Below are 115343 nucleotides of genomic sequence, written 5' to 3' on the forward strand. Positions count from 1 at the left end.
TGTTCAGCGTCGCCCAGTGTGTGCTCAACCCGGGCGACGAGGTGCTGGTCGCCGAGCCGATGTACGTCACCTACGAAGCGGTGTTCGGCGCTTGCGGCGCGGTGGTGGTGCCGGTGCCGGTGCGCTCCGAGAACGGCTTTCGGGTACTGCCCGAAGACGTCGCCGCGCGCATCACCCCGCGCACCCGCGCCCTGGCCCTGAACAGCCCGCACAACCCCTCGGGCGCCAGCCTGCCGCGCGCCACCTGGCAGGCGTTGGCCGAGCTGTGCATCGGCCACGACCTGTGGCTGATTTCCGACGAGGTCTACAGCGAGCTGCTGTTCGACGGCGAGCACGTCAGCCCGGGCAGCCTGCCGGGCATGGCCGAGCGCACGGCGACCCTCAACAGCCTGTCGAAATCCCATGCCATGACCGGCTGGCGGGTGGGCTGGGTGATCGCCCCGCCAGCGCTGGCGGCGCATCTGGAGAATCTGGCGCTGTGCATGCTCTACGGCTCGCCGGACTTTATCCAGGACGCCGCGGTGGTGGCGTTGGAGAGCGGCCTGCCGGAGCTGGCGGCGATGCGCGAAGCCTATCGCCAGCGCCGCGACCTGGTGTGCGAGTGCCTGGCCGATTGCCCTGGCGTGCGCGCGTTGAAACCCGATGGTGGGATGTTCGTGATGGTCGATATCCGCCAGACCGGGCTCAGCGCCCAGGCGTTCGCTGACCGCCTGCTGGCGCGCCACGGGGTCGCGGTGCTGGCCGGCGAGGCCTTCGGCCCCAGCGCGGCCGGGCATATCCGCCTGGGCCTGGTGCTCGGCGCGGCGCCATTGCGCGAGGCCTGCCAGCGGATCGCCCGCTGCGCCCGCGAGCTGTTGGAGGTACCGGCCCATGCGTAAGTACTCCCGGCTGTTTATCGACGGCGCCTGGCGCGAGCCCGCGGGGCAGGGCCTGGCCGAGGTCGTCAACCCGGCCACCGAGGCCGCGGCCGGCAGCGTGCCCCTGGGCGACGAGCGCGATGTCGAGCGCGCCGTGGCCGCCGCGCGGCGGGCGTTCGAGGGCTGGTCGCGAGCCCCGTCCAGCGTGCGCGCCGGCTACATCCGCGCACTGGTCGAGCAGTTGCGCGAGCGCGCCGACGAGATGGCCGCGCTGATCACCGCCGAGCTGGGCATGCCGGTGCAATGGTGCCGCTCGGTGCAGGTCGACGGGCCCATCCTCGGGCTGGAGCAGTACGTCGAACTGGCGGCGCTGATGGACGAGGTGCGCGAGGTCGGCAACTCCCTGGTGATCCGCGAGGCAGTCGGGGTCTGCGCCTTTATCAACCCCTGGAATTACCCCTTGCACCAGTTGCTCGGCAAGCTCGCCCCAGCGTTGGCGGCGGGCTGCACGGTGGTGCTCAAGCCCAGCCAGGAAACCCCGCTGCACGCGTTTTTGCTGGCCGAAATGATCGAGGCCACAGGCCTGCCGGCCGGGGTATTCAACCTGGTCAGCGGGCCGGGGGCGAAGGTCGGCGAAGCACTGGCCCGGCACCCGGATGTGGATATGCTGTCGTTCACCGGCTCCACCGGCGCCGGGGTACGCGTGGCCCAGGCCGCGGCGCCTTCGGTGAAACGGGTGTGCCTGGAACTGGGCGGCAAGTCGCCGCTGCTGATCGGCGAGGACGCGGACCTGGAAGCGGCGGTGCGCTACGGCGTACAGGACGTGATGATCAACTCCGGGCAGACCTGCACCGCGCTGACCCGCATGCTGCTGCCGGCCAGCCGTTACGCGCAGGCGCTGGAGCTGGCGGTGGAGGAGGCGCGCGGCTTGTGCATGGGCGATCCGCAGGACCCGCACAGCTTTCTCGGACCGATGTGCTCGGCCGCCCAGCGGCGCACCGTGCAGGACTACATTCGCCTCGGTACGCAGGAGGGGGCGCGCCTGCTGTACGGCGGCGAGTCGACGCCGGGCTTCGAGCGCGGTTACTACCTGGGGCCGACGCTGTTCGCCGATGTCGACAACCGCATGCGTATCGCCCAGGAGGAAATCTTCGGCCCGGTGCTGTGCCTGATTCCCTACGCCGACGAGGCGCAGGCGGTGGCCCTGGCCAACGACTCGCCGTTCGGCCTGTCCAGCGGCGTCTGGGCGGCCGACCCCCGGCGCGCCCTGGGCCTGGCTCGACAACTGCGCGCCGGGCAGTGTTTCATCAACGGCGCGGCGTTCAATTACCAGGCGCCGTTCGGCGGCTACAAACAGTCGGGCAACGGTCGCGAATGGGGCGAGGAAGGCCTGGCCGAGTTCGTCGAGATCAAGGCGATCCAGTGCTGAGTCCGTGCCCCCGACATTGCAATCCGTTCAAGGAGCCCTTCATGAATGTACTGATCGTCCATGCTCACCCCGAGCCGCAATCCTTTACCGCCGCCTTGCGCGACCAGGCGGTGGCCACCCTCGAAGCCCAGGGCCACACGGTGCAGGTCAGCGACCTGTACGCCATGGGTTGGAATCCGGTGGCCAGCGCCGCGGACTTTTCCTCGCGGGACAACCCCGACTACCTGGTGTACGCGCTGGAGCAGCGCCTGGGGGTGAAGAGCCAGTCGATCGCCGCGGACATCCTGCAGGAACTGGACAAACTGCTGTGGGCCGACCTGCTGATCCTGAATTTCCCGGTGTTCTGGTTCTCCACGCCGGCCATGCTCAAGGGCTGGATCGACCGGGTACTGGTGTCCGGGGTCTGCTACGGCGGCAAGCGCTTCTACGACCAGGGCGGCCTGGCGGGCAAGAAGGCCCTGGTCACCCTGACCCTGGGCGGGCGCGAGCACATGTTCGGCGAGGGGGCGATCCACGGGCCGCTGGAAGATATGCTGCGGCCGCTGCTGCGCGGCACTCTGGCCTATGTCGGCTTCGAGGTGCTGGAGCCCTTCGTCGCCTGGCATGTGCCTTACATCAGCGCCGAGGCCCGCGAGGAGTTCCTCGTGGCTTACCGGCGGCGCCTGGGGCGTCTGGCCGACGAGCCGGCCATGACGTTCCCGCGTTTGTCGCAGTTCGACGAGGCGCTGTACCCGCTGGCGCCTCTAGGCGCGAGCTCGCTCGCGATGGACGTTAACGATAACGCGGACTGACAGGGTAGACGCGGCGCTCTCAGGTTCATCGCGAGCAAGCTCGCTCCTACAGTAATGGGGTGGGGTTGGCTTTTTTTGGCCGCGGCGTGCCGCGCAGCGCTGCGTTGGACGTCTTGATAGACAAACGCCTGCGCGACGCTTGGCTATGCTGTCGAGTTGCGGCCGGTCCTCCCACTCCCCACTCCCCAGTCCCCAGAGCGCCATGAGAAAAATCACCCAGCAGATGTTGCTCCACGAAATCGCCGACTGGCGCCATCGCGGCCTGATCGACGCCGAGTCGCAGCAGCGCCTCGGCGCCTTGTACGAACGCCCCGGGCACCTCTTGTCCACGGTCCTGCAATGGCTGGGCATTGGCGCGGTGCTGCTGATCGGTATGGCGGTGCTCGGCGGCTTGAGTCTGCTGGCCGACTCGGTGCTGCTGGGGGCGGTCTTGTTCTTCGCTGCAGGTGTCGGGCTGTGGCTGCTCGGCGCGCGGCTGGCGCGCGAGCCGGCGCAGCGCATGCCGGTCACCGGGGTGGCGATCCTGACCATCGGCCTGATCCTGATGGGCGCCAGCCTGTTGCTGGGCAGTTCCGACAGCGCTGCCAACGAGTACGGCAACCTGCCGCTGGCCCTGCTGGCCACCGCCGCCATGAGCATCGGCACCGCCTATGGCTACCGCCTGCGCTGGCCGCTGTTGCTGGGCCTGCTCTGCGCCTTCCACGGCCTGGGCTCGTGGGAAGCGTACGGCGGTGGCGGCAGTTACTATTTCGACATCCAGGACCCGCGCTCGATGGCGGTGATCGCCGCGCTGACCGCGCTCCTGGGGCTGTGGCACCAGCACGCCGAGGATCGCACCTTGCGCCGTTTCAGCGGTTTCGGGCGGCTGTATGTGATTTTCGGCTTGCTGTATTTCAACTGCTCGCTGTGGTTCTTGAGCCTGGAAGACCCTTACCGGCAGACCCTGACCTGGACCTTGCTGTTCACCCTCGGCGCCATCGCTCAACTGGTGCTTGGCGCGCGCTTCAAGCACCCCAGCTTCACCGGCTTCGGCGTGGTGTTCCTCGGCATCGACCTGTACACGCGTTTCTACGAATACGCCTGGGAACAGCTGAGCGCCGCGCTGTTTTTCGCCGTGGCCGGGGTGGTCGGCATGCTCCTGGGCTGGCTGTTCGAGCGCACCGCGCTGCGGGCCGGGGAGGCTGGCCAATGAGCCCGGATCGCCGTAACCGCCAGGTGCGCGACGCCCTGGACCAATGGCTGCGCGACGGCCTGATCGACCCCCAGGCCCACGTCCGGATCGCCGAGCTGTACCCGCTGACGCGCTGGGACTGGCGCTCCCTGGGGCGCTGGTTCCTGACCTTCGGCGCCATCAGCCTGGCTGCCGGCCTGCTGATCCTGCTGCATGAGCACCTGACCTTCACCTTGCCGAAACTCGCGGCCGGCCTCGGCCTGCTGATGTTCGGGCTGTTTGGCGCCGGGCGCTGGCTGCTGGGCAAACAGCTGAAACTGCTCGGCGCGACCCTGGAGTTGCTCGGCGGCTTCGCCCTGATTGGCCTGAGCCTGGTGCTGGGCATGATCTACTCCGACGGCTCGGGCAACTGGCCGGCGCTGTTGCTGGTGGACCTGCTGCTGTTGCTGGCGCTGAGTTACCTGTTGAACAACGTCTTGCTGCTGGCCCTGTGCAGCGTGCTGTTCTTCGTCTGGTTCGGCGGGCGCAGCGGCTATATGTCCGGCTGGGGCGCCTACTGGTTCGGCATGAACTACCCGCTGCGCTTCCTCGGCGCGGCCGTGGCCATGGTGCTGTTCGGCTTTGTGCATCTGTGGAGCGAGGCTTCCTGGTTGGCGCGCTATCGCGGCTTTGCCAAAGTGTGGATTTCCGCCGGCCTGTTCATGGCTCAGATGTCGTTGTGGTTGCTGTCGCTGTTTGGCAGCTACGACCTGATCGACGGCCCTTGGCACCTGGCCGAGTCCGGCGAGCTGCTGCTGTTCAACGGGCTGTGGGCGGCGCTCAGCCTGGGCCTGCTGGCGCTGGGCATTCGCCTGCGGTTTTCCATGCTGGTGGGTTACGGCGCGACCTTCTTCATCATCCAGCTGTACACGCTGTTCTTCACCCAGCTGGCGGAGACCCTGGGCTGGTTCGTCAGTTTGCTGATCGCCGGCGGCAGTTTGCTGGGGCTGGTGGTCTGGCTGGAGGGTAAGCGCCAGCAGCGTCGGGGCGACCCGAACCAAGCCGAGTCGGTATAGGGCAGGGCGCCGGGAAAAGTCTGCCCAGGCCCGAGCGTGCGGGCCTGGGCAGGAAAACCTAGGCCGTCAGGCGTCTTTCGATATCCCGGTACGTTTCGCTGTCCGTAGCCGCCAACAGTTTGCGGCCGTCCTTGAAGGTCGCGATAAAGGTCACCTCGGTTTCCTTACCGGCGATCAGGTAGCCGGCAAGGGCGCCCACCGGGCCCAGCAGCATGGCGCCGGCGATGCCATAGCCGAGCGCGTCCCTGTTGGTGATGCTGTCCTGCGTTGCGATCTCCAGGCGCTTGAAGGCCGAGGCCTTGACCTCGACGCCTGGCGAAGGGTTGGTCGGGGTGGCCAACCTGAAGACTCCCTGCCGGTACTCGCCATCTCCTTGTAGAAAATCTCCAGCCAATACGTTGATCTTTGCCATGTTGAATATCCTTGTTCAAGCATTGCGGGACGACCATACAGCGCTGCCTGCCATCCACCGTCAACGGGTGGGCGATAAAGGGCGGTACCGCTGATCGGGGATGTTGCGCCTAACAGCATCGGGCTCAAGTGTAGACACCGGATTGATATGGATCAGCTCGTTGGTCGCCTGGCGATACCGCTCGTCCGGTCGACTCGACGGGGGCTATGGCGCTGTTTCCAATCTTTTGCGCGTTGCGTGTGGCGATGTTAAAAAATGTTAGATTGAAAAAATACTTCACATAATCAGTTCATTGGTGGATGATCGACCGCAACCTGTAGGACAACCCGATAACAACCGATCACAGGACCCCGCCATGCTCGACAAGGTCTCGATTGATGGGCCCGCCGCCTGCGCCTTGCCGACGCGGAACACGCTGCTGTCTTCCCCTGGAGTACCCCATGAATAACAAGAATGTCGGTGTCGTCGGCCTGGGCGCGATGGGCCTGGGCATTGCCCGCTCGCTGCTGCGCGCAGGCTTCGATGTGCATGCCTGTGACGTGCGCGAAGCGGTCACCCAGCAGTTTGTCAGCGAGGGCGGGGTGGCCTGCGCGTCGCCGGCGCGGATGGCCGAGGCCTGCGATGTGATCATCACCGTGGTGGTCAACGCCGAGCAGACCGAGACCGTGCTCTTTGGCGAAGCCGGCGCGGTCGCGGCCTTGCGCCCCGGCAGCCTGGTGATCGGTTGCGCCACGGTGGCGCCGACCTACGCCGTCGAGTTGGGCCAGCGCCTGGCCGAATCGGGCCTCTTGTACCTCGACGCGCCGATCTCCGGCGGCGCGGCCAAGGCCGCCGCCGGCCAGATGACCATGATGACCTCCGGCCCGGCCGCGGCCTACGCCAGGGCCGAGGCGATCCTCGCCGGCATGGCGGGCCAGGTCTACCGCCTGGGCGACGCCCATGGCCTGGGTTCCAAGGTCAAGATCATCAACCAGTTGCTGGCCGGGGTGCACATCGCCGCGTCCGCCGAAGCCATGGCCCTGGGCCTGCGCGAAGGCGTGGACGCCGACGCGCTGTACGAGGTGATCACCCACAGCGCCGGCAACTCGTGGATGTTCGAGAACCGCGTGCCGCACATCCTCAAGGCCGACTACACCCCGCTGTCGGCGGTGGATATTTTCGTCAAGGACCTGGGCCTGGTGCTGGATACCGCCCGCGCCAGCAAATTCCCGCTGCCGTTGTCGGCCACTGCGCACCAGATGTTCATGCAGGCCTCCAGCGCCGGTTTTGGCCGCGAGGACGACTCGGCGGTGATCAAGATCTTCCCCGGTATCGACCTGCCGACCGCCAAGCCCGAATCCGTTTGAGGAATGCCGCATGACTAACGCCAACGCACGCCCGCTGCTGGGCTGCATCGCCGACGACTTCACCGGCGCCACGGACCTGGCCAATATGCTGGTGCGCGGCGGTATGCGCACGGTGCAGAGCATCGGTATCCCGAGCCGCGAAGTGGCGGCCGGGCTGGATGCCGACGCGATTGTCATTGCCTTGAAGTCGCGCACCGTGCCGGTTGCCGAGGCGGTGGAGGCATCCCTCGCCGCCCTCGACTGGCTGCGCGAACAGGGTTGCGAGCAAATCTTCTTCAAGTACTGCTCCACATTCGATTCCACCGCCGCCGGCAATATCGGCCAGGTCAGCGAGGCCTTGCTCAAGGCGCTCAATAGCGATTTCACCCTGGCCTGTCCGGCGTTTCCGGAGAACGGCCGGACCATTTTCCGTGGCCACCTGTTCGTCCAGGACCAATTGCTCAGCGACTCGGGCATGCAGCATCACCCGTTGACGCCGATGACCGACGCCAACCTGGTGCGCGTGCTGCAAGCCCAGACTTCGCGCAAGGTTGGCCTGCTGCGCTACGACAGCATCGCCGCGGGCGTCGAGGCGGTGCGGGCGAAGATCGCCGAACTGCGCGAGCAGGGCGTCGGCATGGCCATTGCCGATGCGCTGTCCGACCAGGACCTCTACACCCTGGGCGAAGCCTGCGCCGACCTGCCGCTGCTGACCGGCGGCTCCGGCCTGGCCCTGGGCCTGCCGGGCAATTTCCGCCGCGCCGGCAAGCTGCGCGACTTCGACGTGGCGTCGTTGCCGACGGTCGCAGGGGGCGAAGTGGTGCTGGCCGGCAGCGCCTCGGTGGCGACCATCGGCCAGGTTGCTGCCTGGCTCGAGGCCGACCGTCCGGCGCTGCGCATCGACCCGCTGGCCCTGGCCGCTGGCGAGCCGGTGGTGGCGCGAGCCCTGGCCTTTGCCCGCGACAACAATGAAACCGTGTTGATCTACGCCACCAGCACCCCGGCCGAGGTCAAGGCCGTGCAACAGCAACTGGGCGTCGAGCGTGCCGGCACCCTGGTGGAAAACGCCCTCGGCGAGATCGCCGCGGGCCTGCGCCAGAACGGTGTGCGGCGCTTCGTGATCGCCGGCGGCGAAACCTCCGGCGCGGTGGTCAAGGCGCTGGGGGTCGACCTGTTGCAGATTGGCGCGCAGATCGACCCGGGGGTACCGGCCACCGTCAGCAGCGGCGCCGAGCCCCTGGCCCTGGCGTTGAAATCCGGCAATTTCGGCGGCCGCGACTTTTTCGCCAAGGCCCTGGGGCAACTTGCGGCAGGTGCGCAATGAACAGCGCCGCGAACAAGGAACAGGCCCTGCGCGAAGAGATCTGCGACGTCGGCCGCAGCCTCTACCAGCGCGGCTACACCGTGGGCAGCGCCGGCAATATCAGCGCGCGCCTCGACGATGGCTGGTTGATTACCCCGACCGACGTCTGCCTCGGGCGCCTGGAGCCGGCGGCCATCGCCAAGGTCAATTCGGCGGGGGAGTGGGTGTCCGGCGCCAAGCCATCGAAGACCCTGGCCCTGCATCGCCAGGTCTACGACCGCAACCCGACGGTGGGCGGGGTGGTGCACACCCATTCCACCTATTTGGTGGCGCTGACCCTGGCCGGCGTCTGGACACCGGACGACATCCTGCCGCCGCTCACGCCTTATCAGGTGATGAAGGTCGGGCACATTCCGCTGATCGGCTACCAGCGTCCGGGTTCGCCCAAGGTCGCCGAGCAGGTGGCGCAACTGGCCAACCGCGTGCGCGGGGTGATGCTCGAACGCCTGGGGCCGGTGGTCTGGGAAAGCTCGGTGGCCAAGGCCAGCTACGCCCTGGAAGAACTGGAAGAAACCGCGCGCCTCTGGCTGATGAGCCATCCCAAGCCCGCGCCGCTGGATCAGGCAGCCCTGGACGAGCTGCGCGAGAGCTTCGGCGCGCACTGGTAGCGCACCGCTGTAACTGACACTGCAAGCACTGCCCGGGAGTCGCTGTCAGGCTCTCGACGGCCCCGGCTTGCCTTTAAAAACAATAACAACAGGACATCCCGCATGACGTTCCCCGACTGCAGCTGTTTTGGTTTCACCCGCGCTTCTTTCTCTTATGAGGGAGGGACCGCGCAATGAGCCCGCTGATCCTGATGTTGACGGCCGGCGCAGGTATCGCGCTGCTGCTGTTCCTGGTGCTCAAGTACAAGTTCCAGCCCTTTGTCGCGCTGATGCTGGTGAGCATCCTGGTGGCGTTGGTGGCCGGGGTGAAACCCGCCGACCTGGTGGCGACCATCGAGGGCGGCATGGGCAAGACCCTGGGCCATATCGCGATCATCATTGCCCTGGGCGCGATGATCGGGCGGATCATCGAGCTGTCCGGCGGCGCCGAGGCCCTGGCCAAGACCCTGATCGAGCGCTTCGGCAACCGCCGCACGCCGCTGGCGCTGACCATCGCCGGGTTCATCATCGGCGTGCCGGTGTTCTTCGAGGTCGGGGTGATCATCCTCATGCCGCTGGCCTACGGCGTGGCTCGCCGGGCGCGCAAGCCGCTGCTGGTGTTCGCCTTGCCGATGTGCGCGGCGCTGCTCACCGTGCATGCGTTCCTGCCGCCCCACCCGGGCGCCGTGGCCGCGGCCAGCCAGCTGGGCGCCGACCTGGGCCGGGTGCTGATGTTCGGCCTGCCGATCACTGCCTTGCTGTGCTACGTCGGCTACCGCGTGGCCGGGCGCATGACTCGGCGCTTCTACCCGATGACCGACGACATCCGCGCCGAGGTCTACGGCCCCCACGTGAGCAACGACGACCTGCGGGCCTGGACCAACGGCAACAGCCATGGGCAGGACTCGCAACAGGCGCAGGTGGCGGTGTCGCACATGGGCCTGGAAGAGTCCACCAGCGCCATCGTCGCCAAGTTGCCGCCGGCCCCGGCGCCGGGGTTCGGCCTGATCGTCGGGCTGATCCTGCTGCCGATCGTGCTGATCCTGTTGGGCACCCTGGCCACCTCGCTGCTGCCCGCCGAGTCGGCCCTGCGCGGGGTGCTGACCGTGCTCGGCGCACCGCTGGTGGCGCTGCTGCTCGACACCTTGTTGTGTGCCTGGCTGCTGGGGTCGCGCCGCGGCTGGAGCCGCAGCCAGGTCTCGGACGTGATCGGCTCGGCCTTGCCCGGCGTGGCCATGGTGATCCTGATCGCCGGCGCCGGCGGGGTGTTCGGCAAGGTGCTGGTGGACACCGGGATCGGCGCGGTGGTCTCTGACCTGTTGCGCACCACCGGCCTGCCGGTGCTGGCCCTGGGCTTTTTGCTGACCATGTTGCTGCGCGCGGTGCAGGGCTCGACCACCGTGGCCCTGGTGACCACCGCCGGCATCATCAGCCCGCTGATCGCCACCCTGGACCTGACCCCCAACCACATGGCGCTGCTGTGCCTGGCCATGGGCGGCGGCGGGCTGGCGATGTCCCATATCAACGACGCCGGCTACTGGATCTTCACCAAGCTCGCCGGGCTCAACGTCGGCGACGGCCTGCGCACCTGGACGGTGATCACCACCTTGCTCGGTACCCTGGGCTTCTGTATTACCCTGTTGCTCTGGCCTTTTGTCTGAGTCTTTCTTTCCAGGAGTCGCCATGCCTCGTTTCGCTGCCAACCTCAGCATGCTCTACCCGCAACACGCCTTCCCGGACCGTTTCGCCGCGGCCGCAGCCGACGGTTTCGAGGCGGTGGAGTACCTGTTCCCCTACGACTACAGCGCCCAGGAACTCAAGCAGCGCCTGGACGACAACGGCCTGGTCCAGGCGCTGTTCAACGCGCCGCCCGGCGACTGGGCGGCGGGCGAGCGGGGCACCGTGACCTTGCCGGGGCGCGAGGCGGAGTTTCGCCAAGGCTTCGAGCGCGCCCTGGAATACGCCGCGGCGCTGGGCAACTCGCGCATCCATGTGATGGCCGGCCTGCTGCCTTCGGAAAGCCTGCGCGAGCGCCATCACGGGGTGTACCTGGAGAACCTGGCCCATGCCGCCGCCCAGGCGGCCAAGGTCGGCGTCACAGTGCTGCTGGAACCGATCAACACCCGCGACATGCCGGGCTTCTTCCTCAACCGCCAGGACCAGGCCCAGGCGATCTGCAAGGAAGTCGGCGCGAGCAACCTCAAGGTGCAATTCGACTGCTACCACTGCCAGATCGTCGAGGGCGACCTGGCGACCAAGCTGCGCCGCGACTTCACCGGCATCGGCCATATCCAGATCGCCGGCGTGCCGGACCGTCACGAGCCGGACCTGGGCGAGCTGAATTATCCTTACCTGTTCGCGCTGCTGGACCAGCTGGGCTACGACGGCTGGGTCGGCTGCGAGTACCGCCCGCGCGGCGACACCTCGGCCGGCCTGCAATGGCTGCGGGACTGGAAGGCGTTCTAAGGGGCGGGCAGGGCAGCGGAGCCGCTGCGCGTTTGCCGAGGCGCTGGGAATCTGAAGATTTCTGACGTGCGCGGCTCGCGCTCCGCCCTGGCGGGTACATTGCTCCCCGTCGCCAGGGCCATCACTGGTGCCATCAAGGGAGCGGGAGCATGCACAAGTCGATATTCGTGGATCAGTCGGGGCTGGACGAGGCGTCCTGCCGCCCGCGCGACTTGCATTGGGAGCAGATTCCCACGGTGACCCTGGAGCGCATCGAACGGGATTACCGCCGCGCCCGGCGCACCACCGTCCTTGGGCAATGGATCAATATCGCCAGCGTGCTGCTGGTGGTGTTGAGCGCCGCCTGCGGTCTCTGGCTGTGGAACCACTTCCGCGCCCAGGGGCTGGACCAGGGGTTCGGCCTGCGGCAGTTGTTCGTGCTGTTGTTCTTCTTCGCCACCCTGTGCGCGGTGGTGGAATGGCTGCGGCGCATTCGCCGCAGCACCCGGGTCGCCCTCGATGGCTTGAGCGAAGACCTGCGGGATATCGCCTGCGTGCTGTGGTTCCGCAAGCAGCACCGCTGAGGCGCGAGTGGCCGCTCGTCAGTCCTTCGCCGGCTGGAGCGGCGGGTCGGACGGCAGCAGCAACTCCACCCCTTGCTTGCGGATCCCGTCGGCGGCGGCCTGGGCCAGAGCGTCGTCGCTGATGATCACGTCGAACTGCTCCAGCCCGGCGATGCGGTACATGCTGAAGGTGCCGTATTTCGAACTGCTGGCCACCAGCACCACCTGGGACGCCGACTGCATCGCCACCTGCTTGACCTCGACCTTGAGCGCCGACGGCGTGGTGATGCCGCGGCGCAGGTCCCAGGAACTGGTGGACATGAAGGCGATATCGGTCACCACCTGGCGCAGGGTCGCCACTGCCAGCCCGCCGACGCAGGAATGGTTGTCGTGGTCGAGCTGGCCGCCGGTGTGGATCACCGTCACCTGCGGCGCCTCCATCAGCGCCTGGACGATGCCGAAGTCGTTGGTCACCACGGTCATGCCCGACAGCGCCTTGATATAGGGCACGATCTCCAGGGTGCTGGTGCCGGCGTCCAGGTACACCGTCATGTCGGCGTGCAGCAAGCGCGCCGCCAGCCGCGCCATGGCCTGCTTCTGCGGCTGCTCGACCACCGCCTTGGACTGGTGGCTCGGCTCGCTGTGCAACTGGCTGGCGATCCGTACCCCGCCGGTCACCGAATAGGCCCGGCCTTCCTGTTCCAGCAGCGCGATGTCGCGGCGCACGGTCATGTGCGAGCAGTCGAACATCTCCATCAACTGATGCACGCTCAACACCTGATGCTTGCGCAACTGCCGCAGGATCAGCTCGCGACGCTGCTCGGGAATCATCGGCGCGCCGCTCTCGCTGGCGCTGTCCTTGGGGTTGGGCATTGAGGCTCCGGGCCGACTGGGCACAAGGGTGGGAAACTGCCGGACATAGTAGCGAATCTGCAAGGCGCCGGACATGCCGCGGCGCTGCCATCGCGGGGGTATGTGCGGTCCGCTTTTTGTAGGAGCGCAGCTTGCTCGCGATAGGCCGCAGGCCGCTTGTGGATTCACCACCGCTATCGCGAGCAAGCTCGCTCCTGCAGGGATCGCGTGGATTTGGTGCGTGGGGCTGTGCAATGATCCTCGCTGCCCGGGCCTCGGGCGAACTTTTATGGCGATACAGGAAGAACATGATGTTCGGAACAAGGAATGGGTTGGCCCTTATTCTCGGCGTGTGCCTGAGTACTTCCGCCCTGGCGGCCACCGAGGGCGAGCGCCCGCCGGTCGGCGAGCGGGTGCTGGCGTTCAGCGGCGAGCAGGGGCTCAAGGTCTGGACCCTGCGCTACGGCGAGCGCAGCGAGCAGCAGGCGCTGGTGCAGGTTGGCGGCATCGACCATGACTGGGACCAGCGCATCCAGAAAATGCACGTCGAGAAGACCAGCAAGGACACGCGCTACTCCACCGAAGTCGACGGCAAGCCTTACGTTGCGCTGATCGTGCGCGGCAACAACGGCGAGCTGTACCTGCCGGGCGAAGGCCGGGAAATTCCCCTGCACTACGACCAGAACCTTTCCGAGCAGGGCAACGCCCAGTATTTCCTCACCGACTACCTGCAACAGTCGGCGCAACAGTAATCACCCGAGCCATCACTGCCACGTGCGTCCGGTCGGGCGCACGCGGCGAGGAACCGTCATGGACCCGGCGTACGCTTTCGCCCACTTGAACATCAGCGTCGAGCCTCATGAAAGGCGCATGAGCCATTGGGTGTATGCGCCGCAGGTGGTGGACGCGCGCGATGGCCGCGTGCTGCTGGACCTGAGTGGCGGGCCCTGGGACCTGATGTCCGCGCGGCAAATGCCGCAGACCGTGGAACTGCTGTTGCGCCAGTATCCCGGAGACCGCGAGGCGGTCTGCCTGAGCATCCGCCTGGCCGACAACAGCCTGTGGCTGGGCGACAGTCCGGTCGCTGCCGGGGATATCGAAGGCGCGCTGGAGAAGGCGCAGGCCTGAGCTGCGCCTTTTACCTTCTAGGGTTGGGAATACAGGCTCTCCAGCACATACCCCAGCGACGCCGCGAGCGTCTCGCCGTGGCTCAGGCCGTCGAAGCTGTGATAGGTCAGCGTCAAGCCGGGTAGCCCTTGCAGGTCGTTCTCCAGTTGCCGCGCCAGGCGTTCCGGGTGCGGCTCGGCGGGGCCGCGCGGGTTGGCCGGTTCGCTGCCGCCGCGCATCAGCAGCAGTTGCGCCTGTTGCCCCTTGAGGCGCTGGGCGAGGCCCTGGGTTTGCGCGAGGATCGCCTGTTCGCCCCACCACAGCGACGGGCTGGCCGCCGCGTAATGGCTGAATTCCCCGGGGCGGCTGAACAGCGCGTGCAGCACCAGCAGGCCACCGTAGGAATGGCCCCAGAGGGTTTGCCGGCGGCTGTCGATCGGCACCTGGGCGGCCACCGCCGGGCGGATGCGTTCGCGCAGCAGCTCGAGGAAGGCCTCGGCGCCGCCGCTGGGTTGCCCGGTCAACGGGTCCTTTTGCACCGCCGCGCCAGGCAGGCGCGGGGTGTAGTCGAGGGTCCGGGCGTTGCGTTCGATGCGCAGCGGCGTCTGGTAACCGATGGCCACCAGCAACGGCACGCGGGCCGGGTCCAGGCGTTTCAACTGCTCGGCGTCCAGGGCGCCGATGGCGGCGTTGCCGTCGAGCATCCACAGCACCGGGTAACCGTCTTTTGGCGCGGGCGCCTGGGGCTGGCCGATCCACAGTTGGTAATGGCGCTGGCCGTCGGCCGAATCCAGTTGCAGGCGGCTGAAGCGGTAGGGCAGGTCTTGGCGTTGCAGCAGCCGGCTGTCCATCGGCTGGTCCGGCGCCGGCTGCGCCTGGGGTGCGAGCCCCGGCAACAGCAGGGCCAGGGCCACGGCCAAGGGGCGAAGAAAAGGTCTCATCAGGCGATCTCGTTATAGATTCAGGACGGCTCGGGTTTAGAACGACGCGGTCAGGCTGGTGTAGAGGGTGCGCCCGGGTTCGTTGTAGGTGGCGGCGCCGGCCCCGGCGATGTTGGTCACGCCCTGGGCGTTGCCTTCGCGGAACAGGCGCTTGTCGAACAGGTTGTCGACCCCGGCGGTCAGGCTCAGGTGGCGGGTGAGGGCGTAGGTGCCGCTGACCCCGGCAATGGCGTAGGGCGACAGTTGGTGGGTGGCGCTGCCGGTCACGCGGTCGCCGTGGTAGTCGTATTTCTTCGGCGTCTGCTTGCCGTACCAGGCCACGCTGGCCTGCAGCGACAGGTCGTCGGTGGCCTGCCAGTCGAGCATCGAATTGAGGGTGAAACGCGGGGTCACCGACAGGTAGTCGCCGGTCTCCTTGTTCTTCGATTGCAGCATGTAGGTGAAGTTGTTGCTCCACTTCAACTCGCTCGCCAGGGGCACGGTCAGGGTGCCTTCCAGGCCTTCGACCAGGGCCTTGGGCACGTTTTCCCACTGGTAGATCGCGGCATTGCGGTAGCTGCCGCTGCCGCCCGTGGCGTTGCCGATCGGCGCGAGGCCAGACTCGACCTTGTTCTTGTAGTCGTTGCGGAAGTAAGTCAGGCCGGCCACCCAGCCGTCGGCCTTGTATTCCAGGCCCAGTTCCTTGTTGACGCTGGTCTCGGCCTTGAGGTCCGCGTTGCCTTGCAGGTAGCAACTGGTGGTCTGCCCGTAGCAGCCCTGGCCGCGGCTGTAGAGCAGGTAGTCGGGGTTCAGCTGGTAGAGGTTCGGCGCCTTGTAGGCGCGGGCGATGCCGGCCTTGAGGGTCAGGGTCTCGGTCAGGGCGTGGGACAGGTTGAGCGACGGGCTCCAGTTGTCGCCGACGATGCTGTGGTGGTCGAAGCGCAGGCCGGGGGTGAGCATGGTGCCGGGCGCCAGCTCGATATTGTCTTCGGCGAACAGCGAGAAGATCCGCGCCGAGGACGAGGTGTCGCGGCCGCTGCTGGCCAGGCCGCCGACCGCGCCGCCTTCGCTGGTGCTCTGGGTGTTGGCGCTCGGGTCGTCGAGTTTCTGCTGCACCCACTCGCTGCCCAGGGTCAGGGTCTGGTCCAGGCCGGCGTGCAGCGGCAGGTTGACCTCGCCGTGGGCGGTGAGGTCGCGCAGCACCGCGGTGTAGAAGCTGGTGTCGCTGAAGATGCCCTCGGTGCCGCCGGCCAGGCCTTCGTTGATCCGGCTGTTGCGGGTCTTTTCGTATTGCAGGTAGGCCATGGAGCTGCCGAAGTCCCACTCGCCGCGGTGGGTCAGCGCGTAGTTCTCGCGGTAGGTGCGGTTGGTCTCGTGGCCGAGCATGCTTTTGACGTTGGCATTGCTGTTGGTGTTCTGGGTATCGCCGGTGTAGAGGTTGCCCTGGCGGCTGAAGCCGGCTTCGAAGTCCAGGCTTTGCTCCGGGCTCAGGCGCCAGCTGAGCAGGCCGTTGAGGTCCTTGTTGCGCACGCCTTCGCGGCCGGCGGGCAGGGTTCCGGCCTGGTTGCCGGTGCGCGCCGATTCGTGGCCCTGGTTGATGTCCCAGTCGTCGGCGTCGGTCTTGGCCACATTGCCGTAGACCCGGTAGCTGAGGTTTTCGGCCAGCGGGCCGTTGAGGCCGAAGCTCATGCGCTGGGTCGCGCCTTCGTCCTTGTGGGTCGGGAAGGAGGTGTAGACCGTGGCGTTGCCGTGGGTCTGGGCACCGGCCTGCTTGGTGATGATATTGATCACTCCGCCGGCTGCGCCGTTACCGTAGCGGGCCGCCGCCGGGCCGCGGATGACTTCGATGCGCTCGACCTGGTCGGCCGGCACCCAGTTGGTGTCGCCGCGGCTGTCGCGTTCGCCGCGCCAGCCGTAGCGCACCGAATTGCGGCTGCCCACCGGCTTGCCGTCCACCAGGATCAGGGTGTTCTCCGGGCCCATGCCGCGGATGTCGATCTGCCGGTTGTTGCCGCGCTGGCCGCTGGTGGAGTTGCCGGTCAGGTTGACCCCCGGCATGGTGCGGATGATCTGCGACAGGTCGTTGGCCGGCGGGCGCTTCTGGATGTCTTCGGCGGTGATCACCGACACGCCCGGCGCCTGCTTGGTCTCTTCCTTGGCGGTGGCGACGATGGTCTGGGTTTCCAGCTCCAGGGGCGCGGGGCGAGCCTCTGGCGCGGCCTCGGTGGCGGCGTGCACGGCACCGCTGAGCAAGTAGCAGCCGGACAGCAGGAAAGGAGCGAAGGGGCGCAGCGAACGGGACGACATTGTTGATCTCCAGGGGCAACCTGAAACAGGAAGATCACGAATGATAATGACTGTTATTTGCGAGTAAAGCGCATTAACTTTCTAAACACTTCTCGGCCGCCGCTGCGGGCAATAGCAAGTGCAGGCAAAGCCCCGGCTGGGCATTGCTGGCCCACAGCCGACCCTGTTGCAGCTCGATGGCGCGGCGGGCGATGGCCAGGCCGAGGCCGAAGCCTTCGCTGCCGTGCTCGGAGTGGTTGGCCAGGCGCTGGTAGGGCAGGAAGATCCGTTCCAGGTCCTGTTCGGCGACGCCGGGACCTTCATCTTGCAGGCGCAGGTGCCAGAACTGGCCTTCGCGCTCGCCGCTCAAGCTCACCCGGGCGCCTGGCGGCGAATGGCGGATGGCGTTGCGCAGCAGGTTCTCCAGGGCCTGGGCCAGGCTGTCGAGGTGCACTTGCACGCAGCAGTCCAGGTCCAGGCTGCAAGGCAGGCGCGCCGGGTCCCAGGCGCTTTCGAAACAGGCGTCTTCGCGCAGGGCTTCCCACACCGAGAGCACCAGCACCGGTTCGGTGGGCAGTTGCGGGCGCTCGGTGTCCATCCAGGCCAGGTCCAGGGTGTCTTCCAGCAGGCGCTGCATGTCGCCGATCTCGCGGTCCAGGCGTTGGCGCAATTGTTCTGGCGGCAGGTGGCTGTCGTGGGCGATGCGCAGCCGCGCCAGGGGCGTGCGCAGCTCGTGGGACAGGGTGCGCAGCAACAGCCGCTGCTGGCCCAGGCTCTGGCGCAGGCGCTCGGCCATGTGCTCGAAGGCCTGGGCCAGTTCGCCGAGTTCGTCGCGCCGGCCGAGCAGCGGGGTGCCCGGCCCGTCGCTGTCCAGGTCGTCAGCGCGCAGGGCATCGGCGCGGTCGCGCAGGCGGTTCAGCGGCACCACCAGATGGCGGTAGATCAACAGGCCGAGCAGGGCCGCCAGCAGGGTCGGCAACAGGCCGTGGCTGAACAGGTGGGTCCAGGGCGTGAGGCCGCCGGGCAACAGGCGCTCGGGCAGTTGCAGCACCAGCCGGCCCTGTTCCGGGTGCTGCGGGAATTCGATGCTGACGTACGGCAACTCGTCTTGCAGGCGCCGGCTCATGGGCCAGTCGAGCTTGCGCATGAAGGTCAGGTGGCTGGCTTCCTCGGCGCTCAGCGGCGTGCTGCCCAGGCTTTGCAGGTGCGGGCCGATGACCGCCACCCAGGTGTCTTCCCGGGCCGCCAGCTCGGCGCGAAAACGCTCGACGCCGGGCACGCCCTCGGTGCGCCAGATGTCCTCGGCCTGCTGCGCATAGCGGGCCAGGTACAGGCGGTCGGCGGGGTCGAGGAAGTAGGTCCGGCGTTCGGCCGACAGGCCCCAGATCCAGATGATCCAGGTCAGCAACAGGCAGAAGCTGACTTGCAGCAGCGCCAGCTTCCACAGCAGGGGGTGACGGCGCATCAGGCTTTTTCCGTGTCCACCAGCAGGTAACCCTGGCCGCGCACCGCCTGGATCTGCACATGCCCGGCGCCGATGGCCGCCAGCTTGCGCCGCAGGTTGCACACGTGCACGTCGAGGCCGCGATCCAGGCGGGTGTAGATCCGGTGCAGCACCTGCTGGTAGAGAAACACTTTGCTCAGCGCCTCGCCGGGGTGTTCGTGGAGGGTTGCCAGCAAGCGGTATTCGGAGCCGGTCAGGCCGGCGTTCTGGCCCTGGTGGACGACGTCCTGGGCCGCGTCGTCGAACTGCATCGCGCTGTCCTGACGGGCCGCCGGCGCACGCTGGACCATTGCCATGCGCCGCAGCAGCGCGTCGGCCCGGGCATCCAGTTCGGCCAGGCTGAAGGGCTTGGGCAGGTAGTCGTCGGCGCCGCGGGTAAAGCCGCTGATGCGATCCTGCTCGGCGCCCAGCGCCGACATCAGCATCACCGGCATGTCCTGGTCGCGGCGCAGGGCTTCGAGCAGCGACAAACCGTCCAGGCCCGGCAGCATGATGTCCAGCAGCACCAGGTCGAAGCGCCCGGCCTGCACGGCGGCCAGGCCCTGGGCGCCATTGGCGCAGGCGGTGACGGCGAAGCCGCGCTGGCGGAAATGCGCGTCCAGGTCGTGGCGCAGTCTGGAATCGTCTTCCACCAGGAGCAGGTTAGGGGGCATGGGAATTCGCTTAATGAGAATATTTCACAATCGCGAATATCTCATTTTTGCCGGGGGCTGTGCAATTGCGCGGAGGGAAGGGCGGTCGGCGCTTGTTACAAGACAAGGGCAGGCCGACCGTTGGTAAGCCTGTGGTTTTTTCTTTCGCCAAGTGGCAGTATTATGGCTGCCATTTGTCATAAATCCGGGAGATGGGCATGCCGACGTCAGCCAAAAAAACTGTTACTGCCAAGCCTTCGACCAAGGCGGGAAACGTAAAGGGCCAGTGGGTCGGGGGCGCGGCCAAAGATCTGCGGAAAAAAACCAAGGCCAAGGTCGACTCGGTAGGCGAAGAGACGGCGGCCTATGCGTTCGCTTCGCCCATGGTGCGCGGCCTGCTGCCCGGCACCGACGCCGACGACCCCATGGCGGTCTTCCGGGCGACCCAGGCGGGGTTCTCCCTCGGCTCGGTGATCGAGTTGGTGGAGTCGGTGGAGGCTTTCAAGCGCTTCAACGTGCTGGCGAAGATCGTCGGGTTTTCCGAGCGGACCCTGGCGCGGCGCATGAAAAACCAGGACGAAGCCCTGAGCCCCGAACAGAGCGCCCGGGCCCTGTACTACGCGCAAGTGCTGGAAAAGGCCGAGGCCGTGCTCGGCTCCCGGGCGCTGGCCGAAGACTGGATGACCCAGCCGGCGCTGGGCCTGGACGGCGAAGTGCCCATCGACCTGCTGGCCAACCCGGTGGGTTATGAGCTGGTCACGGACTTTCTGCACCGGCTCGAATTCGGGGTCTACTGATGCTGACCGACCCCTTGGTTGCGGACCTGCATTTCTGGCGCCTCGACCTGGCGATTCATGCCGCGACCTGGAGCAGCGGCATCGGCGCCGAAAGCAGCGGCGGGCGCTGGAACCCCAAGGGGCTGCACGTGGTGTACGCCAGCTTGGATGCCTCGACCGCGGTGCTGGAAGTGGCGGTGCACAAGGGCTTCAAGGCCCTCGACAGCCTGCCGCACACCTTGACCGCGGCCCGGGTCTTGGCGCCGTCGCGCATCCACAGGGTTCGGGCCGAAGACATCCCCAACCCCAACTGGCTGACCCCCGGCACGCCCAGCCACAGTCAACAGGCTTTCGGCGCCAGCTTGCTGGAGCAGCATCCCTTCGTACTGATTCCTTCCTGTGTGTCGCGCCATAGCTGGAACCTGCTGATCAATCCACGGTTGGCCACGGGGTTGTACGAGCAGGTGCTGCAGGAGCGTTTCGCCCTGGATGGGCGGCTCAACCCACCGCCGCGCTGAGGGGCGGGCGGTGCGGATCATCGACCCCGGCCTGCGCCGGACTTGTGAGGTTCATACGTGAGCGAACGACTCGAGGACATTCTGGCCGCGCACCTGGCGGTGGTGTTCTGCGGCATCAACCCGGGCCTGACCGCGGCCGCCCAGGGGCATCATTTTGCCGGGCGGGGCAACCGCTTCTGGCGCACCCTGCACCTCGCCGGTTTCACCCCGCAACCGCTGCGCCCGGAACAGGACCGGAGCCTTTTGCACTATCGCTGCGGGCTGACCGCCGTGGTCGAACGGCCCACGGCCCGCGCCGATCAATTGTCATTGGAGGAGTTTCGCGCCGCCGCCGCGCGCTTCGAACACAAGATCGCCCGCCACGCCCCACGTTTCGTGGCCTTTCTCGGCAAAGCCGCCTACAGCGCGTTATCCGGCCAGCGCGACATCGCCTGGGGCCTGCAACCGAACACCTTCGGCAACGCCGCGGTCTGGGTGCTGCCCAACCCCAGCGGGCGAAACCTGGCCTTCAGCCTCGAGCAACTGGTCGAGGCGTACCGCCAGCTTCGGGTGGCGGTAGGCGAGGCTGAATAAATTCAGAATTGTCCTACCACTCGTCTTTAGGTATTTCGCGTAACGTCCGCTTGCCTGCTGCAAAAAAATTCGCCTCCGCCACGGAGGCTTTTTTATGGACGACGGGAAGCGGACAAGGATGAGCGGATATGTGCCCAATAAGCCGAAGGGCTATCGCGATCAAGGCGTCGAGCCGGTCGATATCGGCGAACAGCGTTGGGCCGAATACAAGGAATTGCCGGAGAAACCACAGGCGATACCGACCCTTGAAGGGTGTGTCTTCGCCAAGTCCTGCGCGTTGCCCAATGGCCTGATCAACCACAGCAACCCCGGCGGTTTCGTACCGGTCGAGTCGCTGAAACAATACGGCACCTTCGCGGTACTGGGCACTGCTCCGGCGATGACCGCAGGCGCTGTTCCCCTGCGATGGGTTGGCGGTTCGGGCAGTGCCTCGGCCCTGGTGAAACGCTTGGGCGGTGCCTTGGCGCTGGCCGGCCCCACCGCGGTGGGCTTTGCCGCGTTGCTGATGCCGGACGATATCGCGGCTGACAGCGCCTTCTACACGTCCGAGCAATACGCTCAGTTGCGCCACGGGAATACCCGTGTGCGAGTCAACGTAAAGCACCTGCCGGAGGGCGCGGTGAGCGTGTACGGGTTCTATACCGGAACAAAGGCCGAGTGGCAGCAGGTGCCGGTGATTGCAGCCAAGGCCCGGGGTGAGCAACGGGTCGCGGAGATGGGGCAGGGGATCGAGGTTATCTGGACCCCGGCAGCCGACCCTAATACGGTGCCAGGTATTCCGGCGTTGGAGGGCGCTTCGCTGAAGCCGGGCGCGTGGGTTTTTCCGCCGACCGAACAGGCCGATAAGATACTGGTCAATCCGCAGTATCCGCCTGACTACCAGGACGCGATTATCTGGTTTCCGGATAGCGGGATTCAGCCGATTTATATTTCGCTGAGTGTTCCGGGGGACCATCGCTATTATCCAGCACCTAAAGGACTGACGGCCTTTCCTGATGCCAAGTGGGTCAAATCGAAATCTTCACTACAAGGGGGAGGAGGGAAACGGCACCGCTGGGTGGACAGTTCAGGAAAAATTTATGAATGGGACAGTCAGCATGGAGCTGTTGAGATGTACGACAAACGGGGCAAGCATTTAGGTGAGTACGACCCCGAGACCGGGGAACAGACCAAACCGGCCAAGCCGGGCAGGACAACCCCAAAGTAATCGTTAGGAGTGCTTTATGTATTTATGTATCGCAGGCTTTTTTCCCGATGGTCATGAAAATGAATTTGTGCAATTTGAACTGGACGTAGCATCGGAATTCAATCAGACCGTGCTTGATCTGGTCGGCTGGAGCTCCCTCGAGGAGGGCGTAAGACATGGCGTTGTAGAGTTAACCGCAACACAAGCCAGACAGATTGAGAGTGTGCTTGGGAAAGCCATACCAAGCGATCTGGATATCTGTATTACTGTTCTTGCCTAGAAATGGGGTGTCTATGCATTTGTACATCACTCACTAGTAGCCATCAAAGAGTCTTTGCCGGATCCCCTTGATATGTTTATTGGCGTCGTTGCCTAACATCACGGTTGGTTCGATTACTTGGTAATCCTGAACAGTATGCCAAGGAGAATAATTCCGCTTTCGCCAGGCAAGCCACTAACGTCCAACAGACCCTGCTGGAAGTTGCCCCTTAGTTGAACAGTCCGTAAGTATTCTTCCTTCCGGGATCATGCGCTTTTTTAGTGCATTTCTGCCGCCAACCAGCCCGATCAGGCGCTTGTACGGTTTTTTTGACTGTTCAGCCAATAACAGTGAGGCCGACTAATACCGGCAGGCATGTGTTACTGGGCGTTCGGTAAACTTTCCTGACGGCTTAGACAATAATGAGCCGCCAAATAAGTTTCAGTGATAGTTCGGCAAGCGTCGAAAGTTTTTTCAATATAACGTCAGTTTCTTATGGAATCCGCCAGCGGAGCGCGGCCTGATCTTGTTGCGATAGTGGCATTGCGCTACCGTCGCAGGGATATATTCCGCGCTGGCATCTCCCTCATCCAGGCCTCTTTCGGGGGCTGGACGTTTTTCCTGACCTGATTCCCATGTTTGTCTACTGACAAAGGAGGATTGTTTGTTTCGCAAGCTCGCACTGCCGTATGGGTTAAGAGCAACTCTTATTAGTGCATTGGTATTTCAATGCGCGACCTTGGTTCTCAGTTTCTGGATGGTGACCAGCAACCAATCGAGTATTGGTGCGTTGTCCAATGTGGCGGTCGAACAAGTGGACGCTGTCGCCGAAACGACCCAGCACTTGATGGAGGCACGGCTTTCATTGTCGCGAGCCAATACCCGGATCGTGTTGTTCGACAAGGTCCCGCAGGAGATGGTGGAGCATGCGCGCCGGGAGTTGACGCTGGCCAACGAATCGTTTGACCGGTTCCTCACGCGTACACGGGTCGATGAAGAAAACCATATCCGGGTCGCGGCCTTGAAGGATGTGTATTCGCGTTATCTGGAGGCGCTCAGCCAACTGGTCAGGTACACCGGCTCAGGCGATGTGCGATGGGCGCTCGCGCAACCGGTCCAGGACGTTCAGGAGCAATTCCTGCAAGAGCAGAAAAAGTTCCTGAGTTATGGCAACAGCATTACCCAGACCTCGCTCCAGTCCATGGGCGCGCGTTTCAAGATCTACATCGTTGCGGCCACGACGATCATCCTGACGATCCTGGCGACAGTCCTGTTTCTGCTGTATGTGATGAATCGGGTCGAGCGCAACCGCCTGCTGAAGATCGCCGTCAACCGCACCGACAGCGCGATTATCGTCACCGATCCGGGCAGCGTGATTACCTATGTCAACGAGGGCTTCGTGCGTCTGCTCGGTTATGCCCCGTCGGAGTTGGTCGGCAAGAAGCCGGCCGAGGTCTTTTATGGCCGCCATACCGATGTGGATGCGATCTTCTCTTTCAAGAACAGCATCGGCAGCGGCGAAAGCCATACCACCGAGTTGCTTGTTTACAATAAAAACCAGAAGCCACTGTGGGTGCGGGTGGTTGCCAACCCGGTACTCGATCAACAGGGCAAGCGGAAAAACGTCGTGGCCATCGTGACCGACATCACGGAAGCCAAGATGAACGACCAGCTTCAATTCAAAGTGCTGAGCGCCATGGCGCGGGAAGAATCCCTGTCGGTGGTCATGGAGCTGATTTGCCAGGAGATCAGCCGCATCGCGCCGGAAATCAGCGTCTCGATCCGGCAGTTCGACGAGCAGGGCCACCTGTCGTTGATGGCCGCCCCGCACCTGCCGCCCGGCTTTCTGCAGTCGCTGGAGCACCTCGCGCACACGCCTTTCCTGGAAAAGATGGAAGTGCAGGAAAGCAAGATGCTGATGTTCACCGATCATGCGGCGGACAAGGGCGATTGCGTCGATCACAAGGTGTCCGAGTCGTTCGGTTTCACGGCCGGCTGGGTCAATACCATTCGCTCGAACAGCGGGCGGGTATTGGGCACCTTTACCCTCTATTACCGGGAAAACCATCTGCCCGAGGCGCAGCACCATCGCTTGCTCGAGACCAGCCTGAAGCTGTGTTCCCTGGCGCTGGAGCGGGACAGTTTCATCCACGACATCGAGCGCCTGGCCTATTACGACAGCCTGACGACGTTGCCCAACCGACGCTTGTTGATGGTGCGGGCCAACGCCATGATTGCCCAGGCCCAGCGCGCGCAAACCTCCCTGGCCGTGCTGTTCATCGACATCAACCGGTTCAAGCAAGTCAACGATTCCCTTGGGCATGCCGCTGGCGATGCGTTGCTCTGCGAAATTGCCAGGCGGCTGCAGAACTCGGTCCGCGGCGACGACCTGGTCAGCCGCCTTTCGGGGGACGAGTTTGTCATTGTCCTGTCGTCTTCGTCCGTCGACCAGGCTGTCGCGTTTTCGCAAAGGGTGATCAACGAGCTGGCCAAGCCCCTGGTCTTGAACGAGGTACGGCTGATTCCATCGGCCAGTATCGGCATTGGTCTTTATCCGGAGCACGGCAGCGATATCCAATCGTTGCTGCTCCATGCCGACCAGGCCATGTACAAGGCCAAATCGGCGGGCCGCCAGGCGATCAGCGTATTCGACCCGGTGGCGGGGACCCCGGTCGAGAGTGAATTGACGCTGGGCGTGGCCCTGCGCGAAGCCTTGGAGACCAACCAGCTGACGCTGTATTACCAACCGCAGGTACGGTTGGAGGGGCACGATTTTTTTGGTGTCGAGGCGCTGGCTCGCTGGACCCACCCGGCGTTGGGGACTATTGCGCCCGATCGCTTTATCCCTTTGGCGCGAGACGCCGGCATGATGCCGGAATTCAATCGCTGGGCGCTGGCCGAAGCCTGCCGGCAAATGGCGCAATGGCGCGATTCGGGGCTGATGGTCCCCCAGGTGTCGGTGAATATTTTTCCCGTGGCCTTCCGCGACAGGGCGATTATCGAGCTGATCCAGGAACTCCTGGCGCACCACCAGCTCCCGCCGTCCTGCCTGACACTGGAGGTCACCGAGGACTTCATCCTGGATGCGACCGACAACGTCATTTCGGTGATTACCGAGATCCGCCAGTCGGGCGTGAGGCTGTCGATCGACGACTTCGGCACCGGCTATTCCAGCCTGAGTTATCTACTGCGGCTGCCGGTGGATGCCATCAAGCTGGACAAGAGCTTTATCGAGGATATCGAAGGCAATGAAGGCGCCCGGGCGCTGGCCAAATCGATCGCCGAGATCAGCAAGAGCCTGCAACTGAACATGGTCGCCGAGGGCGTTGAAACGGCTGCGCAGTTGGAGATTCTGCGCAGCCTCGGCTACCAGGTTGCCCAGGGCTATTGCTTCTCGCAGCCTTTGGACCCTCAGGCATTGGCCCTCTGGGCCCACGAGAACGGCGCTCGCTCGAGCGCATGAAGCGAAGGGTGGCGGCGCGGGGAGGCTGGCCTTGACCAGGGCCGGGCCTCACTTCACCAACCGCACTTCCTTCGACGGCCGATAGCCGAAATACGAGCTGTAGCACTTGCTGAAATGGCTCGGCGACACGAAACCGCAGGCCACCAGCACCTCGACCTGGGACAGCTCCGTATGCTGCAACAGGCGTCGCGCCTCGATCAGCCGCAGCTCCAGGTAATAACGCTGCGGCGTGCTGCCCAGTTGCTCCTTGAACAGCCGTTCGATCTGGCGGCGGGAGCGGCCGGCGTAGATCGCCAGTTGGTCCATTTCCAGGGGTTCTTCGAGGTTGGCGTCCATCAGCTTGACCACTTCGCGCAGGGGCGCGCTGAGGGAGACGTGGCGCGAGGGTTTGATGCGCCGGTAGCGCGATTCCTCGAAGGCGAGGATGTCTTCGATACCTTCGATCAGGGCCTTGTCGTGCAGGCCCTTGACCCATTCCAGGGCCATGTGGAAGGCGCCGGTGGGGCTGGAGGCGGTGAGGCGGTCGCGGTCCATGACGTAGGCTTCGCTGGTGACCTGGGTGACCTTGGCGATTTCCGCCAGGGCCGGGCGGTGTTCCGGGTGGATCGCGCAGCGGTAGCCGTCGAGCAGGCCGGCGGCGCCGAGGAACCACGCGCCGTTCCACAGGCCGGCGAGGGCGATGCCGCGCTCGGCGGCGCTGCGCAGCAGGTGGTTCAGTTCGTCGTGGATCTTCAGCTCGGTGCGGTAGCCGCCGCAGATCACCAGCAGGTCCAGGCCCGCCAGCGCGTCGAGGCCGATGCGGCGGTCGGGGCGGATCACCAGGCCCAGGTCGCTGGTCACCTCGTCGGCGTGCAGGCCGAAGGTGCGGCTGGAGAACAGCCCGGGGCGCAGCAGGTTGGCGGTGACGATGGTGTCCAGCGCCTGGGTGAAGGCCGGCAGGGAGAAGTGTTCGAGCAAAAGAAAACCGGCCCGGCGCTCCTGGCTCGGGCGCTGGTGGGGTAGGCCTGTGTCGTGCTGCGGTCGCTGGCTCACTCTGGGTCTCGCTTGAATCGTCGAATACGGGGTTCGGTCACGGGCGGTCGGTCTAGCGGCTTGCCGGGCGCTCCGGCAACTGGGTTTGCAGCCACTGGCTGAACGACAGGGTCAGCGGGCTTTTTTCGCTGTCCCGATGAATCAGGCAAGCCCAGTTTGCACCGCGCACAGTTTGCTCGCTCAAAGGCTGCAAGACACCCTCCTGGCACGCCTGGGTCGCCAGCAACTGGCTGACCAGGGCGATGCCGTGGCCGGCGCAGACCGCATCGAGCAACAGCCCCGGGTCGGAAAAATTCAAACCGTTGCTGCGTTGGCCGACGTCCGCGCCACCTTGCACGGTCCAGTGGCTCCAGTCCATTTCCCGTTCGCCGTGCAGGGTGGTGCGCCGCTCCGGCGTCTGGCGCAGCACGTCCGGGTGGGCGGCGGGAAACAGCCAGTCGCTGTAGAGCAGATGGTAGCTGCATTCGGCCTGGGCGCTGAGGTCGTCGCGAATGCTCAGGTCGATGGTCTGGGTGGCCATGTCCGGCGGCTCGAAGGAGGTGAACAGCCACAGGTCGATTTCCGGGTACTGGCGGTTGAATGCCCCCAGCCGCGGTAACAACCAGTGGCGGGCGAAGGCCGGGGTGGTGTTGACCACCAGCTGGTTGGGCTTGCGGTACTGCTCCAGGCGGCGGATGCCCACCGACAGCTGTTGCAGCATCGACTGGGTGGTGCTGTACAGGTCGTGGCCGGCGTCGGTCAGGCTGACGCTGCGGCCGCTGCGGAAAAACAGCGGCTGTTCGAGGAAGGTTTCCAGGCTGCGGATCTGCTGGCTGATCGCCGACTGGGTCAGGTGCAGCTCCTCGGCGGCCTTGTGGAAACTGCCCAGGCGCGCGGCGGCTTCGAAGCCGCGCAGGGCGTTCAGGGGTGGCCAGTGTTTGAGCATGATCGATAAGCCCTGCTGATCAGTTGTGCGCTAAATCTATCGTTTGTTGCGCGGTTTATGAAGCCATAGCATGGGTTCCATTCCGCGAAGGCGGTTTTCAGTCATAAAAAATACTTAACTGAAAGGTGAGCGAACATGCAGCGTAACGGCGATCAAGGCACAGGTTGGACCCTGCCCGCGGAGTGGATGCCCCATGCGGCGACCTGGATGGTCTGGCCGCACAACCAGGCGCTGTGGGAGTCCGCCTGGGGCGTGACCCTGGCCCAGGTGCAGCAGGACTTTGCCCGTGTCGCCAATGCGATTGCCCGTTTCGAGCCGGTGAAAATGGTGGTCGACCCGTCCGCCCGGGCCAGCGCCAGCGCCTTGTGCGGCAGCAATATCGAGTTGATCGAACTGGCGGTCGACGACAGCTGGTGCCGCGACTCCGGCCCGAGCTTTATCTGCCACCCGCAGCAGGGCCTGGCCGGGGTCAGCTGGCGCTTCAACGCCTGGGGCGGCAAGTCGGCCCACGAGCTGGACGAAAGCCTGGCCCGGCGCGTGCTCAACCGCCTCGGCCTGGACTGCTTCGGCACCGCGTTGAGCAACGAAGGCGGGGCGATCCATGTCGACGGCGAAGGCACCTTGATCACCACCGAGTCGGTGCTGCTCAACCCCAACCGCAACCCGGGCGTGAGCAAGGCCGAAATCGAGGAAATCTTCAGCCGCCTGTTGGGTGTGAAGAAGACCATCTGGCTGCCGGGCGACCCGGACTATGTCACCGGCGATATGACCGACGGCCACGTCGACGGCGTCTGCGCCTTCGCCCGCCCGGGCCTGTTGCTAGTGGACGCGACCCACGAGCACGGCTCGGTGTACGCCGAAGTGGTACGGGAAAACCGCCGCGCCCTGGAGCTGGCCAGCGATGCCCATGGCCGGCGTTTCGAGCTGGTCGATCTGTACGAAGCCAGCGCCGCGGTGGACGTCGAGGCCGAGGTGTTCTGCGCCTCCTATACCAACTTCTACATCGCCAACGGCGCGATCATCATGCCGGCCTATGGCATCGACGCCGACCGGGCGGCAGCTGAAGTACTGGCGTCGGTGTTCCCCGACCGCGAGGTGGTGCCGGTCGAGATCAACCAATTGGCCCATGGCGGCGGCGGGGTGCATTGCATCACCCAGCAACAGCCGGCGTGGCCGCTGAAGGAGGCCAGGGCATGAGCCTGCTGAACATCGCTACCACCCAGATGGCCTGCACCTGGGACCTCAAGCGCAACCTCGACCAGGCCGAGCAATTGGTGCGCGACGCCGCGGCCCGGGGCGCCCAGGTGATCCTGTTGCAGGAGCTGTTCGCCACGCCGTACTTCTGCATCGAACAGGACCACAAGCACCTGGCGCTGGCCGAGGAGTATGGGCAGAGCCCGATCCTCAAACGCTTCGCTGACCTGGCCCGGGAGCTGGGGGTGGTGCTGCCGCTGAGCTGGTTCGAGCGGGCCGGCAACGCCTACTTCAACTCGCTGACTGTGGCCGATGCCGACGGCCGCCTGCTTGGGGTGTACCGCAAGACCCATATCCCCAACGCCATCGGCTACCAGGAGAAGGAGTATTTCAGCCCCGGCGACACCGGCTTCAAGGTCTGGGACAGCGCCTTCGGCCGCCTCGGAGTCGGCATCTGCTGGGACCAGTGGTTTCCCGAGACCGCGCGCTGCCTGGCGCTGATGGGCGCCGAGGTGCTGTTGTTTCCCACGGCCATCGGCTCCGAGCCGGGCGCCGCCGGCCTGGATTCCCGCGACCACTGGCAGATGACCATGCGCGGCCATGCGGCGGCCAATATCCTGCCGGTGGTGGCGGCCAACCGGGTCGGCGAGGAAGTGGCGACTGGCGACCCGCAGTTGCGGATGCGCTTCTACGGCTCGTCGTTTATCTGCGACCACAAGGGCCAGTTGCTGGCCGAGGCCGGCCGCGACACCCCCGGGCTGCTATTGCAGCGCCTGGACCTGGCCGCCATGGCCGAGGAACGCCGCACCTGGGGTATCTACCGCGACCGCCGTCCGGAAATGTACGCCGCGCTGCTGGGCCTGGACGGCCGGCAGGTCCATGCACGCTGGAACACTCAAGGGGCTTGAGATGAACATTCGCCATACGCCTGTGCTCTGCGCCCTCGGCCTGCTGTTGGGCGGTGCCCTGGGCAGCGTCCAGGCCGAAGAGAAAACCCTGCGCCTGTACAACTGGGCCGATTACTTCGCCGAAGACACCCTGGCGCGCTTCACCGCCGAAACCGGGATCAAGGTGATCTACGACGTGATGGACGGCAGCGAGGTGCTGGAAGCCAAGCTGATGACCGGCGGCAGCGGCTACGACCTGATCTTTCCCGGCGACACCGTGGCCGAGCGCCTGATGCGCGCCGGCAGCCTGCAGGCGCTGGACCCGGCCAGGCTCGTCGCGCTGGCCGACATCGAGCCGGGCCTGCAGAAGCTGCGCACGCATTACCCCCATGCCAGTAAAGCGACCGTGCCCTACACCTGGGGCACCATCGGCCTGACCTACAACGAGCAGCAGATCCGCGAGCGCCTGCCGGATGCCCCGGTGAACAGCCTTGACCTGCTGTTCAAGCCGGAACTGGCGGCGCGCTTCGCCGACTGCGGGATCTCGATGATCGACTCGCCGGACGAAGTGCTGGCCGTGGTGCTCAACTATTTGGGGCGCGAGCCGCGCAGCGCCAAGCCGGAGGACCTGGCGGCGGCCAGCGAGCTGCTGCTCAAGCTACGGCCGTACATCCGCAAGTTCCAGTCGCAACCGGTGACCGACCTGGTCAACGGCAACCTGTGCCTGTCCCTGGGCTACAGTGGCGACATGACCCAGGCCCAGCGCACCGCCGACGCCGCCGGCAAGCCGGTGGTGTTCCAGTACCGCATCCCGCGCGAGGGCACCACGGTGTGGATGGACAACATGGCGATCCCGGCCGATGCCCGGCACCCGGAATACGCCTATACCTTTATCAACTTCGTCATGCGCCCGGAGAACATGGCGGCCATCAGCAACTTCACCGGCTACCCGACCGCCAACGCCAAGGCGCGGCCGAGCGTCGACCCGGCCATGCGCAACAACCCGGATCTCTACCCGGACGAAGCGGCCTTCGAGCGGCTGATCCCCGGCAAGGACATCCCCCAGGCCGACATGCGGGCACGGATGCGCGCCTGGACCAAATTCAAGACCGCGGCGGTCAAGTGACCGCGGGTTGCAACCCCAGGGCGCCGTACGTAGCGGCGCCAGTACCCTGAGAGAGCCAAGCAGATGCCAACGCGTCGCACATTTATCCAACAGGTTTCAGTGGTCGGCGGCATGAGCCTGATCGCGTCCATGGGCCTGCACCTGCCCCGGGCGCTGGGCGCCGCCCGCGCGGACTGGTTCATGCCCGACGAGGGCGACCGGCATCGCCGCGCCTTTATCGCCTTCGGCGCGCAGGAGGACATCTGGGAGGACTTCACCGCCGACGTGCAGCAAGCCCTAGGCCGCATCGCCCGCGCCATCGCCCGGCACGAGCCGGTCACAGTGTTCTGCCGCGACAGCGAGCGCGACCTGGCCGAAGAATTGTGCGGCAGCGATAACACCAGCTTTGTCGTCACCGAACTGGACGACATCTGGATGCGCGACATCGGCGCCAACTTCGTCATCACCGAAGCCGGCGACCTGGGCGCGGTGGATTTCAACTTCAACGGCTGGGGCAACAAACAGCAGCACGCCGACGATGCCCGGCTGGCCCGGCAGGTGGCGCAGAACACCGGCGCCCGTTACATCCGCAGCGAACTGGTGGGCGAGGGCGGCGGCATCGAGGTCGACGGCCACGGCACCGCGATCATGACCGAAAGCAGCTGGATCAACGCCAACCGCAACCCCGACTGGAGCAAGGCCGAGGTCGAGGCCGAGCTGAAGGAACGCCTGGGCCTGCGTAAAATCATCTGGCTGCCGGGGATCAAGGGCAAGGACATCACCGACGCCCACGTGGACTTCTACGCGCGCTTCGTCAGCCCCGGGGTGGTGGTCGCCAACCTCGACACCGACCCCGAGTCCTACGACCACAAGGTGACGCTGGCGCACCTGGAGATTCTCAAGACGGCCACCGACGCCGACGGCCGCCGGCTACAAGTGCACACCCTGTCGCCGCCGCTGCAACCGCGCAGCAGCAAGTTCAGCAAAGGCAACCCGGACTTCGCCGCGGGCTACATCAACTACTTCGTGATCAACGGCGCGGTCATCGCCCCGCAATTCGGCGACAAGGCCGCCGACGCCAAGGCCTTCGAGCTGCTGTCGCGCCTGTACCCGGAGCGCGAAGTGGTGCAACTGAACATCGACGCGATCGCCGCGGGTGGCGGCGGCATTCACTGCGTGACCCATCACCAGCCAGCGGTGTAGGGGCACACGCGACACCCAGGGCTTTCCCGCTTTCGTTCCTACGGCTCATCGCGAGTTTTAGGACAGAGGGTTGGGAAAGCTCTCATGTTTACGGCTTTGCGCATTGATAGGGTCGGTGCCTGAGTGTTGGATGCGGGACCTGAGCTTTTGGATGCGCAGATCTCCACCTGCGCCTGGCGCTACAAAGAGACTTTTGAGGTGTTCAGTTCGGAACGGTCTTAACGCCTGCTTGTAGTCATCTCGCGTAACGTCCCTGCGCCAGTAGCGCAGTGCCTCATATGCCTCTTTCGATGTGCAGGCCCACTCGCTGTTTTCTACGTCTGTTCCTCTACTTCGCACGTCGAACGTCCCCGGTCGAAAGCGTTTACGGCTATTCAAGCTAGCTCTTGGGAAATTTCCTACAGATTGCCGAGATAAATCCTTCGCTTCCAATGAAAGGGAGTCGCCAGAATTTTCCCCTCAAGTCATTGGCAGAGTAACTGGCGAGATGTGCTCCCCTAGCGTCCTGGTTTTAGAAGATCAATCGTTTCAGCGTGGCGCGCTAGTTACGGCTCTCCAGCACCTGGGTGTCGACGATATTTTGCAGGCGGCTGACAGCGAGCGGGCCCTGACGCAAATAGACCGGGCGGGAGGCGTGGACATTGTGTTTTGCGACCTGAGCAATACGGCCGTCAACTGTCTGGACTTTCTGACTCAGGTCGCAGAGAGCGGCTTGGTTCGTGCGGTTGCACTGTGCAGCGAGCTGAAGCCGGAACTGCGCCGCGCAGTCGAACAGATGACCTGCCTTTCGGGGTTGCAGATGCTCGGCGTCATGAGCAAACCCACGCAACTGTATGCGTTGCAGGAAATCCTGAGTCGTTATTCTCGCCGACGACCGACACCGGACGTCGAGTCGTCGCCTCACTCCAGGCTCCCGAGCGAGGAGGACGTGCGACGGGGCCTGGCCGAGGGGGAGTTCAAGGCCTGGTTCCAACCCAAGTTCGATTTGAACACTGGCGCGGTGGCCGGGGCAGAGGCGCTGGTGCGTTGGCAGCACCCGGTCAGGGGCCTGTTGTTGCCCAAGGACTTTCTGGCGGCTGTGTTGGCCTACGACCTGATCGACGACATGCTCAAGCAAATGCTGGAGCAAGGGATGAGTTTGCTCAATGCCTTGCGCCGATCCGGTCTGGCCCTGGAGTTGGCGTTCAACCTTCACGCTTCGCAATTGGCCCGCAACGACCTGATCGAGCACATTGAACAACTGTTGAAGGGGCACGGCTTCCCAGGATGGACGTTGTTGTTCGAAGTGGCTGAAAACGGCTTGCTGGATGTTCCTCGCACGACCCGGGAAAACCTCCAACGCCTGCGCATGATGGGGTGCAGTCTGTCGATTGACGATTTCGGCATGGGCTTTTCATCGTTGACGTTGCTCTGCCAACTGCCGTTCAACCAGCTCAAGCTCGACGGCCAGCTCGTCCGATCCATTGAGGCCCCTCGCACCCATGCGATGGTCACCAGCACCGTGGCGCTGGCCCGCGCGCTGAACATGAGCCTGGTGATCGAAGGCGTCGGCAGCCAGGTTATCCGCGATGGATTGGTGGCGATGGGGTGTTCATTTGGCCAGGGCTTCCACCTGGCGCGTCCGATGGAGGCCCAGCGGTTTCTGCGGTGGTTGCAGGAACCTGATTCACCCACTTGAAAGCGTCAGCCCAGGTTCCTCAAACAGCTCGATATAACGACCTGATTACTGAGTGATCCGGGCAGCATAAACCGGTGATTTGTTCCATACTTTTGTGATGCATGGCCATTCTGTCACTGGTATTTTCCTGTGCGTATTGCAGTGAGGTTCAAATGCATAAAGCGTTGATTGTAGACGATCATCCCTTCATTCGGGCGACGGTGAAGGTGTTGCTCGAGCGTGAGCAATTCGAAGTCGTTGGCGAGTCCGACAATGGCGCCGATGCCGTGCAAATGGCTCGCAAGCATGAGCCGGAATTGATCCTGCTGGATATCGCCATGCCCAGTCTCGACGGCCTGGAAGTCATCAGTCGGATCAAGGCGCTGAAACTGTCGAGCAAGATCCTGGTGTTGACCTCTCAGTCCGCGGCGTTTTACGCCATGCGCTGCATGAAGGCGGGCGCGGCCGGTTATATTTCGAAAACCGATGAATTGAGCGAGCTGAGCAAAGCGATCAAGGCGCTGATGGCCGGCTATACCTTTTTCCCCAACCTTGCCGGAAACTCTGTACGCCGCAGCGACATCGACTCCACCGAACTGGAGATGATTCGCGGCCTGTCCGATCGAGAGCTGGTCATCTTGCAGCAACTGGCCCGGGGCCTGAGCAACAAGGAAATCGGTGATGCCATGTTGTTGAGCAACAAGACCGTCAGTACCTATAAAACCCGCCTCATTGAAAAACTCAATGTGAAGTCGGTGGTGTATCTGGCCGACTTTGCCAAGCGCAATAACCTGATCTAAATGAAAACTTCTCTGTGTTGCCTTGGGCTGACCCTCTGCCTGCTCGGTCAGTTGGGGAGTGTTTCGCCGGCACAGGCTGCGGTGCAAACCCTGAACCTCTTGGGTCGTTCGAACGGTGAACTGCCTTCGGTCGTTCTGGATGAAGCGGACTGGCGCTGGTTGCGCGATAAAGGATCACTGCGCCTGGGGGCATCGCTGCCGGACAGCGCGCCCTTCGGCATGATCATCGGGGGCCAGGATTACGAGGGCATCACGGCCGATTATGCCGCGCTGCTGGCCGGCATGTTGCACATCAGGATCGAAGTGCTTCGTTATGATTCCCGGGCCGAGGCGATGCGGGCGCTCAGGGACGGTGAGCTGGATCTGGTGGGTACTGTCAACAGTTTCGATGGGACAGATCCGGAGCTGGCGCTCACCAGTCCCTATGTGCAGGCACCGTCGGTGCTGGTGACGCGCAGTGGCACCGACAAGGTGTTGGCGCCAGACCTGGCTGGCAATCGCCTTGCCGTCGTTGATCGCGTTCAGCCGACGGATGCGGCCACCGCAAACTACCCCGAGGCTGCGCTACAGCTGTACCCTTCGGCCCAGAGCGCGATCGGCGCCGTGGCATTCCATCAGGCGGATGCGTATCTGGGCGATGCCGTCAGTACCCATTATCTGGTCGGCAAATACTTCTTCAATGACGTCCATCTGACGACGTTGTCGGGGGTGTTCAGCACGCATTTCTCGTTCGCCCTGAATCAGCGCAACCGTCAGCTCCTGCAGATCATCAATGCGGCGCTGGAGGTGATCCCGATCGGCGATCGCATGACGATCCTGCGTCGGTGGGGAGCAGGGGACCTGAACGTTGCCAGCCTTGGCCCGCTCCAGTTCACAGAAGCCGAACAACGCTGGATGCACAAGCACCCTCGGCTGACAGTGGCCGTCAACGACGGTCTTCCGCCGGTCTCCTTTTTTGATGGGCAGGGTGAATTCCGGGGTATCGGCGCCGAGGTGCTGGCCAAGGTCAGCCAGCGCACGGGTCTGAAATTCGATGTCCTGCGCAGCAGCTCGATGGAGAAATTGATCGAGCAGGTCCGGGCCGGCAATGCGGATCTGATCGCGGCCTTCACCCCCAGCGCCGTCCGGGAAGGCGAACTGCGGTTCACCCGGCCTTATCTGACCAGCCCGTTTGTCCTGATCACGCAGGAGGGGGCAGACAGACCGCAATCGCTGGAAGGCATGGTCGGCAAACGACTGGCGATGCGGCGTGGCAATGCGCTGAGTGAGTACATTCGTGGGACATTCCCGGGTATTCAACTGGTCGAGACAGCGACGTCGGCCGAGGCCTTGGCGTTGCTGGACAAAGGCGAAGCGGACGGTGCCCTCAATTCGCTGATCAACGGGCGATACATGATTCTGCGCCAGTACCGCGACCGTCTGCGGGTGGCCAGTGTTGTCGGTCCTGTGTCGGCACCGACCGGGTTCGCCACCGATCGTGGGGCGCTGGAGCTGTACTCGATTCTGGACAAGGCCCTGCAAAGCATTCCTCCGGAAGAACTGGATGAACTGACGAGCCGTTGGCGCCACGACGTGGTGATCGATAACGACAGCTGGTTGCACCATCGCTCGGCGGTCATCCAGGGGTTTGTCATTTTCGCGCTGTTGCTGATTCTGGCGGTGGTCTGGATCGTTCATCTGCGCAAACTGGTGTCTATCCGTATGAAGGCCGAGCTGGCGCTTAACGACCAGATGGAATTCATGCGGGCCTTGATCGATGGCACCCCCCATCCGATTTACGTGCGCGACCGCGAAGGCCGACTGATCAGTTGCAACTCGGCCTACCTGGACGCGCTGGGCCTGCCGCGCGAAGCCGTGATGGGCAAGCGTCTGATCGACAGCTCGGTGGTTGGGCATTCCGATGCTCAGACGTTCCAGGCTGAATACGTCAAGGTCATGGAGAGCGGCACGCGATGGCTCCAGGATCGCACCTACATCCACACCGATGGCGTGGTGCACACGGTGTATCACTGGATGCTGCCGTATCACACCAGTGAAGGCGTGGTGATGGGCATCATTGCTGGCTGGATCGACATCAGCGACCGTCAGCGCCTGATGGATCAATTGCAGAGTGCCAAGAAAAGCGCCGACGACGCCAACCGGGCGAAAACCACCTTTCTGGCGACCATGAGCCATGAAATCCGCACGCCGATGAATGCCGTGATCGGCATGCTCGAACTGGCGATGAAGAAGGCCGATCAAGGCGTCATGGACCGGTTCGCAATCGAAGTGGCCTCAGGCGCGGCCCGGGGGTTGCTGGATCTGATCGGCGACATTCTCGACATCGCACGCATCGAATCCGGGCGCCTGTCCCTGACCCCGGAACGGGCCAGCCTGCGTGAGTTGGTCGAATCGGTGGTGCGCATGTTCGAAGGGGTGGCGCGGCAGAAGGGGGTGCGGCTGTTGCTGGATTTCGACCTCAAGGCCTGTCGCGATGTCCTGATCGATCCCCTGCGTTTCAAACAGATCCTGTCCAACCTTCTGAGCAACGCGATCAAGTTCACCGACGAAGGCGAAGTGCGCTTGAGCGTTCAGACGGTACTCGGCGTGTGCGGCGAGCGCCTGGCGATTCATGTCCAGGTGAAGGATTCGGGCATTGGCATTTCGGCCGAAGATCAGGCGCTGCTGTTCAACCCGTTCGGCCAGGCCCGCAATAATCATCAGTCGGCGCGGGGTGGTTCGGGGTTGGGGCTGGTCATCAGCCGTACCCTGTGTGAAATGATGGACGGGCAATTGCACCTGACCAGCGTACCGGGCAAGGGCACACAGATTGATATCCGCCTGGATCTTCTGATCCTGCAACCTTTGCCCGCCGCCGAGTCGCCCGCGGCCGAACTCACGGGGCAGGCGAGTGTGCTGAACATTTTGGTGATCGACGATTACCCGGCCAACCGCTTGCTGCTCTCCCAGCAATTGTCTTACCTGGGTCACAGCGTCAGCGACGCCGAGGACGGCGCCCATGGCCTGCGCGCCTGGCGCAATGGCCATTTCGATGTGGTGATCACCGACTGCAACATGCCGGTCATGAACGGTTATGAATTGACGCGGGCCATCCGTGACGAAGAAAAGTCCTCGGGGGCCGAGCCTTGTTTGATCCTCGGTCTGACCGCCAATGCCCAGCCAGAGGAAAAAGACCGCTGCCTGGCAGAGGGGATGGACGACTGCCTTTTCAAACCGATCAGCCTGGGTGACCTGAGTGCCCGACTTGCCTCGGTGCAGTCCGGCTCGGAATCATCTACGCATGGCGCCCTGAGCCCTGTTGTCGAGGGCGACATCGATCTGAGCAGCCTGCAGCAACTGACCCGTGGCGATCACGGCGCGATCAGGAAGTTGCTGGGGGATCTGGCCAGCAGCAACGAAGAGGATATGTTGCGGCTCATCAAGCTGTTCGGCGAGCACGACTTGTCGGGGCTTTCCGATCTGGCCCATCGGGTCAAGGGCGGGGCGCGGATCATCAAGGCAGGCCGTCTGATCCTGTGCTGCGAGCAGTTGGAAACCGTCTGTATGGGGGCTGACGCTGACGCTCTGACAGAGGCGGTGGATGCGTTGCAACAAGCGATGGAGCAATTGATGCACACGCTGGAGCAACGTATCGGTGAGCCGGCGCTGTAGTTTTTTGCATCACTTCCCGACGTGGGGCCGAAAAGCCGCGGCTCCGGTATGCAGATGCCTGGGTACGCCATTCATGTGTATGCGGTCCTTCTCCTTGTCAGGGGGACTGCCTGGTTCACCCGGCCCCCCGCACATCCAGTTGCCCGCTGACGTCCTGGCGATCAGCCGATTTGAGCCTGCCACGACGGGGCGCACTATCGGGGTAGAAGAGGTGTGCAGGGCTGTGAGTGTCGAGGGCTGTGGCGCCGACGATGTCGCCGCCGGATAGATGCTACTCAGATGGACGCTGTTGGCATCGCCGGCATGCAGTTGACCGTCGCGCCGGCTGCCGCAGTGCCGCAAAATTTTAACGTTTTAATAAAGTTGCGTTATCAACGAGGCCGTTGTTGATGGCGGATGGGCGTGTGAGTGGAGTGTTGGTGGGGGCGCCTGATAGGGAATCACGTACTACACACGGTTGAACATGATGTTGTTTTCCTTGGCAATCAGTTGCGCGCGCTCCACTTTCAATTTCAGGGCGTTTGCAGCCGCCTGCAGGGATCGTCCGGATTCAGCCAGTTCCCGCAGAGCGGGGGCAAATTTCGCGCGTTCGGCCCGCTGGACTTTTTGATGACCCGCGACAGGCCTCTCGGAAAGGAGCCCGCTATGGCCTGACGGGATGTTCTGGATCGTTTTTCCGGCGGCAAGAAACGCCTCTTTGGACTTTTCCAGGTCAGAAATAATGGCTGCGCGTGGGGCGGACATGGGGTCGTCAATCACTGCAAATATCCTATCGGCTTCATACGTTGCTTTTGGAGAGATAAAAAGACGTGAGTGCCTCGCCAACATAAATGTCGGGAAAGTACGTTCAGAGCGTCATGAGTGGCGGCGAACTTCCGGTTTGTGTTCCCTTCACTTGTTAAGTTGTTTCAATAACTGTTCGATCTGTAGTGTCAGATTCTGGCGGGTGGCGCTACCCCTTTCGCAATCTTCGCCGTGCCACGATTGGCTGTGCGCGATCAGCAACTCAAGATTTTTTTTGTGTCGCCTAAGCAGGACTCGTAGTTGTCTTCGATCTTTAGTCATGTCCGACTCGGTCTGGAGAGGTTGGCCGATATCCATAGCCAATTGATGCGCAAACGTTAATGAAGGCCGCAATGCACTGTCTGTAGGAAAATTCGCAACGATCAAACACGCCTGCGGGGTCATAGTCGGCGGTAATACTCCGGTTTTTCGCTAGGAAATTTCCTACTTTCAGAAGGAAGTTTCCTAGAGATGCCGGTTGACCAAGTCCGGACAATTGGCTCATTCCTTTCAGAGTGAGCTGCTTCCATGCCCATGCTCCCGCTACGTATTCTGGTTCTTGGCGACATGGCCTCCCATTCTTTGATGGTGGCCAACGTGCTACGGCAATCTGGATGCCAGGAAGTCTTTGTTGCCGTGGATGAGGGGCAGGCACTCGCGAGTCTCGAACAGATCGGTCCGGTGGATGTCACGCTTTGCGTCTTGCGCAAGGAGGGCGGGGGCACCCTGGACCTTTTGCAGGCCATGGGCCGTTCCGGGCTGGCAGGGTCGATCATCATCAGCAGTACGCTGTCGGCCGATGCGCGCAGTGTGCTGGGGCAATTGATTGCGCTTTTGGGCATGGCGCTGCTGGGCGATGTCAACAAGCCTTTGCAGCCCGGGGCATTGCAGCTGTTGCTGGCCAAGCACTGGAACGAACCCATCAACGAAGCGGGCGTGTTGCCTGTCGTGCCGGCCACCGAAGAAGAGGTGCGTCGGGCCCTCGCCGGCCATCAATTGCACACGTACTTCCAGCCCAAGTTCAATCTGCGGACGGGAGGCGTGTGCAGCATCGAAGCCCTGGCGCGCTGGCACCATCCGTTCAAAGGTGTCTTGCCGCCCTCGGTGTTCATGCCGGTTATCGAACGTTGCGGATGGCTGGATGAGTTGCTGTTCCTGCAACTGGAACAAGGGCTGAGGCTCCAGCGCCAGGCACTCGATCAAGGGTTTGCCCTGAACGTCGCGTTCAATCTGCATGCGGGGCAACTGGTCAACCCGGAACTCCCGGGCCGGATTCAGACCATATTGGCGGCTCATGATCTACCCGGCTCCGGGCTGACCTTCGAGCTGACCGAAACGGGGTTGCTCGAAGCACCGGCTATCAGCCTGGAAAGCCTGGTGCGCCTGCGAATGATGGGCTGCAGCCTGTCTATCGATGACTTCGGCGCGGGTTTTTCTTCGTTGCAGCGGCTGTGCCAGTTGCCGTTCAACGAAATCAAACTCGATGGCGAGTTCGTGCGCGGGCTCAGACATGAACCGCGCCGCCGTGCCGTTATCAGCAGCACTCTGGCGCTCGGCGAAGCGCTGGGCATGTCGGTGGTGGTCGAAGGGATTGAAACCGAAGAACAGCGCACAGTGTTGTTGGAACTTGGTTGTACACAAGGGCAGGGCTACTTGTGCGCGCGGCCGATGTCGGCGGCCAGTTTGTTGAACTGGCTGGATCTTCAGCGAGGGGCAGAGGCCAGTTATTAAGTGGCTTATTCACGTACGCAATGAATGAATTGATTCGGAAAACGCATAACGCCAAAGACATTTATTACATGTTCTTTGGCGTTTTTTATGGGCGTATTTCTGATGTGCGTTAGCTAGGAAATTTCCTACAAACAGCAGGAAATTTCCTAACTGAATTCACCGTGCAACTCGAGAAAATACGATCACTTGATTCCATTGTGATGCTTGTTCGCTACGTAAAACGAAGTTCGATTCTCGTCGTTTCCGGATGTGAGTCGAGAGTTGTCGGCAAGGTTTTTTATCCGCAATCGAATTAAACGCGAAAGTTATCACGCCATGGATGACGCAGATTTCGGAGGTTGGCTCAATGCCAGTTGAGTGATGAATAGAATATTTTCGGTAGTGTGGAATACATCGCTGGGTTGCTGGGTAGTTGTTTCGGAACTTGCCAGCAAGAAGGCCAAGAGTGGGCCGGCAGGGCAGCGTAACCGGGGGGGGATAGTCTTTCCTGCATGGCTCGGACAATTGTGCTCGCTGAGTCCACTGGTCGTGGCCTTGAGTTTAGTCGGCGGATGGTCTGAGCCAGGATATGCGGCCGTTTATGTGCCATCAGGATCATGCGTTACCGGCACTGGTGCTGCCGTTGGCAGGTCCCCTGACGCAGGGGGGACCACCGCCCCAACGGGCGATACGGGTACTTATGCGACCATTACAGGTTGCGGTGCTGATGGGCACGGTGTCACTGCAGCCACTACCTATGGCAGTCTTTCCGATGTTACGGGGGCGGGTGGGGCAGCGTTCGGCTTTCTTGCCAGTGCCGCGAAGTGGGGGACCGCGCTGGGGTTGGAGTCCATTGCATCGGGTATCGCAAGTACCGCCGCGGGTTTTGGTAGCAATGCGCTTGGCGTCAATAGCGTGGCCATCGGTGGTTCGGCCGCCAACTCGGCCGGCACTGCTGCGCTTACTGTGGCCAACTCCACCACTGCGTCCGACGACGGTGCGATTGCCATCGGGAGTAACACAACCCGCGGAGCCCAGGCCGGAGCGAAAAACTCCATCGCTCTTGGTGCCGAATCAACGGTGGCAGCTGCCGCCAGTTCCGCTGTTGCAATCGGGCAGTTGGCATCCGCGACCGTCGCCAATAGCGTGGCACTGGGTTCGAACTCATCAGCCACCGGCTCCACGCTGAGTACTCTCGCTTATGGTGTCGGTGGCTCGGCGACGGCGGGCGGTGAAGTGAACATCGCCAACGGCGCCAGCGGCCGTCGTATTACTGGTCTTGCCGCCGGAGCCAATGCGACGGATGCCGTCAACGTCAGCCAACTGAACAAGGTCGGTCAGGACACGGCGACCGCTCTGGGGGGCGGCGCGGCACTCAATGCGACCACGGGGGCATGGACGGCGCCGAGCTATTCGACCAACAGCATCAGCGCGACCGGTGCCAACACCGGTCCATTGGTCAGCAACAACGTTGGTGCAGCACTGACCAACCTCAACACCAGCGTGACCAACACGGCAGCCGTGGCGGTGAAGTACGACGATGCCGCGACTAAAACCCAGGTGACCTTCAACCCGGCGGGTACGGCGGTCAAGTTGACCAATATCGCGGTGGGTGCCTTGACCGCCACCAGCACCGATGCGGTGAATGGCAGCCAGTTGTTTGCGAGCAACCAGAACATGGCGTCGGCCCTGGGCGGCGGCGCGACGGTCAACGCGACAACCGGTGCGTGGACGGCGCCGAGTTATTCCACCAACAGCATCAGCGTCACAGGGGGCAACACCGGCCCATTGGTCAGCAGCGACGTCGGCGCGGCATTGACCAATCTCAATACCAGCGTGACCAACACCGCTGCCGTGGCGGTGAAATACGACGATGCCACCACTAAAACTCAGGTGACCTTCAACCCGGCAGGCAGCTCGGTGAAATTGACCAATGTCGCGGCCGGAACCTTGAACGCCACCAGCACCGACGCGGTGAACGGCTCGCAGCTGTTCGCGACCAACCAGACCGTCGACAACATCGTCAACAACGGCGCGGGCATCAAGTATTTCCACAGCAATTCAGCCCTGGCCGACAGCAGTGCGGCGGGCCAGGACAGCGTAGCCATCGGCCCGCTCGCGAGTGCGACCATTGCCAACGGCGTAGCGCTGGGCGCCAACTCGTCGGCCACGGGCACAACGTTGGCCAATGCGGCTTATGGCGTTGGCGGGGTGGCGACTGGGGGCGAAGTGAACATCGCCAACGGCGCTGATGGTCGTCGCATCACTGGCCTTGCTGCTGGTTCCAGCGCGACCGATGCCGTCAATGTCAGCCAACTGAATAAAGCAGGGCAAGACATCGCGACGGCTCTAGGCGGCGCAGCGCTTGATGCAACCACCGGCGTGTGGACAGCACCGAGTTATTCCACCAACAGCATCAGTGCAACCGGTGCCAACACCGGCCCATTGGTCAGCAACAACGTCGGCGCTGCATTGACCAATCTCAATACCAGCGTGACCAACACCGCTGCCGTGGCGGTGAAATACGACGATGCCACCACTAAAACTCAGGTGACCTTCAACCCGGCAGGCAGCTCGGTGAAATTGACCAATGTCGCGGCCGGAACCTTGAACGCCACCAGCACCGACGCAGTGAACGGCTCGCAGCTGTTCGCGACCAACCAGACCGTCGACAACCTGGTCAACAACGGCGCGGGCATCAAGTACTTTCACAGCAACTCGACCCTCGCCGACAGTAACGCAACCGGCCAGGACAGTGTGGCGATGGGACCAGCCGCTGTTTCCAGTGGTGCCAACAGCGTTGCGCTGGGCAACGGCGCTGCGGCCGGTTTCGACAGCAGCGTTGCCTTGGGCGCCGGCTCATCCGCAACGGGCACAACATTGGCCAATGCGGCTTATGGCGTTGGCGGTGCGGCGACAGGTGGTGAAGTGAACATCGCCAACGGCGCTGATGGCCGTCGTATTACTGGCCTTGCCGCCGGCTCCAGCGCGACCGATGCCGTCAACGTCAGCCAACTGAATAAAGCAGGGCAGGACACGGCGACCGCTCTGGGCGGTGGTGCGGCGCTTGATGCATCCACCGGTGCATGGACGGCGCCGAGCTATTCGACCAATGGCATCAGCGCGACCGGTGCCAACACCGGCCCGCTGGTCAGCAACAACGTCGGCGCGGCACTTAGCGATCTCAACACCAGCGTGACCAACACGGCTGCCGTGGCGGTGAAATACGACGATGCCACCACTAAAACCCAGGTGACCTTCAACCCGGCGGGCACGGCGGTGAAGTTGACCAATGTCGCAGCCGGAACCTTGAACGCCACCAGCACCGACGCAGTGAACGGCTCGCAGCTGTTCGCGACCAACCAGACCGTCGACAACCTCGTCAACAACGGCGCCGGCATCAAATATTTCCACAGCAACTCGATCCTCGCCGACAGCAGCGCGACCGGTCAGGACAGCGTGGCGATGGGACCGACGGCGGTTTCCGCAGGTGCCAACAGCGTTGCGCTGGGCAATGGCGCCACGGCCAGTTTCGACAACAGTGTTGCCTTGGGCTCTGGCTCATCCGCAACGGGCGTGACCTTAGCCAATGCGGCTTATGGTGTAGGCGGGGCGGCGACTGGGGGTGAAGTGAATATCGCCAACGGCGCCAATGGCCGTCGCATCACCGGGATCGCCGCCGGCTCCAGCGCTACGGACGCCGTCAATGTCAGCCAATTGAACAAAGCCGGGCAGGATACAGCGACCGCCCTGGGCGGCGGCGCAACGCTTGATGCGAGCACCGGGGCATGGACCGCGCCCAGCTATTCCACCAACAGCATCAGCACAACCGGTGCCAACACCGGCCCATTGGTCAGCAGCAACGTCGGTGCAGCCCTTAGCGATCTCGACTCCAGCGTGACCAACACGGCGGCTGTGGCGGTGAAATACGACGATGCCGCGACTAAAAGCCAGGTGACCTTCAACCCGGCGGGGACTGCGGTGAAGTTGACCAATGTCGCGGTAGGTACGTTGAACGCTACCAGCGCCGATGCCGTGAATGGCAGCCAGTTGTTCGCGAGCAGCCAGAACATGGCGTCGGCCCTGGGTGGCGGCGCGTCGGTCAACGTGACAACCGGGACATGGACGGCGCCAAGTTACTCGACCAACAGCATCAGCGTGACTGGCAGCAATACGGGTCCACTGGTCAGCGACAACGTCGGCGCAGCACTGACCAACCTCGATACCAGCCTGACCAACACGGCAGCCGTGGCAGTGAAGTACGACGATGCCGCGACTAAAAACCAGGTGACCTTCAACCCGGCAGGGACCGCCGTTAAGTTGACCAATGTCGCGGCCGGTGCCTTGAACGCTACCAGCACCGACGCAGTCAACGGCTCGCAGTTATTCGCCACCAACCAGACCGTCGACAACCTCGTCAATAACGGCGCGGGCATCAAGTACTTCCATAGCAACTCGACCCTTGCCGACAGCAGCGCAACCGGCCAAGACAGCGTGGCTATCGGCCCGCTCGCGAGTGCAACCATTGCCAACGGTGTGGCGCTGGGCGCCAACTCGTCCGCCACGGGCACAACATTGGCCAATGCGGCTTATGGGGTGGGCGGGGCAGCGACAGCGGGTGGCGAAGTCAACATCGCCAATGGGGCCAACGGTCGTCGCATCACGGGTCTCGCCGCAGGTTCCAGTGCGACGGATGCCGTCAACGTCAGCCAACTGAATAAAACCGGGCAGGACACAGCGACCGCCCTGGGTGGCGGCGCAGCGCTTGATGCGAACACCGGAGCATGGACGGCCCCCAGCTATTCCACCAACAGCATCAGCGCAACCGGCGCCAACACCGGCCCATTGGCCAGCAGCAACGTCGGCGCGGCGCTGAGCAACCTCAATACCAGCGTGACCAACACAGCCGCTGTGGCGGTGAAATACGACGATGCCGCGACTAAAACCCAGGTGACCTTCAACCCGGCAGGGACTGCGGTGAAGTTGACCAATGTCGCGGCCGGTGCGCTGAACGCCACTAGCACCGACGCGGTGAACGGCTCGCAGTTGTTCGCCACCAACCAGACCGTCGATAACCTCGTCAACAACGGCACCGGCATCAAGTACTTCCACGGCAACTCGACCCTCGCCGACAGCAGCGCAACCGGTCAGGACAGCGTGGCGATGGGGCCGGCCGCTGTTTCCAGTGGTGCCAACAGTGTTGCGTTGGGCAACGGCGCCGCGGCCGGTTTCGACAACAGCGTTGCTCTGGGATCCGGCTCGTCCGCGACAGGTTCAACGCTGGGCAACGCGGCTTATGGCGTGGGTGGCGCGGCAACCGGTGGCGAAGTGAACATTGCCAATGGCGCTGATGGTCGTCGCATCACTGGCCTTGCTGCTGGTTCCAGCGCAACGGACGCGGTGAACGTAAGCCAGCTCAACCTGATCGGCCAAAGCGCAGCGCTGGCCTTGGGCGGGGGGGCACAACTTGATCCCGCCACGGGCGTGTGGACCGCTCCGAGTTATTCGACCAACAGCATCAACGCGACCGGTGGCAACACCGGCCCTCTGGTCAGCAACAACGTCGGCGCTGCCTTGACCAATCTCAATACCAGCGTGACCAACACGGCTGCCGTGGCGGTGAAGTACGACGACGCCGCGACTAAAACTCAGGTGACCTTCAACCCGGCAGGCACCTCGGTGAAGTTGACCAATGTCGCGGCTGGTGCGTTGAACAGCACCAGCACCGATGCAGTGAACGGCTCGCAGCTGTTCGCGACCAACCAAACCGTCGACAACCTTGTCAACAACGGTGCGGGCATCAAGTACTTCCACAGCAACTCGGTACAGACCGATAGCAGCGCAACCGGTCAGGACAGCGTAGCCATCGGTCCGGCAGCGAGTTCGACCGTTGCCAACGGCGTGGCGCTGGGCTCCAACTCGTCCGCCACGGGCACAACGTTGGCCAATGTGGCTTATGGCGTTGGCGGGGCGGCGATTGGGGGTGAAGTCAACATCGCCAACGGCGCTGATGGCCGTCGCATCACTGGCCTTGCCGCCGGCGCCAGCGCGACCGATGCCGTCAACGTCAGCCAACTGAATAAAACGGGGCAGGACACGGCGACCGCCTTGGGCGGCAGCGCAGCGCTTGATGCAAACACCGGGGTATGGACGGCACCGAGTTATTCGACCAACAGCATCAGTGTGACTGGCAGCAACACCGGGCCTTTGGTCAGCAACAACGTTGGCGCAGCATTGACCAACCTCAACACCAGCCTGACCAACACGGCGGCTGTGGCGGTGAAGTACGACGATGCTTCCACCAAAACTCAAGTGACCTTCAACCCGGCGGGAACCGCGGTCAAGTTGACCAACGTCGCAGCCGGCGCCTTGAACGCTACCAGCACAGACACGGTCAACGGCTCGCAGTTGTTCGCGACCAATCAAACCGTCGACAACCTCGTCAACAACGGCGCGGGCATCAAGTACTTCCACGGCAACTCGATCCTCGCCGACAGCAGCGCAACCGGCCAAGACAGCGTGGCTATCGGCCCGCTCGCGAGTGCAACCATTGCCAACGGCGTGGCGCTGGGCGCCAACTCGTCCGCCACGGGCACAACATTGGCCAATGCGGCTTATGGTGTCGGCGGAGTGGCGACGGGAGGGGAAGTCAACATCGCCAACGGCGCTGATGGCCGTCGCCTGACTGGCCTTGCTGCCGGTTCCAGCGCAACGGATGCGGTGAACGTCAGCCAGCTCAACCTGGTCGGCCAAAGCGCGGCACTGGCTTTGGGCGGTGGTGCTCAACTCGATCCAGCCACCGGCGTGTGGACGGCTCCGAGTTATTCGACCAGCAGCATCAGCGCGACTGGCAGCAACACCGGCCCGCTGGTCAGCAACAACGTCGGCGCTGCGCTGAGCAACCTCAATACCGGTCTGACCAACACAGCAGCTGTGGCAGTGAAGTACGACGATGCCGTGACCAAAAACCAGGTGACCTTCAACCCGGCAGGCAGCTCGGTGAAATTGACCAATGTCGCAGCCGGAACCTTGAACGCCACCAGCACCGACGCAGTGAACGGTTCGCAGCTGTTCGCGACCAACCAGACCGTCGACAACCTCGTCAACAACGGCGCGGGCATCAAGTATTTCCACAGCAACTCGGTACTGGCCGACTCGCAAGCCACAGGTCTGGACAGCGTTGCCATCGGGCCACAGTCCATTGCCGCAGGTGTCAATTCATTCGCAGCCGGTTCAGGCGCCAATGCGACGGCTGCTGGTGGTCTGGCGCTGGGGCATCTGAGCCAGGCTCAGGTGGCGGGGGGGATCGCACTGGGTGAAGGCTCGGTTGCCGACCGTGTCCTGGCGCCGACGACGGGGGCGATTGCCGCCGGCAGCGGGGCGATCATCTATGACACTTCGGATGCCACCTTGCTTGGCTCGGTTTCGGTGGGCAAGGCCGGCAGCTACCGGCAGATCACCAACGTGGCGGACGCCACCGACGATCACGATGCCGTGACCCTGCGTCAACTGACCGGTGCGATGGGCTCGTTGAGCTCAACCGGCACGCTGTACTTCCACGCCAATTCGGCGAGCCTGGTGGACTCACTCGCCAGCGGCGCGGAGTCGATCGCTGTCGGTCCGGGCACCGTGGTCAATGGCGACAACGGCATTGGTCTCGGCAATCAGGCCAGTGTCGGTCAGGCCGCCGCCGGTGGCATCGCCATCGGTCGCAATACCCAGGTGTTGCTGGCCTCGGGCATCGCCCTGGGCAGCGCGGCTCAGGCCGCGGCGGAGCAGTCGGTTGCATTGGGCGCCGGGGCCAACGCCAGCCACGCCATGAGCGTGGCGCTGGGTTCGAGTTCGGTGACCACAGTCGGCGCCGAGGCGGGTTACAGCGCCTATCGACTGGCGGCACCGCAGGCGTCAGTGGGTGAAATCGGTATCGGCACGGCACTGGGCAGTCGCAAACTCACCGGGCTGGCCGCCGGCACGCAAGACAACGACGCGGTCAACGTGGCCCAACTGAAAGTGGTCGGCGACCAGGTGGATCAAAACACCACGGACATCACCAACCTGGGCGGCCGCGTCGGCGGGCTCGAAACCCTGATCGGCGCGGGAGGCGGCATCAAGTATCTGCATGTCAACTCGACCAGGGCCGACTCCGCCGCCACCGGTACCGACGCCATGGCGTTGGGTGCCCAGGCCCAGGCCTCGGGCAATGGCTCGGTGGCGATGGGCAGCGGCGCAACGGCTTCCGCCGACGGCAGTGTTGCCGTAGGCAGTGGCTCGAGCGATGACGGGCGCGGCGCAGAAACCTACAGCGGTAAGTATTCGGGGGCGAGTAACGCGACCGCGGGCACGGTCTCGGTGGGCAACGCCACCACCGGCCAAACCCGAACGGTCAGCAACGTTGCCGACGGCAAGAACGCCAATGATGCGGTCAACGTGCGCCAGCTCGACGGTGCGGTGGCCGAAGCCAAGCAATACACCGATGAGTCGATTGCCAATCTGGGGACGAATGCGGGTCAGCAGGAGGGTCGCATTAGCGCCGTCGAAGACGATGTTTCCAACATCAAGAAGGGTACCGACGGCATGTTCCAGGTGAACAACAGCAGCGCAGCCAAACCGAAAGCCACAGGTGTGGATTCGATTGCCGGCGGGGCGGGGGCGGTCGCTTCCGGCAAAAACAGCGCAGCGGTCGGCAGTCAGTCTCTGGCCTCCGGGGAAAACTCCGTGGCTTTGGGCAACGGGGCCAAGGCCTCGGCCAGGAATGCCACGGCACTGGGCAGCAACTCGGTGGCGGATCGCGACAACAGTGTCTCGGTGGGCAGTGCCGACAATGAGCGGCAGATCACCCACCTCGCGGCGGGTACCCGCGGCACGGATGCGGTGAACCTCGATCAGTTGACCCGAAGCGTGGCGGACATCACCACCAGTGCCAATGCCTACACCGACCAGCGCTATGCGGAGCTGAAAAACGACCTCAAGCAGCAAGACGAAACTCTCAGCGCGGGGATTGCCGGCGCGATGGCCATGGCCAGTCTTCCGCAGTCCTCTTCGCCAGGCTCCAGCATGACGACGGCAGCCGCCAGCAGTTATCGCGGCCAATCGTCGTTTGCCTTCGGCGTCTCGCATATGTCCGGCAACGGCAGGTGGGTGACCAAGTTACAGGGCAGTACCGACACCCAGCGCAACGTGGGGGTGGCCGTGGGTATCGGTTATCAGTGGTGACCCGCTGATGGGTCTTGTACAGGTCTTAATCCAACTTTTTCAGGCAAAACACGATGAACATGAAATCCATTTTCGTTGCCATTCTGATCGCTCTGGTGGCACTGGCCGGTTACAGCATGTTCCTGGCAGACAGGCCGACGGATACTGCGCGTATATGGTTGCGTACTCCTGCGTTACCGGTGATTCAGGACGCGATTTTCCAACTGTCGCCCAGGTTCGACGAGCCGCGCAAAACACTGATGATGGAGCAACTTTGCGCGTTGGCGCGAGGCGAAGTGAAACAGCAACAGGTCGACGCCTTTCTCAAGCAACAGGGGATCGACGTGCAGGCTTTGCCTCGACAGGGCAGCCCGTTCTCGTTGTTGGTCAATGGTGATCGGCCTGGGCAGGCCTCAGCCTGTGCGGCGTATCTGGCGACGTCCGTGCTGTCGACCGTCAATGTGGCCGAGTTCATGCGCCCCGTCACCGTACCGCCCGCCAACGGACAGCCAGAGAAATCATCGTTGCAGATCGATAACACGTTGCTGACGTCGGCACTGTCGGTCAAGTTGGCCGTGGCGCGGGCCAACGCCGATATATTCGCCTTGATCGCCGTCGAGCTGCAGCGCAGTCCGGGGCTGACGATACCGCAATACCGTGAACGCGCCGGGCAGTTGTTTACCCGTCTGGCCCCGACATACCTGCAGCGCATCAAGGAACAACTTCCGCCCGCGAACACGCAGTACAAGCTGCTGCAGATGGATGACAGCCGCTTCGTCTTCAGCAGTTCCGTGGGGAGTGTTTTCGAGTTTGGCCGCAACGGCCTGGTCCTGAGTCAGGGCGGTATCGTCTGGTATGGCAAAGGTCGGTTGATGGGGCAGGAATACCCGCTGCAGGTGGAGTGCTTTTCGGCGGCCGTCAAAGGCTTGCTGACATCGCCCGCATCGCCACAGACCGCTTCGATCCAGTGATGGTGTGATGACACACATTAACGATCGAAACACAGGTTGCCCGGAGGTAGGTGATGACTGAAGCAGTCGACAGATTTTTTCTTCGATTACCCGAAGGCTTGCGTCAAACCTTGAAGCGCATCGCGAAAAAGAACCGACGCAGTTTGAATGCCGAAATTGTCGCTCGGATGGAGCGCTCTTTGGCAGGGCCGCATAGCCGCGATCTTGATAGGGCTGGAAACAAGGGGTACTCGATGGGGTTGCACCCTGTAGCGGATGAAAATGACAGCAGAGGCTTCGATGGGAAGCTGAACGCTGCGAACACCTTGGTAGAGCGCCTTTAGTTTTGTTCAGGATGCCCTGGAACAGGGGGTGGATGTGCTTGCGAAACGGTAAGCCGTACCCAGGGCTTTCCCGCTTTCGTTCCTACGACTCATAGCGACTTTTAATACAGAGGGCTGGGAAAGCTCCCATGTTTACGTCTTTTGCCCATTGATAGGGTCGGTGCCTGAATTTCTCAGGCACTTAAGGATGTATTCATGGCCTATGTCATCAGGGAAGGCGACCCGACCACCACCGGTGGGATGGTTATCGCCGGCTCGTCAACGACGATCGTCTAGTACTGCTTATTTATGGGGGGCGTGGCATAACACCGTCCACCATCAATCGTGACCCTTATCGACCAGGGAGAAACTGATGTTGTTCACCGCAAGGCTTTCCAGATAGCCGAGGGTCACCTTGGCATTGGGGTGGGTTTCAGTGGACAGGCGATAAGTATCCGAACCGCCGCGCTTGCCACGCCCGCCCGGAAGTATGACCGGCCCTTGGGATGTCATCGGCTCGCCCAGAGCATTGCGTACAGACTTTTGATCCATCTTCAGGCTGAACGGACTCGGTAGGCTGCCCATATAGACTGGCTGGCCAATCGTAGGCAGCAGGGTAATCATCACCTGCTCCAAACGTCTGTTTTCCGCCCAAAACCACAGCTCGACCCCTGGTGCAGGCTTTTGGATCAAATCTTCGTTGTCACTCCCTTCAAATAGAGGGATCAAGGGGCTATTCGGAACAACACCGGCCGCCACAAGCTGTTCGTACGTTCGGCCGAGCGCGTTTATCCATTGTTGAATTGCTTCTGCGTTCATCGGTACCACCCCTGTTCTTCATTAATCTTGTGCATCTTGACACGAGCATCCTCAAGATCAGTTTCTGAGAAGTTTGCTTCCAACATGTAGGGTTTGATTGCGTCGAAGTTGTTTTCTACCGCTGTGCGCAAATCGCTTGCATCGAGACGTTGCTTGAGCTTGGTATTTCGTCCGCCATAGGTCTCACTGTACTTCTGGTGGACCTGAGCAGGAATGGCGATGCAGGCTGCAGTCTTCATGAGATCGGTGATCTCGTCCGCAGCGAGATGAGCTATTTTCTTCAAATGATGTTTTAAGGCTGCTTGTGACGGCATGTGATCCAGATGTAACCCATCGCGCAAGCGTCCACTGAATGCCCCATAGATATCGACTTCCAGTGGTCTGACTGCAGGTTTGGCGAAGACTAGGTAAAGAGGGGGTACGCCCGAGTCTGCTGGGAACGAGACGATAATGTCTTGCCAGGTAATGTCTTCAGCATCCTGACCGGGGTAATGAGAAAACCTTGAATCTTGGCCCTCTGGAATGGGGTGGACCAACAGGTTGTCAAGGGTTTCCGGGATGCCTGGGTAGGTGGTTGGCGTGTTCACGACAGGACCGTTATTGGGCGTCCAGGTGATATTCAACCCCTCCAGATGCGCCTCCATGGCACTTTTGTCGGTGTTCCATCGGGCTTCGGCGGTGGGTACTCGATCCTCGCCGGACTTGGCGCTGGTGTGGATGCCGTAGATCCTTAGCACTCCGTTTGCATCTCGGCGAAACTGGAAGCGCACGCGAGTGGCAGCCTCTCGAAGACCGCGCAATTGGTGTTCGGAATACAGAGTGCCGTCAGCCATCGGCGATGGCCAAAGAGCCAGAGCTACTGTACTCAATACGCTGCCTGCTGCACTGCCGACAGTGCTCGCTGCACCGCGAAGCGTCCAGCTTCCAAGCCCTTCAGTCACACTAGCGCCTACCGCCCGTCCCAGCATTACACTGCCGGCACTCACATGGGCTGGGATGCCGGAGTCTTGTGATTGTTCAAGAGGAGCCAATAAGGTCAACCGGCCGAAATTGCCTGCCGATTCCAGGGTGTCGCCAGCTTTGGTGGTGCCATGTGGCGTCAGGCACGACTTGGCGAATACATAGGGTGTTTGTGGCTGAGCGATAAAGGTCATGCCGCCTTTTAGATGAGGCTGCGATGAGTCGGCCGCATAGGCGTAGCGCTGACCATCAAGGACGATGTGATTCATATCACCGGCGGTCGGCGCTCGAGCATTGTTGCCGACAGTGCTCGGGATACCGGTTTTCACGCTGGACGAGGCCAGGACGATGCCACCGTTGGCGGTCATGCTGCCATGCACAGCGGCATGGCAGTGATTGATGTAGAACCAAGCCAGTCCTGAGACGATGGGCGAGGCACAGACACAGGCGGTGTGGCTGATACCGACGAGTGCTGCCGGTTGGCCGTCGACAAAGGTATCAGTGGAGCCGTTGGTGATGCTGGTGATGCCACAGAGCGGGCAGGTGACGTGATCGCCTACTTTGGCAAGATCGGCCATATGCAATTTCCTTATGCGGGAAACCCGAGAGCCAAGCAGGCTAGCCTTGCGGGCTGCACCAACGAAATCAGGCGTTTCTGATAGAGCCTGATCTTTATTGCACGACCAGTTGCGAATACGGACGAACAAGCTCCGACAGGCTGAAAAGGGTGGCTATCTGATGAGGTACAGGCGCATTCCCAAGCCTGCCCCGTTAGACATAATCTGCCACGCCTTTGTCGTTGCCCTGTATAGAGCCCGAGACTAGCCTTTGATCGTCGCTGCAAACGCAGCGGCCGGGCTTGGTAACCCGTTTTGATACAGGCGCAACGATATGGAGTTCAATCATGCGCGCTGGCAAACCATTCGCAGATCATTGTTTTTCTAATCTCCTTTTCCTGTCCCATCACTCTCGCTTCCCAAGAGCAAACGGAGGTGCGCTATGAGCACCTCCGCTCCGGTCAAAACCCTCGGCTTCGTCACCTTCGGGCCTTGCGGCGATGGCGAGCAAACCCTGTTTCGCGTCAACGCCGACGTGCCGCTGCACCAAGCCCTGGAGCATGCATCGACCCTGCTGTACTACGCCAAGAAACTCGCTCTGGATGCCGCCATGGAAGAGCAGGGCGAGCGTTACGCCTGGGCCGCGCACTTTCTGGCGGAGATGGGCAAGGCGGTGATCGACGATGTGGGGCTGGGGCTCAGAGAGGAGGTGTTGCAGGCTTAGTGGAGGGATGTTGCAGGGCGCCGTTTCTCGGTGGGAGGGAAGCGGCGTTGTTCAAGCGCCCGGCGGGCCAGAAGCAGACACCCATGGCGAACTCCATTTCGCTGGTGGCTGGTGCCCTACGCCGACGAAGCCCTGGGCAATACAGGAGCTGTTCTCGCAACGGTTCGGCTTGCTGCTGGGGCGCCGTATCGGTTGGGAGCCGCCAGGGGACGTGGCGACGACAAAAGAGCAACTATGCTAGGCCGGGTGTTGGAATGGGTCGAGCAGATCGGGCTTTGCGTCCTTGCGTCGTGGAAAGGCAATGGGAATGGGCACGATCCGCTTGGGTTGAATTGACCGTCGCTGCATCCACGGTCGGTCTGTCGGAGGTCTGACGTTGCGAATCGCTTTTTTGGTGAACCGAGACGTGGAGAGCAATCTCACGCTCAACTTGCTGTTGCCCGAGATTCACGAGAGCACCGTGGGGATATTCCTTTCGGAGAGCGTGGGAGCGGGCAGGCAGGTGCCACGCCTGCTTGGACAACTCGCCTTGATCGAGCAGGACTTCTTCAATGCCTTGCCTGCGGGGGCGATCGGATCGAGCGACCCGCTCGGCAGCGGGCATCGATTCGGTTTTGCAGAACTGCAGCAACGCTTTGGGGTGCCTGTGCGGGTATTGCCCAGCGTGAGGGACCCCGCGGGCCTGCACATGCTGCGGGATGCGGGAGCGGATCTGTTTGTCTCAATCCGCTTTGGTCAAATCCTGTCCAATGAGGCGTTGGTCATTCCGTCACGCGGCGTCCTCAACCTTCACTCTGGCCTCTTGCCTCACTATCGAGGCGTTCTCGCGACGTTCCGGGCGCTGCTCAATGGCGACCCAGAGATCGGCTGTACCCTCCATTGGATAGACAGCCCCGGCATCGATGTGGGCCGCATCATTGAGACGGCGCGTGTGGCGGTCGAGAAGGAGCGCTCCTTGCTGTGGCACATCCTTTCGCTTTATCAACCCGGCGCGGGCCTCATCATGAACGCCATCAGACGCCTGGAGTGCGGCGAGCCCGTGGCGGGGACGCCTCAGGATCCATCGGCAGGGGCCTACTACTCCTTTCCCAGCGAAGAGGACCTGATGCGCTTCACCACACTGGGCTGGCGGCTCTTCGATCGCGAAGACGTTTGGGAGCTTTTCGAGTCGTACGGACTTGCGTTACGCACGCGCACGCTTTGAGCGTGGAGCGGCGGTCAGGTTTCCCAATCTGGGTGGCAGCTCTTGCGTTCACGTTGACGAACTCCACCAGCACGCCGGGCGGGGTGCTGGTCGCTCGTTATGTTTGCAGGGGTGAGGTGCGATAAGTAGAGAATCCGTGCCCCAAGCCACCAAGGCTCCAGCCAGCCTGCCGAGCTTACTGTTTAAGCAAGGCTACCAAGGCTTCTGCTACCGCCTCGCTGGAGTTGGGGTTCTGGCCGGTCACAATCTTGCCGTCGACAACCACATGAGAGGCAAACGGTATGAATGCCTTGTCGTAAGTCGCGCCCAGCGCCGTTAGCTCATCCTGCAAGAAGAATGGAACCTGATCTTTGGTCCCTGAAAGAAGCTCCTCGGCGTTAGAAAAGCCGGTAACGGTTCTATTGGCAATCAAGGGCTTGCCATTGCCATCTTTCAGATTCAGCAAACCGGCCGCGCCGTGACACACCGAAGCGATAAACCCACCGTTGCGGTAGATGCTCTCGGCCATGCTCTTGAGCGCTTCGTTATCCCGGAAGTCCCACATGGTGCCATGGCCGCCCGTGTAGTAGATGGCGGCATAGTCATTTGGGTTCAGCGAGCCTACGGCACTTGTGTTTTTAAGCCTGGAGACAAACGCCTGGTCCTGTATATGAGCCTTGGCTGATGTGTTCATGTACAGCCAGCCTTGACTGCGTTCGTCGATAGGCACCAGCCCGCCGGCAGGGCTGGCAAAGTCCATTTCAATCCCGGCAGCCTTGGCGACATCGTAAAAATCCGTCAGCTCGGTCAACCACAACCCTGTAGCGTCGGTTCTCGTTGGGTACTTCGAGTGATTGGTCATCACCACGAGGATTTTTTTGCCGGCCCACCTCGCACTGGCTCCGGCATTGTCAGCCGAGGCCACATGGTACTGAAGCAGTCCCAGCATGATGATTATGGATTTTAGAAAGCGGTTCATACTCTTCATCCTCGCCATTCGGCGCAGTTAGACATAAAACAAAAAAGGGCCATTCACTGATCAGGCAGAGGTGGCGATCACCCTGCCTGGCGGGTCGCTACAGTCGGTGATCCGGTATAGGGCGTTGGGTCGAACCGACCGTTGCGATGGCGAAAGTCGTGGGCAAAGTTGGGCCACACCAACGTTAACCGTCCGCTACGAGGGTCGACATACCAGCTCTTGCAGCCTTCGCTGAGCCACACCGTGCCTTCTGCCAGCTCCTGCATGCGATTGACGTACTCGGCTTGGGCATGCGCGGACACTTCCATGACCTGCTGGCCTGACTGTTTCGCCCAATCGAGCGCTCCCAGGATGTAATCGACCTGAGCCTCGATGATGTAGACGATCGAGTTATGCCCCAAGCCGGTATTAGGGCCATTGACCATGAACAGGTTGGGAAAACCGTGGACGGTGGTGGAGGCGAACGCTTCCATTCCCTGGGCCCAGGCCTGGGAAAGGGGCTGCCCGTCGTGCCCTCTGATCAGCGCCGCGTAGGGTGGTTGTGCGGTCTCGAAACCGGTGCAGAAGATCAGCATATCGAGATCATGGGACGCGCCGCTGGCGGCGACCGCCTTGCCGTGTTCGACCTTGGCCAGCGCCGATGCCTCGAGTTGGACATTGTCCCGGAGGAAGGTCGGGTAGTAGGTATTGGAGATGAGCACCCGCTTGCAGCCTACCGTGTAATCGGGCGTCAGTTTGGCCCTCAGTGCTTCGTCAGGTACCTGGCGTTCCAGATGAGCCCGGGCGATGTGCCTGGTTTCCGCGAGATAGCGCGGTACGGCGCGGCGCGATGCAAAGGTCGACTCCAGGTACCAGAACAGTTCGTTGCGGTGTTCGCGCATCGTTGACGGGTCGCGCTGGAATACACGTCGCTCGACATCGGAGTAGGGCCGATCGACCCGAGGAATGACATAGGGCGGCGTACGCTGGAACACCACCAGGTGCTCCGCGTCCTTGGCCAGTTCCGGCACAATCTGCAGCGCCGAGGCGCCAGACCCCACAATGCCGATGCGCTTGCCCCGTGTCTGCGCCTCGTGAGGCCAGCGCGCCGAGTGAAAGACCTCGCCCTTGAATGCCTCCAGCCCGGGAATGTTCGGCAGGCTCTCGTCAGCCAGGTGCCCGGTACCGGTGATCAAATAGCGGCACGCGAGTTCGCCCCGCGAGGTGTGGATTTTCCACACCTTGTCGGTTTGATCCCAGATCGCGTCTTCGACATTGGTCGAGAAGCTGATGTGCGGGAGCAGGCCCTCGTCGTGGGCGGTTTCTTTCAGATAGGCCAGGATTTCCGGGCCCGGCGAAAAGAGGCTCGACCAGTGCGGATTCGGTCGGAACGAAAACGAGTAGAGGTGCGAGGGCACATCGCAGGCCGCGCCGGGGTAGGTATTGTCGCGCCAGGTTCCGCCGATGCCGCCGGCGCGCTCGACGATGATGAAATCGTGATGGCCATGGCGCTTGAGCTGGGCGCCCATGGCCAGCCCGGCGAAACCGGTACCGATGATGACGATCTCGGTGAACGGCGGCGGGGGCGGGGGTATCTGTGTCGATTGAGTCATGGGCATGGGTCCTTCAAGGGTATTGCGCAGGGAGGATGCTGCCAGCCGGATAGCGCGTCGGCATTTCGTTGAATTGATCGATGATCTGGCAAAGCTGAGCGGGCCGTTCGTAAACCACGGCATGGCCGGATTCGATTTCGACGAAACGGGCGTCGATGATGGATCCGAACAGCCTCTTGCTGTGTTGGATCGGCACCATGGTGTCGTACGTGCACCCGACGATCAGGGTCGTTGCCTGAATGTTTCCGATCGACGCCGTAAGGTCGATCGAGCGGTTCAACGCCATCTGCAGTTCGTCGAATTCGCCGGGGTTGATCGCCGCCAGCATCGTCGTGATCTGCGCCGGGGTCGCGTAGTTGAAGAAGCGTGGGCTGAACCCGCAATAGGCCGTGAATTCGCGTATGGCCGGCAGCTTGGCTTGATACAGCTGGCGCCACACTGCATTGCGCAGCTCTTGTTGTGGGTCGGTCTTGACCCAGCCGGCGACCAACACCAGGTTGCCGACAAGGTCTGGTCGATGCGCGGCGACACTGGCCGCCGCTACCGCCCCGAGCGAGTAACCCACCAGGGTGACCGGTACACCCGGCAGCACCTTGTCGATGATGCCGACGATTTGCGCTTCAAGGTCGGCGAGCGTCAGTTCGTCCTGCTCAAGCGGGCGGGTGAAGTTCAACGCCACTACGCGTTGATTGAGTTCGAGCATGGGAAACAGGAAACCGAAATGGCTGCTCGCGCTGCCGCCCGTGCCGTGAACCAGGACAATAGGGGGACGCTCGGCCGTGACGTTGGTGGTCGCCTTGCCGGAGTCGTAACACGTCACCTCGACATTGCCGATGACGACGGTGTTCTTGACCGCATTCTTCGAGATACTGATCTCGCTCATACCTTGCCCTCTATGACACGCGACAACCGTCGGGCAGTAGCACTGCCTCCGTGGATCGCGTTATGCCTACCCAGCCAATCGGCGCCGTTGCCTCTTCAGTCGTTGCCACAAACACGATCATCCGGACACGACTGTTGCTCTGTTCTCTCTGCCAGGAGAGTCGCGCAAGCGTTCGACGTTAGTGCGCAAGCTGCCGGTCTGAGTGTAATGTCGGGGGCGAGCGAGAAAAGGTCATTACGGGCCGTGCACCAGTCACTTCATGACAACCCGAATGGCGCCCTGCCTGCTACCTGCGGTTTCAGGCAAGGGCGTCCTCCCATGGCGCTGTGTTTCCAGGATCAAGACGATGCGAGAAGAGAGGGCAGTGCGACGCTCGATACCCCACGTGGAGCCGTGCCCGTTCGGGCCGCAGAGAGTGGCCGCCATCGTGGCGACCCTGGCTGAGGACGGCATAGCGCCGGCAGCTGTGCTCGCCAATAGCGGCCTTGAGGAGGCCGAAATGCGCGACCCGGCGACCCGAGTTTCGTTTCGCCAGGTGACCGCCGTGTTTCGCAATGCGGCGCGCTTGGCAACCGACCCTGCTTCGGCATTGCGTGCCGGCGCGCGGATGGGCCTGACTGCGTATGGCATGTACGGATACGGCCTGCTCAGCAGCCCGACATCCTCGGCGCAGATCGAGTTCGCGATAAAATACAACCGCGTCCTGGGGACCCCGGCCGGCCCCGTCGCCTACGTCCGCGAGGCGAACATGGGCATCTACACCTATGACGTGCTGATCGCCTCGGACCCCACCAGCGACCTCTACCGTTTTGCGCTCGAGTTTGCCTATTCGGCAAAGCTGACATTGGGTCGCGATTTATGCGGGAGCGAGTTTTTGTTTGATGGCCTGCGGGCTGCGTGCCCCGAACCCGCCCATGCCAGCCTGTACCGGGAATGGTTCAGGTGCCCCGTGGAGTTCGACTGTCCAAGCAACGAGGTTCTGGTCGATAGGCGTTGGTCCGAATTCACCGCGCGCATGCCGGACCCCTTCACCCATGAAAGCGTGCGCAGCCTCTGCCACCAGCTCTTGGTCGATCTCGACCATTCAGGCGGAATGGCCTCGCTGGTACGGCGCACGCTCGTTGAGCGAATGCCTTGGAGATTTCCCACGGTCGATACCATGGCCAATGAGCTCTCGGTGCACCCGCGGGCGCTGCGCCGGCTGCTTGAGCACGAAGGCACAACCTATAAGGACTTGCTGGCCGATGTGCGCTGCAGGCTGGCAATCGAGTACCTGCGCAACACCAGGATAACCACCGAAGAAATCGCCAGCCGCCTGGGCTATAGCGACGCCGCGAACTTCAGGCGTGCCTTCAGCCAGTGGACCGGCAAGACGCCGAGTGAGTATCGGGGCATGTGAGTGGCTTCGGGCTTCAAGGCGTTACGGTCTTGGGCGGCTTTTGTAACTGCTGGCAGTGCGGTGGGGTGGGGGGCTTCGATTGCCTGAGCAAGGTTTATTGCAACCGTTCGACTTGCTGCTGGGGCGGCGTACCTACGACCTATTCGCCGGGTATTGGCCGCATATACAGGCCGGTTCAAGCAACCAGTACGGCTGGTGGAGTGCTGGTTGCCTGTTACTTTCGGAGCCTGAGAGAGTAGAAGCTTCTGGGTGTTCGTTTAGGGAGGAAGCGACCGGTTGTAACTGACTGCTAACGGCCAGAAGCGGTCCGTCATATTTTCATCGCTCTGACTTTTGTTATCGGGCCCAAGCGCGAAATTCTCGCTCTTTGACCAAAGAAGCAGCTGGAGATGGGTAAGCTAGGCGCTAAGACAGTTATGCATATGTGCTAGGGGCGCCTAGGTCAAGATGATGTCCAATTGCTCTCACCGCTGCTGGGGATTTAGTATAGGTGTAGTCCTCCGCCCATTGGTGGCTGAGGCCCTGATCAAGGAAGAGATTCAGCCTGTTATGAGTGACCAAATCCTAATTCGTTTTCTGGGTGCAGGGCTGATTGACGTAGGTGGCGATGATGCCAAGCTCGCGAAGCTCACAGAGACTGCTTCCGATCTAGCTGCTACGTTAAAAAAGATGCCATCCAAGACCTCCCAGTTTGCCCTGATTGCCTTTGATCCTGCATCACCCGAGGAGGATCCAGTCATCACAGAGGTGTGTGATGCGCTCAGGAAGCGGTGGCCGACCTACATCAACACCTTTTCCGGTACGCCCATGATGGTGCTGCGGGCTCTGCTGCTCGATGCGCTCGTTCAGGCTGCTAGCGACGAAAGGGTAGGTATTGCGTTTGTCGCTTCAGCTCGCAATGTACTGCCCTTTATCGAAGCCGGTAACGAGCAAAAGATCTGGGTAGAGGCTGTGCTGGAGATTGAGAGCCGAGTTGACGCTCGCGCCGAGGCAGAGTGGGCGACCCCAGACACTATCAATGCCCCCGATTTGAACTACTCTGCACTGCCTGCGGTTGAACTCTCCGCTCAGGCTCTGACTATCGATACAGAAAGCCTAACTGCCAATTTACACGCAGCAGCGGCACCTAGCGGGGTCGGTCAAAACAAAAACCGCTATTGGTCGCACAACGATCCTCAGAATTGGGCGACCGATTTTGGACGTTTGGCTGCCAAAGCGATAGCCGAAGCTATAGATGCCGCCAGTGAGGATGCTCAGGGCACCCCGGTAGATATTTCCGGGCCGCTAAAGGCGCTGTCACAAGCAGTGGCAACACATGTTGCAGATACACTGAGGCTAGTAAGTGCGTCAACGGCGGGTCTGCAGCGAAGAACAAACCTGATTTGGTGGAAAGAGACCCTTTACTCGCCCAGCGCTCGCGTCAGCTATCGCGCACTTCCGGTATCGACTGTGGGGGCACTAATGGCTTTCGACTTGTATCAACAGGTACCCTCCTTCTCACCAGTCAGTGTTGCCGCTTTTCTCAGCGAGACCATATTGAGCCTGGCCTCCGTTGATCCGGAGAAAAAGCAGACTATACGTGAGCTCGTTGGTGAGGCTGTCGAATCAGCAGAGCTGAGTCCATTGCGGGTGGTTGCGCGTAAGCTCGTTCCACAGCTTAATGGGCGAGGTCCCATTTTGGGCTTGCTTGCGGAACAACAGGGTAAGTTTGCGATAGACGACGCTCAGTTCCGTGAGAAGGTCGGTGTACCCGCTGAGGCGGTCCTGACCATCCCAGAATGGGCCGCTTGGATTTTCAGGGAGTTGCAGGCTGCTCGGGCTACGCAAGAGGTTGTGAAGGCTAAGAAGCCTGGAAGTAAAGCCTGATGAGTGCTTGCTCGCGCCCTTCATGTTTTGCCCCTGATTGTAGTTGCGACTTGGGCTTTGTGAACCACACCAAATGCCCCAGTTGGGGGGCAGGGGGCGAGGAGGTCTCAGCATCCTCGGTGGTGGACGCGAATAGCTTGCTGCTTCCTTGGTCGGGAAGTGCGCTGGGTCTCTCCGATTTGAGCTTTGTCGCAGGCCCAGGAAAGCCAATGGTCGTCGGGGTGGTAGGGCCGCAGAACGCTGGAAAGACTACGTTGCTCGCGGCTTGGTACCTGCTTATCGGGCGCGGTCTGGCTTGCTCTGAGAAACGTCGCTTTGCCGGCTCCTTTTCATTAGCAGGTTGGGAAGCGCTGGCGGGTTCGCTACGATGGAGTCCAGGTAATCCCCCTAATTTTCCACCGCATACCTCCAGCCGAGGCGGCAGAGCTCCGGGGCTTTTACATACTTCATTTAGAGGTGGCTCAGGTGATGTTCGCAGCTACCTATTTACCGATGCCCCGGGCGAATGGTTCCAAAAATGGTCCATGAACCGTGATGCGCCTGATGCCCAGGGTGCGCGCTGGGTGGCAGAGCATGCGGATATGTTCTTGCTGATTGCAGATCGCCAAGCACTTGCTGGAGAGAACAAAGGATCAGCACGTAGTGCCCTTCAGGTATTGTCTCGCAGACTGGCAGCAGAGCGTGCTGACCGCCCAGTTGCGATCGTTTGGACCAAAGCTGATGTTTCCATCGCGCCAGAAATTGAAACGGCTGTCCGCGATGCGGTACTGAAGTTAATGCCTGATACTCGTGAGTTTTTGGTCAGCATCTCTGGCTCGGGTGATGACCATAACAAGGGGCAGGGGCTTCTCGAACTGCTCGACTGGGCTCTTGATATCCGGAGAACTCGCCTTTCCTTGCCGCCGCCCCAAGCGGCTAGCTCGGATCTTCTGTTCATGTTTGGGGTGAAGTAGCCATGAGCGTTAGTGATAACTCGATCCTGCTCATCGGTGAGTCAGGTGTCGGCAAAACCCACTATGGTGCCCAGCTTTTAAACCGTTTAATGAATGGTGCTGGCAAGTTACGGATGGATGGGGCTGCGACGAATCTTCAGCCTTTCGAGTCCGCTATGGGGCGCCTTAACGAGGGGCTTACTGCGGATCACACGCCTACCACCACTTACGTTGATAGCCTTTGGCCAATCAGTGACGAAAACGGACTGAGGGCCGAGCTGGTATGGCCGGACTACGGCGGTGAGCAGATTAAGACCATGTCCTCAACCAGGCAAATTCCTGCTGCCTGGCGCGATCGTGTCGTGGTCTCACCGGCCTGGCTACTGCTGGTTCGCCTTCAGCAAACTCGGGTGAGTGATGACATCTTTTCCCGCCCGCTGAACGATATCACCAGTGTAAGCGTTGATAATCGAGAGGTGCAGGTCTCCGATCAGGCGCGCCTAATCGAGTTGCTGCAGATGCTGATTTATATTCGGAATGAAAGCACCTCCAAGCCGCTGGCTAGCCCTCGCTTAGGCGTACTTTTAAGCTGCTGGGATGAGCTAGGTACTGATGAGCTCAATCAACCACCTGCGCAAGTCTTGGAGCGCAGGCTACCTATGTTCTCCAGCTTCATCCAAAGTCTTTGGGCTGAGCCTTTGGTGCTAGGCCTTTCCGCATTGGGGCGAGCGCTCGCGCCCAATAGCAGTGACATGGACTACGTTGTTCAAGGTCCTGAACACTTTGGCTATGTGGTGTTGCCTGATGGACAGCACACTCCAGATCTCACTCAACCGATCCAATCTCTCTTAGCAGCAAGTGCTCTAAAAGTGGCAGGGTAATGCTTTGATAGTTGAACAGGCCGTATTTGGTGAAGCTCTTGGCGGGCACGCGCTTCGGTTGGCCAGTGATGCCTCGCTCATTCCTCCGGAGCTAGCGGCCCGTCTAGACCTACCTGATACAGCGCCGCCGGGAGTCGTATGGTCTCCTTACGTAAGCGGCTTTGCCCTCGGCGATTGGTATGTGTTGGCGCGAATCTTTGCAGACCCTTCTGCAAGCCGGCCTGGAATGGTCATCTCGCATGCCGTCCTCGCTCCGCTTCAGGAAATGCTCTGCTGGAGTGATCTTAGACCGCTGTTTGGGCTTCTTATTAACTCACCCAAGCCTCCGGATGTGCTCACCTCGATAGAGTTGTCGCCCTCACAAGCAGTGCAGAGAGCTACGTCGGACTTGATTGCTACGGCACAAGCGCTGGTTACTCGTGGCAAAGGACCCGTTGTGAGGATTGGTCTTAACGGTTACGAGGAGTTGATAACGGCTCTGTGGGCTAACTGCTGGCCAGCCATCCGCATCCGCTTTGCTTTTCGGCTCAGCTTTGGGCCGCATGATGTTGTTGAGTTACCAGAGCCTACAATTGTGTGTTCACCTTCAGTGCTAGCTGCACGGTGGGGCGGACATCGCATCGTGGGGGGCGATAACTCGGGGCCCTTGACGCGTGCTGCAGCCATGCTCAGTGACAATACTGAGGCCGCCCCCATCCTGCGTTATGCTCAGGAAATTGGCGCTCAGGTTACACATTTCGCGGATCTGCCCATGCTTGAGCGTGTCTTCGATGCCAGCATCTCGATAAGCTCGACTTTTGAGCAGTGCTTAGCAACCATTCGATTGATAGAAAGGCTGTCCCCAGAGAGTTCGATTGGGACAGCGTCAAAAGAAGTAGTGATCGAGAAGTTTTTGCTGCAGCTAGGCAATGCGACCGTAGCGCAGGTCTTGCAGCTGCGAAACCTAAATGCAGACGGCTTTGCTTCATCAAGCAAGGTCTGGGCTGCTCTAGAGTCCTGGGCCGCAAAGAAGAGGTTCGAGCCCCACGAAGATACGCAGATGCTATCCGCTATCAAGGATGCGCTGTCCGCGCCGGATGCGCTGAAGCCCTGGCGTAAGGCGATTATCGCCGGTATCTACGCGGCCTCACGTACGACTGCTAGTGAGTTCCCGGCTGCGTTCTGGCGCTGGGTAGTGGAGGGCGGTGACATCCTACAGGTTCTTTCCAAGCATTTACCTGTGGACGTTGCGTTGGAGGATCGGCTCGTCAATGCCGCGCCAAGGAGGGTGACTGAGGCTGTTGGTGATGTAGTGATGCGAATTGCCAAACAAAAGCAGTGGTATGCGCTTCACGGCGCGGCGGCAGGGGCGTGTCTTGACGTGAGGGCTGCAGTCGAACGCCAGCTTTCGGTCGATGTAGCTGTGGAGTATCTCGACGGTCTTCAGGCAGTTTTACGTCCTGTAGTCTCCGCGCAGTTGCTTGAGGTGGCTCTGAGTGTGGAGGAACCGCGACTACTGCTCATTGCTGCTGAGCGGGTCGCTAAGAGCCCCAAACTCCTGAACGACGTCAACATTGCTGAAGCTCGAGTACAAGAGCTTTGGCTCAGGACGTTAGAGCTCAATGCGACCGCATGGGACGGGCTGCGAGAGCCACGCGAGGCATTCTTCTGCCTTCTGACGAATCTGTTGGAGGGGCGGGCAGCTAACCGTCAGCTGATTACCACGCTTTCCACTACACCTCTGGCCGATCTTAGCGAGTATCCGAGGCTGGCGGAGGTGTGGGGACGAGTGCATGAGCCCGCTCTTGATAATTTACTGCGTGCGACTAGTTTGGGTTGGCTCAAGAGTGTTTGGGAGGGGCGTATTTCCACTCCCGATGCACGACTTCAAGCATTCATGCTCGCTGGCTCTGAGCTGTATCTCGCGCTTGAGGGGCAGACGCCTCCTGGATACTGCATTCAGATCATGGCGATCTTGCATCAGTTCAACGAGTCGAGAATGATTTGGTGGCTCGATGTCTGGTCCAAGTCGCGAAATGTATTGTCAAGATCGGAGGCTGAAGCGCTTGGTCACCTTATCTTGAAGAGAAATTGGACCAAGGCCGCTGATACACTGTTTAAGTTTCGCTTAAGCCGCAGCGATATCTGGCCCGCCTTGAGCCTCTGTGCCGACCTACTGGGAACGATCAATCGCTGGAGAATTCGGTTATCGTCGCGCTCGGCGCAGGATGACTGGGACTGCCTTGAGGCGGTGGCCGTAGACATGTATCCAGAAGGGCCAGATCACGAAGAGCTTTGGAGTCGTGCGGGCGGTCGTAATGCTGATCTACAGCACAGCGGAAGCGGGCGAAGTCGTTGGCACCACGCGCTTGCCCAAATTAAGAATGGAAAGGGACCGCACGTCAAAAACCTGCTGAGAGAGATGCGGCGTGAGTATTCGTCGAATGAGCTTCTCAGAGAGTTAGATAATGACGCCCATTTTTAATGGTGCCAACTAATGCAGCAATGGAGTAAGGATGAATACGCGAGAGGTAATCGAGGTGGATGAGAAAACACCTTTTGCGGGTTGGCATGCGTTAGTCGTTGCTGTAGCAAATTATGCGCAGGTCCCTGTGCTACCGCGATCGATTCTCAATGACGCCCAAGATGTTGTTTCCACGCTAACTTCTGCTGCTCACTGCGGTTATGCGCAGCAGAACGTCAAGCTGCTACTGGACACACAGGCGACACTGGACGCGATCCGTCAGGAACTCGACGCGCTGGCGGCACGCGCTCAACCGAGCGATACCGTTCTGATTTTTTTCTCAGGCCATGGTGCCCGTCTGGGTGATGAAAGCGCCTTGGTTCCCGTTGATTGCGATACGCACCGTGTCGCTCAAACTACATTACTGGAGCAAGAGTTCTCCACTGCGCTTGCCCGTATTAAGGCTGAGCGTTTGGTTGTTCTGATTGACGCGTGCCATGCAGGCGCCGCCGCGAGCTTTAAGAGCATCGGCGCTACGCTGGATCTTGGCTTCAATGAGAAATCACTGAACCAATTGGCTCAAGGCACCGGGCGCGTAATGATCGCGTCGTCTAGGGCGACTGAGTACTCCTATGCTTTGGGGGGAGCGCGCAACAGTCTCTTTACAGAACATTTGCTAGGGGCTTTAAGGGGGGGGGCACGTACTCAAGGCGATGGGCTGATACGTGTTTTTGAGGTATTTAATTACGTCAGCGAAAGAGTGCGTCATGCCATGCCAGGCCAGCAGCATCCGATCTTCAAAGCGAGCGATTTGGAAGATAATTTTCCGATTGCGCTTGAGCTTGGAGGAGTAAAACGCCTCGATGCTACGTCTGCGGTAGCAGATAGCGGCAAGGTGTGGCGCCAACTCGAAGAAATACTATCGGACCTGTATCCGGCAGGACCTCAGGATCAGGAACTCTGGCTGCGTGCCGGTGGCGATATTTCCCGGTTACGCTTAGGGGGTTCCGGCCGTGCTACCTGGTTCGCTGCGCTGCGCACGCTTAGACAAGGTGGTGGTGGAGCTGAAATAAATCAAAACTCCTTAATCGACTCGGCTTTGCAGGATTTTCCACATCACCAAGAGCTAAAGAATCTTGCCAACGGCAGCTAATGGCCGTTGCTGCCGGATACAACTGGCAGTTATTGGCCGAGAGCTGCACGTCGTGAAGGGCAGCACTCAGTTTTAAGTGAGCGGTTGAGAGCGCTCGTGAACGAATTTAACCGATTGTTTTGGGTTCATCTTGTAGGTTTCACGATCTCGCCAACGCGTCGATAAACTGTTTCTGTTATGCGTTTATCGGTATGTCCAAGCAGTCGGCTAGCATGACCAAGATCGTCAATCTCACTGGCTGCCTTCGGACGGATATCCCTGAACTGGAACTGTCGGATGCTGGAAGTGAATCGCCGGCGACAGCAATCGCCTAGTGTCCGCTTTTGGCCGAAAACAGCCTTTCATGGATGGCTGCTTCCGACCAAAAGCCCACACTAAAAACCTCAACCAAACGATCAAAAACTCAAAACCAACCTCACTTCACCCCCACCCCAAACACCTCCCCACCCTTAGTCGACTGAATCACCCATTCCCCACTCACCCGAAACGACTTGGCTGAGGCGTACGTGTCTTCCATAAACTGGAAATAAACAATCTTCCCATCGACGACCCTGGCAAGAATCGAGAACGGCGAGGTAAAGCGATTACCCACCCCGACCGAGGTGTAGGTAAAACTACCGAAGACCGCGACTTTTTCGCCTTCGCTGAAGATATCGGTGACCGCGAAGTCGTTGATGTCCCAGTAGGTGCCGACGTTGGAGAAGGTGTCGATGTAGATCTGCCGGCCTTTGCGGGTGCCGGCCCAGGGTTCGATCTGTTGCAGTTCGGGGTTGTCGAAGTTCAGGGAGACGTAGGTGGCGTCTTCGCTGACCAGTCGGGCGGCGGCGTGGGCGACGCTGTCCTTGCCGCTGTTGGCCAGGAAGGCGCTGACGACGTCGATCGGGGCTTTGGTTTTTTCTGCTGTTTCGATTACGGCGAGGTTGGCCATTTTGTTTCCTGCTTATTGAGTGTTTCAGGGGGAATTGAAGGGCGTGCGGTGTCGCTTCTTGCAGTCTGGAACGTGGCGTCGTGGATCTTTTCGATGCCAGTCGATCGCGGGTACCCGGGGCCCCCCGGATACCCGCGTGTGCCTCTCTACAAAGCGAACAACCGCTGCGCATTGCCGCGGCCGATTTTCTCCCGGTCGTTTTCGCTGATCAGCGCCTGGTCGAACCATTGGCTGGCGGTGTCCATGCTTTCGTATGGGTAGTCCGCGGAGAACAGCACGCGGTCGACGCCGATTTCGCTGATGGCGTCCAGCAGGCCCTTGGTGTGGAAGTGGCCGGCGGTGGTCAGGTAGAAGTTGTGGCTGAAGTAGTGGCTGACCGGTTTTTGCGCCTGGCCCAGGCCTTCGCCTTCGCGCTGCATGTGCAGGCGGTGTTCCAGGCGCGGCAGCATCAGCGGCAGGCCTTCGGCGAGGTGGCCGAGGATGATGGTCAGGTTGGGGAAGCGGTCGAACAAGCCGCTGAGCATCAAGCGGATGGCGTGGGTCGCGGTCTCGTGGGCGAAGCCCCAGGCCGAGCCGATCAGCGACGGGTAGCCTTCGTAGATCCGCCGTTGGCTCGGCAACGCCTCGCGCGGGTGCAGGTAGACCGGCACATTGAGTGCCGCCACCCGTTCCCAGAATTCCCAGACCGGCGCTTCGTCGAGGTACTGCGCGGTGTCGGCGTTGCCGATGTTGGTGTAGCCGTTGATCAGGGCGCCGACCATGCCGTACTCCTTGACCGCGCGTTCCAGCTCGTCGGCCGCGGCCCGGGGCGATTGCAGGGCGACGGTGGCGAAGGCCTTGAAACGCTGCGGGTGGCTGGCGATGAACTGTTCGGCGATCTGGTCGTTGGTGCGCTGGGCGAAGGACACCGCCTGGCGCGTGTCGAGAATCGACTGGGCGCCGGGGGAGGTGAGGGAGAGGATCGCCGTGTCGATGCCGTTGCGATCCATGTCGGCGATGCGCTGTTCCGTGTCCAGCAGGCGTTTTTCCACATCCGCCATATAGGCCTGGCCGTTGCGCGCGGCTTCGCCGGAGGCGTCCCACAGGCTGTTGTTCAGTTCGGTACTGAGGTGTTCTTCAAGAACGATTTTGCCTTTCATGCTGTTGTGACCTCTTAACGGGATAAACCGGTAGGTGGCGCGCCGAGCCTCAGGACTCGGCCGTCGAAAGGGTGATGTGCTTGTATTCGATAAAGTCGTCGATGGCTGCGACGCCGTTCAGGCGGCCCAGGCCGGACTGGCGATAGCCGCCTTCCTCGAATTCGTCGTAGACCTTGGCCCAGTCGTTGATCCACAGGGTGCCGGCCTGCACCTTGCGCGCCACGCGCAGCGAACGTTTGAGGTCGCGGGTCCAGACGGCGGCGGCCAGGCCGAATTCGCTGTCGTTGGCCAGGGCCACGGCCTCGGCTTCGGTATCGAAGACCTGCAGGGTCAGCACCGGGCCGAAGGTTTCCTTCTGCACGATGTCCAGCTTCGAGTCGCTGACTTCCAGCAGGGTCGGGCGGTAGAAGGCGCCGTTGGCCAGTTCGCCCTCGGTGACCGGCCCGCCGCGCACGATGACCTTGGCGCCTGCCGCGATTGCCGCCTCCACCGTTTGATCGACCCGCTGCACGTTGGCCTTGTCGATCAACGGGCCCATGTCGCTGAGCGGGTCGGCGGCGGGGCCGACGCGCACCGCTTGCAGGCGCGCGGCCAGGCGCTCGCGCAACGGGTCGGCGATGCCGCGCTGCACCAGCAGCCGTGAGCCGGTCATGCAGAACTGCCCGGCGAACACGGTCAGGGCTTTTTCCAGCACCGGCAGGGCGGCGTCGAGGTCGGCGTCATTGAACACCAGGTGTGGGGTCTTGCCGCCCAGCTCCAGGCCGAAGCGCTTGAGCGACTGCGCGCCGACCGCGGAAATCGCCCGGCCGGTGGCGGACGAACCGGTGAAGCTGATGACCGGCACCTGGGGCGAGGCGATCAGGCGGCGCGAGCCTTCGCCGCCGGACTCGGTGAACAGGTTGATCACCCCGCGCGGCAACGACGGCGCCTCGGCCATGACCTTGGCCAGCAGGGCGTTGGTCTGTGCGGTCTGCGCGGGCATCTTGATCACTACGGTGGCGCCGGCGGCCAGGGCCGGCGCCAGCGAACGCACCATCAGCACCACCGGCGAGTTCCACGGCACGATGATCCCGGCCACGCCCATGGGTTCGCGCAGCACGATGGAGACTACGTCGGGGCGCGGGGTGCCGCTGTGGCCGCGCTCGGTGCGGGTCAGCGCCGCGTAGAAGCGCAGCTTGGAGGGCACCATGCTGACTTCGAAGCGGGCTTCGGGCTTGATCTTGCCGTTCTCCAGCGCCAGTTGCTCGATCAGCGCCTCGCTGTGGCGCTCGAAGGCGGCGGCCAGCTCGTCGAGGACCCGGGCGCGCAAGGCGTTGTCGTCGGTCCAGGCACTGTTGAAGGCGTGCACGGCGGCGGCGATGGCCGCGTCGGCCTCGGCGCCGCCGCCATCGGCGTAGTGGCCGATGACCTTGGAGGTGGCCGGGTCGATGGATTCGCCGTGCTGGGTCGAATCGACCCAGGCGCCGTCGATCCAGTGTTTGGCCAGGTGGGTGTGAGTCGTCATGGCAATGTTCTCCGGTTCAGCTGTAGCGCTGCGCGATGTGTTCGGCGGTGGCGATGGTGGTGATGTTGGTGGCGACCGAGATCGCATCGGGGAAGATCGAGGCATCGACCACGCGCAGGGCCTGCACGCCGTGCACCCGGCCTTCCAGGTCGACCACCACGCCGGGTTCGCCGGCCCGGCCCATGGGCGCGGTGGAGGTCGGGTGGTGGTAGGTGTCGAGGGTGGCCAGCATCGATTGCTCGATCTGTTGGTCGCTGGTGGCTTGCGCGCCCGGGTTCAGCTCGGAGTGGATCATGTCCCGCAGCGGGGCGCTCTGGCCGATCGTGCGCGCCAGCTTCACCCCTTCCAGCAGGCGGGCGCGGTCTTCGGCGCGGGCCAAAAAGTTCAGGTCGATCAGCGGCGCCTGGGCCGGGTCGCGGCTGGCCAGCTTGAGGCTGCCCACCGACAACGGGCGGGTCAGGGCCACGGCGAGGACGAAACCGACTTTGGTCGGGCTCTGGTCGTGGGGGAACAGGTGGGTGGCGGTGATGTGCAGGTCCAGGTCGCTGTTTTTCGCCGTGGAACTGTGGGTCCAGAGCTTGGCGCCGATGGCTGGGGACTGTTTGCCGATGCGCTCGGGGCGAGCGGCGTAGGCGTTGTAGTAGAACGGGTGGTCCTTGAGGCGCTGGCCCACCGGCAGGTCGGCCACCAGGGGGATCGACAGCGCCGCCAGGTCGTGGCGCGGGCCGATGCCGGAACGCAGGAGGATCGCCGCGCTGCCGTAGGTGCCGGCGCTCAGGATGACTTCGCCGGCGTGGATTTCCTCGCCGCTGGCCAGGCGCACGCCGATGGCGCGGTGGCCGTCGAACAGCACGTTATCCACCAGCACGTCGCCGCGGATCCGCAGGTTGCGCCGCGCCCGCACGGGTTCGTCGAGGTAGGCGATGCCGGTGTTGACCCGCACGCCGTCGACGATGTTCATCGGGTAGGGGCCGACGCCGTTGGCGTCCGGGCCGTCGAAATCCTCGACCAGGCGGTAGCCGTTGGCGACGGTTGCCTCGACGAACGCCCGTTGCATGGGGGTGACGTCCTTGAGGGTCAGCTGATGCACCGGCAATGGGCCGTCGTGGCCGTGCAGCTCGCTGGCGCCGGTGTTGCGGTGTTCCAGTTTCTTGAACGACGGCAGCAGTTCCTCGTAGGACCAGCCCGGCAGGTTCCAGTCCAGCAGGTCCTGTTTGCGGGCGCGGATCGCCACCGCGCCGTTGATCGCCGAGCTGCCGCCCAGCACCTTGCCGCGGATGGCGTGGATCGGGTGGCCGATGTAGCCGGGCTGGGTCTGGTAACCCCAGTCGCTGTTGGCATCGCCGCCGACGCTGTCGCTGCTGGCGATCACTTTCGGGTAGTCGCGGGTGCCGTAGACGTGGCCGGCTTCGAGCAGCAGCACATTGCGCTCGCTGCGTTCGCTCAAGCGCCGGGCCATCACCGCGCCCGCCGAACCGCCGCCGACGATCAAGACGTCGACGCGCTGGCCGGCCGCGCCCTTGCCGGTACCGCCGGCTTCTTGCGGCGCGGCGGCGAACACCGGGCCGGCGTCGAGCAGGGAGCCGAGTGCCAGGCTCGCCGAGCCGGCGATGGTCTGTGCCAGCAGTTTGCGGCGGGAAGGGTTTTCTGCTTCGTGGTGGTTCATCGCTCATCTCCCATGACAGGCGGGTGCTTGTCTGGGAGGTGAGGCTAAGGGCCGTCGTCGCTGAACGACAGCCACTGAAAAGTGAACCGAACGTTCAGAAAATCTTGACCCGACGCGGGGCCCGTGCGGTCAGGCGTTCGCGGGGGCGGCGATCAGGCCGCGGGCGATCAGGGCCGCATCCCAGGGCGCGGGGCGGCTGATTTCTTCGCTGAGAAACTCGATCAGCGTCAGGACCTTGGGCGGGGTTCGCAGGGTCTTGCGGTACACCGCCGAGATCTGCCCGCCGGACGGCGCGTAGTCGGCCAGCACCGACACCAGGCTGCCGTCGAGCAAGGCCTCGGCCGCCAGGAAACTCGGGAGGATCGCCAGGCCCAGGCCGGCCCGCGCGCCTTCGAGCAACTGATGCCCGGAGTCGGTGCGCATGCGCACGCGAATCCGGAACGAATGCTGCGCGCCGTCCAGGGGCAGGCTCCACATGCCGTTGGGTTCGCGGTTGTAGTAGATCAGCCCGTCGTGCTGCTGCAAGTCCCCGGGGTGTTCGGGCGTGCCGTGGCGCGCCAGGTAGTCGGGGCTGGCGCAGATCAGGTGGCGGTTCTCGGTCAACGGGCGGGCCACCAGGCAAGAATCGTTGAGCGCGCCGAGGCGGATGGCGACGTCGAAATGCCCGTCCTGCAGGCTGGCCAGTTTGTCCTGGGCCTCCGTGTCGACGCACAGTTGCGGGTAGCGCAGGGCGAAGCGCGCCAGCAACGGCGCCAGGTAACGCGGGGTGAAGGCCATTGGCGCGGCGATGCGCAGGGTGCCGTTCAGGCTGGCCTGGTTGTCTTGCACCGAGGTTTCGGCGCGCTCCAGCTCCAGCAGGATACGCAGGCTGTCGGCGTAGAACTGCTGGCCGGCCTCGGTCAGCCGCAACGGCCGGGCCCGGGTCAGCAGCACGCAACCCAGGCGCTTCTCCAGCTGTTGCATGCGCTGGCTGATCAGCGACTTGGTGGTGCCCAGGCGCCGCCCGGCCTCGGAAAAGCTCGCCGCTTCGACGACCGCGACAAAGGTGCTCATGTCTGAAAACTTATTCACCGCCACTCCTGTGGTCCGGGATTGAACAGGCCGAAAAGCGCGGCGCCGAAGGGCGCCGCACTCCCCAGTGGCCATAAGAGGCCGCTGCATCGGACAACGCAAGCGGCGAAAGTGCCATCGGCAGAATCGCCACCCCGGGCGGCAACGGTGGGGCTGTCGCGGGAGCCGTGAGCGACACGGCGGCCGACGACTCTGGGGTGTGTTTAGGTTGTGACACCGTTCGCACGCTTTTCCAGAAGACTGTCACTTCGAGGCTATTCTGTAGGTTCAGGCCGCGACAGCGAAACGCCCTGTGGGCGTGCCGGCGGCTTGCTGTCCTGCCCGTCCGGGCAAGTGTGGGTTTTGCGTACGCGCGCATCAGTTTCGGCTGTGCTTTCGAGGAACGGTCCCTCCGGCTCCGAGGGCTCTGGGTGGCGCTTCACCGGTTGTCAGGGAGGAGGACGGGTGAGGGCATGCATGAAGTGGCAGCAATGGAGACGAGAGTCGGATTGACCACCGGCGAAGAAGCGGCGGACTTTTTCGTTCAAACCCTGGAACAGGCCATCGATGCGGTGGTGATCGTCGACGAGCGCAATCGCGTGGTGTTTTTCAATGCTGCGGCCGAGCGCTTGTGGGGCTGTTCGCGGCGCGAGGTGCTGGGCAGCGAGGCCGGCGCGCTGGTGCCGGTTGCCATCCGTTCCCGGCCCGCCGTTTCCGCGGCGCACCGCCAGGCCGGGGCCAACGGCGGCAGTCGCGACGTGCCGATCGCCCGCAAGGACGGCGAAGAGCGCTGGGGCGCGCTGTCGGTGTCGAAAATCACCTTGCAGGGCCGGGTTCTCTACGCCGCCTTTCTCAAGGACGTGACCCAGACCCGGCTGCGGGATAGCGAGCACCGCTTGCTGTCGATGTCGGTCAACGCCACCCGCTCGGCCACCTGCATCGTCGCTGCCGACGGTCGGCTGACCTACGTCAACGACGGGCTGATCCGCTTGCTCGGCTATTCGCGCGAGGAGGTGCTGGGGCACTCGCCGCGGATGTTCTTCGTGCTCGACAACCCGCTGGAGACCGGGGCCGACGAAGAGGAGCTGGCGCGCATCCTCAGCGGCCAGCCCCACGAAACCTGTGCCCTGGTCAGCAAGCGCAACGGCCAGCGGCTGTGGGTGCAGCTGTGCTCGGCACCGGTGTTCGACAGCGCCGGGCGGGTCGACAACATCGTTATCGTGCTCACCGACATCACCCGTTCCAAGCTGCACGAGGTGCTGCAAGACAAGGTCATCGGCGCCTTGCTGCAAGAGCAGTCCCTGGAAAGCGTGTTGACGCTGTTGTGCCGGGAAATCGAGCGCCTGGCGCCGGAGGTCATCGTCTCGGTGCTCAGCGTGGACCCGCACGGGCTGCTGCACCCCTTGGCCAGCCCGGGGCTGCCGGCCGACTATTCCCGGGCCATCGAAGGCCTGTCGATCGGGCCCGCCGCCGGCTCCTGCGGCACCGCGGCCTATCGCGGCGAGCCGGTGCTGGTCACCGATATCAATACCGACCCGCTGTGGGCCGACTATCGCCTGCTGGCGCAGCAGGTCGGGGTGCGAGCCTGCTGGTCGATCCCGGTGCGCAACAGCGTCGGCCGGGTCAGCGCGACCTTTGCCCTGTATTTTCGCGAGAGCCGCGAGCCCGACACCACCCACGCCCACCTGATCACCGCCGGCACCCACCTGTGCATGCTGGCGCTGGAGCGCGAAGAGGCGCGCCAGTCGATTCGCCAGATGGCGTTCTACGATGCCCTGACCGGCTTGCCCAATCGCAGTTTCCTGCTGGCCCAGGCCAACCGCAGCATCGCCGAGGTGGCCCGGGAGCAGGGCGAGCTGGCGGTGCTGTTCGTCGACCTGGATCGCTTCAAGCAGGTCAACGATGCCCTCGGGCACGCCTCGGGCGACGAGTTGCTGCAACTCATGGCGCAACGGCTGCGCAGCGTGGTGCACGAGGCGGGCATCGTCGGGCGGCTGTCGGGCGACGAGTTCGTGCTGGTGCTGCCGCGGATGAACGCCCTTCAGGTCACGACCTTTCTCGAACGCCTGCTGCAGGCCCTGAGCGTGCCGGCCGAGATCGCCGGCACCGCCGTGGTGCTCTCGGCCAGCATCGGCATCAGCATGTTTCCCTGCGACGGTCAGGACATGGAAAGCCTGCTGCATTGCGCGGATATCGCCATGTACCAGGCCAAGCGCGCCCAGCGCGGCAGCTTCCGGTTTTTCCTCGAGGACATGAACCGGATCGCCCAGCATCGCCTGCTGCTGGAGAGCGCGTTGCGCCAGGCCCTGGCCAGCGACGGCCTGCACCTGGTCTATCAGCCGCAGATCGACCTGCATACCGCCCGGCTGGTCGGGGTCGAGGCCCTGGCGCGCTGGGAGCATCCGTGCCTGGGCAGCATCTCGCCCACCCATTTCATCGCCCTGGCCGAAGAGTGCGGGCTGATCAACGACCTCAGCCAGTGGGTGTTGCGCGAGGCCTGCGAGCAACTGGCGCGCTGGCGCCGTTCGGGCATCGGCGTGCCGTCGATGTCGATCAACCTGTCGCCGCTGAATTTCCAGAACCTCAACCTGGCACCGCTGATCGCCCGTCAGTTGCACGCCAGCGACTTGCAGCCGGCGGACCTCTGCGTGGAGGTGACGGAGGGCGTTTTCCTCTGCGACAGCCCCTGCACCGAGCAGACCATCCGCGACCTGCATGCCCTGGGCGTGCGCCTGGCCATCGACGATTTCGGCACCGGCTATTCCAGCCTGGGCTACCTGCGGCGGCTGCCGATCAGCGAACTGAAACTGGACAAGAGTTTTGTCGACGACCTGGAGCACGACGCCTCCTGCCGGGCCTTGAGCGAAGCGGTGATCGGCATCGGCAAGGGGCTTTCCCTGCGGGTGGTCGCCGAGGGCGTCGAGGATGGGCAGCAGCGCGATATCCTGCGGGCGCAGGGCTATGACGTGGGGCAGGGCTACCTGTTTTCCATGCCGTTGTCGGCGCGGACGTTCGGCCAGTGGTTCGCCGGCTGGCACGGCTAGCCGCGCATTTTGGAAGCCCCTGTAGGCGCGAGGCTTGCCCGCGATCACCACTGCCAGAACACCGCCCTTATTCACCTCTGATTCAACCGAAGAACTTGTAGGAAAAACTATCTTTCACCGCCGAAAACTAATTAAACCTGACGGGTTTTTAGTTATAAGTTGTCAGTTTCTGATGTTCTATTAGTGTGTCGAATTGTTCAAAGTTGTAACTTGCGGCGTATTCCCTGAGTGACTGATGTGATGCGGGAAAATCATTTGTCAGGGGTATTTTTGTGGGCTTAAGTGGGGGCAGGAACATCATCCAGGGACACCGCCAGGCAACTTGAATCAGGCACTGGCGGTTTAAATATAATAAGAAGGTCACCATGACAGACATCAGGAAAGTGCCGGCCGCGTGCGAGGCCACGGGCGATTTTCACCACGCTGAAACCGCCGGCGGGCTGAAAAGAACCCTGACCCCGCGACACCTGAACATGATCGCCATCGGCGGCTGCATCGGCACCGGGCTGTTCGTCGCCTCGGGCTCGACCATCGCCCAGTCGGGGCCGGGCGGGGCGCTGCTGGCCTTCGTGGTCATCGGCCTGATGGTGTTCTTCCTGATGACCAGCCTCGGCGAACTCGCGGCCTGCATGCCGGTCACCGGTTCGTTTTCAACCTATGCCGCGAAGTACGTCGACCCCAGTTTCGGTTTCGCCCTGGGGTGGAACTATTGGTATTCCTGGGCGGTGACGATCGCGGTCGATCTGGTGGCCGCGCAGATCATCATGGCTTATTGGTTTCCCGATGTACCGGGTTATATCTGGAGCGGGATTTTCCTGTTGATCATCGCGGGGCTCAATATGGCCTCGGTGCGTTTGTTCGGCGAAGCCGAATATTGGTTCTCGCTGATTAAAGTCATCACCATCGTGTTGTTTATCGCGGTCGGCATACTGATGTTGTTCGGCATCCTCAGCGGTGGCGAACAGGCCGGCCCCAGGCTCTGGGCGATCGGCGACGCGCCGGTGGTCGGCGGCCTGGGGGCGCTGGTCGGGGTGGCGATGGTGGTGGGTTTCTCGTTCCAGGGCACCGAGTTCGTCGGCATCGCCGCGGGCGAGACCCGCGACCCGGGGAAGAACGTGCCGCGCGCGGTGCGGCAGATCTTCTGGCGGATCCTGCTGTTCTACGTGCTGACCATCCTGATCATCGGCCTGTTGATTCCCTACAACGACCCGAGCCTGCTGCGCAACGGGGTGTCGGATATCCGGGTCAGCCCCTTCACCCTGATCTTCGAGCGGGCCGACATGCTCGGCGCGGCCGCGGTGATGAACGCGGTGATCCTGACCTCGGTGCTGTCGGCCGGCAACTCCGGCATGTACGCCTCGTCGCGGATGCTCTACAGCCTGGCCCTGGAGGGCAAGGCGCCGGCGATCTTCGCCCGCCTGAGCCGCTCCGGCACCCCGCGCTGGGCGCTGCTGGCGACCGCCACGGTGGCCGGCCTGTGCTTCCTGACCTTTATTTTCAGCCCGGGGCAGATCTACAACTGGCTGCTCAACACCTCGGGCATGCTCGGCTTCATCGCCTGGCTGGGCATCGCGGTCAGCCACTACCGCTTTCGCCGCGGTTATGTGCACCAGGGCAACGACCTGGGCCACCTGCCTTATGTGTCGAAGTTCTTTCCGTTCGGGCCGATTTTCGCCTTTGTCCTGTGCCTGTGCGTCACCCTCGGGCAAAACTACCAGGCACTGCTGGGGGACTCGATCGACTGGGCCGGGCTGACCGCCACCTACGTTGGCCTGGCGTTGTTCCTGGTCATCTGGCTGGCGCACAAGCTCGTCAGCCGTTCCAGGTTCGTCCGGCTCGACCAGATGAGCTTCTCGACGATTCGCAGCCGCTTCGAAAACGACCGGCAGGCGGACGCGCCGGCTGCACGCAGCAGGCATTCTCAAGCCCGAATGACTCAGGTACGGAGCTAAGCGATGAGCGGCGATTTTCTCGAAAGCTACTACCAGGCCACGGTCGAAAAGACCGCCTACCCACGGCTCTCCGGGCGGGTCCAGGCCCGGGTGTGCATCCTCGGCGGCGGCCTGGCCGGGCTCAGCACCGCGTTGGGCCTGGCTGAGCGTGGCGTGACCGACGTGGTGGTCCTCGAATCCCACACCGTGGGGCACGGCGCCTCGGGGCGCAACGGCGGTTTCGTGTTCGGCGGCTACTGCCTGGGCAATGCCCAGCTGTACAAGGCCCTGGGCCGCGACGAAGCGCGGCGCCTCTACCGGCTGACCATCGACGCGGTCGAGCTGATCCGCCAGCGCGCCCGCCGATACGCCATCCCGTGCGACCTGGTGGATGAGGGCGTGTTGCTGGCCAACTGGTTCAACGACCCGATGCGCCTGGAGAAACCCCGGCAGTTGATGAAAGAAGTCTACGGCGTCGACTGGGCGCCCGTGGCGGCCGGCGAGCTGCGGGAGAAGCTCAAGACCGAGCGTTATTTCGGCGCGCTGCTGGAGCGCAACGCCTTTCACTTTCACCCGCTCAAGTACGTCTACGGCGTGGCGGCGGCGATTGCCGGCCACGGCATTCACATCCACGAGCAATCGGCGGCCCTGGCCATCGAGCGGCGGGGTACGACGTTCCTGGTCAAGACCGCGGGCGGCGAAGTCGAGGCCGAGCAACTGGTTTTCGCCGCGGGCGGTTATGCCCGCGGGCTGTACCGCCCGGTCGAGCGGGCGACGCTGCCGATCGCCACCTATGTGGTCGCGACCGAACCGTTGGGGGACCGGCTCAAGGACGCCATCGCTTGCGACTCGGCGATCTACGACACCCGCTTCGCCTTCGACTATTACCGCCCGCTGGCCGACAGCCGGATCCTCTGGGGCGGGCGCATTTCCATTCTCGACCGCGGCCCGCAGGCGATTGCCGGCTTGCTCAAGGCCGACCTGCTGACGGTCTACCCGCAACTGGCGGGCGTGCAGATCGACTACGCCTGGGGCGGGCTGATGAGCTACGGCCGCCAGCAGATGGCGCAGATCGGCCAGGACGACCACGGCGTCTGGCATGCGGTGGGCTTCGGCGGCCACGGCATGGCCCCGACCACCGTGGCCGGGGAGGTGCTGGCGGACGCCATCGCCAAGGCCATCCCGATTCCCGGGGGCTTCGGCAAGTTCGGCCTGGTGCCGACCTACGGCATGGCCGGCCTGGTCGCGGCCCAGGCGACCTACACCGCCTACCAGGCGCTGGACGCCTACGATGCGCGGCGGTTGAACACATGATCCCGGTGTCTCCCTGAACCCGGCATCTGTGGGCCGATGTCAGCGTTTTCTGGCCCAAACCCCCGAATGAATTTATGCTGGCGGGCAAATTTGCACCCCTTGAAAACCCAAGGCGTGACGCGCGGGCGTTCCGAGCGTCTACGACTTGAACAAGTGACGCTGCTGCAGCCTGTATGGGCGCTTGGCATATTGAAATTGGGAGATTGTGTATGGTCATCAAACCCCGCGTTCGCGGCTTTATCTGTGTGACGACCCACCCGGTCGGTTGCGAAGCCAACGTCAAGCAACAGATCGACTACGTCACCGAACAAGGCGCCATCGACGCTGGGCCCAAGAACGTACTGGTCCTCGGCGCTTCCACCGGCTACGGCCTGGCCGCGCGGATCACCGCCGCCTTCGGCTGCGGCGCCAACACCCTGGGCGTGTTCTTCGAGCGCGGCAGTGTCGACGGCAAGCTCGGCACCGCCGGCTGGTACAACACCGCGGCCTTCCATAAGTTCGCCGAAGAAAAGGGCCTGTACGCCAAGAGCATCAACGGCGACGCCTTCTCCGACGAAGTGAAGCGCCAGACCATCGAAACCATCAAGCGCGACCTGGGCAAGATCGACCTGGTGGTCTACAGCCTGGCCGCGCCGCGCCGCACCCACCCGAAAACCGGCGAAGTCCTGAGTTCCACGCTCAAGCCGCTGGGCAAGTCGGTGACCCTGCGCGGTGTCGACACCGACAAGGAAATCGTCAAGGAAACCACCCTGCAGCCTGCCACCCAGGAAGAAATCGACGGCACCGTGGCCGTGATGGGCGGCGAAGACTGGCAGATGTGGATCGACGCGCTGCATGAAGCCGGCGTGCTGGCCGAAGGCGCGAAGACCACCGCCTTCACCTACCTGGGCGAGAAGCTGACCCACGACATCTACTGGAACGGTTCCATCGGCGAAGCCAAGAAGGACCTGGACCAGAAAGTCATCGGCATCCGCAATGAACTGTCGGACCTGGGCGGAGACGCGCGGGTTTCGGTGCTCAAGGCCGTGGTCACCCAGGCCAGCTCGGCGATCCCGATCATGCCGCTGTACCTGTCGCTGCTGTTCAAGGTGATGAAGGAGCAGGGCGTCCACGAAGGTTGCATCGAGCAGGTCTACGGCCTGTACAAGGACAGCCTGTACAACCCGAACCCGATCCTCGACCAGGAAGGCCGCCTGCGCGCCGACTACAAGGAACTGGAACCTGCCATCCAGGACCGCGTGAAGCAGCTGTGGGATGAAGTCACCAGCGAAAACCTCTACCAGCTGACCGACTTCGCCGGCTACAAGCAGGAGTTCCTGCGCCTGTTCGGTTTCGAGATCGCCGGCGTCGACTACGAAGCCGATGTCGATCCGGACGTGAAGATCGCCAACCTGATCCAGGTGTAAGCGAGCTTATCGCGTCATCGCCAACGCCCCTCCGATGAGGGGCGTTGTCGTTTCTGCTCAGGCGGTTTTCACGTTCATGGTGATGCGCGCGCTGAACACCTTCTTGTCTTCTTCATCGAAGATGTCCACCGCGACCAGTTTGTCGCCGCTGCTGTTCCAGTCCACCGCGCTACCGTCGGCCACCGCGTACACCGAGGTCTTGGCCTTGGCCAGGTATTCCACGCTCATGCCCTTGGGAATCCAGCGCGCGCCGGCCGGGATCGACACGTCGGTCATCACCCCGGCCGCCAGCTCGGCGGCGTTGCACAGGGCGATGGCGTGCACCGTGCCCAGATGGTTGGTGATGTCCTTGCGAAACGGTACGCGGACCAGCGCATGGCCTGCGCTCAGTTCGGCGATCAGCGGATCGATGGTGCTGAAGTAGGGCGCCATCTGGCAGGCCATCTGGGTGAATTTTTCCGGACCGGCGGCGCTGAACATGCTGAGAACCTGACTCATGGTGGGTTTCCTCTGGGACCGATGAAGTTAAATACAGAATATTATTCTGTAAAAGAACAATATTCTGGCAAAGGAAAACCTGTCAAGCTGGCCGCGTTTTGAACGGCGGGCGCTCGCGCCCGGTTTGCGGATTTCGTCGTGTGATCGGATATGGACTCTCTCGAGCTGCTTGAACGCTGTTACCCGGGCCGTCGCGCCGAGCTCAAACGGGTGATCCTGCAACAGGCCCTGGCGTGCTTTAACGAACAGGGCATCGAAGCCACCACCATCGAAATGATTCGCGCGGCCTGCGACACCAGCGTCGGCGCGATCTATCACCATTTCGGCAACAAGGAAGGGTTGGTGGCCGCGCTGTTCTTCGCCGCGCTGGACGACCAGGCCGGCCTGCGCGAGCGCTACCTGGCCGCGGCCGCCACCCTGGAGCAAGGGGTACGGGCGCTGGTGCACAGTTATGTGGATTGGGTGGACGCCCAGCCCGAGTGGGCGCGGTTCCAGTTCCAGGCGCGTTACGCGCTGGCCAAGGGGCCGTTCGGCGAAGAGCTGGCCAGCCGCAACAAGGCCCGCAACCGCCTGCTCCGCGAATGGTTGGCGCGGCATATCCAGGGCGAGGCATGGCAGCAGGTGCCTGTCGAGTTGCTGCCGTCGCTGATCGTCGGGCAAGCGGAAAGCTATTGCCGCTCCTGGCTCTCGGGCCGGGTGCGCAGCCGCCCCGCGACCTACCGCGAACAACTGGCCAATGCCGCCTGGCATTCGATCTGCGCCAGCCAGGGCTGAACCGCTGCGCGACCCCGACCTTAGGAGGACTTCCATGCCACCCGCACCCGTACGCATCACCGCCGAGGAACTGCTCTCGGACAACTGGTACCTGCTGAAAAAATACAGCTTCGACCTGCAACGCCGCGACGGCAGCTGGCAGGCGCAGAGCCGTGAGGTCTACGACCGCGGCAACGGCGCCACCATCCTGCTGTACAACCGCGAGCGGCGCACGGTGTTGCTGATCCGCCAGTTCCGCATGCCGACCTATGTCAACGACTACCCCGGCTACCTGATCGAAACCGCCGCCGGCCTGCTGGACGATGCCAGCCCGGAGCAGCGCATCCGCCAGGAAGCCGAGGAAGAAACCGGCTACCGCGTGGGCCGGATCGAGAAGGTCTATGAAGCCTTCATGAGCCCAGGCTCGGTCACCGAGCGCCTGCATTTTTTCATTGGCGAATATTCCCCCGACGACCGCATCGGCGACGGCGGCGGCCTGGAGGAAGAGGGCGAGGATATCGAGGTGCTGGAGCTCGGTTACCAGGAGGCACTGGCGATGGTGCGCCACGGCGAGATCGTCGACGGCAAGACCATCATGCTCCTGCAGTACCTGGAGTTGCGCCTGTTGGCGCCGCGGCGCCTGACGGTGCTGGTGGCGGGCCTCGACGCTGCCGATCCGGCGCTGCACGACTGCGCCGCGCGGCTGCTGGCGGCCGGGCATGTGCCGCTGCTGGCGCCCTGGCTGGCCCCTGGTAGCGACGTGTCGCGCCAACAGGTGCAAGGCTGCGACGCGGTGTTGCGCCTTGCCGGGCCTGGCGCCGACGCCGACCGGTTGGAGGCCCTGGGCCGGCAACTGGGCTTGCCGGTCTACCGGACGCTGGAGGAGATCCCGGCCCGGGTGGGCGCCGCGATGCCTGCCTGAGGACCGCCGCCGTCGTTACCGCCGAGGGCCGGTCCGCTGTCTTCGGCGGACTTTCTGTGCATCAATCCGGAAGGCGCGGGAAAAACTGTCTATCTTCAAGGGGCAAGCCTGGGCGTCATCCAAGAGCCTGTTCATTCACGATAGCGCGGTGTGCGTCGTGCCAGCCGCTGGAGCCTTATGGAAAATCTTGGCGTCGATCCGTCATCTGTCACCCGGCCCCGCTCTTCCAACCTGTCGCTGGCCCGTGCCTCGCTGCTGGGCTGCTCGGCGCTGCTGCTGTCGATCTTCCTGCTGGTGGCGATGCTGCTGGTGTTCATCGCCCACGACCAGAACCACGAAGCCGAGGCGCACAGCCGTTTCGACGCCGAGAATGCCTTGCAGAGTTTCGAGCGGCTCAGCCGCAAGACCATCAAGGACTACGCCTTCTGGGGCGACGCCTACCAGCACCTGCACCTGACGGTCGATACCGACTGGGCGTTCGTGCGGCAGAACCTGGGGCCCACGCTGTTCAGCGACCTGGGGTACCAGGGGGTGTTCGTGGTCGACCCGACCGACCGCACGGTGTACTCGGTGGTCTACGGCCAACTGCGGACGGTCACGTTGCAGGGCTGGCTCAACCGTTCGATGAGCGCGCTGATCGCCCAGGCCCGGCAGGGCGCCGACAGCGCCAGCGCGGTCAGCACGTTCGTCGACATGGACGGCGCCCCGGCCCTGGTAGCCGCCGCGGCGTTGAGCCCCGGCACCGACCCGGACGTGCAGCGGGACCAGCGTCCGCCGTCGGTGCTGTTGTTCGTTGCCCGGTTCGATCCGGCCCGGCTCGCCACATTGGGGCGCGACTACGGCGTCGATCAACTGCGCGTGGCGGCCACCGGCGCCGAGGCGACGGTCTTTCCCAGGATGACCCTGGCCGACGACGCCGTGGCGGTGCAATGGACCCCGGAGCGTCCGGGCGACCGCTTGCTGGTGCTGGTGTTGCCGCTGCTGGCCTGCGCCGGGCTGGTGTTCGGCCTGATGAGTTGGTTCATCCTGCGCCGGACCACCGCCGCGGCACGGGTCATGGACGCCAACCACGCCTCGCTGGCCGCCAGCCGCTCGGCGCTGGCGGCCAGCGAGGAGCGTTTTCGCGACGTCGCCGAAGCGTCTTCGGACTGGATCTGGGAGGTCGACGAGCAGCTGCATTTCACCTACCTGTCGGAGCGCTTCGAGGTGGTCACCGGGCTGTCGCGGGAGCGCTGCCTGGGCCGGCCGCTGGACGAGATCCTGAGTTCCGAGCAGAGCGCCTTGTCCACCTGGTTCAAGGGCCATGCGCGGCGCGCCAATGCGGTGCTGCAATGCAATTACCAGTCCGGCGACGGGCAGGCGCGGGTCTGTCGGCTGTCGGTGCGCGAGATGGAAGGGCGCGGCTATCGCGGCACGGCCACCGACATCACCGAAGAAGTCGAGGCGCGCCGGCGCATCGAATACCTGTCGCATCATGATGCCCTGACTGGCCTGGCCAACCGCACGCGCATGCAGGAATTCCTCGACGGCAAGCTCAAGGCCACGCCGACCCTGGAGGCGCCGCTGGTGATGCTCAGCGTCGACCTCGACCGCTTCAAACCGGTCAACGATCTGCTCGGGCATGCGGCGGGCGATCAGGTGCTGAACGAGGTGTCCCAGCGTCTGGCGGGTTGCCTGCGCGACGACGATCTGGTGGCGCGTATCGGCGGCGACGAATTCGTGCTGGTGGTGGCCGGCATGGCCTCGCAGCAGGAGGTGGAAAACCTCTGCCGGCGCCTGATCGACTGCATCGAGTTGCCGTTCTATATCGCCGAACATGAAGTGTTCATCAGCGCCAGTATCGGCATCGCCATGGCCCCGGCCGACGCGACCCTGGCCGAGGAGCTGCTGCGCTACGCCGATATCGCCCTGTACGAGGCCAAGGAAGCGGGGCGCAATACCTGGCGTTTCTACGCCGGCGACATGAACGCGCGCATCGTCGAGCGCCGGCAACTGGAAAGCGACTTGCGCCTGGCCATCAAGCAGGACCAGTTGCGCCTGCACTTCCAGCCGCGTTATCGCCTGCAGGGCAAGCAACTGGCGGGGGCCGAGGCGCTGGTGCGCTGGCAGCACCCGCAGCGTGGCTTGCTGGGGCCCGAGCTGTTCATCCCGATTGCCGAGGAAACCGGGCTGATCCTGCCGCTGAGCAACTGGGTGCTGCACACGGCCTGTCGGGTAGCGGCCAGTTGGCCGGACGGGGTGGTGGTGTCGGTCAACCTGTCGTCCACCGAGTTCCAGCGCGGGCACCTGGTGGCGCGGGTCAAGGCGGCGCTGACCGAAACCGGCCTGGACCCGGCGCGGCTGGAACTGGAGTTGACCGAAAGCGTGATGCTCGACGACGCCGAGGGCGCGCTGGGCATCATGCAGAGCCTCAAGGCCTTGGGCGTGCGCTTGCTGATGGACGACTTCGGCACCGGTTATTCGTCCCTGAGCTACCTGCGTTCGTTCCCCTTCGACGGGCTGAAGATCGACCGCAGTTTCGTCGGCGGCCTGACCGCCAGCGGCGGCGACCATTCGATCATCCAGGCCATCGTCGGCCTCGGGCGGGCGCTGTCCCTGACCGTGACCGCCGAGGGCGTCGAGACCCACGATCAGTTCAGCGCCTTGCGCGACGTGCAGTGCGACGAGGCCCAGGGTTTCTACCTGAGCGAGCCGATGGACGCCCAGGCCATCGCGCAACTGCTGCGGCGTTCCGCCGATCCTTCCTGAATGCCGGGCCGTTGCGTATCAGACTGTGTATCGGCCCGGCATTGATACATCTGCTGGTCCTGGTCGCGGTTTCGCACACAGCCCGGATACACCCCGAGGATTAACTACGCCCACTCGCCAGCCCCGACGACGTCGTGGGGGCCGATGGCGGGAATCGTCAGTCAATCCGAAAGGGGTATCGATATGTTCAAACTCTCCAACGTGTCCAACGTCGCGCTCGGCCTGGCGCTGGTCGGCGGCCTGGGCCTGTCCACCGGCGCTTCGGCGCTGAGCATGACCGAGCTGTCCCAGGGCTACACCCTGGCCGCGGCCGACGGGGCGAAAAGCGCCACCGAAGGCAAGTGCGGCGAAGACAAGTTCGCCAAGACCGACAGCAATCACGATGGCAAGGTGTCCCGCGAGGAGTTCGTGGCCGCCGCTCCGGAACGGGCCGCCGAGTTCGACAAGATCGACGCCAACCACGATGGCGGCATCAGCCTCAACGAGGCCAAGCAGTACCTGTCGGCCAAAGCCGCCAAGGCCGGTTCGGCCGAAGGCAAATGCGGCGAAGGCAAGTGCGGCGCGGCGATCGAGTCCTGATCGACGCTGGCGGGGAGCACCGGGTGCTCCCCGATTTTCCCGGGATTATCAGGAGAGCGCCCATGCCATCCCCCGTTATTTCCAGCCAGGCCCCACGGTTGCCGGTTTCGGTCACTGTGGGGCTCGGCTTGCGTCGGGCCTTGCTCGACACCCTGAATACGGCGCCTGCGGGCGCTTTCGACTTTCTGGAACTGGCGCCGGAAAACTGGATCGGCATCGGCGGCGCCCAGGGCGCCGCGTTGCGCGCCATCGCCGAGCGCTACCCGCTGAGCTGCCACGGGTTGTCCTTGTCCCTCGGCGGTCCCGCGCCGCTGGATTTGGTCTTCCTGGGGGAGGTCCGGCAATTCCTCGAGCGTTTCCAGGTGCCGCTGTACAGCGAACACCTGAGCTACTGCGGCGACGACGGCCACCTCTACGACCTGCTGCCGCTGCCGTTCACCGAGGAGGCGGTGCGCCATGTCGCGACGCGCATCCGCCAGGCCCAGGAGGTGCTGGGGCGGCGGCTGGCGGTGGAAAACGTCTCGTACTACGCGGCGCCGCGCCAGGACATGGACGAGCTGGCTTTCACCCGCGCGGTACTGGCCGAGGCCGATTGCGACCTGTTGCTGGACGTCAACAACCTCTACGTCAATTCGGTGAACCACGGTTTCGACCCCCGGGCGTTTCTCGCCGGCCTGCCGCCCGAGCGAGTGGTGGCGATGCATGTGGCCGGGCATTACGACGAGTCCGACAGCCTGAAGATCGACACCCACGGCGCGCCGGTCAAACCGATGGTCTGGGGGCTGCTGGCGCGGGCCTATGAGTTGTTCGGCGTGCGGCCGACGCTGCTGGAGCGGGACTTCAACTTCCCGCCGTTCGCCGAGCTGCTGGGCGAGTTGGGCCGTATTCGCCACTTGCAGAGCGCTGCCGTCGGGGCAGCGGGGCGGCTGGCCCATGGTTAAGTCGGCGGTGGCCCTCGCGGCCCAGCAGCAGGCGTTGACCGCTTACCTGCGCGACCCCGAACACTGTGCGCCGCCGGCCGGAATGGACCCGGCGCGGGCCCGGGTTTACCGCGAGCTGGTGTTCGACAATCTGCGTTCGTTGCTCGGCAGCACCTTCCCGGTCGTGCGCTCGATACTCGGCGAGCCGGACTGGTGCCGGCTGCTGCGGATCTTTCTGCGCGAGCACCGCTGCGCCACGCCGAAGTTCGGCGAGATCGCCGGCGAGTTCGTCGCCTGGATGGCTTCGGCGCCGGCCGCGTTGCAGGACGGCGGATGGCCGGCTTTCATGGTCGAACTGAGCCATTACGAGTGGATCGAAATGGCCCTGCAACAGGCCGAGGCCGAGCCGCTGCCGGCCAGCGATCTGCAGCTGCTATGGTATCGCCCGCTGCGCCTGTCGCCCCTGGCCTGGCCGCTGGCGTACGCCTGGCCGGTGCAGCGCCTGGGCCCGGCCTGGCAACCCACCACCCCGGGAGAGGCGCCGACCCTGCTGCTGATCCGCCGCGACGCCGACTACCGCGTGCGCTTCTGCGAACTCAGCCCTTTGGCCTGGCGCCTGTTGCAGCGCCTTGCAACGTTTCCCCGGTTACCCGGCCGCGACCAGCTGCAAGGCCTGGCCCTGGAAGCGCGCGTCGACGACCTCGACACCTTTCTCGCCAACGGCCTGAACCTGCTGCGACAGATGCACGGCCAGGGCGTTATTGGCCCCGTGTAGTCGCTGGCGCAGCCTGCGCCCGGCGGCGAAGCCGTCGTAAAACCTGTGTTCGCGATCTTGCTGATACACCGCGTTGCCTGGCTTGGCGGCCGCTGCGCAGCCGTTCGCAGGCTGCGCCAGCGGCTACAGGGTGCGTGGTGGCTGGAGGGGTGGGTGTTGGCGATATTTCTGTGTGGATGCTATTCCCCAAACGCTACCGTCCTGCTCTGTGTAGCCGCTGGCGCAGCCTGCGCCCGGCGGCGAAGCCGTCGTAAAACCTGTGTTCGCGATCTTGTTGATACACCGTGCTGCCTGGCTTGGCGGCCGCTGCGCAGCCGTGCGCAGGCTGCGCCAGCGGCTACAGGGTGCGTGGTGGCTGGAGGGGTGGGTGGTTGGCGATATTTTCGTATGAACGCTATTCCCCAAACGCTACCGTCCTGCTCTGTGTAGCCGCTGGCGCAGCCTGCGCCCGGCGGCGAAGCCGTCGTAAAGCCTGTGTTCACGATCTTGCGGATACACCGTGTTGTTCTGTTTGGCGGCCGCTGCGCAGGCGTCCAAGCAGGGCGTCGAGGCTGAGTTTGCCCGGGCCCTGGAGCAGCAGTGGCAACAGCGTCGCGAGGTAGATCGCCGGCAGCTTGAAGTTGCCGTGGCCTTTGTTGCTGATGGCGTAGCCCTGAGCCAGTTCGCTCAGGCTCGACCATTCGGCGGGCCAGTGCACCGCGGCGGTGGCGACCAGGGTGACGACGATCAGCACCAGCGCGGCGCAGCGTGTGCCCAGGCCCAGCAGCAACGCCAGGGCGCCCAGCAATTCGGCCCACATCGACAGTTGCCAGTTCAGGCTGGCGGGCAGTTGGTCGAAGGGAAACGGGAAGGCGGCCTGGATCTCCTGGAACCAGTTTTCGCCGTACCATTTCTCCAGGCCCGACTCGAAGAATTCCCAGGCTAGAAATACCCGCAGGCTAAGGAACGCGACCCAGGGGGCGCTGCGTTCGAGTTGGCGTTGCAGCCCGGCGAAGGCGGAGGAAAGGGTGAGGATCATTGGGGTGGATCTCCTATGCATAGTGGGAACGTGCAAGAACCGCGCTGCTTGTGTAGCCGCTGCCGAGCCCGCGAGGCTGGGAACGGCAACGTAGTTGCCGCAAAACCTGAACGCACGGTCTGCCTGAAGCACAGCAGCGCCTGGTTTGGCGCCCGCTACGCGGTCGATCGCAGCCTGCGGCAGCGGCTACAGGGTCAGCGTGTATTGAGGGCTTGGCGTTGCCGACGCTTGTTGGCCTGGGCCAGCTTGCCCAGCAGGTTGAGCGCCATGGCCGCGCCGGTGATGGCGAAGGGCAGCGCATACCAGGCGCTCAGCGGAATGCGCTTGAAGTTGGAGTAGGCGAAGATCGCCGCGAGCACCCACATGCCGGTGGTGTGCAGGCGTTTCCAGGCGCGACGGCCGAGCAGCGCCGCCGGGCCTTTGAACGAGGTCAGTGCCAGCAGCAGGATAAACAGGTAACCGACGGACCCCGGCAGATTGCCCAGGGCGCTGCGGCCGGGCCAGAACTGCGGGTTCAACTGGCCGTAGCGGTAGATCAGCAGCGCGTGTACCAGGTGCGAGAAGGCGAACGCCAGGCCGATATAACGCCGTTCGCGGACCAGGGCCTGGCCCAACGCCTGGACCCGCGGCGAGGGCAGCAGCACAGCCCAGGCCGACGCCGTGAAGGCCAGCAGGAACAGCACGAAGGACGAGCGCGCGGTGGCGCGAATGGCGCTGCGTGTGGCTTCGACCAGGTTCGGTTCGAGCAGCAGGATCAGCGCGCTCATCAACAGTACGGCGACGGCCAGCAGGCTGAACAGCCGCCAGCCGTGCAAAGGCGAGGGGAGGGTTTGAGTGGTCATCACAGGCTCCTTGGGTTGGGGCGCCGTCAGCGCGGCGCGTCCCGGGAGTCTTGCAAGGCGGTGTATACCGGCTGTGTCGGCAAAGGCCGGTTATGTATGCCTGTGTAGCGAGCGGCTCAGAGACTGGCCTGGCTGCCGCTCACCAGGATCAGCTCGGCGCACAGGCCGCCGCCTTCGCGGTTGCTCAGGCGCAGCGAGCCGCCCAGGGCCACCGCTAGCTGCTGGGCGATGGCCAGCCCCAGGCCGGTGCCGCCGGTGTCGCGGTTGCGCGAGCTTTCCACCCGATAGAACGGCTTGAGCACTTCCGCGAGTTGCTCCTCGCTGATCCCCGGGCCGCGGTCCAGGACCTTGATCGACAGGCGATTGTCGGTGTCGGCCCGGACCTCGATCCGCGCCGCGCCGGAGAACTTCAGCGCGTTGTCCACCAGGTTCACCAGGACCCGGCGCAAGGCGTGGGGGCGGGTGTCGATCAGCGCGCCGTTCTTGCCCGCCAGTTCCACATCCTGGCCGGTGTCCTGGTAGTCGAACACCAGGCTGTCGAGGAAGGCGTCGAGGGCGATCCGGCAGCTGGCCTCGGTGGCGCCGTGGATGCTGCGGGCATAGGCAACGCCCTCGCGCACCAGGTGCTCCATTTCGCTGAGGTCGTTCCACAGCTTGTCTTTCTCGACGGAGTCGTCCATGAACTCGGCGCGCAGCTTCATGCGGGTGATCGGCGTCTGCAGGTCGTGGGAGATCGCCGCCAGCAGTTGCATGCGTTCCTTGAGGTAGGCGCCGATCCGCGCCTGCATGGCGTTGAAGGCCCTGGCCGCGTGCACCACTTCGGTCGGGCCTTTCTCGTCCAGCCGCACGCCGTGGGTGTTGGGGTCGAGGCTGTCCACGGCCTGGGCCAGCCGGGTCAGCGGGCGCACGGCGACGCGCACCGCCAGCCAGGCGCAGAGGATCAACAGCAGCAGTTGCCCCAGCAGCACCACCGGCAACCAGGGCGACATCGGCATCATCGCCGGGCGCACGTCGAGGGTCAGCGGGCTGCCGTCGGCCAGTTGCAAGTGGGCCTGATAGTGCTGGCGCGGCCCGGGAATGGTGCTGAAGGCCAGGCGGTAGTCGGCGCCGATGGCGGTCCTGATGGCGTTCACCGAGACCGGCACGTCGTCGGCGGCCATGGGCTGCCCGGGTTCGCCGGGGCCCAGCAGGTAGCCATAGTTGCGCCGTTGCAGGCGCGGCAGCCAGGCGGCGCGCTCGGCGGCGGGCAGGCGGTCGAGGATGGCGACGGAGGTCGAGACGTCGCTTTCCAGGTTGCCGAGCATGGTCATCTTCGCGCTCTGGTAACGCTCGTAGGACTGCGCGGCGAACGACAGGCCCTGGGCCAACGCCAGGCCGATCAGGAAGATCAGCGACAGCCGCGAGGCGAGGGTCCGCGGCCAACGCAGCGCGAGCTTCATGGCTTGGCCTCGAGGATTTCCACCGGCAGCGAGAACACATAGCCCTCGCTGCGCACGGTCTTGATGTAGGCCGGCTCGCGGGCGTCGTCCAGCAGGCGCTGGCGCAGGCGGCTGACCAGCAGGTCGATGGAACGGTCGAACAGGTCGGCGTCGCGGCCCTGGGTCAGGTTGAGCAACTGGTCGCGGTTGAGCACCCGTTGCGGGTGGTCGAGAAACACCCGCAGCAACCGGTATTCGGCGCCGCTCAGGGCCACCAGGGTGCCGTCCTGGTCCAGCAGGTGGCGCGCGGTGGTGTCCAGGCGCCAGCGGCCGAAACCCAGCAGGCGTCCGCTTTCGCTGACGATCAGGTTCGGCGGCAGCATGCGCGTGCGCCGCAGCACGGCGTTGATCCGCGCCAGCAGTTCGCGGGCGGCGAACGGCTTGACCAGGTAATCGTCGGCGCCCATTTCCAGGCCGATGATGCGGTCGGTCTCGTCGTTGCGCGCCGTGAGCATCAGCACCGGCGTGGCCTTGTGCTTGCTGGCGCGCAGTTCGCGGCACAGCAGCAGGCCGTCGTCGCCGGGCAGCATGATGTCGAGCACGATCAGGTCCACCGGGGTGGTTTCGAGGAAGCTGCGCATCTGCCGGCCGTCGGCCACCACCGTGGTGCGCAGGCCGTTCTTCTTCAGGTAGTTGCCTACCAGCTCTCTGATCTCGCGGTCGTCATCGACGATCAGGACGTGATCGACATGGTCCATGGGGTGCTGCCTCTGTCATTGGCTTGTGCTGCCTAGTCTATCGGGCTCGACGGGGCTTGCCTGCGCGGCTTTGTATTGCAGTGTATCCGGCGCCGTGTTGCACACACGGCGATGCAAAGCCGCCGGGGGTTCCACGGTTTTGTATCGCTCTGTATCCCCGGGCGGCGCTGATACGCAGGCAGACAGCCAGGGCGGTTTGCCGACACAAGCGCGATACCTCGCACGCTTTCAATGGGTTCCATCGAGGCGCCACCACCGGCCTCGGCACCCAAACCCATCATCGCTCCGAGGAAACCCTCATGAAACGCACCGCCCTCTACGCCGCCTGCCTGTTCGCCGCGCTGAACATCTGCACCCTGTCGGCCCGTGCCGAAAGCACCGTGCAGGCCCAGACCTACCGCTACGGCACTCACCTGGATATCCAGAAAGTCCTGTCGATGACCGAAGACCCCCAGCCGACCTGTGGCGTGGTCAATGCACGCATGACCTACCTCGATTCCCAGGGCCGCACCCAAGTCCTGGATTACCGCAAGTTCGCCAACGACTGTAACGACGGCAGCTGAACGCACTCCTTGTCATACGACCTTTTCCTCTCAAGGCCCGCCGTCGATGGCGGGCCGGACCGATCACAGGTGATGCCATGCTGCTCATTGCTTTTCTCGGCGGGGTGCTGACCATCCTCAGCCCCTGCATCCTTCCGGTGGTGCCGTTCCTGTTCGCCCGGGCCGACCGTTCCCGCGGCTCGTTGCTGCTGACGCTGGGCGGCATGGCGCTGACCTTCGCCCTGGTGTCGAGCCTGGCGGTGGTCGGCAGCGAGTGGGTCGCGCGGGCCAACGGCATCGGGCGCCAGTTGGCTCTGGCGGTGCTGGTGCTGTTTGCCTTGTCACTGATGTTCGCCCGCGTCGGTCACTGGCTGGCGCGGCCCTGGGTGAGCCTGGGCAATCGCCTGGACGGCCTGCGCCTGGCGCGGGCGCGGCAGTTGTCCGCGCCGCTGACGGCATTGTTGCTGGGGGTGGCCACTGGGTTGCTCTGGGCGCCCTGCGCCGGGCCGATTCTCGGGGTGATCCTGACCGGCGCCATGCTGCAAGGGGCCAGTGCCCAGACCAGCCTGTTACTGCTGGTTTATGGCCTGGGCAGCGCCTTGTCCCTGGGGCTGCTGATCGTTGCTGGAAGAGGGCTGGTGAACCGCCTCAAACCGTCCCTGCCGGCCACTGCCTGGCTGCGTCGCGCCGCCGGTTGCCTGGTATTGCTGGCGGTGGTGGCGATCGGCAGCGGGCTCGACAACCGCCTGCTGGCCAACGCTTCGGTCCAGGGCGGCACAGTCATCGAGCAGGGGCTGCTGCGCAGCGTGCCCAAGGCCCTGGACTACCTGATCGACAAGGCCGGCGCGGCGTCCGCCGAAGCCTTGCCGGCCCAGGGGCCGATGCCGGCGTTGAGCGGCGCGGTGCAATGGCTGAACTCGCCGCCGCTGGACGCCGAGGCCCTGCGCGGCAAAGTGGTGCTGGTGGATTTCTGGACCTATGACTGCATCAACTGCCGGCACAGCCTGCCGTATGTGAACGCCTGGGCGAAGCAATACGCCAAGGACGGGCTGGTGGTGATCGGCGTGCACACCCCGGAGTACGCCTTCGAGAAGGTCATCGACAACGTCAAGGAGCAGGTGCGCAAACTGGATATCGCCTACCCGGTGGCCATCGACAACGACTATGCGATCTGGCGGGCCTTCGACAACCAGTACTGGCCGGCCCACTACTTCATCGACGCCCGCGGCCAGGTGCGCTACAGCCACTTCGGCGAAGGCGGCTATGGGGCCCAGGAGCAGGTGATCGAGCAATTGCTGCAAGAAGCCAAGGCGCCGTGAGCGGAACCCCACGCATCGGCGGCTACCCCTCTGCAGGCGCGAGCCTGCTCGCGAAGCGCCGGATCAGACACACCGCGCCGCGGCGATCGCCAGCAAGCTGGCTCCTACAGGAAAGCGCCCCGCGTATGCCCCTGTAGGCGCGAGCTTGCTCGCGATAGCGGTCTATCCGGCCTGCCGCAACTTCTACAACCACCACCGCAGCAGGAAAAAGAACGCCATGCTCAGCAGCATGCTGAGCAGGGTGTTGCGGGTGTAGATCACCAGGGCGATGGCCACCAGCGAGCTGATCAGGTAGGGGTTGTCGTAGGCCAGGTTCAACTGGTGCTCGGGCATGAACACGATCGGCCCGCAGATCGCGGTGAGCATGCCGGGCACGGCAAACCCCAGGAACTGCCGGGCATTGCTGCTCAGGCGCACCGGCAGGCGCGGTTCGAGAAACACGTAGCGGTTGAGGAACACCAGCAACCCCATGCCGACAATCACTGCCCAGACCATCATGTGCGCCCCCGGTAGAACTTGTTGCAGAGAAAACCCGCGGTCATGCCCAACAGGCCCGACAGCACCAGGGCCGAGCCCCATTGCCAGTAACTCAGCAGCACCGAGCAGAACAGCGACACCGCCACGCAGACCAGGGTCGGCACGTTGCGCACCAACGGAGTGATCAGGGCGATAAAGGTCGCGGCGATGGAAAAGTCCAGGCCCAGGTGCTCGAGCCCGGGAATCGCGCGGCCGAGGACGATGCCGGCGAGGGTGAACAGGTTCCAGGCGATGTAGAACGTCAGGCCCACACCCAGGGCGTACCAGCGGTCGAACTGCTGCTTGTCGTGCTGGCTGGTCAGGGCGAACAGCTCGTCGGTGAGCAGAAAGCCCAGGCCCACCCGCCAGCGCCCGGGCAGGGGCGAGATCACCGAGCGCAGGCTCATGCCGTACAGCAGGTGCTGGGACGTCAGCAGCAGGGTCGTGAGCAGGATCGAGAAGATTCCCGCGCCGCCCTTGAGCATGCCGATCGCCACCAGTTGCGCGGCGCCGGCGAAGACGATGCTCGACAAACCCTGGCCTTGCAGGGGCGTGAGATTGGCCTCGATGGCCATGGAACCGGCCAGCAGGCCCCAGGGCGCGGTGGCCAGGGACAACGGCATGATGGCGACGGCGCCGCGCAGGAACGCGGCGCGGGGGAGAAGAACGCTGGACATGACAGCCTGCAATCAAAGAGCGGAAACCGACTGTGCCAGCCCGCGCCGGGAATGGCTTGAACAATCTTGCGCACTTGCGGCCAATCGCTGGCCGCGCCGTGGTGTGCCCGAGACGACGCCATCGCGAGCAAGCTGCGCTCCTACAGGATCGGCGCCTGCCGCGAATGTGCATCCACCACAAAACCTGTAGGAGCCAGCTTGCTGGCGATGGCTTCAGCGCGGAGTGCCTGATACGACGCTATCGCGAGCAAGCTGCGCTCCTACAGGATCGGTGCCTGCCGCGAATGTGCATCCACCGCAAAACCTGTAGGAGCCAGCTTGCTGGCGATGGTCGCGGCGCGGTGTGCCTGACACAATGCGTGGCCGGCAGCTCCCGCGAGGGGCGGCTTGTCATGTTCCTGCAACAGCCCCGTGCCAAGAAGGTGTTCTGGCCGATCCCAGCCAGGTCACTATCGGGCTGTTCACTAACCGCCCATCCCAAGGAGAGGGTTCATGAGAAAGATGTTTGCAACCGCGGCGCTGGCCGCGCTGATGATCTGCACCGTCGGTGTCAGCCAGGCACGGGAGGCGCGGCAGCAGCGCGAATCGGTCGCCGGGGTGTTCGACTACTACCTGTTGTCGCTGTCCTGGTCGCCGACCTTCTGCCTGACCCACCCGGAAAACGAGCAGTGTTCCGGCAAGGGCTACGGCTTTGTCCTGCATGGCCTGTGGCCGCAATACGCCAAGGGTGGCTGGCCGGAGTCCTGCCCGCCGTTGACCCCGCTCACCGCCGAACAGCGGGCCAAGGGCCTGACCCTGTTCCCCACCGCCAAGCTGCTGGAGCACGAGTGGAGCAAGCACGGCACCTGCAGCGGGCTGGGCGCCACGGCTTACCTGGAAGCCTCCGACCAGGCCCTGGGCACGGTGAAGATTCCCCAGGCGCTGGAGCCTTCGACCACCGTGCGCTACTTCGAGGCGCGGGAGATCGAGCAACTGTTCCGCCAGGCCAACCCGGGCATTCCCGACAAGGGCGTCGCCGTGTTGTGCAGCGGCCCCGAACTCTCCGAAGTGCGGGTCTGCCTGGACAAGAACCTGGGCTTCGGCGCCTGCGGCAAGGACGTGCGCACCCAGTGCCGCAAAGGCGATATCCGCGTGCCACCGATCCGCTGACCCGAGACCGGACAGGGGGGGAGCGCACGGGCCGGCGCCAGTCTCTCGGGTGTGAAGAGCGCCGTCTTGCGAGGCATCCATGATGCTGCATATCCGCCGCCCCCCGATCCTGCATCCCGGCTTGTCCACGGCCAGCCGGCGCATCTGGCTCAAGCTGGAAAACCTGCAACCCAGCGGCTCGTTCAAGATCCGCGACCTGCGGCGTGTCGCTGGCGGTGGCCTGCCTCGATCACCCGGCCATCGCCGCCGCCTGCGACGTGGTGATAGTGGTGTGCGGCGGCGTCAGCATCAGCGCGCGCCAGGTGGCGGACTGGAACGCGTCGCTGCCAGGCTGAAACCGCTGGTGTATGCTGGCCGACCTATCGTTTTAGTCATCGCTGGGAGGGTCCGGATGGACGCCACTACGCTGTTTCTGTACGTCGTCACCGTCAGCGCGGTGATGATGACCCCCGGGCCGTCGATGCTCCTGGCGCTGAATAACGGCGCCGCCCACGGCATGCGCGTGGCGGGTTGCGGCATGGCCGGCGCGGCCTTGTCCGACTTGCTGCTGATCGGCGCGGTGGGTTGTGGTTTGGGGGCGTTGCTGCAAGCTTCCGAGCAGTTGTTTGCCGTGGTCAAGTGGGGCGGCGCGGCGTACCTGCTGTACCTGGCCTGGGTGCTGTGGCGGGCGCCGACCACGGCGCTGGCAGCGCAGAGCGCGGGCAACGCCAGCAGCGGCCGCGGGGCTTTCATGCGTTCGTTGCTGGTGGGCTTGTCGAACCCCAAGGGGGTGCTGTTTTTCTCCGCCTTCCTGCCGCAGTTCGTGCGTCCCGACGAACCGGTGGCGCAGCAGTACCTGATCCTGGCGCTGGTCAGCGCGGCGATCGACTGCGTGATGATGGCGGTCTACGCCTTTGGTGGGCGGCATGCCATGCGCACCTTCTCCGCGCGGGTGATGCGCTGGATCAACCGCAGTTGCGCCGGCATGCTCGCCGTCCTCGCGGTGGGCCTGAGCCTGTACCGGCGCAGCGATATCCGCTGAGCTGGCGGCGTTCGAGCCATCGGCGCGTTGCGCCTATCGCCAGCAAGCTGGCTCCTACAGGTCTTGCGGTGAACACGGATTTGCGGCGGGCGCCGATCCTGTAGGCGCGCAGCTTGCTCGCGATGGCGGTGGCTCAGGCGCCGCGTTGTTTCAGAACCTCAGGGTCGCGCCGCTGGTCAGCCAGCGGTCGCGGGCTTCGGTCAGTTGGGCGCCGAGTATCAGGTCCAGGTCCAGGTTCGCGCCCACATGCAGCCGCGGCCCGGCCTGCCAGGCCTGTTCGCCGCCGCGCTGGCCGTAGCGTTCGGCGACCAGGGTCAGGCGCTGGCCCAGGTCGTATTCGAGGCCGCCGCCCCAGGTCCAGCGGTGGTTCTGCTGGCCGTCGTCGTAGGCGTGGCTCCAGCCGGCGTTGACGTTCAGGCGCAGGTTGTCCAGGGGCTGGTAGGTCAGGGGCAGGCTGAGGTCGCCGCCGTCGAACGAATGGCCGCGGTCGAGGGCGAAATGCGCGGTCGTCGCCAGGGCCAGTTGCAGGCCGAGATCCTCGCGGTTCCATAGCTGCGCCTTGAGTTGCGGGCTGACCTGGGTTTCGCCGTGGCCGTCCTCGCGGGTGCGCTCGATGGCCGTGCCCAGTTGCAGCCACGGCAGGCTGGCGAAGGTGCAGGCCGGCGAAAGCACCGCGCCATGGCTGGAGCCGTGGTGACGCAGGTCCTGGTACCAGATATCCAGGTTGCATTCCCCCGGGGCATTGATCGCGCCGTCGTCCACGACATAGGCGCCGCCCGCGGCATTGGCCTTGGCCATCAGGGTCAGCAGGCCGATCACGCTCAGGGTCAGGCCGACGAAGATCAGGTTGCGCCGCAGCATGCGGCGTCTTGCCGGCGGCAGGTCGCGGGTGAGCTGGGCGAAGCGGTTGCTGCGTGGCAGGTGGTGCTTGGTCATGTCGAGTCTCACTGAAAGAGGGGGAGCGGCGCGGGCCGCTCCGGGGTCGAGGGGAAAGCGGTTCATGGCCAGTCGTTGACCGACAGGGTCTGGATGCCCGCGGCCCGGGCCTGGGCCAGCAGCTCGTCGGTGTCGTCGCCGCCGGGCAGGGCGATGACGATGTCGGGCCGGCTGTCGCGGAGCATGAAGCTGTTGCGCAGGCGTTCGGCGAGCTTGCCGTGCATCTGCCAGTTGGCCGGGTAGCGCACGATGTCGGCGCCGATTTCCCGGCCCCAGTCTTCGATTTGCCCGCCGAGGAACTGGCTGCCGCCGTGGATCAGCACCCGCACCTCGTGCAGGCGCTGGAAGGCGTCGAGCACCCGGCGGCACAGGCGCTCGTCGGTGTAGTGGCGGCCGGCGCAGATCAGGACGCGCATCGCACAGCCTCCTTGGCGCCTGCTTCGAGGTTCGGCGGGCTGTCCGGCAGCGCCTCGCTCAGTTCGGCGTTGTCCAGGTCGCGCTCGCCGGCGCGTTCCAGCACCGGGTAGGCCAGGGCGGCGATATGGTGGTGCACGCGCCGATAGTCGCGCAGCACGCGCTGGAAAATATCCCCGGACTCGGCCCAGGCGGTGCGGTCTTCGCGCAGGCTGCGAAAGTGCTCGCGGCTGGCGTCGGCCTCCAGCCGGCGGACCAATTCCTTGCGGTCCACCAACTGGTGGGCGTTACCCAGGTCTTCGCGCAGGAACACGGTGATCGCCAGGCTCAGGCTGTCGACCACGGCCTGGTGCAGCGGCTGGATGCAGTCCAGCTCGAACACCGAGAACTGCTCGCCGCGCCGCAGCCGGCGCGCCGCCAATTGGGTCAGGCTGCTGGAGAGGATGTCACCGGCATGTTCGAGGTTGATCGCGAACAGGAGGATTTCCTGGGCGCGGTCGGCGTCCTGGTCGCTGATGCCGTCCTGGCCGATGTCCGCGAGGTACGCGCGGATCGCGGCGCTGAGCAGGTCCAGCGACTGGTCGACGCGCCGCACTTCGTCGGCGCCGGCCGGGGTCGAGGCCTGGAACAGGCGCAGTACCCGGTCGAGCATCAGCGACAGCATGTCGGCCAGGCGCAGGGCCTCGCGGGCGGCGTTAGACAGGCCGATATTGGCCACCGCCAGCCCGGCTTCGTCCAAGTACTGCGGCATGCCCGGGTCGGCGTCGCGCTGCGGTTCGGGCAGCAGGCGGGTCAGCAGCGCGGCCATGGGCCGGGTCAGGCCGATGAACAGCAGGGCCAGCGCCAGGTTGAACAGGCTGTGCAGGTAGACCACTTGCAGGCTGGCGTCGAGGGCCGCGACTGGCGCACTTTGCGCAAGCGAAGGCAGGCACGGCAGCAACGCCGCGGCGCCGCACAGGCGCACCAGCAGATTGCCCAGGGGCAGGCGCCGGGCGACGCTGGAGTCGGCATTGACCAGCGCCGGCAGGGCCGCGCCGATATTCACCCCCAGCACCAGGGCCAGGGCGGTCACCGACGACAGCAGGCCGGTGGCGGCCAGGGACGCCACCAGCAGCACCACGGCCACGCTGGAGTGGCACAGCCAGGTCAGCAGGGCCGCCAGCAGCAGGGCGATCAGCAGGTCGCCGTCGAGGCCGCGCATCAGGGCGGCGAACACCGGCGTGCCTTCGACGTCGCCCAGGGTGCTGCCGAGCATGCGCAGGGCCAGGAGCATCAGCCCCAGGCCGATCAGCGCGCAGCCCAGGCTTTCAAAACGCGAGTCGTCGCGCAGGCGCAAGACGATAAAACCGCCCAGCAGCACCAACGGCGCGAGGATCGACATATCGACGCTCAGCAGTTGCACCACCAGGGTCGAGCCGATGTTGGCGCCGAGCATCACCGCCAGCGCCGGGGCCAGCCCCAGGGCGCCGGTGGCGGTGAAGGAACTGGCCATCAGGCTCACCGCGGTGCTGCTTTGCAGGACCCCGGTGATGGCGATGCCGGACAACAGGGCCATCCAGCGGTTGTCCAGGTGCTGCCCCAGCCACTGGCGCAGCTGGGTGCCGAAGCCGCGCAGCAGCGCCGAGGAAATCATCTGGGTGCCCCACAGCAGCAGGGCGATGGAGCCGGCGAGGTTGATCAGCAGAGTAGTTCCCGACATGAGGACTCTCCCTTTCTTATTTCATTTGGCGGATCGCAGCAGGTGGATGCAGCGGCGATGAATGGCGCTGGCAAAGCCCAGCAGCAGGCGGATCTCGACCCCGCTCAACAGGCCGCGGGCGTACATCCGCACGCTGGCGCGGGTCAGCAGGGTGGCGATCTGTTCCAGGACGATGACCAGCAGCGCGCGGCAGGCGCGCTCGGCCAGCGACAGCAGTTCGGCGATCGGTTTCATGTGGGATGCTCCACGTGGGCGGCGCCCGGGAGGGCGCCGCTTTGCGGCTATCGCGAACTCGCTCCTACAAGGACGGAGGGAAATCTGTAGGAGCGAGCTTGCTCGCGATGGCCGCGCTACGGTGCCAGCCTCAGAACCACTGCTTGAAGCGGCGGATGTAGAGGGTCTTCATGGTCTGCGCCACCACGCAGTAGCAGAGCAGGGTGCCGACCAGCCAAGGGAAGTACTCCCACGGCAGCGGGACCAGGCCGACCATTTCGCCCAGCGGCGAGAACGGCACGTAGATGCCCAGGGCCATCACCAGGCCGGTCATCAGCATCACCGGCAGCGCCGCGGTGCTCTGGATGAACGGGATCTTCTGGGTGCGCAGCATGTGCACCACCAGCGTCTGCGAGAGCAGGCCCTCGATGAACCAGCCGGACTGGAACAGGGCGGCCATTTCCACGCTGTTGGCGGCGAACACGAACCACATCAGGGCGTAGGTGGTGATGTCGAAGATCGACGAGGTCGGCCCGATCCACAGCATGAAGCGGCCGATGTTCTTGGCGTCCCACTTGCGTGGCTTGCGCAGGAACTCCTTGTCCATCTTGTCCCACGGCAGCGACAGCTGGGAGATGTCGTACATCAGGTTCTGCAGCAGCAGGTGGATCGCCAGCATCGGCAGGAACGGGATGAACGCACTCGCCACCAGCACCGAGAACACGTTGCCGAAGTTGGAGCTGGCGGTCATGTTCAGGTACTTCATGATGTTGCCGAAGGTCTCGCGACCCTTGATCACCCCTTCTTCCAGGACCATCAGGCTCTTTTCCAGGAGGATGATGTCCGCCGATTCCTTGGCGATATCGGTGCCGCTGTCCACCGAGATGCCCACGTCGGCGTCGCGCAGCGCCGGGGCGTCGTTGATCCCGTCGCCGAGGAAGCCGACGGTGTGGCCGTTGGCTTGCAGCGCCTTGAGCACCCGGGATTTCTGCAGCGGGGTGAGCTTGGCGAACACCGTGCGTTCTTCCACCAGGCGCCCGAGCACGGTGTCGTCCATGTGCTCGATATCGCGGCCGAGCAGGGGTTGGCCGACGTCCAGGCCGACTTCGCGGCAGATCTTCGCGGTGACGATCGGGTTGTCGCCAGTCAGCACCTTCACCGCCACGCCGTTGGCGTGCAGGGCGGCGATGGCCGGGCCGGCGGTTTCCTTCGGCGGATCGAGGAAGGTCAGGAAGCCTTCGATGATCAGCTCGCGTTCGTCGCTGGCGCTGTACTGCTGGCGAGTCTGCCCCGGCGCCAGGTCGCGGGTGCCGAGCAGCAGCACGCGGAACCCGTCGCGGTTGTATTCCTCGGCCAGTTCCAGCAGCGCCGCGCGGCGCCCGGCGTCGAGGGCCACGGTGACACCGTCCTGGCGCACGCGGGTGGCGGTGTCGAGCATTTCCTCGACCGCGCCCTTGCACACCAGCAGGTGATGGCCGCTGTCGTCGGCGAGGATCACCGAGAGGCGCCGGCGGACGAAATCGAACGGCAGCTCGTCGACCTTGCTCCACTCCTGGGGCGCGCTGAACTTCGGGTTATCCTCGGCGAACCGCACCACCGCGCGGTCCATCAGGTTTTTCATGCCGCTCTGGTGGAAGCTGTTCAGCCAGGCCAGTTGCAGCACCTGGTCGCAGCGGCTGCCGCTGATGTCGACGTGGTGTTCGAGGATGATCCGGTCCTGGGTCAGGGTGCCGGTCTTGTCGGTGCACAGCACGTCCATGGCGCCGAAGTTCTGGATCGCGTTGAGGCGCTTGACCACCACCTTGCGCTTGGCCATGGCCGCGGCACCCTTGGCCAGGTTGGCGCTGACGATCATCGGCAGCATTTCCGGGGTCAGGCCGACCGCCACGGCCAGGGCGAACATGAACGCCTCGGCCCAGTCGCCCTTGGTGAAGCCGTTGATCAGCAGCACCACCGGCACCATCACCAACATGAAGCGGATCAGCAGCCAGCTGACGCTGTTGACCCCGCGGTCGAAGGCGGTCTGGGTGCGCGAGCCGACGATGGAGCGCGCCAGGGAGCCGAAGTAGGTGCGCGCGCCGGTGGCCACGACTACCGCGGTGGCGGTGCCGCTGACCACGTTGGTACCCATGAAGCAGATGTTCGGCAGGTCGAGCAGGTCCTGCTGGTCGGCCGCGGTGCGGTGCGCGGATTTCTCTTGCACCGCGCCCAGGGTGTCGTATTTCTCTACCGGCAGCGCTTCGCCGGTCAGCACTGCCTGGCTGATGAACAGGTCGCGGGACTCGATCAGGCGGATGTCGGCGGGAATCATGTCGCCGGCCGACAGCTGCACGATGTCGCCGACCACCAGGTCGCGCATCGGCACTTCGCGCAGCGCAGCCTTCATGCCCATCTGTTCGCGCCGCAGCACGGTGGCGGTGGTCCGCACCATGGCCTTGAGCGCCTCGGCGGCCTTGGCCGAACGGTATTCCTGCCAGAAGCGCATCAGGCCGCTGACCAGCACCATGACCAGCACGATGATCACCCCGGTCAGGTCGGTTTCTTCACCGGCCTGCAGCGGCAGCCAGAAGTCGGTGAAGAAACTGATACCGGTCAGGGTCATCAGCACATAGATGAACGGGTTGTTGAAGGCTTGCAGCAATTGCACCAGCGCGTGGGGCGGCCGGTCGTGGGCCACTTCGTTGAAGCCGTCGCGTTGCAGGCGGCCTTCGGCGTCGAGTTCGGTCAGGCCGTTGGCGTGCGACTTGACGTTGTCCAGGGTCACGCCAAGGCTGTTCTGCGCTTCGCGGGCGGCGCGCATCGACAGTCGGGTGTCGTCGCGAGTGGGGTTTTGCGAGGAGGCGGTGCGGTTTTTTACAGTCGTCATTGCGTGTGCTCCTGCCGCAGGCTTGCGGCACGACACACAGACCACTCAGCTATTCAAAGACGAGCGAACGTATGTCGAGCCGCAAGTAAGCGATCGATTCAGGTAGTTGCGTTTTATTGGTTTTAACGTTCGCCGCCTATCCATGGAACATGGATAAACGGCGAACCTACTACTGGCTTCTTCCATAACGATAACCACCAACTTTTTGTTTTAAGCAGGCAATAGAAAGTTGCCGAATTCCTTATTCAGGAAAACGCCGGGGAAGGACTTGAAAGTGCCTTCGATCGAACTAGAAGTGCGAACCCCGTGACAGGCTCAGCAGTAGGCCGGCCTGCATCAGCAGAGCGGCCAGGCTTCGACTCTGCGGGTCCTGGCTGTCGTCGAAGCTCCAGCGTTGCTGGAGTTGGCAGGTGACCGGACAGACGCGCCAGTTGGCCCGCGCACGGGTTGGGGAGGAGGGGGTGGAATACAGGGTGCCGACCCGGGAAGCGGCCGCGCGCTCAGCGCAGGGCTTGACCCGCATGGTCGATGCAAAGGCGCGTACGCCGGGCATTACAGTGGATTTGAAGTTCATAACCGTTGCCTCGCGACCGGACTGCTTCCGGTGAAGGCAAGTTACGAAGGAGCGTCAAGCTCTAGCGCAGCTCACCCGACCGAAACGTCGAGCCCCGTCATTTTCTGGGTTAAGTGCCCAGCCCTGCGCAAGCGCATCGACCAGACAGCGTCTAGATACTGTGTCCATTGGCTTCTTTAGTGAGTTGAAAAAAGGCCGGTTTGACCGGCCCGCGCAATTTACTCAGGCGGGGGTATCAAGTCAAGGTTAAATTAGCGCGAATTAAGTGTTCGTTCAGCTTTAAGTAAAGTCTCTGTTTGGCGGCGGATAAATGATGGGACAAGTTAGATGGGAAAGATCTGAAGAGTGGCCATGAACTGGCGTCAGCGATAGTTGTTATCTCGAACCGCTGGGTAATCGTTGGCGGATATAAGAGGCTGCCGGGGCGCAGGACGCACCCCGGCACTTTCGTTTATGCGCCCGTGCTTCAGTCGAGGATCAAGTGCGGCAGGAAGCGGCTGGAGTCCTTGGTGATCAGGCTGTCGTCTTCGCGCACGCCGATGCCGGCGGCCTGGTCGCCGATGACCCAGGAGCCGATCAGGGTGTAGCTGTCGCCGAAGCGCGGCAGCGGGGCGAAGGATTGCAGGATGTACGGCGCGTCGGTGTAGGGGCCGTCTGCCTTGACCACCTCGTCCTGCGGAGTGCGCAGCTCGATGTTGGCGCCCTCGCGGGAAAAGAACGGCTTGCGCACCCAGCCCTTGGGCACCGCGCGCTGCGGATGCGGGTCCAGGTGGGTTTCCAGCAGGTTCGGGTGGCCCGGGTGGGCTTCCCAGAGCAGCGGCAGGATGCCCTTGTTGGACAGGATGGATTTCCACGCCGGCTCGAAGAACTGCGTGTCGCTGGCGGCGATCGCCGCGCCGAAGGGTTCGTGGAAGATGAACTCCCAGGCGTGCAGCTTGAACAGGTGCGGGATCCAGCGGTCTTGCAGGTCGACGAAGCGCCCTTCGGCGGTGAGGCCGATGTCTTCCACGTCGATATGCCGCGACTCGATGCCGACCTTTTCCGCGATCAGGCGCAGGTAGTCGGTGGTGGCGCGGTCTTCCACCGAGTCCTTCATGGAGGCGAAGTAGAACGGGTGCTTGATCCCCAGTTGGGCGAAGGCCTGGTGCAGCCGGGTGTCGATGCTGTTGAACTGGTCGGCGTGGCGCGGCAGCAGGCCGCGCTCGATGTTCTGCTCCAGCCAGCCCCACTGGAACGCGGCGGTCTCGTAGAGGCTGGTGGGCGTGTCGTAGTTGAGCTCCAGCAGCTTGGCCGGGCCCTGGCCGTCGTAGGAAAAATCCAGGCGGCCGTAGAGGTGCGGGTGACCGTCGAGCCATGAAGTGCGGATCATGTCGTAGAAGGCCGGCGGGATGCTCAGGCGCTCCAGCAGCGCCTCGTCGCGCACCACCCGGTCCACCAGGTCCATGCACATCTCATGGATCTCGGTGGTCGGGTCTTCCAGGTCGTCCTCGATCTGCTTGAGGCTGAACTGGTAGTAGGCGCTTTCGTCCCAGTAGGCTTCGCCGTCGATGGTGTGGAACAGGAAGCCGAGTTTTTCCGCGGTCTGGCGCCAGTCCGGGCGTTCGTTGCAGAGGATTTTCTTCATCGCGCTGGCCCCTTAGCTGCTCGAGCGCCCCGAACCCCAGCCCTTGCTCGAACTCGAGCCGCCCCAGCCGCTGCGGGCGCTGGCCTGGCTGCCGAAGCCGCCGCGGGAGGTGGAGGAGGCCACGGACATCGGGCGCGTGGCGCTGGTCTTGAAACCGTTGCCCGATTGCGCCTGGCGCGACTTGCTGAAGGTCGAGCCGCTGGCGATGCGCTGGTTGAGCGTCGAGTTGGCGTAGCCGCCGCGGTTGTCGCGGTAGCGGTAGACCGGCTCGGAGTAATAGTTGCGGTTGCCGCCGCTGAGCAGGTTGCCGATCAGCAGGCCGGTGAGCAGGCCGCTGTCGTTGCTGCTGAACGACGAGCTGCGGCCGGCCTCGGGGCTGACCCCGGCGGCCGCCAGTTGCTCGCGGGTGAAGGCGCCCTGGGCGTTGATTTCAAAGCCGCCCAGCTTCGGCACGAACTTGCCGCTGGAGTCCATCTGGCACCAGTTCTCGACGAAGTCGGCGTCGCAATCGGCCTGGTTATCGTAGACCGGCGCCTGGGCGCGGTGCTCGGCCATGGCCTTGATATAGGCATCGGAGCAGATGTCCACGGCGATCTTGCCGTCCACGCATTCCTGCACCGACTGGAAGTTGAATTTCTGCTGGACCGCCAGGGTCTCCGGCTCCGAGTTGCAGCCCGAGACTGCCAGCGCCACCGAGGCGGCCAGGGAGAGCTGAACGTATTGGCTTCGTTTCATCGAGGGCTCCGTACGGTCGATCAGTTCTGCGAAGGGGTCATGCAGGCGGCGTTGAGCAGGCCGACGCTGATGGCCACGGCGGCGACATAGATGCCGGCGGCGATTTCGCCGTTGCGGATGCGTTGCGAGGTGCCCTTGAGCACCAGGCTGGTCATCAGGAACGCCAGCAGTTGCACCACGGCGGCGATCAGCGCCCAGACGGCGAAGTCCAGCAGGCTGACGGAGTAGGCGATGACGTTGCTGGCCGGGATCGCGAAACCGATGATCGCGCCGCCCAGGGCGATGGCCGCGGCGATGTTGCCGTCGCGGATCAGCTCGAACTCCTTGTGCGGGGTCATGCGGGTGTAGACGAACTGGAACAGGGCGAACAGCACGGCCGCGCCGAGGATATAGGTCAGGAACCCGACCACGGCGAATTTGTTCAGGGAAATCGAGAGGGCTTCAAGCATGGGGTCGGGTCCTTGTCAGAGGGTGTGCAGGTCGGTCATGTACAGGGAAATGCCCAGGGAGGTCACCAGGCTGACGCTGCCGTCGGCGTACTGCTCCACGGAAAACAGCAGGAACTCGCGGCGCTGGGTCAGGCCGGTGTCGCGGGCGTAGAGCATCGAGTGGCTGTCGAAGGCGAAGGTCTCGTCGGGTTTGGAGACTTGCTCGCGCAGTGGCACCAGCTCGGTCTGCCCGGCTTCGGTGCCCCATTCGCGCTGGTATTCGACGCCGTCGAGGCTGTAGGTGGGGCGGCCGATCAGGCTGTCGGGGCCCGCCAGGCGCCGCAGCTCGGCTTCGCTGTTGAGGGCCTGGTTGCTCAGGTAGTTGAACAGGATGATCGATTTGACTTCGCCGTCGATGCCGCCGCCGGTGTGCACCTGCAACCAGTAGTCTTCGTCGTCCAGGTAGTAGCGCGACAGCCATTCGGACTGGCCCAGGTCCACCAGGCCTTCGCTGTAGATCGACTGGTCGCCGGGGATCGCCACGGCGCTGTTGCCGTCGAGCAGCAGCTTGAGGCTGGCGTCGAAACGGATGCTCGCGCCCATGCTCAGGCCCAGCGGCCCGGTGGCGAAAGTCGTGCCGGTGGCGGTTGGGGCCTGCAACCCCAGAAAGCGTTTAAACCATCCCATTGGCAATGTCCTTGAGGCGGGTGGAAGCAATGTAGAAAAGTTCGCCGCCGCGCACCTGCGTGTCGCCGTGCGGGTTGATCCGCGGCTGCTGCGTGCCCGGGGCGCGGTAGCCGATCAGGGTGGCGTTGTGCTCGTTCTTGAGGCGAACGTAGAGCTCGGCGAAGCTGCCCTCGTAAGTCTCGGGCAGGCGCATGACGTATTGGGTGGCGCCTTCGCCGACGCACAGCAATTCGTTGATCACCATCGAGGAACCCGGGTCCTGGGAGGAGCGCACGAGCATTTCGATGGCCATGCTCGAGGTGCACTCCAGCTTCGGCGCGTAGGAGGCGGCGAGGGCGGCGATCTCGCTGTCGTTGAAGTGGGCGACCACGTGCCCGGCCGGGTTCAGCTGGTTGATCGCCAGCACGCTGGCCAGGGTCAGGTCGTCGGAGCGGGTGCGTACCAGCACGCGCTCGGCGCCGGGCACGCCGGCGCGCAGCAACAGGGCCGCGGAAGACAGGCTTTCGCCGCGCACGAACGCGGCCTGGCCCTGCATCGGGTTCTCGTCGAGGGTGGCGTCGCAGATGACGATCAGGTTGTCGTTGGAGGTTTCGTCCTGCAGGAGCAATTCGATCACCCGTTCGCTGGACGCGCCTTCCCAGCCGACCAGCACGGTATGCCCGGTCTTGCCGGTGAAGTCGCCTTTGCCTTTCATGCCTTTTCTCCAAACGTCGATGACGCTGCTGGTGGTCTTGCCGATGGCCGCGGTCAGCAGCGCGATGCCGCCGAGCATCACCCACACGGCCACGAACACCCGGCCGGCGGCGGATTGCGGCGACAGGTCGCCGTAGCCCACGGTCAGGGTGGTGGTGAAATAGAAATAGATGAAGGTCGCGGGCGCGGTGAGCTGCCGTTCGCCCAGGACCAGCAGGCCGAGGTAGGAAATCGCCCCATGGGCGCCGAGGGCCATGGCCAGGCCCATCCAGCCGAAGCGCTGGAAGAAGGTCGCGGTGTACGCCCGGAGCAAGATGAAAATCGACATCGAATCCCTGATTTCCTGATGAGCTGATCTATCCGTGAGTCGGCATGCGCAGGGCCCTGGCGGGGCGTGCGTCATGGCCGCGCGGCATTAGACATCGGCTTGGCGCCGGTTAAAAGCATTTTTGCCGCGACGAACCCGGCGAACGCCCCGGCGATGTGCCCCTCGAAGGACACCCCGGCCCGCGGCAGGAAACCCAGCACCAGGCCGGAATACAGGAACAGCGTGACACCGGCGGCCAGCAGGTTGCCCCAGCTGCGCAGCAGCCAGGCCCGGGTGAGGATGTAGGCCCACAGGCCGAAGACCCAGCTGCTGGCGCCCACGTGAATGCCGCGAAAGCCGAACAGCCAGACCAGCGCGCCGCCGAGCAGGATGACGATCAGGCTGACCGCCACGAAGCGCCGCTGGCCTTCGGCGATCACCATTGCGCCGAGGATCAGGAACGGCACCAGGTTGGCCGTCAGGTGGGTAAAGGAGCCGTGGAGAAAAGGCGAGGCGAGGATGCCCGGCACACCCTGCAGGGTGCGCGGGATCAGGCCGAAGACGTTCAGGCTGTAGCCGCTCAGGCTGTTGAGCACCTGGATTGCGATCATCGCCAGGGCCAGGCCGGCGAGCGTCTTGAAGCCGTTTGCAACTGCCATCGGGGCCCTCCAGGAGGCCGGAAAAGTGCCGGATGCAGATGTAGCCGCTGGCGAAGCCTGCGCTCGACTGCGCAGCAGTCGCAAAACCTGAACCTGCGGTCTTTCTGAACTACCGTGTCGTTTGGTTTTACGCCGGCTGCGCCGCCGCACGCAGCCTGCGGCAGCGGCTACAGGGCGGCGTTTACTCGGCCGACTTTTGTTTCTTCAGGCGTTCGAGAATGGCGTTGGCGCTGCCATGGTCGGGCACGATGTTGGCTTCGCGCAGGCGGCGTTCCAGATCGTTGCCGTTGCTTGCGTCAGCCAGTTGCTCCTGGGCGTCCATTTCCGCCGCGCGCTGGTCTTGCTTGGCTTGCAGGCGGTTCAGGGTGTTGACCGCGGTTTCCAGCTTGCCGTTGGCGCCGCCGCTGGCGATCGAGGCGCTGACCTGGGCCTTCTGCACGCTTTCGCGGGCCTTGGCCATGTCCACTTGCTGGCGCAGGCTGCGGATGCGGGCCTCGGCCTTGCCGATGTCCTTGCGCATTTTCTCGGCGTAGGTGCCGAACTCGCTGGACTGCTTCTGTTCCGCTTCCAGGCCGGTGGTCAGGGTCGAGATGGCTTCGGCGACTTCCAGGGCCAGGTCTTCGCGGTTGGCTTGCAGGGCGGCCACGGCCTTGGATTCCAGGTCGGCGATCTTGGCGGTGAATTCGCTCACCCGCTCCGACGACAGCTTGTGCTTGGCCATGATGGTGACCAGCTCGCGCTTGGCGTTGGAGAGGGCGTTGTCGGCGTCGCGGATTTCCTGATCGAGAATGCGCAGGGCCTGCTGGTCGGCGATGGCTTCGCCGACTTCGTTGGCGCCGCCGCGCAGGGCGGTGAACAGTTTGTTCCAGATGGACTGGGTCATGTGGGTGTACTCCGTATTCTCGGCAATCAGTTGAAGAAGCTTTCGAAGGCTTCGGTGGCGCGCTGGACGTTGTCCACCAGGGTCTTGATCTCGGTGACCACGTTGGTCAGGTTGGAACCCGAGCTCAGGGCGCCGAACATGTTGTAGACGGTCTGGCCGTTGGGCATGGACTCGATGCCGATCGAGGAGAGGGGGAACATCTCCCGGCTGCGCAAGACCGCGTCGTTGAAACGGGCGACGTCGTTGATCGACTCCAGGTCCACCAGCACGGTGTCGACGATGATCTGCTCGCCGACCACCGCGATGTAGATCGGCAGGCCGCCGAACTCGTGCATGTCCAGCTTGATGCTTTGCTCGGCGCCCTGGATCAGGGTCAGGCCGATTTCGTTCGAGGCCACGTCGTCCAGGGCCTGCAAGGCGCTGAAGAGGCGGTCGATGGTCCAGTTCTCACCTGCAATCATGTCGGTCTCCAATACCGGTGCGCCGCCGATCAGCGGTTGGCGCAGCTTCTTCTCGATGTGCTTGAGCACGCTCCGGTTTTCCGGAAGCACCCAGGTTTCGTGTTTCACATAACCAGCGGCACTCAGGCCCGCGCGCATCTGTTTCATGTAGAAGCTCGAGGGTTTCTTGCCTGCTGCCTTGTTGCTGGAGCGCTCTCCTTGGCGACTCTCTGAGGAAGCCCGCGGGTCAGCAGGCTGACTGGCCGGGAGGGTCTTTTTCATGGGGTGACTCCGTTGTTCACGTATCACGCGTGAGAACATTACAGGGTGATTTATCGGTCTGCAATCACTCACGCGTGATATTTTCATGACGGCTTCGGGTCGTAGGCAGGCAGGGCGGCGTGCTGCCATGGATAAGCCTCGAGGCTACAACCCGCGGGACTCTCAGTGCAAAATCGCCAGCCGCAGACGCAGGCGCGCGACCTGGTTCGCTTGTTCCTGGCGTTCCGCCGGGCTCAGCGTTCGCTCGGCGTATTCGCGGCTGACAAACAGGATTGCGTCGTTGCCGTCGGGTTCGTTCGGGTAGTGCGGATGCTCGGCTATCTCTTGCAGCAGTTCGCGGGTCACCGCCACCACGTGAAAGTGCACGCTGAAGCCGCTGGAGAAACCGAGCTTGTAGAACACCACTTTATGCGGCTCGTACTCCAGTCGCAGCAGGCGCTCGCTCAGCGCCAGGACTTCGCCCAGCGCGCTCAGTGCCGGTGGCGGGAGCTCGGCGAGGTCGCTGGCCGGGGCCCGGGAGGCGACGATCAGGCTGCCCGGATGACGCGCATCGCGGCGATAACTGAGTTGCCAGTGTTCGGTATCCAGCAGGTTCATTGAATCCATGTCGTGGGGACTCCCTGGTCAATGGACGCGGCGTTGCCGCCGCGCTCAGGCGCTGTCGCCAGCGCGAAAGCCATACAGGATACAGGGATAACCGTCGGCGTTGGCCGGCTGGCAACTGAAGGCGCCGTTGCTGAGCGGGGGAATCACCCGGCCCCAGAACTCCCGGGCGGGCCGGTTGGCCTCCAGATGCATGACCTGCCATTGGCCCGGCGTGGCGGCGAGCAGTTGGCGCAGCGCTTGCCTGCCGATGCCCCGGCCGCGGAACCGGCGGCTGATAAACCAGTAGCCGAGGTTGTACTGCGCTTCGGCCAGCCGCACCTTGTCGTCCACCGTGGCGAAGCCGGCCAGTTCGCCATCGACGCGGATCAGGTAAGGGCGGGTGGCCGCCTGGCGCCAGTATTCGAGCAGCGGCTGGAGCGGGAACAGGCCGTGGCGGCCGAGGGTGATCGGCAGCCATTCGCTGAGTTCGTAGAGGTAGAACTGCATCAGGTTTTCCAGGCATTCCAGCTCATCGCGCTGGGCCGGGTGCAGTTCGACCAGGTTCATGGTTGCGGGCTGCGCAAGGCGGCGAAATAGCGTTCGGCGTCGAGGCTGTACAGCAGGCTCGGGGCCAGGTCCGGGAAGTCCTCCAGTTCGCCGTCGCGGGTCAGGCCCAGGCGTTCCAGGGCACGGCGCGATGGCAGGTTGTCGGGGCGCACCAGGCCGATCACCTGCGGCGCGTGCAACCCGTGGAACGCCAGGTGCAGCGCGGCGTTGGCCATTTCGTTGGCGTAGCCCCGGCCCCAGGCGTCGACGGCGAAACGAAAGTACAGGTTGAGTCCGCGGCGCTCGCCGAAACGGCCCTGCATGATGCCGCCGAAGCCCAGCGCCCGTTCGGGTTGCGCCCGCTCGCAAACCAGCCAGTAGCCGAAACCCTGTTCCTGCCAGTGTTGAATCCAGCCTTGCAGCTTGTGCCGGATACCGTCGCGGCTGTCCGGGCCGGCTGGGTTGTAGCGCTGGGTCCGTGGGTCGCCGTGGATCGACTGGGCGATCTCCAGGTCATCGGCCGTCGGTGCCCGCAACAGCAGGCGGGCGGTCAGGGTCGAGGGATGGGCGAGGGCGTCGGGCACTGCATCGGGCATGGCATCGATCCGTCAATCGAGGGGGTATTTTTCTTCAATACAGGGTCGGGGCCGCGCACCTAGTGTGGTCGCCGGACTCTCCGATTGATCCTTTGAAGGTGTGTGATGAGCGTAGTGTTTTCCATGGCGGCCTTCGCGCTAGCCTCTTCGATTACCCCCGGCCCGGTCAATATCGTGGCCTTGAGTTCCGGCGCGCAGTTCGGCTTTCGCGCCAGCCTGCGGCATGTCGGCGGCGCGACCCTGGGGTTTGTGCTGTTGCTGGTGTTGATCGGCCTGGGGCTACACGAGCTGTTGCGCCTGTGGCCGGCGCTGACCCGGGGCATCCAGCTGTTCGGGGTGGCCTTCCTGTTGTTCATGGCCTGGAAACTGGCGCGGGACGACGGCCGCCTGGGCAGCGACGACCACGCCAGGGCGCCCTCGGCCTGGTACGGCGCGCTCATGCAATGGCTCAACCCCAAGGCCTGGCTGGCCTGCGTCGCCGGCATGGGGGCGTTTGCCGCCAACGGCGAGGCGCTGCTGGTGTGGCAGTTCGCGCTGGTGTACTTCGTGATCTGCTACCTGTCGATTGCCTGCTGGGCCTACGCCGGGACCTTTCTGCGCCAGTACTTGAGCAACCCGAAGGGCATGCGCCTGTTCAACCGCAGCATGGCGGCGCTGTTGGCGGCGAGTGCGGTGTATCTGTTGTTGCCCTGAGTCGGCGTTGGCTTTATCGCGAGCAAGCTCGCTCCCCTGTAGGAGCGAGCTTGCTCGCGATAAGGTCGGGAAGATCAGCCGCGATACTGCCCCGGCGTCGCCGCCAGGTGCTGCTTGAACGCGCGCTGGAAATGCGCCTGGTCGGCGAAGCCGGCTTCCAGGGCGACCTCGGCGATCGGCTCGCCGTCGCGCAGCCGGGTCTGGGCGAATTGCACGCGCTGGTTGACCACAAAGGCGTGGGGCGTCATGCCGTAATGCTGCTTGAAGGCGCGGATCAGGTAGGACGGCGACAGCTCGGCGGCCTGGCAGATTTCCTCCAGCTTCAGCGAGCGGGTGCAGTGCTCGCGGATGTAGTCGGCCGCCCGGAGCAGTTTTTGGTTGTGCGCGCGCGGTGGGCCGCCCGCCGGGTTCAGGCGCTGTTGCAGGTCGCTGAAAAATGTTAGCGCGGCGGCGTGCTTGTCCGGCGTCGCGGTGCGTTCGTCCACCAGCACCTCGTACAAGGCATTCAGCCCGGCAAAGAGGGCGGGGTCGTCGCTGTGCGTCGTGGCGAAGGCGCGAAAGCCCAGCGCCTGGCTGAAGCCCAGTCGATGTTGCAGTTCGGTCAGCCAGTGGGTATCGACATAGAGCATGCGATACGACCAGGGCTGGTCGTCGATGGGGTTGCAGGCGTGCACGGCGCCGGGGTTCATCAGCACCACGGTGCCGGCGCCGATGCGAAATCGCGCCTGTTCGTGCAGGTAGGTGCTGTGCCCGGCGGTGATGGCGCCGATGGAAAAGTGCGCGTGGGCATGCCGGGCGTAACAGACCTTGCGCCCGTCGGCGATCGAGCGGGCCTCGATAAACGGCAGCGCCGCGTCGCGCCAGAACTGCGGGGCGGTATCGGGGCTCAGGCTCGGCTTCATCAAGGGGACCTCCATCGGCACGCGTTGGCAGCCGAGTGTATTAGGTCTGGCCGGCGAAGGCTCGCTCCAGCGCGGCGATATCGAGCTTTTTCATCCGCAGCAGGGCCTGCATGACCCGTTGCGACTTGGCCGGGTCGGGGTCGGTCATCCAGTGGTTCAGCGCGCTGGGCACGATCTGCCAGGACAGCCCGAACTTGTCCTTGAGCCAGCCGCACTGCTGGGCTTGTGGCGCGCCGCCGTAGGACAGCGCGCTCCAGAAGTGGTCGATTTCCCCCTGGTTCTGGCAG

98 protein-coding genes and 8 pseudogenes (1 of these 106 running past the window's edge) are annotated in these 115343 nt (G+C 63.7%); 60 read left to right on the forward strand and 46 right to left on the reverse strand.

Annotated elements, in window-relative coordinates:
* From BTN82_RS12375 to BTN82_RS12395, 5 genes are all read left to right on the forward strand, one after another.
* The coding region (locus BTN82_RS12375; RefSeq protein ID WP_075119419.1) for a pyridoxal phosphate-dependent aminotransferase at positions 1–878 on the forward strand (878 nt) is incomplete at its 5' end.
* Complete coding sequence (locus tag BTN82_RS12380; RefSeq protein WP_075119420.1) at positions 871–2286, forward strand: aldehyde dehydrogenase family protein; 1416 nt, start codon at positions 871–873, stop codon at positions 2284–2286. The genes BTN82_RS12375 and BTN82_RS12380, both read left to right, overlap by 8 nt.
* 41 nt (positions 2287–2327) lie before the next feature.
* Entirely contained in the window at positions 2328–3077 is a 750-nt protein-coding gene (locus BTN82_RS12385) for an NAD(P)H-dependent oxidoreductase (RefSeq protein ID WP_075119421.1), read from the forward strand.
* Positions 3078–3279: 202 nt separating this feature from the next.
* Positions 3280–4269 carry a DUF2157 domain-containing protein gene (locus BTN82_RS12390; RefSeq protein ID WP_075119422.1) on the forward strand — a complete coding sequence of 330 codons (990 nt, stop codon included), beginning with the start codon at positions 3280–3282 and terminating at the stop codon, positions 4267–4269.
* On the forward strand, positions 4266–5303 hold the full coding sequence (locus BTN82_RS12395) for a hypothetical protein (protein WP_075119423.1): 1038 nt from the start codon (positions 4266–4268) through the stop codon (positions 5301–5303). The genes BTN82_RS12390 and BTN82_RS12395 overlap by 4 nt, the downstream gene beginning before the upstream one ends.
* Before the next feature lie 58 nt (positions 5304–5361).
* Here BTN82_RS12395 and BTN82_RS12400 read toward each other — a convergent pair whose 3' ends face one another.
* Positions 5362–5715 carry a hypothetical protein gene (locus tag BTN82_RS12400; protein ID WP_075119424.1) on the reverse strand — a complete coding sequence of 118 codons (354 nt, stop codon included), beginning with the start codon at positions 5713–5715 and terminating at the stop codon, positions 5362–5364.
* Between the two features lie 440 nt (positions 5716–6155).
* Here BTN82_RS12400 and ltnD point away from each other — a divergent pair, with 440 nt between their 5' ends.
* The 6 genes from ltnD (at position 6156) to BTN82_RS12430 (ending at position 12019) form a co-directional block, all read left to right on the forward strand.
* Positions 6156–7061, forward strand: a complete 906-nt coding sequence (gene ltnD, locus BTN82_RS12405) for an L-threonate dehydrogenase (RefSeq protein ID WP_075119425.1) — start codon at positions 6156–6158, stop codon at positions 7059–7061.
* A gap of 10 nt (positions 7062–7071) precedes the next feature.
* Positions 7072–8364, forward strand: a complete 1293-nt coding sequence (gene otnK, locus BTN82_RS12410; RefSeq protein WP_075119426.1) for a 3-oxo-tetronate kinase — start codon at positions 7072–7074, stop codon at positions 8362–8364.
* Positions 8361–9011 (forward strand): aldolase, encoded by a 651-nt coding sequence (locus tag BTN82_RS12415; RefSeq protein WP_075119427.1) that lies wholly within the window; start codon positions 8361–8363, stop codon positions 9009–9011. The genes otnK and BTN82_RS12415 overlap by 4 nt, the downstream gene beginning before the upstream one ends.
* Before the next feature lie 173 nt (positions 9012–9184).
* Complete coding sequence (locus BTN82_RS12420) at positions 9185–10651, forward strand: SLC13 family permease (RefSeq protein WP_075119428.1); 1467 nt, start codon at positions 9185–9187, stop codon at positions 10649–10651.
* A 22-nt stretch (positions 10652–10673) separates the two neighbouring features.
* On the forward strand, positions 10674–11456 hold the full coding sequence (otnI, locus tag BTN82_RS12425; protein WP_075119429.1) for a 2-oxo-tetronate isomerase: 783 nt from the start codon (positions 10674–10676) through the stop codon (positions 11454–11456).
* A gap of 149 nt (positions 11457–11605) precedes the next feature.
* Positions 11606–12019, forward strand: a complete 414-nt coding sequence (locus BTN82_RS12430; protein ID WP_075119430.1) for a hypothetical protein — start codon at positions 11606–11608, stop codon at positions 12017–12019.
* 18 nt (positions 12020–12037) lie between these two features.
* Here the strand turns inward: BTN82_RS12430 and BTN82_RS12435 are convergent, their stop codons facing one another.
* The gene (locus tag BTN82_RS12435; RefSeq protein WP_075119431.1) at positions 12038–12871 is read right to left on the reverse strand and encodes a DeoR/GlpR family DNA-binding transcription regulator; all 834 of its coding nucleotides are present in this window, start codon (positions 12869–12871) and stop codon (positions 12038–12040) included.
* Between the two features lie 290 nt (positions 12872–13161).
* Here BTN82_RS12435 and BTN82_RS12440 point away from each other — a divergent pair, with 290 nt between their 5' ends.
* Both BTN82_RS12440 and BTN82_RS12445 read left to right on the forward strand, forming a co-directional pair.
* On the forward strand, positions 13162–13602 hold the full coding sequence (locus BTN82_RS12440) for a hypothetical protein (protein WP_081375458.1): 441 nt from the start codon (positions 13162–13164) through the stop codon (positions 13600–13602).
* A gap of 58 nt (positions 13603–13660) precedes the next feature.
* Entirely contained in the window at positions 13661–13978 is a 318-nt protein-coding gene (locus BTN82_RS12445; RefSeq protein WP_075119433.1) for a hypothetical protein, read from the forward strand.
* A gap of 17 nt (positions 13979–13995) precedes the next feature.
* On the opposite strand, the gene BTN82_RS12450 is transcribed toward BTN82_RS12445, so the two are convergent.
* The 4 genes from BTN82_RS12450 to BTN82_RS12465 form a co-directional block, all read right to left on the reverse strand.
* Positions 13996–14898 carry an alpha/beta hydrolase gene (locus BTN82_RS12450; RefSeq protein WP_075119434.1) on the reverse strand — a complete coding sequence of 301 codons (903 nt, stop codon included), beginning with the start codon at positions 14896–14898 and terminating at the stop codon, positions 13996–13998.
* Between the two features lie 36 nt (positions 14899–14934).
* Positions 14935–17184, reverse strand: coding sequence for a TonB-dependent siderophore receptor (locus BTN82_RS12455; RefSeq protein WP_075119435.1), 2250 nt, complete (start codon positions 17182–17184; stop codon positions 14935–14937).
* A 73-nt stretch (positions 17185–17257) separates the two neighbouring features.
* Positions 17258–18628, reverse strand: a complete 1371-nt coding sequence (locus BTN82_RS12460; RefSeq protein ID WP_075119436.1) for a sensor histidine kinase — start codon at positions 18626–18628, stop codon at positions 17258–17260.
* The gene (locus tag BTN82_RS12465) at positions 18628–19320 is read right to left on the reverse strand and encodes a response regulator transcription factor (protein ID WP_075119437.1); all 693 of its coding nucleotides are present in this window, start codon (positions 19318–19320) and stop codon (positions 18628–18630) included. Before BTN82_RS12465 ends, BTN82_RS12460 begins: the two co-directional genes overlap by 1 nt.
* Before the next feature lie 197 nt (positions 19321–19517).
* Here BTN82_RS12465 and BTN82_RS12470 point away from each other — a divergent pair, with 197 nt between their 5' ends.
* The 6 genes from BTN82_RS12470 to BTN82_RS12495 all read left to right on the forward strand — a co-directional run bounded on the left by BTN82_RS12470 (position 19518) and on the right by BTN82_RS12495 (position 26074).
* Positions 19518–20096, forward strand: coding sequence for an antitoxin Xre/MbcA/ParS toxin-binding domain-containing protein (locus BTN82_RS12470; RefSeq protein WP_075119438.1), 579 nt, complete (start codon positions 19518–19520; stop codon positions 20094–20096).
* On the forward strand, positions 20096–20593 hold the full coding sequence (locus tag BTN82_RS12475; protein WP_075119439.1) for an RES family NAD+ phosphorylase: 498 nt from the start codon (positions 20096–20098) through the stop codon (positions 20591–20593). Before BTN82_RS12470 ends, BTN82_RS12475 begins: the two co-directional genes overlap by 1 nt.
* Before the next feature lie 57 nt (positions 20594–20650).
* Complete coding sequence (gene mug, locus BTN82_RS12480) at positions 20651–21166, forward strand: G/U mismatch-specific DNA glycosylase (RefSeq protein WP_075119440.1); 516 nt, start codon at positions 20651–20653, stop codon at positions 21164–21166.
* A gap of 118 nt (positions 21167–21284) precedes the next feature.
* Positions 21285–22373, forward strand: coding sequence for a colicin E3/pyocin S6 family cytotoxin (locus BTN82_RS12485; protein WP_075119869.1), 1089 nt, complete (start codon positions 21285–21287; stop codon positions 22371–22373).
* Between the two features lie 16 nt (positions 22374–22389).
* Positions 22390–22632, forward strand: coding sequence for a pyocin S6 family toxin immunity protein (locus BTN82_RS12490; RefSeq protein WP_075119441.1), 243 nt, complete (start codon positions 22390–22392; stop codon positions 22630–22632).
* Between the two features lie 643 nt (positions 22633–23275).
* Positions 23276–26074, forward strand: coding sequence for an EAL domain-containing protein (locus tag BTN82_RS12495; RefSeq protein ID WP_075119442.1), 2799 nt, complete (start codon positions 23276–23278; stop codon positions 26072–26074).
* A 48-nt stretch (positions 26075–26122) separates the two neighbouring features.
* Here BTN82_RS12495 and BTN82_RS12500 read toward each other — a convergent pair whose 3' ends face one another.
* Both BTN82_RS12500 and BTN82_RS12505 read right to left on the reverse strand, forming a co-directional pair.
* Positions 26123–27106, reverse strand: coding sequence for a GlxA family transcriptional regulator (locus BTN82_RS12500; RefSeq protein WP_075119443.1), 984 nt, complete (start codon positions 27104–27106; stop codon positions 26123–26125).
* Positions 27107–27158: 52 nt separating this feature from the next.
* Entirely contained in the window at positions 27159–28031 is an 873-nt protein-coding gene (locus BTN82_RS12505) for a LysR substrate-binding domain-containing protein (RefSeq protein ID WP_075119444.1), read from the reverse strand.
* Positions 28032–28166: 135 nt separating this feature from the next.
* On the opposite strand from BTN82_RS12505, the gene BTN82_RS12510 reads away from it, so the two are divergent.
* The 7 genes from BTN82_RS12510 (at position 28167) to BTN82_RS12540 (ending at position 38528) form a co-directional block, all read left to right on the forward strand.
* Entirely contained in the window at positions 28167–29228 is a 1062-nt protein-coding gene (locus tag BTN82_RS12510) for an agmatine/peptidylarginine deiminase (RefSeq protein WP_075119445.1), read from the forward strand.
* Complete coding sequence (aguB, locus tag BTN82_RS12515; protein WP_075119446.1) at positions 29225–30133, forward strand: N-carbamoylputrescine amidase; 909 nt, start codon at positions 29225–29227, stop codon at positions 30131–30133. Before BTN82_RS12510 ends, aguB begins: the two co-directional genes overlap by 4 nt.
* 1 nt (position 30134) lies before the next feature.
* Positions 30135–31238: an extracellular solute-binding protein gene (locus tag BTN82_RS12520; RefSeq protein ID WP_075119447.1), complete on the forward strand. Its 1104-nt coding sequence runs from the start codon at positions 30135–30137 to the stop codon at positions 31236–31238.
* Between the two features lie 63 nt (positions 31239–31301).
* Complete coding sequence (locus tag BTN82_RS12525) at positions 31302–32420, forward strand: agmatine/peptidylarginine deiminase (protein WP_075119448.1); 1119 nt, start codon at positions 31302–31304, stop codon at positions 32418–32420.
* A gap of 634 nt (positions 32421–33054) precedes the next feature.
* On the forward strand, positions 33055–34098 hold the full coding sequence (locus BTN82_RS12530) for an EAL domain-containing protein (RefSeq protein ID WP_261792959.1): 1044 nt from the start codon (positions 33055–33057) through the stop codon (positions 34096–34098).
* Between the two features lie 152 nt (positions 34099–34250).
* On the forward strand, positions 34251–34877 hold the full coding sequence (locus tag BTN82_RS12535; RefSeq protein ID WP_075119450.1) for a response regulator transcription factor: 627 nt from the start codon (positions 34251–34253) through the stop codon (positions 34875–34877).
* Positions 34878–38528 (forward strand): transporter substrate-binding domain-containing protein, encoded by a 3651-nt coding sequence (locus BTN82_RS12540; RefSeq protein ID WP_075119451.1) that lies wholly within the window; start codon positions 34878–34880, stop codon positions 38526–38528.
* Between the two features lie 447 nt (positions 38529–38975).
* Here the strand turns inward: BTN82_RS12540 and BTN82_RS12545 are convergent, their stop codons facing one another.
* Positions 38976–39287, reverse strand: a complete 312-nt coding sequence (locus BTN82_RS12545; RefSeq protein WP_075119452.1) for a hypothetical protein — start codon at positions 39285–39287, stop codon at positions 38976–38978.
* Between the two features lie 552 nt (positions 39288–39839).
* Here BTN82_RS12545 and BTN82_RS12550 point away from each other — a divergent pair.
* The 7 genes and pseudogenes from BTN82_RS12550 to BTN82_RS31510 form a co-directional block, all read left to right on the forward strand.
* The gene (locus tag BTN82_RS12550) at positions 39840–41042 is read left to right on the forward strand and encodes an EAL domain-containing protein (RefSeq protein WP_075119453.1); all 1203 of its coding nucleotides are present in this window, start codon (positions 39840–39842) and stop codon (positions 41040–41042) included.
* Positions 41043–41402: 360 nt separating this feature from the next.
* Positions 41403–45125 (forward strand): annotated as a pseudogene (locus tag BTN82_RS31850) (ESPR-type extended signal peptide-containing protein); the annotation flags it as partial.
* 210 nt (positions 45126–45335) lie between these two features.
* Positions 45336–45432: pseudogene (locus tag BTN82_RS31855) on the forward strand (hypothetical protein); the annotation flags it as partial.
* 77 nt (positions 45433–45509) lie between these two features.
* A pseudogene (locus tag BTN82_RS31860) lies at positions 45510–50234 on the forward strand (YadA-like family protein); the annotation flags it as partial.
* A 53-nt stretch (positions 50235–50287) separates the two neighbouring features.
* Positions 50288–51184 (forward strand): hypothetical protein, encoded by an 897-nt coding sequence (locus tag BTN82_RS12670; RefSeq protein WP_075119454.1) that lies wholly within the window; start codon positions 50288–50290, stop codon positions 51182–51184.
* Between the two features lie 53 nt (positions 51185–51237).
* Positions 51238–51507, forward strand: coding sequence for an Arc family DNA-binding protein (locus tag BTN82_RS12675; protein WP_075119455.1), 270 nt, complete (start codon positions 51238–51240; stop codon positions 51505–51507).
* Positions 51508–51702: 195 nt separating this feature from the next.
* Positions 51703–51780 (forward strand): annotated as a pseudogene (locus BTN82_RS31510) (PAAR domain-containing protein); the annotation flags it as partial.
* A 45-nt stretch (positions 51781–51825) separates the two neighbouring features.
* Here BTN82_RS31510 and BTN82_RS12680 read toward each other — a convergent pair.
* The gene (locus tag BTN82_RS12680) at positions 51826–52305 is read right to left on the reverse strand and encodes a DUF6392 family protein (protein WP_075119456.1); all 480 of its coding nucleotides are present in this window, start codon (positions 52303–52305) and stop codon (positions 51826–51828) included.
* A complete protein-coding gene (locus BTN82_RS12685) occupies positions 52302–53843 on the reverse strand; it encodes an S-type pyocin domain-containing protein (RefSeq protein ID WP_075119457.1) in 1542 nt (513 codons plus the stop codon). Before BTN82_RS12685 ends, BTN82_RS12680 begins: the two co-directional genes overlap by 4 nt.
* Positions 53844–54264: 421 nt before the next feature.
* On the opposite strand from BTN82_RS12685, the gene BTN82_RS12690 reads away from it, so the two are divergent.
* Entirely contained in the window at positions 54265–54546 is a 282-nt protein-coding gene (locus BTN82_RS12690) for a DUF3077 domain-containing protein (RefSeq protein ID WP_075119458.1), read from the forward strand.
* 406 nt (positions 54547–54952) lie between these two features.
* Complete coding sequence (locus BTN82_RS12695) at positions 54953–55750, forward strand: formyl transferase (RefSeq protein WP_261792960.1); 798 nt, start codon at positions 54953–54955, stop codon at positions 55748–55750.
* Between the two features lie 175 nt (positions 55751–55925).
* On the opposite strand, the gene BTN82_RS12700 is transcribed toward BTN82_RS12695, so the two are convergent.
* The 3 genes from BTN82_RS12700 to BTN82_RS12710 all read right to left on the reverse strand — a co-directional run bounded on the left by BTN82_RS12700 (position 55926) and on the right by BTN82_RS12710 (position 59183).
* On the reverse strand, positions 55926–56708 hold the full coding sequence (locus BTN82_RS12700; protein ID WP_261792961.1) for a type 1 glutamine amidotransferase domain-containing protein: 783 nt from the start codon (positions 56706–56708) through the stop codon (positions 55926–55928).
* A 77-nt stretch (positions 56709–56785) separates the two neighbouring features.
* Positions 56786–58300: a flavin-containing monooxygenase gene (locus tag BTN82_RS12705; protein ID WP_075119461.1), complete on the reverse strand. Its 1515-nt coding sequence runs from the start codon at positions 58298–58300 to the stop codon at positions 56786–56788.
* Positions 58301–58313: 13 nt separating this feature from the next.
* Entirely contained in the window at positions 58314–59183 is an 870-nt protein-coding gene (locus BTN82_RS12710; protein WP_075119462.1) for an alpha/beta fold hydrolase, read from the reverse strand.
* Positions 59184–59598: 415 nt separating this feature from the next.
* Here BTN82_RS12710 and BTN82_RS12715 point away from each other — a divergent pair, with 415 nt between their 5' ends.
* From BTN82_RS12715 to BTN82_RS12745, 8 genes and pseudogenes are all read left to right on the forward strand, one after another.
* On the forward strand, positions 59599–60582 hold the full coding sequence (locus BTN82_RS12715) for an AraC family transcriptional regulator (protein WP_186828388.1): 984 nt from the start codon (positions 59599–59601) through the stop codon (positions 60580–60582).
* 100 nt (positions 60583–60682) lie between these two features.
* Positions 60683–60766, forward strand: a pseudogene (locus BTN82_RS31520) (dihydrofolate reductase); the annotation flags it as partial.
* 365 nt (positions 60767–61131) lie between these two features.
* Positions 61132–62448 carry a GTPase-associated system all-helical protein GASH gene (locus BTN82_RS12725; RefSeq protein WP_075119465.1) on the forward strand — a complete coding sequence of 439 codons (1317 nt, stop codon included), beginning with the start codon at positions 61132–61134 and terminating at the stop codon, positions 62446–62448.
* A gap of 209 nt (positions 62449–62657) precedes the next feature.
* Entirely contained in the window at positions 62658–63401 is a 744-nt protein-coding gene (locus tag BTN82_RS12730) for a TRAFAC clade GTPase domain-containing protein (protein WP_261792962.1), read from the forward strand.
* 2 nt (positions 63402–63403) lie between these two features.
* Positions 63404–64261: a hypothetical protein gene (locus BTN82_RS12735; protein ID WP_075119467.1), complete on the forward strand. Its 858-nt coding sequence runs from the start codon at positions 63404–63406 to the stop codon at positions 64259–64261.
* A 4-nt stretch (positions 64262–64265) separates the two neighbouring features.
* A pseudogene (locus BTN82_RS31865) lies at positions 64266–64553 on the forward strand (hypothetical protein); the annotation flags it as partial.
* Positions 64554–64925: 372 nt separating this feature from the next.
* Positions 64926–66725, forward strand: a complete 1800-nt coding sequence (locus BTN82_RS12740) for an effector-associated domain EAD1-containing protein (RefSeq protein WP_081375462.1) — start codon at positions 64926–64928, stop codon at positions 66723–66725.
* Positions 66726–66756: 31 nt separating this feature from the next.
* A complete protein-coding gene (locus BTN82_RS12745) occupies positions 66757–67857 on the forward strand; it encodes a caspase family protein (RefSeq protein WP_075119469.1) in 1101 nt (366 codons plus the stop codon).
* A 125-nt stretch (positions 67858–67982) separates the two neighbouring features.
* Here the strand turns inward: BTN82_RS12745 and BTN82_RS31525 are convergent.
* The 6 genes and pseudogenes from BTN82_RS31525 to BTN82_RS12775 all read right to left on the reverse strand — a co-directional run.
* Positions 67983–68141, reverse strand: a pseudogene (locus BTN82_RS31525) (integrase); the annotation flags it as partial.
* A 131-nt stretch (positions 68142–68272) separates the two neighbouring features.
* Entirely contained in the window at positions 68273–68785 is a 513-nt protein-coding gene (locus tag BTN82_RS12755) for a nuclear transport factor 2 family protein (protein WP_075119470.1), read from the reverse strand.
* 146 nt (positions 68786–68931) lie between these two features.
* A complete protein-coding gene (locus BTN82_RS12760) occupies positions 68932–69924 on the reverse strand; it encodes an amidohydrolase family protein (RefSeq protein ID WP_075119471.1) in 993 nt (330 codons plus the stop codon).
* Between the two features lie 49 nt (positions 69925–69973).
* Positions 69974–71428 (reverse strand): aldehyde dehydrogenase family protein, encoded by a 1455-nt coding sequence (locus tag BTN82_RS12765; protein WP_075119472.1) that lies wholly within the window; start codon positions 71426–71428, stop codon positions 69974–69976.
* 16 nt (positions 71429–71444) lie between these two features.
* Positions 71445–73094 carry a GMC family oxidoreductase gene (locus tag BTN82_RS12770; protein ID WP_075119473.1) on the reverse strand — a complete coding sequence of 550 codons (1650 nt, stop codon included), beginning with the start codon at positions 73092–73094 and terminating at the stop codon, positions 71445–71447.
* Between the two features lie 129 nt (positions 73095–73223).
* A complete protein-coding gene (locus BTN82_RS12775) occupies positions 73224–74165 on the reverse strand; it encodes a LysR family transcriptional regulator (protein ID WP_075119474.1) in 942 nt (313 codons plus the stop codon).
* Positions 74166–74617: 452 nt separating this feature from the next.
* On the opposite strand from BTN82_RS12775, the gene BTN82_RS12780 reads away from it, so the two are divergent.
* The 4 genes from BTN82_RS12780 (at position 74618) to fabV (ending at position 81839) form a co-directional block, all read left to right on the forward strand.
* Complete coding sequence (locus tag BTN82_RS12780; RefSeq protein WP_075119475.1) at positions 74618–77188, forward strand: EAL domain-containing protein; 2571 nt, start codon at positions 74618–74620, stop codon at positions 77186–77188.
* 365 nt (positions 77189–77553) lie between these two features.
* Complete coding sequence (locus tag BTN82_RS12785) at positions 77554–79140, forward strand: amino acid permease (RefSeq protein WP_075119476.1); 1587 nt, start codon at positions 77554–77556, stop codon at positions 79138–79140.
* Positions 79141–79143: 3 nt separating this feature from the next.
* Positions 79144–80433: an NAD(P)/FAD-dependent oxidoreductase gene (locus BTN82_RS12790; protein WP_075119477.1), complete on the forward strand. Its 1290-nt coding sequence runs from the start codon at positions 79144–79146 to the stop codon at positions 80431–80433.
* A 209-nt stretch (positions 80434–80642) separates the two neighbouring features.
* Positions 80643–81839 carry an enoyl-ACP reductase FabV gene (gene fabV / locus BTN82_RS12795; protein ID WP_075119478.1) on the forward strand — a complete coding sequence of 399 codons (1197 nt, stop codon included), beginning with the start codon at positions 80643–80645 and terminating at the stop codon, positions 81837–81839.
* 57 nt (positions 81840–81896) lie between these two features.
* On the opposite strand, the gene BTN82_RS12800 is transcribed toward fabV, so the two are convergent.
* Entirely contained in the window at positions 81897–82337 is a 441-nt protein-coding gene (locus tag BTN82_RS12800; protein WP_075119479.1) for a hotdog fold domain-containing protein, read from the reverse strand.
* A gap of 150 nt (positions 82338–82487) precedes the next feature.
* On the opposite strand from BTN82_RS12800, the gene BTN82_RS12805 reads away from it, so the two are divergent.
* The 6 genes from BTN82_RS12805 (at position 82488) to BTN82_RS12830 (ending at position 89034) form a co-directional block, all read left to right on the forward strand.
* Positions 82488–83111, forward strand: a complete 624-nt coding sequence (locus BTN82_RS12805; protein ID WP_075119480.1) for a TetR/AcrR family transcriptional regulator — start codon at positions 82488–82490, stop codon at positions 83109–83111.
* Between the two features lie 34 nt (positions 83112–83145).
* Positions 83146–84012 carry an NUDIX domain-containing protein gene (locus tag BTN82_RS12810; protein WP_075119481.1) on the forward strand — a complete coding sequence of 289 codons (867 nt, stop codon included), beginning with the start codon at positions 83146–83148 and terminating at the stop codon, positions 84010–84012.
* 177 nt (positions 84013–84189) lie between these two features.
* Positions 84190–86760 carry an EAL domain-containing protein gene (locus BTN82_RS12815; protein WP_075119482.1) on the forward strand — a complete coding sequence of 857 codons (2571 nt, stop codon included), beginning with the start codon at positions 84190–84192 and terminating at the stop codon, positions 86758–86760.
* Positions 86761–86943: 183 nt separating this feature from the next.
* The gene (locus BTN82_RS12820) at positions 86944–87339 is read left to right on the forward strand and encodes an EF-hand domain-containing protein (protein WP_075119483.1); all 396 of its coding nucleotides are present in this window, start codon (positions 86944–86946) and stop codon (positions 87337–87339) included.
* A 62-nt stretch (positions 87340–87401) separates the two neighbouring features.
* Positions 87402–88280, forward strand: a complete 879-nt coding sequence (locus BTN82_RS12825; RefSeq protein ID WP_075119484.1) for a DUF692 domain-containing protein — start codon at positions 87402–87404, stop codon at positions 88278–88280.
* Positions 88273–89034: a DUF2063 domain-containing protein gene (locus BTN82_RS12830; protein ID WP_075119485.1), complete on the forward strand. Its 762-nt coding sequence runs from the start codon at positions 88273–88275 to the stop codon at positions 89032–89034. The genes BTN82_RS12825 and BTN82_RS12830 overlap by 8 nt, the downstream gene beginning before the upstream one ends.
* Before the next feature lie 478 nt (positions 89035–89512).
* Here BTN82_RS12830 and BTN82_RS12835 read toward each other — a convergent pair whose 3' ends face one another.
* The 4 genes from BTN82_RS12835 to BTN82_RS12850 all read right to left on the reverse strand — a co-directional run bounded on the left by BTN82_RS12835 (position 89513) and on the right by BTN82_RS12850 (position 93070).
* Positions 89513–90052 (reverse strand): DoxX family protein, encoded by a 540-nt coding sequence (locus BTN82_RS12835; RefSeq protein WP_075119486.1) that lies wholly within the window; start codon positions 90050–90052, stop codon positions 89513–89515.
* A 194-nt stretch (positions 90053–90246) separates the two neighbouring features.
* Positions 90247–90894 carry a hypothetical protein gene (locus BTN82_RS12840; protein ID WP_075119487.1) on the reverse strand — a complete coding sequence of 216 codons (648 nt, stop codon included), beginning with the start codon at positions 90892–90894 and terminating at the stop codon, positions 90247–90249.
* A gap of 116 nt (positions 90895–91010) precedes the next feature.
* Positions 91011–92333 (reverse strand): ATP-binding protein, encoded by a 1323-nt coding sequence (locus BTN82_RS12845; protein WP_075119488.1) that lies wholly within the window; start codon positions 92331–92333, stop codon positions 91011–91013.
* Positions 92330–93070 carry a response regulator gene (locus BTN82_RS12850; protein WP_075119489.1) on the reverse strand — a complete coding sequence of 247 codons (741 nt, stop codon included), beginning with the start codon at positions 93068–93070 and terminating at the stop codon, positions 92330–92332. Before BTN82_RS12850 ends, BTN82_RS12845 begins: the two co-directional genes overlap by 4 nt.
* Positions 93071–93369: 299 nt before the next feature.
* Between BTN82_RS12850 and BTN82_RS12855 the strand changes: the two genes are divergently transcribed.
* Entirely contained in the window at positions 93370–93633 is a 264-nt protein-coding gene (locus BTN82_RS12855) for a DUF2790 domain-containing protein (protein ID WP_075119490.1), read from the forward strand.
* Between the two features lie 77 nt (positions 93634–93710).
* Entirely contained in the window at positions 93711–94931 is a 1221-nt protein-coding gene (locus tag BTN82_RS12860) for a cytochrome c biogenesis protein DipZ (RefSeq protein WP_075119491.1), read from the forward strand.
* A gap of 183 nt (positions 94932–95114) precedes the next feature.
* Here the strand turns inward: BTN82_RS12860 and BTN82_RS12865 are convergent, their stop codons facing one another.
* Both BTN82_RS12865 and BTN82_RS12870 read right to left on the reverse strand, forming a co-directional pair.
* The gene (locus BTN82_RS12865; protein WP_186828394.1) at positions 95115–95426 is read right to left on the reverse strand and encodes an AzlD domain-containing protein; all 312 of its coding nucleotides are present in this window, start codon (positions 95424–95426) and stop codon (positions 95115–95117) included.
* Positions 95426–96124, reverse strand: coding sequence for an AzlC family ABC transporter permease (locus BTN82_RS12870; protein WP_075119493.1), 699 nt, complete (start codon positions 96122–96124; stop codon positions 95426–95428). The genes BTN82_RS12865 and BTN82_RS12870 overlap by 1 nt, the downstream gene beginning before the upstream one ends.
* Before the next feature lie 492 nt (positions 96125–96616).
* On the opposite strand from BTN82_RS12870, the gene BTN82_RS12875 reads away from it, so the two are divergent.
* The 4 genes and pseudogenes from BTN82_RS12875 to BTN82_RS12880 all read left to right on the forward strand — a co-directional run bounded on the left by BTN82_RS12875 (position 96617) and on the right by BTN82_RS12880 (position 98294).
* Complete coding sequence (locus BTN82_RS12875) at positions 96617–97273, forward strand: ribonuclease T2 family protein (RefSeq protein ID WP_075119494.1); 657 nt, start codon at positions 96617–96619, stop codon at positions 97271–97273.
* 82 nt (positions 97274–97355) lie between these two features.
* A pseudogene (locus BTN82_RS31530) lies at positions 97356–97472 on the forward strand (pyridoxal-5'-phosphate-dependent protein subunit beta); the annotation flags it as partial.
* A 4-nt stretch (positions 97473–97476) separates the two neighbouring features.
* Complete coding sequence (locus BTN82_RS31085) at positions 97477–97608, forward strand: hypothetical protein (protein WP_261792976.1); 132 nt, start codon at positions 97477–97479, stop codon at positions 97606–97608.
* A gap of 56 nt (positions 97609–97664) precedes the next feature.
* Entirely contained in the window at positions 97665–98294 is a 630-nt protein-coding gene (locus tag BTN82_RS12880) for a LysE family translocator (protein WP_075119872.1), read from the forward strand.
* Positions 98295–98444: 150 nt separating this feature from the next.
* Here the strand turns inward: BTN82_RS12880 and BTN82_RS12885 are convergent, their stop codons facing one another.
* The 17 genes from BTN82_RS12885 to BTN82_RS12965 form a co-directional block, all read right to left on the reverse strand.
* On the reverse strand, positions 98445–99230 hold the full coding sequence (locus BTN82_RS12885; protein WP_075119495.1) for a transporter: 786 nt from the start codon (positions 99228–99230) through the stop codon (positions 98445–98447).
* A 62-nt stretch (positions 99231–99292) separates the two neighbouring features.
* Positions 99293–99646 carry a DUF2493 domain-containing protein gene (locus BTN82_RS12890; protein WP_075119496.1) on the reverse strand — a complete coding sequence of 118 codons (354 nt, stop codon included), beginning with the start codon at positions 99644–99646 and terminating at the stop codon, positions 99293–99295.
* A complete protein-coding gene (locus BTN82_RS12895) occupies positions 99634–101343 on the reverse strand; it encodes a Na/Pi cotransporter family protein (RefSeq protein WP_075119497.1) in 1710 nt (569 codons plus the stop codon). Before BTN82_RS12895 ends, BTN82_RS12890 begins: the two co-directional genes overlap by 13 nt.
* A 21-nt stretch (positions 101344–101364) precedes the next feature.
* Positions 101365–101577, reverse strand: coding sequence for a hypothetical protein (locus BTN82_RS12900; RefSeq protein ID WP_075119498.1), 213 nt, complete (start codon positions 101575–101577; stop codon positions 101365–101367).
* A 130-nt stretch (positions 101578–101707) separates the two neighbouring features.
* Positions 101708–104422: a magnesium-translocating P-type ATPase gene (mgtA, locus tag BTN82_RS12905; RefSeq protein ID WP_075119499.1), complete on the reverse strand. Its 2715-nt coding sequence runs from the start codon at positions 104420–104422 to the stop codon at positions 101708–101710.
* 289 nt (positions 104423–104711) lie between these two features.
* Positions 104712–104996: a hypothetical protein gene (locus BTN82_RS12910; protein WP_075119500.1), complete on the reverse strand. Its 285-nt coding sequence runs from the start codon at positions 104994–104996 to the stop codon at positions 104712–104714.
* A gap of 466 nt (positions 104997–105462) precedes the next feature.
* Positions 105463–106620 (reverse strand): glutathionylspermidine synthase family protein, encoded by a 1158-nt coding sequence (locus BTN82_RS12915; protein WP_075119501.1) that lies wholly within the window; start codon positions 106618–106620, stop codon positions 105463–105465.
* Between the two features lie 12 nt (positions 106621–106632).
* Positions 106633–107355 carry a DUF1190 domain-containing protein gene (locus tag BTN82_RS12920; protein WP_075119502.1) on the reverse strand — a complete coding sequence of 241 codons (723 nt, stop codon included), beginning with the start codon at positions 107353–107355 and terminating at the stop codon, positions 106633–106635.
* Between the two features lie 20 nt (positions 107356–107375).
* The gene (locus BTN82_RS12925; protein WP_075119503.1) at positions 107376–107804 is read right to left on the reverse strand and encodes a DUF350 domain-containing protein; all 429 of its coding nucleotides are present in this window, start codon (positions 107802–107804) and stop codon (positions 107376–107378) included.
* A 15-nt stretch (positions 107805–107819) separates the two neighbouring features.
* Positions 107820–108470: a DUF2491 family protein gene (locus BTN82_RS12930; protein WP_075119504.1), complete on the reverse strand. Its 651-nt coding sequence runs from the start codon at positions 108468–108470 to the stop codon at positions 107820–107822.
* A complete protein-coding gene (locus BTN82_RS12935; RefSeq protein ID WP_075119505.1) occupies positions 108457–109491 on the reverse strand; it encodes an ion channel in 1035 nt (344 codons plus the stop codon). The genes BTN82_RS12930 and BTN82_RS12935 overlap by 14 nt, the downstream gene beginning before the upstream one ends.
* 71 nt (positions 109492–109562) lie before the next feature.
* On the reverse strand, positions 109563–110129 hold the full coding sequence (locus tag BTN82_RS12940; RefSeq protein ID WP_075119506.1) for a rhomboid family intramembrane serine protease: 567 nt from the start codon (positions 110127–110129) through the stop codon (positions 109563–109565).
* Positions 110130–110310: 181 nt separating this feature from the next.
* Positions 110311–111012: a PspA/IM30 family protein gene (locus BTN82_RS12945; protein WP_075119507.1), complete on the reverse strand. Its 702-nt coding sequence runs from the start codon at positions 111010–111012 to the stop codon at positions 110311–110313.
* A 26-nt stretch (positions 111013–111038) separates the two neighbouring features.
* The gene (locus BTN82_RS12950) at positions 111039–111734 is read right to left on the reverse strand and encodes a YjfI family protein (RefSeq protein WP_186828389.1); all 696 of its coding nucleotides are present in this window, start codon (positions 111732–111734) and stop codon (positions 111039–111041) included.
* 162 nt (positions 111735–111896) lie between these two features.
* Entirely contained in the window at positions 111897–112340 is a 444-nt protein-coding gene (locus tag BTN82_RS12955) for a hypothetical protein (protein ID WP_075119509.1), read from the reverse strand.
* 45 nt (positions 112341–112385) lie between these two features.
* Positions 112386–112886, reverse strand: a complete 501-nt coding sequence (locus BTN82_RS12960; protein WP_075119510.1) for a GNAT family N-acetyltransferase — start codon at positions 112884–112886, stop codon at positions 112386–112388.
* On the reverse strand, positions 112883–113461 hold the full coding sequence (locus tag BTN82_RS12965) for a GNAT family N-acetyltransferase (RefSeq protein WP_075119511.1): 579 nt from the start codon (positions 113459–113461) through the stop codon (positions 112883–112885). The genes BTN82_RS12960 and BTN82_RS12965 overlap by 4 nt, the downstream gene beginning before the upstream one ends.
* 105 nt (positions 113462–113566) lie before the next feature.
* Here BTN82_RS12965 and BTN82_RS12970 point away from each other — a divergent pair, with 105 nt between their 5' ends.
* Positions 113567–114154, forward strand: a complete 588-nt coding sequence (locus BTN82_RS12970; RefSeq protein WP_075119512.1) for a LysE family translocator — start codon at positions 113567–113569, stop codon at positions 114152–114154.
* A 74-nt stretch (positions 114155–114228) separates the two neighbouring features.
* Here BTN82_RS12970 and BTN82_RS12975 read toward each other — a convergent pair whose 3' ends face one another.
* Both BTN82_RS12975 and BTN82_RS12980 read right to left on the reverse strand, forming a co-directional pair.
* Positions 114229–115056 (reverse strand): AraC family transcriptional regulator, encoded by an 828-nt coding sequence (locus BTN82_RS12975; protein WP_075119513.1) that lies wholly within the window; start codon positions 115054–115056, stop codon positions 114229–114231.
* Between the two features lie 40 nt (positions 115057–115096).
* On the reverse strand, positions 115097–115343 hold the final stretch of the coding sequence (locus tag BTN82_RS12980) for a VOC family protein (protein ID WP_075119514.1). It continues 257 nt past the right edge of the window; the window shows 247 of its 504 coding nt (coding positions 258–504); its start codon lies off the right edge, out of view; the stop codon is at positions 115097–115099.

This window comes from Pseudomonas chlororaphis (genome assembly GCF_001921865.1).
In the GTDB taxonomy this organism is placed as follows: Bacteria; Pseudomonadota; Gammaproteobacteria; order Pseudomonadales; family Pseudomonadaceae; genus Aquipseudomonas; species Aquipseudomonas chlororaphis_D.

Coding starts and splice junctions, on each gene's coding strand:
- BTN82_RS12675 (WP_075119455.1), top strand. CDS start 51,238: ATGACTGAAGCAGTCGACAGATTTTTTCTTCGATTACCCGAAGGCTTG.
- BTN82_RS12440 (WP_081375458.1), top strand. CDS start 13,162: ATGTTCGGAACAAGGAATGGGTTGGCCCTTATTCTCGGCGTGTGCCTG.
- BTN82_RS12920 (WP_075119502.1), bottom strand. CDS start 107,355: ATGAAACGAAGCCAATACGTTCAGCTCTCCCTGGCCGCCTCGGTGGCG.
- BTN82_RS12415 (WP_075119427.1), top strand. CDS start 8,361: ATGAACAGCGCCGCGAACAAGGAACAGGCCCTGCGCGAAGAGATCTGC.
- BTN82_RS12460 (WP_075119436.1), bottom strand. CDS start 18,628: ATGCGCCGTCACCCCCTGCTGTGGAAGCTGGCGCTGCTGCAAGTCAGC.
- BTN82_RS12505 (WP_075119444.1), bottom strand. CDS start 28,031: ATGCTCAAACACTGGCCACCCCTGAACGCCCTGCGCGGCTTCGAAGCC.
- BTN82_RS12910 (WP_075119500.1), bottom strand. CDS start 104,996: ATGAACTTCAAATCCACTGTAATGCCCGGCGTACGCGCCTTTGCATCG.
- BTN82_RS12860 (WP_075119491.1), top strand. CDS start 93,711: ATGCTGCTCATTGCTTTTCTCGGCGGGGTGCTGACCATCCTCAGCCCC.
- BTN82_RS12815 (WP_075119482.1), top strand. CDS start 84,190: ATGGAAAATCTTGGCGTCGATCCGTCATCTGTCACCCGGCCCCGCTCT.
- BTN82_RS12940 (WP_075119506.1), bottom strand. CDS start 110,129: ATGGCAGTTGCAAACGGCTTCAAGACGCTCGCCGGCCTGGCCCTGGCG.
- BTN82_RS12755 (WP_075119470.1), bottom strand. CDS start 68,785: ATGGCCAACCTCGCCGTAATCGAAACAGCAGAAAAAACCAAAGCCCCG.
- BTN82_RS12800 (WP_075119479.1), bottom strand. CDS start 82,337: ATGAGTCAGGTTCTCAGCATGTTCAGCGCCGCCGGTCCGGAAAAATTC.
- BTN82_RS12870 (WP_075119493.1), bottom strand. CDS start 96,124: ATGTCCAGCGTTCTTCTCCCCCGCGCCGCGTTCCTGCGCGGCGCCGTC.
- BTN82_RS12475 (WP_075119439.1), top strand. CDS start 20,096: ATGCTGACCGACCCCTTGGTTGCGGACCTGCATTTCTGGCGCCTCGAC.
- BTN82_RS12690 (WP_075119458.1), top strand. CDS start 54,265: ATGAGCACCTCCGCTCCGGTCAAAACCCTCGGCTTCGTCACCTTCGGG.
- BTN82_RS12535 (WP_075119450.1), top strand. CDS start 34,251: ATGCATAAAGCGTTGATTGTAGACGATCATCCCTTCATTCGGGCGACG.
- BTN82_RS12785 (WP_075119476.1), top strand. CDS start 77,554: ATGACAGACATCAGGAAAGTGCCGGCCGCGTGCGAGGCCACGGGCGAT.
- BTN82_RS12725 (WP_075119465.1), top strand. CDS start 61,132: ATGAGTGACCAAATCCTAATTCGTTTTCTGGGTGCAGGGCTGATTGAC.
- BTN82_RS12760 (WP_075119471.1), bottom strand. CDS start 69,924: ATGAAAGGCAAAATCGTTCTTGAAGAACACCTCAGTACCGAACTGAAC.
- BTN82_RS12840 (WP_075119487.1), bottom strand. CDS start 90,894: ATGACCACTCAAACCCTCCCCTCGCCTTTGCACGGCTGGCGGCTGTTC.
- BTN82_RS12850 (WP_075119489.1), bottom strand. CDS start 93,070: ATGGACCATGTCGATCACGTCCTGATCGTCGATGACGACCGCGAGATC.
- BTN82_RS12445 (WP_075119433.1), top strand. CDS start 13,661: ATGGACCCGGCGTACGCTTTCGCCCACTTGAACATCAGCGTCGAGCCT.
- BTN82_RS12470 (WP_075119438.1), top strand. CDS start 19,518: ATGCCGACGTCAGCCAAAAAAACTGTTACTGCCAAGCCTTCGACCAAG.
- BTN82_RS12975 (WP_075119513.1), bottom strand. CDS start 115,056: ATGAAGCCGAGCCTGAGCCCCGATACCGCCCCGCAGTTCTGGCGCGAC.
- BTN82_RS12935 (WP_075119505.1), bottom strand. CDS start 109,491: ATGTCGATTTTCATCTTGCTCCGGGCGTACACCGCGACCTTCTTCCAG.
- BTN82_RS12790 (WP_075119477.1), top strand. CDS start 79,144: ATGAGCGGCGATTTTCTCGAAAGCTACTACCAGGCCACGGTCGAAAAG.
- BTN82_RS12390 (WP_075119422.1), top strand. CDS start 3,280: ATGAGAAAAATCACCCAGCAGATGTTGCTCCACGAAATCGCCGACTGG.
- BTN82_RS12540 (WP_075119451.1), top strand. CDS start 34,878: ATGAAAACTTCTCTGTGTTGCCTTGGGCTGACCCTCTGCCTGCTCGGT.
- mgtA (WP_075119499.1), bottom strand. CDS start 104,422: ATGACGACTGTAAAAAACCGCACCGCCTCCTCGCAAAACCCCACTCGC.
- BTN82_RS12730 (WP_261792962.1), top strand. CDS start 62,658: ATGGTCGTCGGGGTGGTAGGGCCGCAGAACGCTGGAAAGACTACGTTG.
- BTN82_RS12810 (WP_075119481.1), top strand. CDS start 83,146: ATGCCACCCGCACCCGTACGCATCACCGCCGAGGAACTGCTCTCGGAC.
- BTN82_RS12925 (WP_075119503.1), bottom strand. CDS start 107,804: ATGCTTGAAGCCCTCTCGATTTCCCTGAACAAATTCGCCGTGGTCGGG.
- BTN82_RS12885 (WP_075119495.1), bottom strand. CDS start 99,230: ATGACCAAGCACCACCTGCCACGCAGCAACCGCTTCGCCCAGCTCACC.
- BTN82_RS12835 (WP_075119486.1), bottom strand. CDS start 90,052: ATGATCCTCACCCTTTCCTCCGCCTTCGCCGGGCTGCAACGCCAACTC.
- BTN82_RS12960 (WP_075119510.1), bottom strand. CDS start 112,886: ATGAACCTGGTCGAACTGCACCCGGCCCAGCGCGATGAGCTGGAATGC.
- BTN82_RS12745 (WP_075119469.1), top strand. CDS start 66,757: ATGAATACGCGAGAGGTAATCGAGGTGGATGAGAAAACACCTTTTGCG.
- BTN82_RS12945 (WP_075119507.1), bottom strand. CDS start 111,012: ATGACCCAGTCCATCTGGAACAAACTGTTCACCGCCCTGCGCGGCGGC.
- ltnD (WP_075119425.1), top strand. CDS start 6,156: ATGAATAACAAGAATGTCGGTGTCGTCGGCCTGGGCGCGATGGGCCTG.
- BTN82_RS12855 (WP_075119490.1), top strand. CDS start 93,370: ATGAAACGCACCGCCCTCTACGCCGCCTGCCTGTTCGCCGCGCTGAAC.
- BTN82_RS12510 (WP_075119445.1), top strand. CDS start 28,167: ATGCAGCGTAACGGCGATCAAGGCACAGGTTGGACCCTGCCCGCGGAG.
- BTN82_RS12830 (WP_075119485.1), top strand. CDS start 88,273: ATGGTTAAGTCGGCGGTGGCCCTCGCGGCCCAGCAGCAGGCGTTGACC.
- BTN82_RS12400 (WP_075119424.1), bottom strand. CDS start 5,715: ATGGCAAAGATCAACGTATTGGCTGGAGATTTTCTACAAGGAGATGGC.
- BTN82_RS12490 (WP_075119441.1), top strand. CDS start 22,390: ATGTATTTATGTATCGCAGGCTTTTTTCCCGATGGTCATGAAAATGAA.
- BTN82_RS12880 (WP_075119872.1), top strand. CDS start 97,665: ATGGACGCCACTACGCTGTTTCTGTACGTCGTCACCGTCAGCGCGGTG.
- BTN82_RS12550 (WP_075119453.1), top strand. CDS start 39,840: ATGCCCATGCTCCCGCTACGTATTCTGGTTCTTGGCGACATGGCCTCC.
- BTN82_RS12420 (WP_075119428.1), top strand. CDS start 9,185: ATGAGCCCGCTGATCCTGATGTTGACGGCCGGCGCAGGTATCGCGCTG.
- BTN82_RS12380 (WP_075119420.1), top strand. CDS start 871: ATGCGTAAGTACTCCCGGCTGTTTATCGACGGCGCCTGGCGCGAGCCC.
- BTN82_RS12825 (WP_075119484.1), top strand. CDS start 87,402: ATGCCATCCCCCGTTATTTCCAGCCAGGCCCCACGGTTGCCGGTTTCG.
- BTN82_RS12970 (WP_075119512.1), top strand. CDS start 113,567: ATGAGCGTAGTGTTTTCCATGGCGGCCTTCGCGCTAGCCTCTTCGATT.
- BTN82_RS12915 (WP_075119501.1), bottom strand. CDS start 106,620: ATGAAGAAAATCCTCTGCAACGAACGCCCGGACTGGCGCCAGACCGCG.
- fabV (WP_075119478.1), top strand. CDS start 80,643: ATGGTCATCAAACCCCGCGTTCGCGGCTTTATCTGTGTGACGACCCAC.
- BTN82_RS12955 (WP_075119509.1), bottom strand. CDS start 112,340: ATGGATTCAATGAACCTGCTGGATACCGAACACTGGCAACTCAGTTAT.
- BTN82_RS12485 (WP_075119869.1), top strand. CDS start 21,285: ATGAGCGGATATGTGCCCAATAAGCCGAAGGGCTATCGCGATCAAGGC.
- BTN82_RS12740 (WP_081375462.1), top strand. CDS start 64,926: ATGCTCAGTGACAATACTGAGGCCGCCCCCATCCTGCGTTATGCTCAG.
- BTN82_RS12865 (WP_186828394.1), bottom strand. CDS start 95,426: ATGGTCTGGGCAGTGATTGTCGGCATGGGGTTGCTGGTGTTCCTCAAC.
- BTN82_RS12805 (WP_075119480.1), top strand. CDS start 82,488: ATGGACTCTCTCGAGCTGCTTGAACGCTGTTACCCGGGCCGTCGCGCC.
- BTN82_RS12780 (WP_075119475.1), top strand. CDS start 74,618: ATGCATGAAGTGGCAGCAATGGAGACGAGAGTCGGATTGACCACCGGC.
- BTN82_RS12455 (WP_075119435.1), bottom strand. CDS start 17,184: ATGTCGTCCCGTTCGCTGCGCCCCTTCGCTCCTTTCCTGCTGTCCGGC.
- BTN82_RS12465 (WP_075119437.1), bottom strand. CDS start 19,320: ATGCCCCCTAACCTGCTCCTGGTGGAAGACGATTCCAGACTGCGCCAC.
- BTN82_RS12765 (WP_075119472.1), bottom strand. CDS start 71,428: ATGACGACTCACACCCACCTGGCCAAACACTGGATCGACGGCGCCTGG.
- BTN82_RS12395 (WP_075119423.1), top strand. CDS start 4,266: ATGAGCCCGGATCGCCGTAACCGCCAGGTGCGCGACGCCCTGGACCAA.
- BTN82_RS12705 (WP_075119461.1), bottom strand. CDS start 58,300: ATGACTCAATCGACACAGATACCCCCGCCCCCGCCGCCGTTCACCGAG.
- BTN82_RS12700 (WP_261792961.1), bottom strand. CDS start 56,708: ATGAACCGCTTTCTAAAATCCATAATCATCATGCTGGGACTGCTTCAG.
- BTN82_RS12430 (WP_075119430.1), top strand. CDS start 11,606: ATGCACAAGTCGATATTCGTGGATCAGTCGGGGCTGGACGAGGCGTCC.
- otnI (WP_075119429.1), top strand. CDS start 10,674: ATGCCTCGTTTCGCTGCCAACCTCAGCATGCTCTACCCGCAACACGCC.
- BTN82_RS12770 (WP_075119473.1), bottom strand. CDS start 73,094: ATGAACCACCACGAAGCAGAAAACCCTTCCCGCCGCAAACTGCTGGCA.
- BTN82_RS12520 (WP_075119447.1), top strand. CDS start 30,135: ATGAACATTCGCCATACGCCTGTGCTCTGCGCCCTCGGCCTGCTGTTG.
- BTN82_RS12930 (WP_075119504.1), bottom strand. CDS start 108,470: ATGGGATGGTTTAAACGCTTTCTGGGGTTGCAGGCCCCAACCGCCACC.
- BTN82_RS12875 (WP_075119494.1), top strand. CDS start 96,617: ATGAGAAAGATGTTTGCAACCGCGGCGCTGGCCGCGCTGATGATCTGC.
- BTN82_RS12525 (WP_075119448.1), top strand. CDS start 31,302: ATGCCAACGCGTCGCACATTTATCCAACAGGTTTCAGTGGTCGGCGGC.
- BTN82_RS12685 (WP_075119457.1), bottom strand. CDS start 53,843: ATGGCCGATCTTGCCAAAGTAGGCGATCACGTCACCTGCCCGCTCTGT.
- BTN82_RS12965 (WP_075119511.1), bottom strand. CDS start 113,461: ATGCCCGATGCAGTGCCCGACGCCCTCGCCCATCCCTCGACCCTGACC.
- BTN82_RS12450 (WP_075119434.1), bottom strand. CDS start 14,898: ATGAGACCTTTTCTTCGCCCCTTGGCCGTGGCCCTGGCCCTGCTGTTG.
- BTN82_RS12385 (WP_075119421.1), top strand. CDS start 2,328: ATGAATGTACTGATCGTCCATGCTCACCCCGAGCCGCAATCCTTTACC.
- otnK (WP_075119426.1), top strand. CDS start 7,072: ATGACTAACGCCAACGCACGCCCGCTGCTGGGCTGCATCGCCGACGAC.
- aguB (WP_075119446.1), top strand. CDS start 29,225: ATGAGCCTGCTGAACATCGCTACCACCCAGATGGCCTGCACCTGGGAC.
- BTN82_RS12670 (WP_075119454.1), top strand. CDS start 50,288: ATGAACATGAAATCCATTTTCGTTGCCATTCTGATCGCTCTGGTGGCA.
- BTN82_RS12710 (WP_075119462.1), bottom strand. CDS start 59,183: ATGAGCGAGATCAGTATCTCGAAGAATGCGGTCAAGAACACCGTCGTC.
- BTN82_RS12900 (WP_075119498.1), bottom strand. CDS start 101,577: ATGAAACCGATCGCCGAACTGCTGTCGCTGGCCGAGCGCGCCTGCCGC.
- BTN82_RS12890 (WP_075119496.1), bottom strand. CDS start 99,646: ATGCGCGTCCTGATCTGCGCCGGCCGCCACTACACCGACGAGCGCCTG.
- BTN82_RS12845 (WP_075119488.1), bottom strand. CDS start 92,333: ATGAAGCTCGCGCTGCGTTGGCCGCGGACCCTCGCCTCGCGGCTGTCG.
- BTN82_RS12950 (WP_186828389.1), bottom strand. CDS start 111,734: ATGAAAAAGACCCTCCCGGCCAGTCAGCCTGCTGACCCGCGGGCTTCC.
- BTN82_RS12895 (WP_075119497.1), bottom strand. CDS start 101,343: ATGTCGGGAACTACTCTGCTGATCAACCTCGCCGGCTCCATCGCCCTG.
- BTN82_RS12820 (WP_075119483.1), top strand. CDS start 86,944: ATGTTCAAACTCTCCAACGTGTCCAACGTCGCGCTCGGCCTGGCGCTG.
- BTN82_RS12735 (WP_075119467.1), top strand. CDS start 63,404: ATGAGCGTTAGTGATAACTCGATCCTGCTCATCGGTGAGTCAGGTGTC.
- BTN82_RS12435 (WP_075119431.1), bottom strand. CDS start 12,871: ATGCCCAACCCCAAGGACAGCGCCAGCGAGAGCGGCGCGCCGATGATT.
- BTN82_RS12680 (WP_075119456.1), bottom strand. CDS start 52,305: ATGAACGCAGAAGCAATTCAACAATGGATAAACGCGCTCGGCCGAACG.